The organism is Catenuloplanes japonicus (assembly GCF_000717135.1).
In the GTDB taxonomy this organism is placed as follows: domain Bacteria; phylum Actinomycetota; class Actinomycetes; order Mycobacteriales; family Micromonosporaceae; genus Catenuloplanes; species Catenuloplanes japonicus.
In genome coordinates this window covers 168,014-283,356 of the sequence record NZ_JNXY01000004.1, presented here as the reverse complement: position 1 = coordinate 283,356, position 115,343 = coordinate 168,014, and the positions used below count along the sequence as shown (strand labels likewise).

The following is a 115,343-nucleotide window of genomic DNA, read 5'->3' as shown; positions in this document are numbered from 1 at the left end:
ACACGTAGTAACGGGAGCCGATCAGGCCCTGCTCCTCCGAGCCCCACAGCCCGAACCGCAGCGTGGCGTTGACCGGCAGTCGCCGCAGCACCCGCGCCAGCTCAAGGTTGAGGACCGTGCCGGAGCCGTCGTCGTTCGCGCCGGGCGCGCCGATCACGGTGTCGTAGTGCGCGCTGACCATGACGACCGGCCCGGTGCCGTCCCTGTGGGTACGCTCCGCGAGCACGTTGTGCGAGGTCAGACCGCGATGCGCGACCGTGGCCACGGTCAGTTTCCGCAGCTTCCCGGCCGCGTGCAGCTCGCGGAGCCGGTGCTTCTGCGCCTGCGCGACGCCGACCACCGGGATCGGGACCGGGCTGTTCACGGAGCCGGGCAGCACCGGGCTGAACGCGGACGCGCGCCGCGGCTCGACCAGGTCGGCCGGCAGGAACACGACCGCGGCGGCCCCGCGCGCGACCGCGGTGGCGACCAGCGCGTCCCGGTCCGCGGCCACGTAGTCGACCAGCAGGATCTTCCCGGTCGCGTTCTCCGGGAACACGCCACCCACCACGTCGACGACCTCGCCGCGCACCGTGACGTCCAGCGCGGCCTGCGCGGACGCGCCGGCCTGCCAGTTCAGGTCGCGGGGGAGGCCGCCCGGCGTGTCCAGCTGGGCGAGGAACTTGTCCGCGACCGGGAACGGCTGCAGCGTGGTGTCGTAGCCGAGCAGGTCCAGCACGCCGGCCAGATAGTCCGCGGCCTTCTTCTCCGACCGGGTGCCGCCGATGCGCGGGCCGATTCCCTCGGACAGCACGCGCAGGTGCGGCAGCGCCAGCCGCGACGAGACCTGGCCGGCCACCTGCCGGTCGCCCGGCGTCAGCGTCGGTGGCCGCACCGCGCCCGGCCGCTGGTCGTCCACGGCCCAGGCCGGCGCGGGCAGCACGACGCCGGCCGCACCCCCGGCCGCGATCGCGAGCATCTTGCGGCGGCTCAACGGTTCCATGGCTCCTCCTAGGTCAGCTCAGGAAGAGACTAAGGTCGATCTTGATGACGGTCTATTAAATACCTGAAAATATCCTGCGCGCAGAATGTCGGAGGATGGCGTTAGGGTCTGCCGCGTCAGGAACGGCACAACGGGGGAGCTGGCACGATGGTCTACGCCTGGCGGGATTCCGGCGCGGTCTACACACCGACGACGGACGCGACGGATCGGGTCGCGGCCGCGGTCGCGCGCTGGGCGGACCCGGCGGTCACGCTCGGCGGCACACAGACGCCGGACGAGGTGACGCGCGCGGGCCTGGGCTGGCTGGCGGGGGAGCGGACGCCGTTCGGCGCCGCGGTGATCGCGACCGTGCTGCCGGTGGAGGCGCGCATCCTGGCCGACGCGTGGATCGAGGAGCAGGGGCTGGTGTTCGCGGCGCAGGCCTGTCTGGAGCTGGCCGGCCTGCTGCACGTCCGGCGCAGCACCAATCCGGCGATCCTGCGGATGAGCGCGGACGACGCCCGGTTCGGCATCTGGCGCACGAAGCGGACGGTCGCGCTGCTGGCCCGGGTGCGCGAGGCGATGGCCGCACATGACGACTACGGCGCCGCCTGCACGGCGTTGCGGCTCGCGGAAAGCCCGCGCCACCGGGTCGTCGCGGCGTTCCTGGCACCGGACGAGTTCTCGCCGACGACGACCGGCGCGCGGGACTCCAGCATGCTGCTGCTGACCGCGTGCGTGCGCACCCGCGCCGAGCTGGACGCGGTCTTCCAGGCCACCGGCTACTCGTTCTCCTCGCTCGAATCGGAGCCGGAGCTGATGGCCACGCTCGCCGCCGCGCTCCCGCCGGACGACATGCTCGACCTGATCATCGGCGAGGAGGACCGGTTCCTCTGGTACGACTGGGAGCAGGTCGCCGGCGTCTACCTGCCACTGCTCGCCGCGATGCCCGGCGACCGCGCGTTCCGCTACCTGCTGGACAACCTGGCGTCCCGGCAGATCGCGGCCACCGCGCTCGCGTCCGCCGCCACGTTCCCGGAGCGCGCGGTCCGGCTGCTGGCCGCGGACCAGCGCACACCACGCCACGCCGACCTGCTGCGCCGGACCGTCCGCGCGCATCCGGAGCTGATCGCCACGCTGCCACCGGAGCTGGCCGCACGCTTCGCACCGCGCGACGAGCCGGTGGCCGAGGTGCTGCCGCCGGTGCTCGGCACCCCACCGTGGACGGTCACCCGCAAGCGCACCCGGCCACCGTCCGTCGACGGGCTCGACGGACCGGACCGGGACCGGTGGACGGCCTGGCTCAAGGGCCCGCGCGCCGCGCTGCTGGACCGGGCGCGCCGCGACCCGTCGGCCGCAGCCGCCGCGCTGATCCCGATCGCGTTCGGTCCGGCCGGTCCGGAGCGACGGCAGGCCACGGCCGTCCTGCACGCGCTGGACCGGGCCGTGGTGCTGACCGTCGCGGCCGGCTACGGCCCCGCCGCCGCGGGCAAGATCGAGCCGCTGCTGGCCGTGGACCTGCTCCCCGCCAAGATCCCGGCGCTGCCGGAGTGGCTCGATCTGGACGCGCTGGAGCCGATCCGGACCGCGCACGGCGTGCTGCCGGAGGACGCGGTCCGGCACGTGCTCACCATGCTGGCCTTCTCCAAGCCCGGCGAGGCGTACACCGGCCTCGACCAGGTCCGGGACGCGGCAGACCCGGCGAGCCTCGGCGCGTTCGCCCGCTCACTGCTCCAGGCCTGGCTGATCGCGGACGCGCCCGCCACGGACGCGTGGACGCTGGAGGCGCAGGCCGTGTTCGGCGACGACCTCGCCGCGACCGAGCTGGCCGCGCTGATCCGGGCCTGGCCGTCCGAGGGCGCGGCCGCCCGCGCGGTCCGCGGCGTGGATGTGCTGGCCCGGATCGGCACCGGCACCGCGCTCCGGCTGCTGCACGAGATCGCCACCACCGTGAAGACCCGCACCGTACGCGAGCGCGCGTCCCTGCGGATGACGGAGGTGGCCGGCGCGCTCGGCATGACCGCGGACGGGCTCGCCGACTCTGTCACCCCCACGTTCGGGCTGGCCGGAGACCTGACGCTGGACTTCGGCGGCCGGGTGTTCACGGCAGGATTCGACGAGGTGCTGCGCCCGTGGGTCGCGGACCAGCGCGGGAAGCGGCTGAAGTCGTTGCCGAAGCCGGGCGCCGCGGACGATCCGGAGCTGGCCGCCGCGGCCACCCGCCGGTTCGCCGAGGTGAAGAAGGGCGTCCGGAAGATCGCGTCGGAGGTGCTGCGGCGGCTGGAGTCCGCGCTGGCCGAGCAGCGGGCGTGGACCGGTACGGAACTGACCGCGCTGATCGCGCATCCGCTGCTGTTCCCGGTCGGGCGGCGTCTGCTGTGGACCGTCGACGGCGCCTCCTTCCGCATCGCGGAGGACCGGTCGCTGGCGGACGTCCACGACGCGCACGTCGTCATCGATCCGGAGGCGGAGGTGCGCCTCGCACACCCCGCGCTCGGCATCGACCCGGCCTGGGCCGAGGTGTTCGCCGACTACGAGATCGTGCAGCCGTTCCCGCAGCTCGGGCGCGAGGTGTACGCACGCGCGGACCTGGACCGCCTCGTCGGCGCCAAGGCCTCGACGGTACGACTGCTCGGCCTGGAACGCTCCGGCTGGCACCGGCTCTCCGGTGACGGCGGCTGGCAGCACACACTGATCCGGAACCTGCCGGGCGGGGTCCGGGCCGAGGTGGACCTCTCGCCCGGCATCCCCGCCTGGCAGCCCGCCAGCGAACCAGACCAGATCATCGAGGGGGTACGGGTGGGTGCGCTCGGCCCGGTCGCCGCGTCCGAGATCGTCCGCGATCTGACGCTGGTGATCAGTTGACAGCGGTCGGCGCGCGGCAGTTCCGGACGTGCGCGCCGGCGCACACGCCTAGAGCCAGCCTGATCGGCGGAACAGCCGGTGCAGCACCAGCGCCGAGAACGCCATGAGTCCCAGCGCGCCCAGATATCCGTACCGCCAGTGCAGCTCCGGCATGTGGGTGAAGTTCATGCCGTAGATGCCCGCGATCGCGGTCTGTGCCGCCGCGATCGCCGCCCACGACGCGATCTTGCGCATGTCGTTGTTCTGATCCACCGCCACCTGCGCCAGCCGCGCCTGCATGATCGAATTGATCAGCTCGTCGAAGCCCGCCACCCGGTCCACGGCCCGGCTGAGCCGTCCGGTGAGATCGGTGAAGTAGTGCCGCAGCGGCGCGGGGAGGTCGCTGTCCGCGTCCTCGGCCAGGTCCCGCAGCGGCGCCTGCAACGGCAGCACCGCCCGCTTGAACTCCACCACCTCCCGCTTCAGCTGGTAGATCTGCTGCATGTCGAGCCGCGCCTCCCGCGCGAACGTGATCTCCTCCAGGTGCTCCAGATCCGTCTCGACGTGCCCCGCGACGTCCAGGTACAGCCGGACCATCTGGTCGCACACGGTGTGCGCCACCGCCCACGGCCCCAGCGTCAGCATCGGCGGCCGTCGCTCCAGTGCCGCCCGCACGTCGGCCAGTGCCCCCGCCGACCCGTGCCGTACCGTCACGACGAACCGGTCACCGATCAGGATCATCACGTCCCCGGTGTCCACCACCTCCGACGTCTCCGTCAGCGCGTCATGCTCCACGTACCGCGCCGTCCGCAGCACCAGCAGCGTGACGTCCCCGTGCCGCTCCACGGTGGGCCGGTGCCCGTCGGTGAGCGCCTGCTCCACCGTGAGCGGGTGCAGGTTGAACACCTGCCCGACGTCCGCCATCAGCGCCTCGTCCGGCTCGTGCAGCCCCAGCCACACGAACGCCCCGCGACGCCGCCGTGCCGCGCGATACGCGTCCGCGTAGTGCGGCCGCCCCGCCAGCCGCCGCCCCTGCTGATAGACCGCACAGTCGACCACCGCATGCGGGTTCTCCCGCACCGCCACCGGCCCCGGCGTCCGCGCCCCCACCGCCACGCCACCGCCCGCCAGCCGCAGCCGCGCCAGCAGCCCCAGCCCCGGCAATCGCACGCCCCGCCGCGTTCCGCTCACGCCCACCTCCATCGTGTCCGGTCGCCACCGTACAAACGCCCCTTTTCAACCCCCACCCCACCCCAATGCAACTAGCCTCCTAGGATGCTGTAGGCGGTGTGCGTGCGCTTCTTGACCTTGAAGGGCTAGCGGGTGCGGAGGGTTTCGGCGGGGGAGGTGCCGTAGCTGTCGCGGTAGGCGGCGGCAAAGCGGCCCAGGTGGCTGAAGCCCCACTGGCGGGCGATGGCGCCGACGGTGGCGCCGTGGGCCGGGTCGGCGGCGAGGAGGTCGCGGTGGGCGCGGGCAAGGCGGATGCGGCGCAGGTGGGCCATGGGCGTGGTGTCGAGGTGGCGGCGGAAGGCGGCCTGGAGGCCGCGAGGGCCGGTACGCGCGGCGGTGGCCACGTCCGCGAGCGTGACCGGTTCGGCCGCGTGCTCCTCCAGGTATGCGACGGCGCGCCGGATCGTGCCGGGTCCGGCGTCGCCGGGGCCGGGCAGGTAGACGGCGGTGGTGGCGGCGCTGGGGAACGTGGCGATGGTGGCCGCGGCCGCGAGTTCGATCATGGCGGAGTGTGCGGTGGGGCTGGGGAGTGCGGCCTCCGGGTTGAGCGCCACGCGGTGCAGGTAGGTGAGCGTCTCGCGCCAGTAGCGGGCCAGTGGCGCCGAGATCGGTGCCATGCCGCGGAACGCGAAGTCCGCCGGTGCGGTGCCCCAGCGCGCGGCCGCCGCCTGGGTGACCGCGGACAGCGGCAGCCGGAGGATGCGCACGTCGAAGTCGGACAGGCGTCCCTGGAACGGCTGGCCGGGCGGTACGAGCACGAGGTCCCCGGCCGTGAGCTGCAGTTGTTCGCCGGCGGCGCGGATGGTGAGCCGCCCGCCGAGCACGTAGGTGACGTGGACGTATCCGACCGGTTCGGTGGTGAGGTCCATCGTGGTGGAGTAGCGCATCCGGTCGAGCCCGAGCACCCCGCTCTCGACCGTGCGCACGTCGTAGGTGAACGGCCGTGACCTGCGGCTGGGCACCCGCGCGTCGAAGTCGAAGTAGGTGCGTCGCATGGCGTCGTGCGCCTCGTCGAGGTTGGACGTGACGTAGACGGTGCGCCGTAGCGGGACGACGGGGTCACCTCCGGCAGCGGGGTCGGCTTCGGAGGGCTCAACGACGGACAGTGTGCCGGGACGTGCAAATTGCACGTCCCGGCACACTTTTGTCACGAGTTCGAGGAGTACAGCTCGGCCACCTCGGCGGCCGAGAGTGCCCGGTCGTACACGTGAACCTGGTCGATCGCGCCCCGCCAGAAGTCGACCGGGCCGCTGTTGTAGCGGGCCCGGCCGATGGTCAGCGGGCCGTTGGACGCGTCGCCGTTGCAGGCCTTGATCGAGCCGGTGCGCTGCCCGTCGACGTAGAGCGTGATGCTGCCGTCCGCGACGTCCCGCACGCCGGCCAGGTGGTACCAGCGTCCGGTCTCCGGCACGGTCGGGGCCAGCGCGCGCCCGCCCGCGAAGGAGAACGCGAACCGGTTGTCGGCGCTGGAGTACTGCAGGAAGAACGCGCTGCGGTTGGCGCCGTCCTGGCCGACCGCGGTGGCCCAGCCGCCGAGGCTGTCCAGCTTGACCCAGGCGGCCGCGGTGTAGCTCTCGGTGGTGTCGATGACCGGCCCGGCGGTGTCGACGGACTGGCCGTTGCCGTTGAACTGGAGGGCGCGTCCGTTGTGCCCGGTCGTCCAGGTCGGCCCGCCGATCAGCGTGCCGTCGTGGTCGCCGGCCTCGTCGGCCGCGGAGTCGTCCAGCGGCCAGTGTCCGACCGCCCCTGGAGTGCCCGGCCCGGGAGCGGGGGCACCCGCGCCGCGCACCGAGGAGATGATCTGCCGGTTGATGGCCGCGACCGCGTCGAAGTCCATCTTCTCGATCGCCCGGTCGTACGTGTAGAAGCCGTTGACCTCGTGTTCCACGTCCGTGATCTGGGTGTAGACGGATCCGGAGAGCCCGCACCGGTTCGCGGCGCGCAGCAGGTCGGTCTGGTTCTCCACGTAGCGGCGGGTGAGTGTGGCGCTGTCCGGCGTCATCTCGTAGGCGTGCCCGTCCGGGTACCACATGTGGCCGGGCACCTCGAGGCCGAAGCCGCCGTGCTCACCGTCGGCCGCGACCCGGTCCGCGGTGGGCGCCGGGGCTGCCGGGCCCACGTAGTCATGCCAGTCGATCATGTCGCCCTTGCCGGAGTCGCCCTTGGACGCGCAGCAGTTCACGCCGCTGTGCGCGTTGACGATCCGGGTCGGGTCCTGGGCCTTGACGCCGTCGGCGATCCGGCCGGTGGCGTCGCGGTCCCACTCGCCCCAGCCCTCGTTGAACGGCACCCACACCGTGATCGAGGTCCAGGACTTCTTCTCGTCGACGATCTCCTGCAGCTGCCGCTCGAACTCGACCTGCGCCTCGACCGGGGGAATGCCGCCGGTGCGCATCGCGGGCATGTCCTGCCAGACCATGAGCCCGAGTTTGTCGGCCCAGTAGTACCAGCGGTCCGGCTCGACCTTGATGTGCTTGCGGATGGTGTTGAAGCCGAGCCGCTTGGTCTGCGCGATGTCAAACTTGAGGGCCTCGTCGGTCGGCGCGGTGTAGATCCCGTCCGGCCAGTAACCCTGGTCCAGCGTGGACAGGTTGAACAGGATCTTCCCGTTGAGCGTCTGGTAGAGCTTCCCGTCCGCGCCGACGGCCTTGCCCACCTCGCGCATCCCGAAATATGACCCGATCTCGTCCACGACGGTACGGCCGCGCAGCACCCGCACGGACAGGTCGTACAGGAACGGGGATTCAGGAGACCAGAGCTTCGCATGCGGTACGGGTACGCGCAGCTCGGTCCCGGCCGGGCCGGACACGCGCCCGACCGCCCGGTTGCCCTGCTTCGCGACCGCCTCGACCGTGAGCCCGGCCGCGTTCGTCACCTGCGGGGTCAGGCGCAGCACGCCGGCCTTGACGTCCGGCGTCATCTGCAGCCGGTCCACGCCGCCGCGCTTCACCGGCTCGATCCACACACTCTGCCAGATGCCGGACGCGCCCACGTAGAAGATGCCCGCGTCCGGGACGTTGCGCTGCTTGCCGACCGGCTGCCAGGTCGCGTCCGTCAGATCCTCGACGCCGACCACGATCTCCTGCGGGCCGTGCCGCCGCAGCGCGTCCGTGACGTCGACGCTGAACGCGTCGTACCCGCCGCGGTGGGTGGTGACCTGTGTGCCGTTGACCCAGACCGTCGCGTCGTAGTCGACCGCGCCGAAGTTGAGCTTGAGCCGCTGCTCCCCGCCGACCCGCCAGCCCGCCGGCACGGTGAACGTGCGCCGGTAGAACATCCGGTCCTCGTGCCGCTGAATGCCGGACAGGGCCGATTCGATGGGGTACGGCACGAGCACGCGCTCGCCCAGCGTGGTCCCGATCGGTGGCGCCTGGCCCGCGGTTGCGCCCGCGAACTCCCACACCCCGTTCAGGCTCTGCCAGCGGTCGCGGGTGAGCTGCGGCCGGGGGTATTCCGGGAGGGCGTTGTGCGGGCCGACCTCATCGGTCCACGGGGTGGCGATCGGTGGTGTGCCGGGCTGCCATCGCGGCGCCGCCGAGGCGGCCGCCGGGGTGCCCGCGACCACGACCAGCGCGGCCAGCAGAACGGTGAAAGCCTTCATCCGTAAGCTATCCCTTCTCACGGGGGCAACGCGCGTCCCGACGCGTGACTGTGCTCGTCACAGCCCGGAAACACTCGGAAACAATCAAGCACGCCGATGGAACGTGTGGCAATAGATTCCGAAATGTTGTTTCCTGTGCGAACTCCATCGTGGAGGCCGATGTGCGGTGGTCCGTGAGGTCGGATAAGGGCTGATCGGGTGATTCCTGGGGGATCGGTATGCCTCAGGATGGTCGGGTGTCGAACATGGACGAGAACCGGCGGGTCGTCGCCGGGGATTATGTGATCACTTTCGGGCGTCACGGCCTGGTCTTCCGGACGCTGGCCGACGGCTCGCCGGCGTTCGCGTTCCCGTTCCTGGAGACGCCGGTGGAGTGCGCGCCGTTCGCGGACGACGGCGGCGTGGGCGTGCTGACGATCGAGTCGGCGGGAAACCTGGTGCGGCTGTGGCGTCCGGAGGGGCCGCGCTGGCGGTCGGTGGAGCTGACCCGGCCCGGCCTGCCGGTGCGTCGGGGGAACAGGCGTGCGGTCGAGGTGTCGGCGCAGGGTGGCGAGGCCGTGGTCGGTTATGCGGACGGCGCCTCGCTCCGGTTCGACAGCGTGACCGGCGTGCGCAGGGGAGAGGTGGAGCGGGTCGGGCCGCAGGACGGCACTGCGCCCGTGATCGCCCTCGCCGAATAGTCCGGTCTGATGGCCGGGGTGTCATCCGCGTCGTCCTCCGGCGTGCATGACGCCCCGGTGCCCACGTTCAGCCGTCGCTCGTCACCAGACGTCGGCTGCCCATCGTGACCCGGTCCGCGATCTCCTCCAGCGGCACCAGGTCGCGGTGGAAGAAGCCCTTGGTGTAGAGCACCGTGTAGCCCTGGGCCAGCGCGATCTGCTCCTCGATCAGGTGCAGCGAGTCCTGCACGGGGCGTTCGCCGGTGGCCGTGGCCAGGTCCATCCACCGTTCCATCAGCGCGCGTGTGGCCTCCGTGCGCGCCTCGTCGGTCACGCCGGACAGCGCGGTCGAGAAGATCACCGTGAAACCCGCGCCGGTACGCACGGCGTGGCGCACATAGGCGGCCCCCGCGGCGGCGAAGCGGTCGACGGGGTCGTCCCCGGCCGCGTCCACCGCGGCCGCGATGTGCGCCGCCAGTTCGGTGGCCGCCACCGTGGCCACGGCGGAGAGCAGGTGCTCCCGGTCCGGGAAGTGCCGGTACGGAGCGGCCGAGCTGACGCCGGCCCGCCGCGCGGCCTGCGCCACCGAGAAGCCCTCCGGCCCGGTCTCGGCGAGCAGCTCCAGGCTGGCCCGGATCAGCGCGGCCCGCAGATCGCCGTGGTGATAGCCACGCGCCATTCCGTACCCCCTTGATGTGAGAGGGTTCTTAGATTACCGTGTAAGACGGTTCTTACATCGGGGGCGCGCACGATGGGCGGCACTGTGATTGACGCAAACACTGTGATTGACGCAACGGGCATCAGGCTCGGCTACCAGATTCCGAATTTCACCTATCCCGGCACGCCGGTGGGGCGGATCTTCGGCACGGTCGCGGCGCAGGCGCGGGAGGCCGAGGCCGCGGGCTTCGACACCGTGCTGGTGATGGACCACGTCTACCAGTTGCCGCTCATCGGCGCGATCGAGGAACCCATGCTGGAGGCCTACACGACACTGGGCGCGCTGGCCCGCGAGACCTCACGCGTGCAGCTGGCCACACTGGTCACCGGCAACACCTATCGCAATCCCGCGCTGCTGGCCAAGACCATGACCACGCTCGACGTGATCTCCGGCGGGCGCGCGGTGCTGGGCATCGGCGCGGGCTGGTTCCAGCGGGAGCACGAGGATTACGGCTTCGAGTTCGGCACCTGGGCGGACCGTTTCGCCCGGCTGGAGGAGTCGCTGCAGATCATCGGCCCGATGCTGCGCGGCGAGCGGCCCACCGTCGACGGTGCGTGGTATCGGGTGCGCAATGCCCTCAACAACCCTCGCCTGCGCCCGTCCGTGCCGATCCTGCTGGGCGGCAGCGGCGAGCGGAAGACGTTCCGGCTGGCCGCGCGCTACGCCGACCATCTGAACATCAACTGCTACCGCCCCGACGTGCCACGCAAGCTGGCCGTGCTGCGTGAGCGCTGCGAGGAGATCGGCCGTGACCCGGCGACGCTGGAGACCACGTTCCTGAGCCGCGTCGTGATGACCGAGACCGCGGCCGAGGCGAAACAGATCATGGCCGGCCTGCCCGAGCACTGGGCGCCGATCACCGTGGCCGGCACGCCGGACCACGTCGCGTCCGTGCTGCACGACGAGGTTCTGGCACACGGCGTCGGCGGCCTGATGATCAACATGATTCCCAACGGCCACGAACCGGGCATCGTGACCATGGCGGGCCAGGCGCTGCGCCCGCTGATCTCCTAGGACGTACCTCCTTTTGACGTTTGCGCAGGTCGCAGAGCCGTTACGGTGACTTCGCTGAGGTTCCTCGGCATGATCATCAGGAGGCTCTCATGAATCGTCGCGTGCTGATGGCGGGCGCCGCCGGTGCACCCGTGCTGGCCACGTTCGCCACTGCCTCGGCCGCCCAGGCCGCACCGGTGGGGCGGACCGCCCAGGAGGAATCGGCGGCCCGCTCCGGTGGCACCTTCAAGGTCCCCATCCCGGCCGGGCCGCTGTGGAGCAACGAGCAGGCACAGGAGGTCGGGCCGTGGGTCGCGGCCGCGCACGGCGGCACGTTCACCGGCCAGTGGTGGACCGTCGTCAACGGCCGGATGAGCGTGGTCGAGGTCGAGCTGCCGGTCCAGCAGGACGGCACCGACGAGTGGACGATGGACGTGCCGGCCGGTCCGCTCTGGAACAACGACGATGCGAAGGCCAAGTGCCCGCACATCTGTGCCAGCTACGGCGGCACGTGGACCGGCCAGTGGCGCACCGTCGTCTGGGGCAAGCTGAGCGTCGCGGAGTGCACCTTCCGCGTCTGAAGGGAGCGCCTATGAACGAAACGGCCCGGTCACGCAATAGGTGATCCCGCCGGACGACGACCCGGACGTGCCGCGCTGCGACGAGAAGCAGAGCCGGTCGCCGGCCGGGGTGAATGCGGGACCGGTCAGCTCAAACGAGCCCTGGCCGGTCACCCGCAGGAACACCGAGATTGTGTCGTCCGGTGTGATCAGGCAGATCTCCATGGTGCCGCCGTCCTCGGCCACGAACAGGTCCCCGGACGGCGCGCCGGTCACGTTGTCCACGCCGGTCAGCGGCGCCGACGCCGGACTGACCAGGTTGTCGTCATAGGCCAGTTCGTACGTGCCCGCCGCCAGGTTCACCTGCCACACCCGGTTGTCGCCCTTGGTGGTGAGCCACACCGTGCCGGCCGCGTAGTGGCAGCCCTCGCCGCCGTTGAACGACTTCGCGCCGCTCACCTGATACCGGGTCGCGGTCGGCGAGCCGTCCGGATCCGGCACGTTCTGCCGGCTGAACGAGCCGGAGGCCGCGGAACCGGCGATGAGCACCTGCAACGTCCCGGCGGACAGATCACCCCACGCCGAGGGTACGAACCGGTAGAACCGGCCGTCCGTCTCGTCCTCGGTCAGGTAGACCACCCCGCGGTCCGGGTCGGCCGCCGCCTCGTGCGTGAACCGGCCCATCGCCGGCCGCACCACGTGGTGAACGGCAGTGCCGGCCCTCCGGCAGCCCCGGCCACGGTCGCGCGCAACAACGATCGTCGATCCATGCCGCACACGCTAGCTGTGCGTGCTTTTCGCGCGGCACAGCGTGACATTAACGGCGTCCGGCGAACGGCGTTCCTCAGTACGCGACACCCACCCGATGGTGGATCGTGGCCGGATCCGACGCCATCGCCAGCATGTGCCGGGCCACGTCCTCCCGCGCGATGAACATGCCGCCGCGCACGTTGATGTCCACCGCGGTCCGATAGCTGCGCCGCAACCGGTGGTCCAGCAGCCGCGGCGGCCGGCTGACCGTCCACTCCAGACCACTGGCCTGCAGCACGTCCTCCATGATCGCCAGGTCCGCGTAGTGCGGCCGGAACAGCGCCTTCGAGATCGGCGCGAACACGTGCCGCATCACGATCCCGTCGCCCGGATTGTGCTTCGGCGGGTCCGGCCGCAACGGAGACGCGATCGTCCCGACCGAGGCCGCGCTGACCGCCACGATCCGCCGTACCCCCGTGGCGTGCATGGCCTCGACCAGCGCCGCCGTGCCCCGCGACGCGACCCCGGCCTCCGACCCGGACCGCGCCCCCAGCCCGGAGAGCACCAGATCCGCGCCGTCCAGCGCGTCCCGCAGCACGGCGGCATCCGGCGCGTTCAGATCCGCGCGCACGACCCGTACCGGCTCCCCGGCCAGCCGCTGCGGCGTGCGGACCAGCGCCGTCACCTCATGCCCGGCCTCGACGGACAGCCGCAGCAGATGGCGGCCCACCCCACCGGTCGCCGCCACGATCACGATCCTCGACACAATCAAGATCCTAGAAGCCTCGTTCAACGGGTACGCCGTGCGACCATCCGCGGATGACCGGACATCGTCGTGTGTTCCTCGCCGCCGGCACCTACAACATCCTCTGGGGCCTCTACGCCGTCCTCGACCCGCAGTGGCTGTTCCGCGTGGCCGGCATGCCGCCGTCCAGCACACCACAGATCTTCGCCTGCCTCGGCATGGTCCTCGGCCTCTACGGCCTGCTCTACCTGGAGGTCGCCCGCCGCCCCGCCGACGGCTGGCTCCCCGCCGCCGTCGGCCTGGCCGGCAAGATCCTCGGCCCGATCGGCCTGGCCTGGCTCATCGTGACCGGCGAATGGCCCTGGCAGACCGTCGCCATCATCATCACCAACGACCTCATCTGGTGGATCCCGTTCGCGCTCTACCTGCGCGCCTCCTGGCCCGCCTACCGCACGACCTGGACCGGCACCCCTACATGAACCTGATCGTCCCCAGCCGGCGGCCGAGCCGCGGCGGCGTCACCGGCTCGTCGTCGTCCTCGTCCCTGTCCACGTCGTCGGGCATGACGGCGTGGCCGGTGAAGCGCTCCACCGCCAGCAGCCCCTTCTCGACCACGCCGCCACCGTCGGCGAACGAGATGCCCTCCAGCACGCCGGCCACCTCCTCCGGCACATCGGCGTCCAGGCCCGGCTCGAACGCGGCCAGCACCCGCCCGTCCTCCGCGAACGACAGCCGGGTCAGCATGTTCACGTTCCAGAACATGCTCGCGGCCGGCCCGTTCGCGGACAGCGCGGCCAGCACCTCCTCGTGCGAGCCCCGATAGTGGTTCTCCTCCACCACCAGCACCGCGCCGGGAATCCCGACCACCTCCACCCCCTCCCGGTCGTCACCGAACGCGGCGAGCACCGCCTCCGGCGCCAGCCCGACCACCACCGTGACCGTGGCCGCCATCCGCAGACGCGAGGAGCGGATCCAGCGGTACGCCCGCTCCGGCGGCACCGGCGGCTCCGGCTCACCGCGCAGCCGGTGACCGAGGCGGTCCGTGCGCCGGAGCACCACCGGCGGGGAGGGCGGCGCGGCCCAGACCTCCAGCAGGTAGGACTCGGCGTACGCCTCCTCCGGGTCGCGGCCGTTCGCGTGCACGCGCAGCCGGTAGTCGCCGGGCCACGGCGGTGCCGACACTCCTATGTTGTCGCCCGCCGGTGCGCCGGCGCCGGTCACGGTCGCCCCGCCCTCGGCCGCGCGCCAGCTGACCTCCGCCACCTCGTCCCAGCCCTCCGGCACCGCCTCCGGCGCGGACGCGAACACGCTGCACTCCACCTGCACCGGCCCGGCCGCGATGCCGGTCCGGATCACCACACCGCCGGGGACGGCCGCGACCAGGCCGGTTGCCGTGAAGTCGCCGTCGACCGGCGACCGGCCGTCCTCGACCGGCGACCGGCCGTTCTCGACGAGCGCGAACCGGTGCCCGGCCACGTGTGCGCTGCCCCGGCCGTTCTGCGGGAACAGGTACTCGGCCCGGACCCGCGCCAGCAGCGCCGCCCGGTAGCCGCTCGGCTTCGGCGCCGTCCGCAGCAGGATCGTGGCCACCCCGAGCCCGACGCCCACGACCGCCGCCTCCCGGCTGAAGAGCGGAGGCGTGGTGACGCCGCGTAGCAGCGCGCCCGCGACGCTCACCGCGAGCGCGGCGTACCCGGCCCCGTGCCGTGCGGCGATGGTCTGCTCGTCCGCGCCGTCCGGTGCGGCCGGCAACACGGCCGACGGGTGGGCGGCGAGCCGCTCGCTCCACGCCAGCGCCAGATCACCGAGCCGGGGATACATCCGCAGCAGGCTGGACGTGGCGAGCATCGCCTCACCGTCCTGCTCCGGCGTCACCAGCATGAACCGCGGCCCCTGCGGCGCGGGCCCGAGACGCGCGGACAGATCCGGGCCGTCCAGATCCCGCACGGCCAGCTCCAGCGCGCCGAGCAGCCGGTCGGCGTCACGCCCCAGTGCCCGCAGCCCGTTGACGATCGGGTGCGCCGGCACCAGCGCCCAGGCCCCTTCCGCCCCTCGCCCCGGCGTTCCCGTCGCGTCCGATCGCCCCAGCCGCGCCGCGGGCCCGTCCGGAATGCGGGCCGCCAGCGCCCCGATCCCCCGGGCGATCCCCGCCAGCTCGGCGTCCGTGATCTCGTCCATGCCCCGACGCTAGTCCACAGTGGCGGAAGGCGTGATCCGCGCTCCGGCACGACGAACTCCGGGCCGAGGCCGCGCGGGCTGGTCCGCGGCCCGGCGCCCAGCAGCGCGATCACGGCGGTCCTTGTAGCTGTGATCCTCGGTGTGGCGACGCGTGGCAGGGGAGCGGTCGCGGTGAGGACCGCGGGTCTGCCGGACCACGGCGGGACCGGCTCCTCGCGTCGTGCGGAGCGCCAGCGGAGCCCGGCGCGAGGTTTGCCCGCGGGAGCAACGCTGCCGCACCACGCCGGAAGCGGGCAAACAAGATCTTGATCTGGGGTTGTCGCCGGAAGCGGGAAATGAATGGTTTATGCGGCAGGCGCCGCCGGAATGCACCGGCGACGCATGCCTGAGCGATCAGTCGCTGCCGACACGCGCCGGCAGCGACTGCCGAGTAGGTCAGCAGCTGCGGCGCCTGTCTGGGCGGTCGGCCGCCACCGGAGACGCATCGGTGGCGGCTGTTCCACCGATCAGTCGCCCCCGGGGAAGTCCGGTAGGCCCGGGATGTCGGGTAAGCCGGGGATGTCCGGCAGGGTGGGGCCGTCGTCGTCGTTGTCGCCGCCGCCGCGGGTGGGGGTGGTGGTCGGTTTCGGGGCGGGGGGAGCGTTGCCGTTGCTGAGGCGCAGGACGATGGTGCCGCCCTGGACGGAGCTGTCGCCGGGCTCGGCGCGGGCGACGCGGCCGGCCGCGCAGGTGGAGTCGATGCGCTCGGAGGCGACCTTGACGACGAAGCCCTTGGCCTTGAGGCGGGTGACGGCGTCGGCCTCGGAGTTGCAGATGACGGACGGGACCGGGACCAGCTTGCCGGTGATCATTTTCTGGCTGGGCGGGGTGAACTGTTTCGCCTCGACGTTCTTCGACGACTCGGCCAGCGTGTTGATCACGGCGGGGTTGACGGCCTCGGAGTGCGGGTCCCACCAGGCGTCACCGCCGCCGATCATGCTGGTGTTGTGGTTGTCCGGGTCGGCGACGATGCCGGCGACCGTGAGCTGCTTGGTGGTGATGACGAACGACGCGGTGCGGTAGCTGTCCGTGGTGCCGGACTTGCCGGCCACCGGCTTGCCGACCTTCGCCCGCGCGCCGCCCTCGGTGCCGCTCGTGCAGCGGGACGTCTCGGAGCGGTCGCCGACCGGGCAGCGGGCCGCGTCGATCACGGCCCGGGAGACGTCCTTGTCGACGACCTGCTCGCAGCGGGGCTCGCCGGCGGCCAGTTTCTGCTCGCCCTGGCTGATCTCCAGCACCGGGATCGGCTCGCAGTAGGTGCCCTCGGCGGCCATGGTCGCGTACGCGTTCGCCATGTCCAGCGCCGTGGTGCCGGAGACGCCGAGCGTGAACGCGCCCCAGGTCGAGGCGTCGTCCGCGTACTCCTGATCCTTGGCGTCGCGGAACTTGATGCCGAGGCGTTTCGCGGCGTCGACGACCTTGTCCGCGCCGACCCGCTCCTCCAGCGGCACGAAGTACGTGTTCACGGACCGGCCGAAACCGCTCCACATGTTGAACGTGCCGGTCAGCGTGTTCGACGCGTTCTCCGGGCAGTAGACCGGCTTGCCGCGGCACGGGCCGTCCTTGTTCGGCTCGACCGGGTAGCCGGAGACGTAGTACGGCTTCGGCGAGTCGATGCTGTACGTGAGCGGATAGCCCTTCTCCAGCGCCGCGATCAGCGTGAACAGCTTGAACGTGGACCCGCCCTGGAACCCGCCCACGTCCGGGCTGCCGGTGATGATCGGGTTCGTCGTGCTCGGGTACGACCCCTTGACCCCGGCCTTCCGCTTGGCCGGATCACTGTTGGCCTTGTTCTTCGAGTCGTCGTTGGTGTAGACGCGGTTGACCGCCAGCGCCTTCACGTGCCCGGTTCCCGGCGTCACGGCCGCGACCATCAGCGCGTTCTTGTTCGTGTCCGGCGCGTACTTGCCGACGTTGGCGCGCGCGGACTTCTGCACATTGGGGTCGAGCGAGGTGACGATGCGGTAGCCGCCGGTCTTCAGCCGCCGCTCCCGGTCGAACGTGGTCTCGCCGAACGCCTCCTGGTCCATCCACCAGCGGTAGAAGAAGTCGCAGAAGAAGCCCCAGTCGTTCTTGGCCGTGTTCACGCAGCCGTTCGGCGTCCGCTTGCCGTTGACCTTGATCTCCGCGGCCTTGGCCTTCTCGCCGTCCTCGGCGGTGATCATGCCGAGCTCGACCATGCCGGGTATCACGTAGTTGTTGCGGCGCTCCAGCGACAGCGCCTTGCCCTCCTCGTTCGTCGGATCGAACGCGGACGGCGCCTTGACGGTGCCGGCCAGCAGCGCGGCCTCGTCGACGGTCAGGTCCTTGGGCTGCTTGGAGAAGTAGACGTCGCTGGCGGCCCAGATGCCGTACGCCCCGTTGCCGAACGGCGCCATGTTCAGATAGCGGGTGAGGATCTCCTCCTTGGAGATCTCCTCCTCCAGCTGCATCGCGTAGCGCATCTCGCGGACCTTGCGCGCGGTGGTGTCCTCGGTGGCCGCGACCACGTCCGCCGGGTGGGTGGCGGAGTAGGAGATCGCCATCCGCACGTACTGCATGGTCAGCGTGGACGCGCCCTGCTGGCCGGAGCCGCCGGACCGGTTGTTCAGGAACGCGCGCATCACGCCGCGGTAGTCCACGCCGTGGTGCTCGTAGAAGCTGCGGTCCTCGGCCGCCACGATCGCGTCGCGCATGACCTGCGGGATCTCGTCGAACGTGACGTCCTTGCGGTTCTCGTCGTAGACCATCGCCAGCTGCGTCTTGTTGTCCGACGCGTACAGGTACGTGTTCTGCGGCGTGCGCTGCACGGTCAGCTCGGTCGGCAGGTTGTCGTACGCCTCGATGCCGGACTTCGTGGCCAGGCCGGAGATGGCCGCGATCGGGAAGGCGGCCGCGGCCACCACCACACCGGCCAGCAGGCCGCAGATCACCAGGGAGAACACACCGGTGAGCGGCGAGTGGTCCCGGCGGCCGGCACGGAACAGGTTCGGCAGCCGGAAGGCGCGCACCGTGTCGATCAGCCGGGTCAGGGGCGGAGCCATCGGTCTCCTTCAACGGGTACTGGTGATCGGATTCTCCCTCGTTAGACGTGGCCGGAACCACCCCGCGTCGCCGAAAGCCGGGAATTCCTCGAACCTTGCCCCCGCGCCGGCCGTTTTCTAGGGCGGAACTTCGGAGATACAGGCAGGAGCCTCCACCGTGTACGAGATGCCGCCCACCGACCCTGACCTGCGACGGGATCGATGGGGAACCCGCATCGCGCTGATCACCGCGGGGCTGACCGTGCTCGGCGTGATCGCCGGCGGAGTAATGCTGGCCCACAACACGAACGGGTTCGTCACCATTACGGACGGTGAGACCGAGGCCGGTCATCTGGGCGTGCCCGGCGACGCGGTCGCGGACGGGCTGGCCGCGCCCGCGTTCAACTACACCTTCCACGGCTACGCCGCGGGCGGCCTGAAGGTCACCGAGCCGGTGCTGGCCACGCCCGGCTACCAGGAGGCGCAGGTCCGCCGGCCGTACGAGGTGGTCGAGAAGACGGACGACGCGGGCACGGTGACCGACACGCTGCAGTCCTACGGCGCGCTGCTCACGGTCTACCGGCCCGGCGTCTACGACCCGGTGCGTTACACGGACCAGGAGTCGATCACGATCGGCGGGCGGCTCGGCTGGTACTCCGAGAACATGCCCTACCGCGACGGCTATGCCTCCGGCGAACTGCCCGCACCGGGCCTGGCCTGGGAGTACGCGGACGACGCGTGGGCGGTGATTTCCACTGTGGGCTACCGGGCGTCGTACCCCCGGGAGGACTTCATCGCGATCGCGGAGGGCTTCAAGACGGTGGACCCGTACCCCGCGACCACGCCGATCGACCTGGTCAGTGTGCCGGACGGGTTCACGCTCGTCTCCGGCGGCGCCTCCGCGGACGCACCGGTCGGCGTCAGCTACCTGATGGGCAGCGTGCGGCTGATCGGGCAGCGTCCGGAGTACCGCGGCATCACCGCGCCGATCGACCCGGTCGAGACCGGCCAGCCCACGGTCGTGGTCTCCGTCTACGACGCGGCCTGGGCGAAGGACACCGAGGGCCTGAAGCCGGGCGAGCCCGCGACCTGCCCGACCGAGGACGTGTGCCGCACGCTCTCCGCGGACGGCCGGTGGGTGACCGAGGCGCACACCCGCACCGGACAGCTGGAGAAGCCGCAGCTCAAGAAGATCGTCAACGAGGCGGTCATCGCGGACGTGTCCGACCACGCCACCTGGTTCCCGCTCACCGACGCGGCGTCGTAACCGATCGGACGCGTGCTAAACATCAAAATCCGCTGGGGGTACGCCGAGAGCCCGCTGAATGCTCGGAAACTGCTGATGTCCGCGACTTGCGCGCGGGCGTCAGCCGGATTCGTCCGGCGCCGTGCTCAGCAGCCGGCGCAGCTCGTCCAGATCGGAAACCAGCAGCACAGGGGCTATTCCCTCCAGCCGCTCGGCGAGCCGCAGCCGCTCGGCGGGGGAGGTCGCGACCGCGATCAGCAGGGGTGTCGGATCGTCGTCCACGGGCTTTCCTGTTGGTGACAAGTTGCTTACGTACTGTCTTGATCGTCCGTTCTGCTAGATCATAGTGTCCCTTCGGGCTACCGGCGTCATCCCTCCGGAGCCTGGGCATGGAAGTTCGCCGTTCCGCTCTCAGCCGAACGGCGGGGCGAGACTTCCGCCGCCCTCCGCATGGCTCGCTCAACCCCGAGTCGTACCGAGGAGAGGCATCTATGCATCGATCCCCCCTGCTCAGAGCGGCGGCGGCCTCGGCCGTGGCCGCCGCGAGCCTCCTGGTGGCCGTCGTGGGCGCACAGCCCGCGCAGGCGGCCGCCAAGGAGGACAAGATCCCCGCAGCGCTGGAGTCGCAGTTCGCGGCCAAGAGCGAGGCGGACTACTGGATCCGGTTCGGCGCCAAGGCCGACCTGAGCAAGGCCTCCGCGATGACGGACTGGAACGCGCGCGGCACCGCGGTCGCCGCCGAGCTGAGGAAGACCGCCGCGGCCTCGCAGGAGAAGGTCCGCGCGGAGCTCAACGCGACCGGCGCCACCTACCAGGCCTTCTGGGCCACCAACGCGATCAAGGTGACCGGCGGCTCGACCGTGAGCGCGCAGAAGATCGCCGCGTTCGCCGAGGTGGAGGGCCTCTACCCGAGCATCGCGTACGAGATCCCGGAGGTCGAGGAGGGCAAGGACGAGAAGGCCGTCAACGCCCTCGAGTGGGGCATCTCCAACATCAACGCGGACGACGTCTGGACCCAGTACGGCGTCACCGGCGAGAACATCGTCATCGCCAACATCGACACCGGCGTCCAGTTCGACCACCCCGCGCTCGTCGGCTCGTACCGTGGCAACAACGGCGACGGCACGTTCGACCACAACTACAACTGGTACGACGCGGCCGGCACCTGCTCCGGCGCGCCCTGTGACCTGGACGAGCACGGCACCCACACGATGGGCACCATGGCCGGCGCGGACGGCGCCAACCAGATCGGCGTCGCCCCCGGCGTGAAGTGGATCGCGGCCAACGGCTGCTGCCCCTCCGACGCCGCGCTGATCACCTCCGGCCAGTGGATGCTCGAGCCGACCGACCTGGACGGCGCGAACCCCGACGCCAGCAAGCGCCCCAACATCATCAACAACTCCTGGGGCACGACCGCGCCGTCCAACGACCCGTTCATGGAGGACGTGACGCTGGCCTGGACCGCGTCCGGCATCTTCGGCGTCTGGGCGAACGGCAACATCGGCGCGCGGGGCTGCAACTCCAGCGGCTCCCCGGGCAGCCTGGTCAGCAACTACTCGACCGGCGCGTACGACGTGAACAACGCGATCGCGAGCTTCTCCTCGCGCGGCGCCGGACAGAACGGCGAGATCAAGCCGAACATCTCCGCGCCCGGCGTCAACGTGCGCTCCAGCATCCCCGGCAGCGGCTACGCCTCCTTCTCCGGCACCTCGATGGCGACGCCGCACCTGGCCGGCGCGATCGCGCTGCTCTGGTCCGCCGCGCCCGCGCTGGTGGGCAAGGTCGCCGAGACCCGCGCGCTGCTCGACGGCAGCGCGATCGACGTCAACAACACCACCTGCGGCGGCACCGCGTCCGACAACAACGTGTTCGGCGAGGGCCGCCTCGACGCGCTCGCGCTGCTCAACTCCGCGCCGATCGGTGACACCGGCACGCTGGCCGGCAAGGTCACCGGGCCGGGCGGCGCACCGGTCTCCGGCGCCACCGTCACGGTGGCCGGCGAGATCGACCGCTCGCTGAGCACGGCCGCGGACGGCACGTACAGCGCACTGCTGCCGGCCGGGGCCTACACGGTCACGGTCGCGGCGTTCGGGTTCGGGACCGTCACCCGTACCGTGACGATCACCGCCAACACCACGGCGACGCTCGACGTGGCGCTGGCCGAGGTGCCGAAGGTCAAGATCACCGGCACGATCACGGACGGCTCCGGGCACGGCTGGCCGCTCTACGCCAAGGTCAGCGTCGCCGGCCCGTCCGGCGTCTCGGACTACACCGACCCGACCGACGGCTACTACGACTTCGACCTGCCGTCCGGCGCCACCTACCAGCTGACCGTCGACCCGGTGTACCCCGGTTACCAGACGATCAGCGAGAACATCACGGTCGGCGTCTCGGACACCACCTACGACAAGGCCGTGCCGATCGAGCTCGCGTCCTGCGCGACCGCGCCCGGCTACGGCTACGTCTCCGACGGCACCTACAGCGCGTTCGAGGGCGGCGTCGCCCCGACCGGCTGGACCGTCACCGACGCGGCCGGCCGCGGCCAGGTCTGGAAGTTCACCGACGACGGCAACCGGGGCAACAAGACCGGCGGCAGCGGCGGCTTCGCGATCATCGACAGTGACAAGTACGGCTCCGGCGGCGCGCAGGACACCTCGCTCGTCAGCCCGGTCGTCAACCTGACCAGCGTCACCGCGCCGGTCATCCGCTTCAACCAGGACTTCAACTGGCTCGGCTCGGACAAGGCCGACGTGGACCTGAGCATCGACGGCGGCACCACCTGGACGAACGTGCTTCGCCAGACCGCCGACGTACCCGGCCCGCGCGTCACCGAGATCCCGATCCCGGCCGCGGCCGGCAAGTCCGCCGTCCAGGTCCGCTTCCACTACTACGACGCCAGCTACGAGTGGTGGTGGCAGGTCGACAACGTGCTCATCGGCAGCACGGTCGAGTGCAAGCCGCTCACCAGCGGTCTCGTCGTCGGCCACGTCGCCGACAAGAACACCGGCGGCTTCGTCAACGGCGCCACCGTCACCGGCGGCGGCACCCAGGCCGTGACCACGGCGACCCCGGACGACCCGGGCCTGGACGACGGCTTCTTCTGGGCGGTCTCCAAGGTGATCGGCAAGTCCGACTTCACCGCCGCGGCCGCGAACTACCCGGCGCAGACCAAGTCCGTCACCATCAAGGCGAACAAGACGGTCACCGCCGCGTTCGAGCTGGCGGCCGGCCAGATCACGGTCACGCCCGCCGACGGCATCACCGGCACCGTCCGCCTGCCGAACGGCGCCACCAGCAAGACGCTCACCGTCACCAACAACGGCGGCCTGCCGGTGTCACTGGAGTTCAGCGAGCGGGCCGGCGGCTTCGAGCTGCAGCGCGCGGACGGCTCCAAGATCACCGACAAGGAGCTGCTCGCCTCCGCGGGCGCGCCGCTGCAGCGCCTCACCACCAAGGCCTCGTTCGCCAGCAAGGTCAGCATGGGCGCGAACGCGACCACCCCGGCCCCGGCGCCGAACGCGGCACCGTGGGCGGACATCACCGACTACCCGAGCGCCGTCATGGACAACCGGGTCGTCTCGCTCGACGACAAGATCTACTCCATCGGTGGCGGCAACGGTTCCGCCTCCACCACGAAGAACTACGTCTACGACGCCGGGGCCCTCACCTGGACCGGCATCGCCGACCTGCCCGAGGCACGCAACGCGCTGACCGTGGGCGTCATCGACGGCAAGATCATTGCCACCGGTGGCTGGGGCGCGTCCGGCCCGTCCGGTGTGACCTGGTCCTACGACCCGGCCGCCAACGCCTGGACCCGCCTCGCCGACAACCCCGCGCCGCGCGCCGCGGCCGGACAGGCGGTCGCGGACGGCAAGCTCTACGCCATCGGCGGCTGCACCACCGCCAACTGCACGCCGATGTCCAACTCCGTGGTCGCCTACGACCCGGGCTCCAACACGTGGGCCACGGTCGCGGCGTACCCGAAGTCGGTGGCGTTCGCCTCCTGCGGCGCCATCGAGGACGTCATCTACTGCACCGGTGGCAACGACGGCAGCGCGGCGCAGAAGGCGTCGTACTCCTTCGACGGCACCACCTGGACCGCGATCGCGGACGCGCCGACCGACAACTGGGCGTCGTCGTTCGCGGTGGCCAACGGCAAGCTCCTGGTCGTCGGCGGCTCGCAGGGCGGCGCGATCACCAACGCCGGCTTCGCCTACGACCCGTCGGCGTCGTCCTGGTCCGCGCTGCCGAACGCCAACACCCCCCGGTACCGCGGTGGCGCGGCGTGCGGCTTCTACAAGGTCGGCGGCTCCTCGGGGCAGTTCAACGCGACCAACGACAGCGAGGCGCTGCCCGGTCTGACCGAGTGCGCCTCGGCGGCGGACGTGTCCTGGCTGACGCTGGACAAGACCGCGGCCACGCTCGCGCCGGGTGCGTCGGTGTCGGTGACGGTCGGGCTGACCGGCAACGTGGAGCAGCCGGGTGTCTACACGGCCGCGATCGGGATCAAGGAGAACACGCCGTACAGCGTGGCTCCGGTGCCGGTGACGCTCACGGTGCAGCCGCCCACGACGTGGGGCAAGCTGCTCGGGACCGTGGTCGGGGTCAACTGCCAGGGCGTCCGGGCGCCGCTCGCGGGCGCGACGGTGCAGGTGGACACGTGGGCGATGGAGTTCACGTTCACGACGGACGCAGCCGGTAAGTACGCGTACTGGCTGGACAACCGCAACAACCCGCTCACGCTGATCGTCGCCAAGGACGGGTGGAAGCCCCAGACCCGTACCGCGGAGATCAACACGAGCACGCCGACCACGGTGGACTGGGTGCTGAGGCCCACGAGCTGCTAGGCCGGTGCTGATGTGAAGGGCCCGTCCCGCGCTGAGAGGCGCGGGGCGGGCCCGTCCTCATCGGGCTTTCGGCGTCGAGGGCCCGGAATCAGCCGGGCGTTGCCCGCACCTCAGTGGGAGGCGAAGCGGAAGCCGACGCCGCGGACGGACTGGATGCTGGCGGAGGTGCCGAGCCAGGTGAGTTTGCGGCGGATACGGCGGACGACCGAGTGGAGGTCGGAGCCGCGGCCGAGGTGTTCGTTGCCCCAGACCTCGAGGTGCAGGCGTTTGTAGGTCCAGACCTGGCCGGGGGAGGCGACGAGGCAGTTGAGGAAGTCGTGTTCCAGCGGGGTCAGGTCGATCTCGCGGTCCTGCCAGCGCAGCACCCGGCGGTCGGAGTCGACGCGCAGGCCGGACGGCTGGTCGGGGCTGGTGCGCCGCACCGGTGACTGGACCTGCCGTGCCGGCGAATCGGTGCCGGTCCGCCGGTCCGCGGACTCCGTGCCGCCCGGCCGCGTCGGCGACTGCACGTCGGCCTGCCGGAGCGGTGATCCGGCGTCGGCGCGCCGCGCGGCAGACTCCGCGCTGAGCCCCCGTGCGGGTGACTCCAGGTCGGCGCGCCGTGACGATGACTCGACGTCGGCACGCCGTACCGGCAGGACCGGGTCTGGCGTTGCGGCGTCGTGCGGGGTGGAGTCGAAGGCCTCGTGGGTGAGGCCGCGGGCGATGACCGCGTCGCCGGCCACGCCGCCGGCGAAGACCGCGTCGCCGGCCACGCTGCCGGGGTCGGCGTCGCGGAGCAGGGCCACGCCGCGCGAGACGGCGGCGGGATCGGCGGGGGACTCGGGGGAGCTGACGATATCGAGGAACTTCCGGGCCTGGTCGACGCTGGAGACGATCAGGAAGGCCTCGGTGTCGCCGAGGAGGCGGGCGAGGCGGCGGCGGTCGTCGGGCGTGGCCGCGATGCCGATGGTCAATGACGTTACCGGGATCTCCGCCATGCCGCCCCTCCGGAATCCCCGCGAAACCCGGGACATCGCTGTGATGACGATCAATTGGCAAGACCCTAATGCGGCATTGTCACGTGCCGGTTAAGTATCTCCTGGTCTGATGCCGGTTGTTGTCGTATGCGCGACACGCAGCGAGACATAGGAATGCATCGATAAAGATGGACGCGAAATAGCAGCAAATGCGTATTGGATCGGCCCAGGGCGGGTATGAGGTCGGCATGGCGCGGGGTCGCGAGGCCCGGCGCACGCCGTACCGGAAAGATACGTGAGGAGCTGCCATGAGCACCGCCGCGAGCCCCGCTACCGTCGACACCTGCCTGCGGGTGGGCACGGGATTCACCCAGGGCGACCGCAACTGGATCGCCGAGCAGTTCGCCACGCTGGACGCGCGCCTGGCCGCGTTCGACACGGACGCCACCGAGCTGGAGGTCTCCGTCAAGGACCGCGAGGCCAAGGGGCAGAAGGTCACGCTGGAGTGCTGGATCGCCGGACGCCCGAAGATCGTCACCACGTCGACGGAGGAGGACCTGCACGCGGCCCTGCACGACGTCCGCGACGACCTGCGCCGCAAGCTCAACGACGCGAAGACCCGGCAGGAGCCGCGTAACAATCGGCACCTGCGCGAGGGACGCCCGGAGATCGAGGACCCGGAGCTGATCCCGGCCGAGGGCCTGCCCGCGGCGGAGCAGAACTGACGGTGCACCCGGGCCCCGGCGGACCACCGCCGGGGCCCGCGCACGTCGCGGACGGCGCCATGGCACCGTCTCCTCAAGCCCCCGGAACCCGGCGGGCCAGCGAGGGGGACGCACCACGATGACCATGACCACGCCCGGCCCGGACCGTTCCACGGATCAGGAGACGCCGGTGCGGGTGGCCGGTGGCCTGCTGCGCGGCCGCCGCGAGCCGGGCCTGACCGTGCTGCGCGGCGTCCGCTACGCCATCGCCGGCCGTTTCGCGCTCCCCGAGCCGGAGAAGCCCTGGACCGGCACCCGCGACGCGCTCGAGGACGTGGGATCGCCCCCGCAGCCCCGCTCCCGCCCCACCTCGCCGCTCGGCGTGATCGACGTCGGCCCGCTCACCGAGGACTGCCTGCGCCTCACCGTCGCCACCCCGGCCGCGGACGACGCCCGCCGCCCGGTACTGGTCTTCCTGCACGGCGGCGCGTTCCGCTCCGGCGGTACCGCCTGGGGCCGCTACGACCCGCGCCGTCTGGCCCGCGAGGGCGACGCCGTCGTGATCACGGTCGGCAGCCGCGTCGGCCCGCTCGGCTGGCTGCGCGCACCCGGCCTCTCACCCGGCAACCTCGGCCTCGCCGACCAGGTCGCCGCGCTCCGCTGGATCCGCGACAACGCCACCCACCTCGGCGGCGACCCGGACCGGATCACGCTGATCGGCCACTCCTCCGGCGCGCACGCGGTCGCCTGCCTGCTCGGCATGCCCGCCGCCCACGGTCTGTTCCACCGCGCGATCCTGCAGTCCCCGCCGCTCGGCCTCGGCCTCGGCTCGCCGTCCGCGTCCGCCCGAGCCTCCGCCGTCTTCCTGCGCAGGCTCGGCGTCCCGCCCCGCACGGCCACCGTGCCCCAGCTCGTCGCCGCCCAGATCCGCACCGAACGCGACCTCGCCGTCCGCACCGTCGGCGGCCTCGTCCCCGCGTTCATGCCGGTAGCCGGCGCCGACCCGCTGCCCGCCCCCGCCGACTGGTCCGACGCCGCACGCACCGGCGCGAGGTCCCTGCAGGTCATCGTCGGCACCGCCGCCCGCGAACTCGCCTACTTCTTCCGCGGCACCCCGCTGGCCACCGTCCCCGGCCTCGAACAGGCCTCCACCGCCCGCGTCTTCGCCCGCCCCGCCCAGCGCTTCGCCGAACTGCTCGCCTCCGGCAGCGCCCAGGTCCACACCTACCGCATCACCGCCCCCACCCCGTCCCTCCCGCTCCGCGGCGCCCACTGCGGCGAACTCCCCTGGCTCTTCGGCGACGAACCCGACTGGTCCGGCGCCCCCATCCTCAACGGCCTGCCCTGGCCCGAAGTCCTCGCCGACGGCGCCCCCATGCGTGAGGCGTGGTTCCGCTTCGCCGCCACCGGCGACCCGGGCTGGACCCCCGACCCGTCCCACCCGTTCGACTTCTGATGAGCCGGCCTGGGGGCGACCCCAGACCCACTTGGTCCGGCAGCGTTGCTCCCGCGGGCAAACCTCGCGCCGGGCTCCGCTGGCGCTCCGCACGACGCGAGGAGCCGGTTCCGCCGTGGTCCGGCACACCCGTGCGGGCCGCTGTCACCGGCCACTTCCAGGGGCTCCTCGCGAACCGCGTGCGCAGCTTCGATCCGCGATGCCGGGCGTCCCGAGCCTGCCGTCTCCGGGCGTCCCGAGCCTCTTATCTCCGGGCGGCGTCGATCCGCGGGTCCCGGGCACCCGAGCCGCCCGTGTGGGCGGCATCGATCCGGGCATCCGGGCGCCCCGCGCCCGAAATTTCGGTGTTTAACGGTCGGGCGGGTTTTTCCGGACCACGGCGGCACCGGCAGGGAGGAGCGCCAGCGACGACCGGTGCCCGCGGGAGCAACGCTGCCGGACCACGCCGGAAGCGGGAACATGAATTGGATCTTGAATGTGATCGGTGGTCTTGGGGGCGGCGGAACCGGACCTGCTGATCTCCGGTGCCGGGTGCCGCGGCGATCTGACCGCCATATGGCGAAATTTCGGGTGCCGAGTGCCGACGGTCAAGGGCGACGCTGCACCCGACGCCGAAGTCTCAGGAAAGCGCCCAGGCCGGGGCGTGTGCGGCGGACTGGGCGGCGATCCGGCGACCAGATCGGCGGGGCGCTTCGGGTGCCGGCCCTGAGCGGCATCCATGGCGAGCAGGCCGTGAAACACACCACGCGCCTGCGCGTCCTGCACGCCACGGCCGGCCTGCTCGACCTGGATCTGGAGACGCTGCACAGCGATGGCCAGGACCAACGCATCCTGATCATGACGGCGCGGCCGGCTCCGAGTCGGCCGCGCGGCCGGAACTGCCGCGGGTGATCGGCGTCCAGGACCTCGCGGTCCGTACGCTGGGATCATGAGCAACCGCCCCCTGACCCTGATGGCCGTCCACGCCCACCCCGACGACGAGGTGACGAGCACCGGCGGCGTGCTCGCCCGGTACGCGGCCGAGGGCGTGACCACGGTCGTGGTGACCTGCACGGACGGGCGATGCGGCGACGGGCCGGACGGCACCAAGCCGGGTGACGCCGGCCACGACCCGGAGGCGGTCGCCACGATCCGCCACGCCGAGCTGGACGCCAGCTGCGCCATCCTGAAGGTCTCCCACCTCGAACGACTCGGCTACCACGATTCCGGCATGATGGGCTGGGACACCAACGAGATGCCCGGCGCGTTCTGGGCCACGCCGGTGCCCGAGGCCGCGGCCCGCGTCGCCGAGCTGATCCGCAGGTACCAGCCCGACGTCGTGGTCACCTACGACGACAACGGCGGCTACGGCCACCCGGACCACATCCAGGCCCACCGTGTGACCATGGCCGCGGTGGAGCTGTCCGGCACGCGGGCGAAGGTCTACTGGAGCGTCGTCCCGCGCTCCGCGATGCGCGACATGGTCGACCGCATGCGGGCGGCGAACCTGCTGCCCGAGGACTCGCCGGACTTCGACGAGATGCCGCCGATGGGCTGGCCGGACGAGGAGATCACCACCCGGGTCGCCGTGGCCGACGTGATCGACGCGAAGTTCGACGCGCTGGCAGCGCACGGCAGCCAGGGCGACGGCGCGTTCTTCATCAACATGGGCCGCGAGACGTTCGCCCAGATGCTCGCCACCGAGTCCTTCCTGCGCATGCGCGACACCACGGGCGCGCCGCTCCCGGAGGACGACCTGTTCGCGGGCCTGCGCTAGCCCTGCCAGCGGGCGAGGTTGGCGCGGGCGGAGGCGGTGCCGGGGTGTGCCGGGCCCAGGACCGACTCGCAGTCGGCGAGCAGGACGGTGAACGAGGCGACCGCGCCCGCGGTGTCGCCGGCCAGGCCGCGGGCGTGGGCGAGATTGCTGCGGCAGGTCCAGGTGTTCGCGTGGCGGGCGCCGAAGACCCTGATGGACTCCGCCAGCAGCAGCTCGTAGGCCGTGACCGCGCCGGCCACGTCGCCGGACTCGCCGCGCCACCGCGCCGCGTTCCCGCGGGCCAGCAGCGTGCGCGGATGCTCCGGGCCGAGCAGCCTGGCCGTGTCCGCGGCCAGGTGCGAGGCGGCCGAGGCCGCGCCGGCGGTGTCGCCGGACGTGCCACGGCTGTGCGCGGCGCGGGCCCGCACCGGGTGCAGCGCCACCGGGTCGCCACCGGCCGCGGCCAGCGCGTCCGTGCCGGCGCGTAGCCGGGCCGCGTAGCCGGAATCGCGTTCTGAGTCCGGCCACGCCTCGAGGATCGCGTCCGCGGCGGCGGTGGCGGCGCCGGCCAGCTCCGCGGCGGACAGGTCGTCGACCAGCAGGCGGCGGATCAGCGGGTGCATGGTGACGGTGGTGTCGTCCGCGCCGATCAGGCCGAGCCGGTGCAGGCAGCGCAGCTCCGCGCGCACCTCGTCCGCGTCCGGCGGGCCCGCGGCGGGCGCGTGCAGGCACAGCCAGTCGCGGACCGCCTGGGTGAGCAGCACCGGGATCGGGATGCCGGCCGGGTCGAGCACCGCGGCCAGCGCCAGCAGCGGCGTGGCGAGACCGGCCGGGCGGGCCTGGTCCGCGGCCTCGACCGCGAGCGCGAGCGACGCCGCGACCGCACGGTCCGGGTCGCGGTGCACGCCCGCGCCGCGGGAGGCGAGCCGGTGGCGGTACCAGGAGCAGGGCACGCCCTCCTCCGCCATGATCGCGCCGGCCAGCGAGACCGCGAGCGGCAGCCCGCCCAGGTCCGCCGCGATGCCGTCCAGGTCGTCGGCCAGGTCCGGGCGCTCGGCCAGCCGGGTGCGGAGGAACTCGCGCGCCTCGGTACGCGTGAACGCGTCCAGCGGCACCTCCCGGCCCTGCAGCGCGGACGCGGGCAACCGGGTGGTGATCACGGTACGGCCGCCGGCCGGGGGCAGCAGCCCGTCCAGCTCCACCGCGTCCGTCACGTCGTCCAGCACCAGCAGCCAGCGCCGGCCCTCCTCGGCCAGCATCTCCAGCAGCGGGCGGCCCAGTGCGGCGGACGCGCGGCCGTACCCGCTGACGATCTGCTCCTGCGAGACCGCCGGGATCCAGATCAGCAGGTCGATCTCGCGTCCGCGCCACAGCTCCTCCGCCAGGTGCGCGGCGGCCTGCGTCTTGCCGGCGCCGCCCGGACCGGTCAGCAGCCAGCGTCCGGGCCGGGCCGCGATGCCGCGGACCGACGCGCGCGGCTGGTGGCACTCGGCCGGGCGGGGGACCGTGCCGATCCGGATCCGGTCCGCTTCCCGCGTGGTGCCGCGCTGCCGGGGGAACGCACGCTCGTACAGCTCGCGCCAGGCCGTCATGGTGAGCTCCTGCGCCGCTATCGGCCGGCTGCGACTGGCCGCGTATCCGGCGCACCCGTCGACGAACGCCTCGACCGTGGCCCAGCGCATGCCGCCGGACCCGCCGGTGACCGCGGCGAGCGCTGATCGGCTGACCCGGTGCCCGCGGCGGTGCGCGTGGTCCTTGAGGCTGTCCGCCTTGGGCAGGCCGGCGCTGGTGTGCAGCCGTCGCAGCCGCTGCCGCAGCAGGTCCACCGGACGCTCGTCTGGCACCGTTCGTCCCCCTCGCTCTCCGACGTGGCGCCCATGCGAACACGGGAGGTGACGGCGGGCGACGGACAGTGCGTCCGGGGGACGCCCGATCAGGTGTTCAACTGGTCAGTCAGCTGCCAGACCTCGGCGAGCGGCGCGAACGCGGGCTTGCCGTCCGGACCGTGGAACTCGCGGACGACCCGGCCGATGGTCCGCTGCCAGGCCGCGTTGGCGGGCTCGGTGTCCAGCACCGCGACCGCGGCGTCCCAGTCGTCGCAGTCGACCAGGTGGAAGAGGCGCTCACCGGAGCGCCAGATGGTCCAGTCGTGGATGCCGGCGCGGGCGAACGCGGGCAGCAGGTCGTCGGGTACGCGGGCGTGCAGGCGGAGGTACTCCTCGGCCGTGCCCGGCTGGACCACGGAGTGCAGTGCGATGCGCATGCCGGGACTCTAGGCCCGTGAGCCGGTCGGCGGCGAGGCCGCGCGCGGTGTTCAGCGCGGCCCGCCGCCAGTCGGAGGTCGAACAGCCCCTTCAACGAAGCGTGGCGCCCGCTTCGCCTTTCGACCACTGAGGGCAGGTTAGTCAAATTTGCGCCGGACGGTGAACGCCCGTTGATCCATCGGCTATGGGCCGTCCGGTCAATCTCATACAGCCGACTTTCAGAACACGAGGCCAGGTGGCATGCACCGGTCCCGGGAATTTCTCAGGTCCGGCCGGTGGTGGCCGAAGCGGGGGGTCCCCTGGTGTTGAGGAGTCGCCCATGCGCAGAGTCGCATCCGCCGCCGTCGCCCTGCTGCTGACCGGCGGCCTGCTCACCGTGCCGGCCTCGGCCGCGCAGGCCAAGAAGGGTGGCGATCGGTCCGGGCCCCGGCTGACCGTCACGTCGTACGCGCTGGAGAGCAACACGCTCACGGTCAAGGTCTCCGCGAAGGATCCGTCCGGGGTGAAGGGCGTGTCGCTGATCGTCCGCGGCCGGGTGGTCGCCACCGACACCACGGCGCCGTTCGAGCTGGTCGCGGACCTGTCCGCGTACAAGGGCGACGTGCGCTGGAAGGTGCGGGCGGTCGACCGGCGCGGCAACGGCCGCGACAGCGACGAGCGCAAGTCCAAGCCTCGCGGGGACCGGCCCAAGCCGTCCCCGTCCCCCTCCACCGCGCCGTCGTCGTCGCCGTCAGCGTTGCCGGTACCGTCGTCGTCGCCGGTGGAGAGCGAGCACCCGTCGCCGGAGCACTCCGAGGACGACTAGGTGAGTGGTCCACGAACGTCCGCCACCCGGCGGACGTTCGTGGACCGGCCGCTGAGCTGCACCTTTAGACCACCGGTGAAACCGTTGGGCGCACGGTCCGCAGCCCGTCCAATAGAGCAAAGCTCTTGGACGAGGGGACACCATGAAAAGGGTTCTGCTGGCATTCGCCATGCTTGTCACCGCCGTGCTGGCCGCCACACCGGCACACGCGGCGCCGGTTTCCGCGAGCGCACTCGGCGCGATCGTCACGGTCAGCCCGCAGGCTGAGGTCACCGTGGACCCGCTCAGGACCGATCAGGTCGCCTGGGTGGACAGTTGCCTGGCGGGCCGCTTCTGCACCTTCCAGGTCGGCAGCGGTGGTCAGTACATCGGCTTCCAGTTCTACCGGTGCACCGAGTACGCGCTGAGCAACTTCGGGGTCAACACCCGGTACTCCCGCGTCTTCAACAACCAGAACGTCACGGTCCAGTACCTCGACTCCAGCCACCGCCCGATCGCCTCCACCCCGCCGGGCGGCAAGGCCATCGTCGACTTCCAGCCCGTCTGGTACATCAACCTCTGCGCCTGATCAGACGCCGGACAGGCCGATGCCGGCGAGCACGATGCCGGCCAGGCGACGGGAGCGGGCCGCGGGATCTCGGGACGTGTCGAGACCGCGGCCCGCACCGCCGCCGGCCGCGAGGATCAGCAGCACGTCCGAGGCGGTCAGGTCCGGGCGCACCACGCCGGCCGCCCGCGCGCGCCCGACCAGCACCGCGAGGTCACGGCGGTAGCGTTCCAGCCGGTCCGCGTGGCCGGGCAGGCCCGCGTTCGCCTCCCGGATCGCGTCCGCGAACAGCACGCCGTCCGCCTGCGCGGTGAACGCGTGCTCCACGTAGTCGCGCAGCGCCCGCGCCGGGTCCGGCTCGTCGATCGCGCGGCGCACCGAGGCCGCGCACGTGCCGGCCTGGTCGGCGAGCACCGCGTCCATCAGGTCGCGCCGGGCCGGGAAGTGCCGGTAGAGCGTGGCCGCGGACACGCCGGCGTCGCGCGCGATGTCCCGCACGTGGACCGCGTCGCCGCCGGGGCCGAACAGCCGCCGCGCCGCGGTGAGGATCCGCCGCCGGTTCTCGGCCGCGTCACGGCGTACCGGCTTCCGAGACAGCTTTCCGCCCCGGTCTCTCACTTCGTCGTGATCCATGGCCGCCGCACCTCCCCGATTCCTAGCGTGTGCCGCGAAGGGTTTCCCGTCAACGAAAGCACACGTGATGAAGGCTCTGCTGTTCGCCGCCCACGGCGGCCCCGAGGTCCTGACCGTCGCCGAGGTCCCGGCGCCGCACGCCGGCCCCGGCGAGATCCGGATCGCGGTCCGGGCCGCGGGGGTCTCGCCCGCGGACGACGCGCTGCGCTCCGGCGCCTGGAAGAACATGTTCCAGATCCCGCTGCCGTACGTCGTGGGCGTTGACGCCGCCGGCGTGGTCGACCAGGTCGGCCCCGGTGTCGAGGGCGTCCGGCCCGGCGACGAGGTCTACGGCGTGCGCCCCGGCGGCGCCACCACCGCGGAGTTCGCGGTGTTCGACCTGTGGGCGCACAAGCCCGCCGCCTGGTCCTGGTCCGAGGCGGGCGGCGCGGCCGGCGGCGTCGCCACCGCGGCCCACGCGCTCGACGTCCTCGGCCTCGGCGCGGGCGACACGCTGCTGCTCGACGGCGCGAGCGGGGGAGTGGGCGCGGTCGCGGTGCAGCTCGCGGTCGCCCGCGGAATCAGGGTGATCGGCACGTCCAGCCCGGCGAACCACGCGTTCCTGGCCTCGCTCGGCGCGGAACCGGTCGCCTACGGCCCCGGCCTGCCCGCGCGGGTCGGCACCCGGGTCGACGCGGCGCTGGACGTCGGCGGCCACGGCGACGTCGCCGAGCTGGTCACGCTGGCGGGCGGCGCCGCCCGGGTCCGCACGCTGGTGACCAGGAACGTGGCCCACGGCGTCAGCCTGCTCCGGGTCGACCCGGCCGGGGTGCCGGCCGCGCTCGCCGCCGCAGCCGCGCTGGCCGAGGCCGGACGCCTGACGGTCCCGGTCGCGGCCGAGTACGCGATGACCGACGGCCCGGCCGCGCACGTGCGGATCGCCCGGGGGCACGCGCGCGGAAAGGTGGTCATCACCGTCCGTGAGGCTATTAAATAGATGGGTGATGACCCCTGAAGATCAGGAATTCCTGGCCCGCCCGCTGCTCGGCTTCCTGACCGTGGCCGCCGGGCCGCTCCCGCCTCAGCCCCGCCCGGTCTGGTTCGAGGCGACGGAGGACGGCACGGTGCAGCTGTTCACCGGCCCGGAGACGGCCAAGGTGCGCCGGCTGCGGCGCGACCCCCGGGCCTCGGTCGTGGTCGCGGCGCCGGCCACCGAGCGCGAACGCTGGGTGGCCGTCGCCGGCCGGGTCACGATCGAGGAGGACGGCGCGCACGAGCTGGTCGCCCGGCTCGCCGCCCGGTACTGGGACCTGACCGACCCGCAGCGGGCCGGCGAGCTCGACGAGCTGCTGAAACTCGACCAGGTCCGCATCGTCATCCACGTCGAGTCGGTCAGCCGGGCCTCGTACTAACCCTTGATCGCGCCGGACGTCATGCCGGCCACGATCTGCCGGTTGAAGAACGCGAACATGATCAGCGGCGGGATCGTGATCAGCAGGATGTTCATGAACAGCAGGTGGTAGTCGGTGCTGTACTGCCCGGCGAAGTTGTAGAGCGTCAGCTGGACCGTGGCGTTCCGGTCGCCGGGCAGGAAGTACAGCGGGTTCACGAAGTCGTTGAAGACGGTCACGCTCTGGACGACCACGGCGGTCACGATCACGGACCGCAGCAGCGGGAAGATGACGCCGAAGAAGAGCCGCAGCGGGCCGGCGCCGTCCAGGATCGCGGCCTCGTCCAGCGCGCGCGGGATCGTGGCCACGAACGCGCGGAACAGCAGCACGCAGAACGACAGGCCGAACGCGACCTCGACCAGGATCAGGCCGGGCATGGTGCGGAACAGGCCGAGGCGTTGCAGCACCCAGATCGTCGGCACCACGGCCGGTGGGATGATCAGCCCGGCCAGCACCAGGAAGTTGACCGTGCCGGTCCACCGGGACGGACGTCGTTGCAGCACGAACGCGACCATCGCGGCCAGCACCACCATGATCGAGACGCTGGCCACGGTCAGGACGGTGCTGTTGATGTAGGCGATGATCAGCATGTAGTCGCGGGCGCGTACCACCTCGAGGAAGTTCTCCGCGAAGCGGAGCTGCGCCGGCCAGGAGAACTCCAGCCGGGAGGCCTCCGCCCGCGTCTTCCCGGCCGTCAGCACGATGAACGCGAACGGCACCAGGAACACCACGCCGGACACCACCACGGCCAGCAGCCCGAGCAGGCGTGATCTCACAGCTCCACCTCCCGCCGGTTGAGGATCCGCGACAGCGGCAGCACGATCGCGGTCACCAGCACGAACAGCACCACGTTCCCGGCCGTGGACAGCCCGTAGAAACCGGCCTGGTACTGCTTGTAGATCACCGACGCGATCACGTCGGAGGTGAACCCGGGCCCGCCGCGCGTCATCGCCCAGATCAGGTCGAACGAGCGCAGCCCGCCGATCAGCGACAGAATGATGACGGTCGCGGTGGCCGGCCGGGCCAGCGGCAGCGTGATGCTGCGGAACCGGGCGAACGCGCCCGCGCCGTCGACCCTGGCCGCCTCGAAATACTCGGCGGGGATGGACACGATCCCGGCGATGTAGATGAGCGTGGCCAGTCCCACGCCCTTCCACACGTCGACCAGCGCCACGGACAGCAGCGCCCAGGACGGATCGGTCAGCCAGGCCGGGCCGCTGATTCCCCAGACAGCCAGCGACTGATTGATCAGTCCGTCCACCGGGTCCATCAGCACGGTGAACGTGAGGCCGATGCCGATCGTGCTGACCAGCACCGGGAAGAACACCACGGACCGCAGCCAGCCGCGCGCCGCGATCTGCGACGTGAGCAGCACGGCCAGCAGCATGCCGAGCACCACCTTGAGCCCGGACGTGACCACGCCGTAGATCAGCGTGTTCGTCAACCCCTTGACCAGCGCGGGCTCGCGGAAGAACGTGACGAAGTTGTCCAGCCCCACGAACGTCGAGTCGAAGACCGTCCAGCGGGTCAGGCTGAACCAGAAACTCGTCACGGTCGGCACCACGAAGAGCACGCCGTAGACCACCGCCGCCGGCAGATAGAACCAGTGGGGGTACGGCGAGCGCGTCACCATCCCGGCAGCCCGAGCTGTTGCGCCTGCTTCTTCACGTCCTGGTCGTAGAGCGCGGCGCCGTCCGCGGCCGGCCGGATCCCGGACCCGACCTCGACCGTGATCTGCTCCAGCGCCGGCCCCTTGATCGGCGACAGGAACTCCAGCGCCAGGCTCGACCCGCCGGGCGCGTCGATGTACGGCTGCATGTCCTTGATCGCCTGCGGGGTGTCGGCCGGCAGCGTGCAGCCCTTCACCATGTACGGCCCACTGGGCGGGCCGGCCTGCGCGAACGCGGCACACCCCTCGGGACTGGCGATGTAGGCCAGAAACTGACGGGCCGCGTCCCGCTTCGCGCCCTCGGTCGACTTCGGGATGTAGACGCCCGCGGACGCCCACACGGTCAGCCCGTTCTTCGCCGCGTCGTCGCCGGGCAGCGCGAACAGCCCGATGTCGCCGATCGTGTCCGCGTGGTCGGCCGCCAGGCTGGTCACCACGGACGTGAGGATCGGGTAGTGCGCGCCCTTCCCGGACGCCAGCTGTGCCAGCCCGTCGACCATCTTCGCGGACGCGAAGTCGCTGTTCAGGTAGCCGGCGTCGTGCACCTCCTGCAGGTGCGTGAAGCCCTTGAGCGCGGCCGGCGAGGTGGCATATTTCGTCTTGTTCGCCGTGTAGTCGGCCGCGAACGCAGGCTCGGCCGCGGAGACGTTGTGGAAGTCCGCGAGCACGAACAGCTGCGACGTCCACGTGTCCTGGTAGGTCTGGATGACCGGCGCGATGTTCGCGGCTTTCAACTGTGCGTTGTTGGACATGAACTCGGCCCACGTCTTCGGCACGGTCAGCCCGAGCTGCGCGTACACCTTCCTGTTGTAGAGGATCGCGCCGCCCATGGACGCGTTGAACGGCACGCCGTACAGCTGCCCGTCCGCGCTGACCGTGGCCTTGAAGTTCTCGTCCAGGTCGCCGGCGAACGCCTGATCCGTGACCGGCGCCAGGTTCTGGCCGGGCGCGAGCGCCTGGAACAGCGACCCGGAGTTGTACTGGAACACGTCCGTCATGTCCCCGGTCGCGAGCCGGGTCTTGATGATGTTGTCGCCCTCGCTGCCCTGCGGCCGAGATTCCACGTCGACGGTGATGTCCGGGTTCTTCGCGGTGAAGCCGGCCGCGAGCGCCTCCGCCGGTTTGAGCGACTCGGCCGAGTTGTCGACCAGGAACGTCAGCGTGAGCTTCCCGTCCTCGTCGCTGCTCCCGAGGCTTCCGGGGCTGCAGCCGGCCAGCGCCAGCAGGGAGATCGTCGCGATTATCAGTCGGTTTCTCATGCGGGGTGCCTCCGTTATGACAGCAGTGCGTCCAGGCGGGCGCGGAGCAGGGCCGCGTCGGGTGCGAACCCGTGCGCGGTGGCGGCGTCGGACAGCTCCGCCGCGGGGTGGTCGAGGTATGGGCCGAGCCTCGCGGCGAGGTCCGCCTCATCACCGGCTGCGGCGACCACCCGATTCCACAGTGGCGCGTCGTCCATCAGCTCGCGGATGGTGCGCGGCGGTCCCTGATCCGTGACACGGTCCGGGACGGTCCATTCGTGGCGGCCGGGCCCGGCGGTCAACGGCCGGGCCGCACCCGGCACGTGCACGGTCGCGGTCGTCCCGGCCGGGACCGTGATGCGCAGCGTGAGCAGGCCGCCGTCGCGCTCCCAGCCCGCGTAGGCCTCGCCGTAGGGCGTGTCGTGCCGCGCCCACGCGTGATCCAGCTCCGCGCTCGGGATCGGGCGGATCAGCAGCTCACGGTAGCCGGGCGCGGCCGGTGCGAGCCCGGCGACGGTGCGGTGCAGCCAGTCCGCGACCGCGCCGAGCGCGTAGTGGTTGAACGACGTCATCTCGCCCGGGTTGATGCTCCCGTCCGGGAGCATGCTGTCCCATCGCTCCCAGACCGTGGTCGCGCCCATCGTGACCGGGTAGAGCCAGCTCGGGCAGCCGGTCTGCAGCAGCAGCCGGTAGGCCAGCTCCGGGTGCCCGGCGTCGGTGAGCGCGTCCGCCATCAGCGGCGTGCCCACGAACCCGGTGTCGATCCGGAATCCGGCCGTGCGCACCAGGTCCGCGAGCCTCCGCCCGGCGCGTCCGCGCTGCTCGTCGCCGGGCAGCAGGGCCCACTGGAGCGCGAGCGCGTAGACGGTGGGGGCATCGCTGAGCACGCGGCCGGACGCGGTGGTGTACTCGGCCGCGAACGCGTCCCGGACTCTCCGGGCCAGCTCGGCATACCGGAAGGACGCCTCGTCGTCGCCGGTCAACGCGAGTGACTGAGCGGTCAGTTCGGCGGAGCGGGCCAGGTGCGCGGTCGCCACCACGTCCGGGTCGGCCTTGGCCGCGGCGGGGTCGTCCGGCGGCGCGGACGGGTCCAGCCAGTCGCCGAACTGGAAACCACCGGTCCACAGCCTCTTCTCCCCGGCCAGCGCCGCGATCCGGTCCACCCAGCCGCGCATGCTCGGCAGCTGTCGTTTCAGCAGGCCGAGGTCGCCGGTGCGCTGGTAGAGCGTCCACGGCACGATCACGGCCGCGTCGCCCCAGGCCGCGGCCGCCGGGCCGGGGTTGCGCAGCGCGTCCGGCACCACGAACGGGACCGAGCCGTCCTTCTGCTGCTCCGCGGCCAGATCCGCCAGCCAGGAGGTGAGGAAACCGGCGCTGTCGAACAGGAAACTCGCGGTGGGCGCGAAGACCTGGATGTCGCCGGTCCAGCCCAGGCGCTCGTTGCGCTGCGGGCAGTCGGTCGGCACGTCCAGGAAGTTGCCGCGCATGCCCCAGACCACGTTGTCGTGAAAGCGGTTCAGCAACGTGTGCGACGACCCGAACCAGCCGGTCCGCCGCAGATCCGACCCGACCACGACGGCCTGGAGATCCTCTGCCGCAAGGTTTTCGATGCCGGTGACCTCCGCGTAGCGGAAACCGTGGAACGTCAGCGACGGCTCCAACACGGTCTCGTCCGGCCCGGCCAGCACCCACGCGTCCGTGGCCTTGGCGGTCCGCAGTGGACGGACGCCGAGCTCGCCGTGCTCCAGCACCTCCGCGTGCCGGATCCGGATCTCGTGGCCGGGCCGGTGACCGCGCACGGTCAGTCGCACCCAGCCGACCAGGTTCTGGCCGAAGTCGACGAGCGTGGCGCCGCTCTCGGCGCGCCAGACCCGTTGTGCGGCAACCGTTTCGGTGATGCGGACCGGTGGCCCGTCCGGTGCGCAGAGCCGTCCCGGGTCGCGGTCGACAAGGTCAACGGCGACAACCGCTCCGGGGGTACGGGTGAGGTCCGTGCGCTGCCCGTCATAGAGGTCGTCGGTGACGATCGTGCCGGTGCGGGCGGTCCACGACGCGTCCGTGCCCACGGTCAGCACCGTGCCGTCCGCGTGGGTGACCTCCAGCTGGGCGAGCAACGCCAGGCGGTCGCCGTAGAGCGCGCGCTCGTTGCGGAAGCCCAGGTGCCCGCGCCACCAGCCGTTGCCGAGCTGCACGTCGATCCGGTTCGTGCCCGACAGGAGCAGATCGGTCACGTCGAACGTCTGGTAGCGCAGCCGGTGCTGATACGCGGTCCAGCCGGGCGTGAGCTGCTGGTCCCCGACCCGCACGCCGTTGATCGCGGCGGCGTAGAGGCCCTCGGCCGTGATGTAGAGGCGGGCGCTGCGCACGTCGCCGAGCGCGACCGTGGCGGACAGGACCGGGGACGGGTCGTCCAGGCCGGTGCGCGGGCTGACGAACCGGGCCGACCAGTCCTCCGGCGCGAGCAGGCCGGTCTCGGCCGTGGCCGGCGGGCTCCAGTCACTCCACGTGTCGCCGTCGGTGGTCCGCACGGAGACCTCGGCGCGCTCCCGGGACCGCAGCGGCGTGGCGGGCCAGGGGACCAGGATCTGTGCGCCGGACTCGACGGGGAAGGTTTCGGCGCGGCCGTCGCGGGTGACGCGCACCTCGTACCCACGCTGCAGCTCTTGATCTTCCGGCAGCTGCCAGGAGAGGCGTGGCGTGGCGGTGCCCAGGCCCAGGACAGGCCCGGTGTGGTGCTCGAAGCGGACGGCGGCCGGAGACATCGCACTCCCATCGCGTAAAACGATTCAGCGGCGTTACGGAGAGGTTTCGCCTGCGTCGATCCTCCGGCCGGGCGTGAGCCACGACATAGCCCCGGATGTGCGGCCTCTAGCACAGAATGTGCATCGGGCCTATCGTGCTGCCATGTCGACGCCGCCGGTGGACAACACGCACGCGATGCTGCACTTCAACGACGGCTCGGTGGCGTACGCGGGGCACTACCTGCACGAGGGCGCGCACGAGACGCACACGCACAGCTTCGTGGAGATCGCGGTCGTGGTCGGCGGCGCCGGCACGCACCACAGCCTCGGCGGGCGGCGGCAGCTCGACATCGGCGACGTGATCGTGCTGCGACCCGGCGTCTGGCACGGTTACGAGGAGTGCCGCGCGCTCGACCTCTACAACTGCTGCTTCGGCACCGAGCTGCTGCAACGCGAGCTGGCCTGGATGCGCGACGACCCGCTGCTCGGCTACCTGCTCTGGACCGGGCCCCTACTCCGACGGCCGCCGCGGCATCCTCACCACCCGGCTGCCCGCCGACGAGTTGACCGAGTCGCTGGTTCATCTTGATGCACTTGACCGGCTGCGGGCGCGATCGGTCGCGTCGCACCGCGGCGACATCATCGGGCGGCTCGCACTGTTCCTCGCCCACCTGGCCCGATCCGTGTCGCCGGACTCCGGCACGACCGGCCGCACCCACCCCGCGGTGGCGCGCGCGATGCACCTGCTGGAGGCGCGGCCGTCGTACGCGTGGAGCCTGACCGCGCTCGCGGACGAGCTGCACCTGACGCCGGGCCACCTGGTCAGGGTGTTCAAGGCCGCGACCGGGCTGCCGCCGATGGCCTACCTCAACCGGCTCCGGGTGGAGATCGCGGCGGACCGGCTGCTGCACACCGACTCACCGATCAGTCAGATCGGGCACCTCGTGGGCTGGCCGGACCAGAACTACTTCGCCCGCCGCTTCCGGGCCCACTACGGGATGAGCCCGTCCGCGTACCGGGCCCGGTTCACCCATCACCTCGCGAAGTTGCGGCGCTTCACCGGGATCTCGGCCTAGATCGTGCTAGTCGGACGTTCGCGGGTGCTCGGACAGGTCATCGGAACGTGACGACGACCTTCTCGGCCGCTCCCGGGGTGCGGCCAGTCGCAGCGCATCCTGGACGTCGTCGAACGGGATCACGTCACTGACGATGAGCGCATATTTTTCCCAATTTTTCACGATATCGTCGGTGACGTCGAAGATCTCGGTGGGGTAGCCCATCGACAGCACGATCGTCAGCTCCGTGGTGAGTAACCGGCCGAAGTCGACGGACGCGGGACGCTTGTGCACGGCCACGATGCCGAGCGTGGCGCCGTGCTTCGCGCAGTCCAGCGCAGTCTCCAGCACGCCCGGCGCACCGGCCACGTCCAGGTAGATGTCCGTGGCCGGCCTCAGCCCGGAGACCAGCCCGCCGCGCGCCTCGCCGTGCAGCGCGGCCAGCCACCGTGAGCTTCGTGCTCAACGCGGCACCGGGCCAGACCATCCCGCGGGAGACCCGCGCCCGCGTGCGCGAGGCCGCGGACGCGCTCGGCTACGTCCCCCACGGCATCGCCCGCGCGCTCCGCGAGGGCACCTCACGCATCGTGCTGCTCAACGCGGGCCGCCTGCGACCGGGCGGCAGCCTCCAGAGCTTCATCGCCGGCCTGGAGACGGAACTGGCCGCACACGGCCACACGCTGCTCGTCCGATACGGCTCCGGCACCGGCGCGAGCGGAACCACGCCATCGGGTGGCGCCGGTGCGCCGAACCCTGGCGGCGGCGCGCGACCGGCCGGCGCCGGCCGTGATGGCCTGTCGCGTGCACGGTCGGATTCAGCGGCCGCGTTGCGGCGGGTCGTCGAGGCGGCCAACCCGCGTGCCGTGGTCGACCTGGACCAGATCTACGCCGATGACGAATCCGACCTGCGCGACGGCGGCTGGCACGACGGCATGGCGGCGCACGCGGACACCCAGATCGGCTACCTCGCGGACCGCGGCCACACCCGCATCGCCTTCGCCGCGCCCGCGGACCCCGCCCTGACCCGCTTCGCTGCCCTCCGCCTGCGCCATGCCCGATCCGCCACCCTGACGAGAGGGCTGCCGGGGCCGCTGACCATCTCCGTCACCACCAGCCGCGCCGAGACGGGCTCGCGCCTGCGTGCCCTTCTGACCGGCCGCTCGGCACCGACAGCGGTGGCCGCGTTCGACGACGACACCGCCCTCCGGGTACTTACCGCGTTCGTCGGGCTGCAGCGCAGAGCGCCGGACGATCTCGCGGTCATCGGCTTCGACGACACTCCATACGGCGACTGTGGATTCCGGCGCTCACCACCGTCCACATCGACGCCGTTGGCAACGGTCGGCGTGCCGCGCGGTCGGCACTCGGTCTGGACGCCGGTGCCGTACCCCCTGATCCTTCGGCGGTGGTCCGCCGGGACTCCGCCTGACCCGCGGTGGCGAACGTCCTCGTGTCTCTGCCGATCATCCGGACGCGCGGCCCGATCGGGCTCGCGCGCGACCTCCCCGGCGATCGAGCGCGCCCGTCCACTCGATCCATACCGGATGGTCTGCGTGGTTCATTGGGGCGGAATCGCCGACATCGTGCGGGAGACACCCATGACCTACCCCACTCCGTTCTCCGAGGATCCGGCCACCGCGACCCGTCACCTGTGCGCCGCGGCGTACCTGGACGACACCTTCCGGGACGAGGCGCTCCGCGAGATCTACCACCAGCCACGGCGAATCGTGGCGCCGTCGCATGGCTTCAACGTGGTACCGGTGATCGCGCATTGCCTGCGGGCACGTGCCATCGCGGTATGGCGCGACCTCGCGATCGTAGTCACGCTGGGCGCCACGTTCTGCCTGTCCATGAACGTGTTCCTGTATGTCCTGATCAACCTGGTCACCGTGCAGCTGTACGTTTCCGCCTGGCGGTTCGTGCGAGACACGGTGCGACGGTTGCGCGACGGCGCGGGCATCGACCCGAACGTGCTGCTGCTACGCGGCGGCCTGCTCCTTGCCGCCTGGGCGATCACCGCGCTGCTGTCGATCTACCTGAACCTGATGATGCTCGCGCAGGCGTTCGGGACGGACACCGGAGACATCAGCCCGTTCGAACCGGGCGCGCTGGAAGCGCTGCAGCAACAGGCGCAGGTGACCGCGCTGGTGTCGCTCGCGGTACTGCTGATGCTCTTCCTGTTCCCGATCGCGTGGTCGCTGTGGCGGCAGCTGGAACTGCAGGGATTCCGGCCGGGACTCACGCCGGGCGTGCCCGTGGACACGACGCGGCTGCGTGAGATCGACCGGCAGCAGTACGCGGACACGATCGTGTACGCCGGATTCCGGCCGTACGTCGGCGCCGGCGAGGTGGTGAGGTCGTGGGGCTTCGCACAGCGCCTGGTCCGCCCGGTGCCCGACCCGGTGACCGTGCGCGCCGCCGAGCTGGGCATCCTGCCACCCCGGCCAAGCGAGGCATCACGCGAGTTCCCGCGGCCGCCGTTCGAGGCCGCAGAGCTGGTCGGGCACCTGCGGGACCACCTCGGCCGTCTCGTGGCCGGCCCGGGACGGTCCACCGAGGAGACGATCGCGGGCATGACCGTGCGGGACACGGTCATGCTGTCCGGAACGGAGGTCAGCTACCTGGCCCCGTACACGGCGCCCGAGACCGTGAACTCGGTGATCCGGCACCCCGTCACGCCGGCCCGACACGCGCTGACCTGCCGCGTCGTCTCGTGGGGCGGCGAGGTGGTGACCTCGGTGCACGTCCACGTGGCTGTCCAAGGCCGGTCGCTGTACCTGGAGGTGACCACGACCGCGCTTGGCCCCTGCTACGACCTGTACCGCACGGTGTCGCAGGTGGACGGTTCCGGCCCGGATGCGTGGGCGCGGGCATTGAGGCGCGGGCTGGCAGAGACGCCACGTACGGTCGCGTACGCGCCACGGCGGCTCGTCCGCGCCCTGATCCAGCTGGCCTTCGCGTCCGGCGGCACGGCCGGCACGCCGCAGGTCACGCGGGGGTATGACTATGGCGCACGCATCGGCCTGCGGGAACTCGGCTCACCCGGCCTCGCGCGGAATCTGGTGCAGATCCAGGACGTGGAGAAGTTCCGGCGGCTGATCGAGCGTCGCACGATCGCGGCGGTCCTGGACTTCCTGGACACCAAGGGGGTGGACACCGAGGAATATCGTGACCGCGCGAACTCGGCGCTCAATATCTCCGGCTCGAACATCATCAACAACAGCAAGGTCGAGAACTCCTCGTTCGACGCCAGGAACAACCGCGGAGCGACGCGATGATCTCAGGGTCGAACATCGTCAGCAACAGCCGGATCAGCCATTCACAGTTCAGTGCGCAGGGCACACCGGCCGAGACAGGGACGCCGTCGCGCACCGACATCGGGGTGATCACAGTGCTGCCACAGGAGCGGCACGCGGTGGAGACGACGCTGGGGGAGACCCGCAGCTGGCGGGAGGAGCCGGGCGGGCCGCTGTTTCGCGAGGCGTGGCTTCCGGTCCCGCCGCGCCCGCCGCTGCGTGTGGTCGCGGTGCAGACGCTCCAGCCCGGCACCGAGTCCGCCGCGCTTGCAGTCCGGGAGCTGATCACGCGGTTCCGGCCGTCGGTCGTGCTGCTGGTCGGCATCGCGGGCGGGATCGCGGACTGGGTGCGCATCGGCGACGTGGTGATCTCCGAACAGATCATCTCGTACGACGCGCGCCGCGAAACCGCCTCCGGCCCGAGAATACGCGCCCGTATGCAGACCGTCAGCGCCGAGCTCGGCCACCGGCTCAACGACTTCACCGCCGATCGCCAAGGCGCCACACAGGCTGAGCCGTTCCGGGTGCACCGTGGCCCGATCGGCTCTGGCAACGCGGTCGTGACGGACGCCGACTCCTACATCCGCACCTGGCTGCAGGGCGTCAACGAGAACGTGCTGGCCGTGGAGACGGAGGCGGCCGGCGCCGCACAGACCTTCCACGAGGTCGCCGGATGGTCAGCCACCCCCTACGGCTGGCTGACCATCCGTGGCATCTCCGACGCCGCCGACGAGCACAAACCGCCGGCCGGTGACCACCACGCCCTAGCCTCCCGCCATGCCGCCTCGGTCATGATCACTCTCGCCCCGTACCTCGACTTTCGTCCCTGACCAACATCGATGTGACAAGGCTTCCGGTTGGAACGTCGCGATCGCACGCTCGGCGATCGCCGCGGCGCTTGAATTGCCTTCGCCGGTCTCGGCGATCGCGATGACGCCGCACCCGGACTTGAGTTCACCCACTTCGAACTGCGTGCCAGCGGGATGAGGACGGCGTTCTGCATGGTGCAGCAGCCCACGGATCGCCATCTACTCCAACGGCAGGGCCGTCAGCGCGACGACACTGGCGGTCACCGTGTCTCCCTTATCGGGCGTAAGCCGCAGCGTAGAGCAAGTCACCGCATGATACGCCTGCTGCTGAGGAGCAGGAGCGAATCTACCTCTGCTGGCGACGTGCGTGTCGCCTGCGCGGAGGGGCCAGATGGCGCCCTTCTCGTGCCGGCGACCGTACCTGGGTCGGTTTGTCGTCGTGAAGCGTCGCCGGTCCGAACCTGTAGCGGGCGCTGGAGGCCAGCTCCTGTGCTGTCTCTCGGGCGGCGTCATGCGGATCGGCGTGGTGTGGACAGTCTCACTGCGCCGATGCGCGCCAGGCGTGTGGGCGTCACGGTCCTTGTCCGGGGTGCGTTCCGAAGCGCGAGATGGCGGGCGGTCGGGAAATCGGTTTCAGCAGAAAAGTGATCATCCATCGTGGCTGGTGGTGGCCGGGGCGATGCGTGGTGTGGCGCACGCATGGTGATCAAGTCCTTGCGGGACCGGGCGACCATGGTTAGCCTAGCCTAAGTTCTGGAGGAATCGACGGATGTGATCCGCCGTCGGGCATCTTCCTCCTCGTCTGCGAGGTGCTGGATCCACCAGTGGCAGCCGGTACGGGGCGTTACCGACCGTATGGGCCGATGACGCGTGCCCGCCTTTCGCAAAGCCAGGCGTCAATCTGACAGGAGACGACGTGCAGCGCACCATGCTCAACGGAAAGATTCACCGCGCGACCGTCACCCAGGCGGATCTGCACTATGTGGGATCGCTGACCATCGACGCCGACCTGATGAAGGCCGCGGACATCGTGGAGGGCGAGCGCGTCCAGGTCGTCGACATCACGAACGGCGCGCGGCTGGAGACCTACGCCATCACCGGCCCGGCGGGCAGTGGCGTGATCGGTGTCAACGGCGCGGCCGCCCACCTCGTGCACCCCGGTGACCTGGTCATCGTCATCACCTACGCGATCGTGGAGGACGCCGAGCTGGCCGCGCACGCGCCCCGCGTGGTCCACGTCGACGAGGCCAACCGCATCGTCGCGCTCGGCGCCTCGCCGTCCGAGCCGGTGCCCGGCCGCCCCGAGCTGGTCGACGGCGCGATCGCGCTCTGAATCCGTTCCCACCGCTGCAAAGGACATTGTGATGACGAATCCGTTCGACGACGAGAACGGCGTGTTCCTGGTGCTCGTCAATGATGAGGGCCAGCATTCCCTGTGGCCCGAATTCGCTGAGGTCCCGGCCGGCTGGCAGACCGTCTTCGGCCCGTCCGACCGCGCGCAGAGCCTGGCCTACGTGGAGCAGCACTGGACCGACATGCGCCCGCGCAGCCTGCAGGAGGCGATGGAACGCGCCGACTGACCCCGCGCGCATAACGGGCCTATCGGACGACCTCGCTTGAAAGTGCGGTAACGGTGAGTAACGACGACGGCGGCCGGCGGCTGCCACTGACCGGTGCCCAGCTGGGCGTCTGGTACGCCCTGCGCCTCCACCCCGGCACCACCGCCTACGACATCGGCGGCTACGCGGAGATCCGCGGTCCGCTTGATCCCGATCTGCTCGAGGGCGCGTGTGCCGCCGTGGTCCGGGAGGCCGGGTCGCTGCGCGCCCGTTTCGACGCGCACGACGACCAGGTCACCCAGACGATCGTGCCGGACCTCGCGCCGCCGACCGCGCGGGTGGATCTCCGCGCCGCACCCGATCCGGTGGCGGCCGCCCGCGCCTGGCTGGCGTCGTCGTTCTCCGTGCCGCGTGATCCGCTGCGGGACCCGCTGGTCGAGTTCACGCTGCTCCGGCTCGGTCCGGACCTGCACTGGTGGTGCCCGCGCGCCCACCACCTGGTGCTCGACGGGTACAGCATGCCGCTGGTCTGCGCGCGCATCGCGGACGTCTACCGCGCCCGTTCCCGGGATCTGCCGGACGGCGACTCCCCGTTCCGGCCGTATCAGCTGTTGCTCGACGCCGACGCGGCCTACCGCGCGTCGCCGGATCGCCTGTCGGACAAGGCTTTCTGGGAGTCGCTGCCACCGGACGGCGGAGCTGTCCCGACACTCAGCGGACGTGGTCCGCAGCCGCCCGGCACGTTCCACCGCAGCAGCCTCGCGGTCCCGTTCGCCGACCCGGCCGGCGTGTCGTGGGGCGAGGCCGCGCTGGCCGCGTTCGCCGCCTACGTCTCCCGGCTCACCGGATCCGCGCAGGTCAGCCTCGGCATACCGTTCGCGTCCCGGTCCGGCCCGGTCCTGCGTGTGCCCGGCAACGCGGCGAACGTGCTCCCACTGCGCCTGAGCGTGCCGCGGGGGACCAGCGCTTCCGAACTGAGCGCTCAGACGGCGGCGGCGCTCGCCTCCGCGCGCCGCCACCAGCGGTACCGCGGCGAGGATCTGGCCGTCCCCTATGGACCCAGTGTCAACCTGAAGTACTTCGACTACCGGCTCGACTTCGGCACCGCGACCGCGGAACTGCGCAGCGTCGCCGCCGGCCCCGTCGACGACCTCACGCTCTCCGTCCGGCGCGCCGCGGGCACGCTGCACCTCGACCTGGACGCCAACGCCGCCGCCTACAGCATCGCGGACACCGAGCGCGCGCTCCGGGGTTTCGGCTCGTTCCTCGCCACCTTCGAGGGTCCTCTGGAAAAAATCGATTTCGGGGGTACGGGGTCCGCGCGCGCCGCCGGCGGACAGGCTGTCGGGCGCGCGCTGTCGCCGGAGCATCCGCATGCCGGGGCCGCCTTCGCCGCGCAGGCCGCCCGGACGCCGGAGGCGGTGGCACTGCGGGACGGCTCCCGCTCGTGGACGTTCCGCGCGCTCGCCGACGCGGTGGACCGCCTCGCCCTGCGCCTGCGGGCCGCGCGGGCGGATGCCGCGTTGCGGCTCTCCACGGAGGCCGCAGTGATCGCCGATTCACCGCAGTTCTCTGTGGCGCAGGCCGATGCGGCCTCGGCACCCACCCCGCACCAACGTGGCCATGATCGCGCACGACAGTCCGGATCCGCCGCCCTCGCGATGGGGCCCGAGCCGTTGATCGCCCTGGCCCTCCCGCGCGGAGCCGAGTTCGTGATCGCCATGCTGGCGGTCGCCCGCTCCGGCATGGCCTGGCTCCCTCTCGACCTCACCCAGCCCGCCGACCGCCTGGACTTCATGCTGCGAGACGCGGCACCCCTCGCCGCGCTGGTGCCGGACTCGTCGTCCCCGCCCATCGCGTTTCCGCAGGGAACCCTGGTTATCGGGGCCACCGAGTCGGCCGGGACATCACCGCGGCGTGGGCACGACGGCACCGAGGCAACCCCGGCCGGCCCGGAGAAGCATCTCCCCGCCGCTGCGGCCGACGCGCGCCTCGCCTACGCGATCTACACGTCCGGCTCGACCGGACGGCCGAAGGCCGTGCAGGTCAGCCAGGGCGCGCTCGCCTCGCTGCTGGCCGGGCACCGCGACGGGCTGATGGCCCGCGTCCCGTCCGGCCGCCGCCTGCGGATCGCGCACACCGCGCCGCTGTCGTTCGACGCCGCGCTCGACCCGCTGCTCTGGATGGTCGCCGGCCACGAGCTGATCCTCGTGCCCGAGGACGTCTACCGCGACCCGGCCGCGCTGGTCCGGCTGGTCCGCGAGCAGCGCATCGACTACGTGGACACCACCCCCAGCCACCTCGCACTGCTGCTCGACGCCGGACTGTGCGAGGCACCGCACCGTCCGTGCGTGCTCGTCTTCGGCGGCGAGGCCGCGCCCGCCGCGCTCTGGACCCGCCTGCGCGCCCTGACCGACCAGCCGATCAGCATCAACGCCTACGGGCCGACCGAGTACACGGTCGACGCGCTGCACGCGTCCGTCGACGGCACGGACCGGCCGGTGCTGGGCGGGCCGGTCGCCGGCGCCCGCGCGCTCGTCCTGGACGACGCGCTGCGCCCGGTGCCCGAGGGCGGCGTCGGCGAGCTGTACCTCGGCGGCCCCGGTCTGGCGCGCGGCTACGCGTCCCGGCCCGGCCTGACCGCGACCCGGTTCGTCGCCGACCGGTCCGGAAGCCGCCTCTTCCGCACCGGCGACCGCGTCCGGCTCCGCTTCGGCGGTGAGATCGAGTTCTTGGGCCGCGCCGACGACCAGGTGAAGATCCGCGGCTTCCGCGTCGAGCCCGGCGAGGTCGAGACCGTGCTCGCCGGGCATCCGCGGGTCGCGCACGCGATCGTCGTACCCCGGGAATCGCCCGGTGGCACCGTGCTCGCGGCCTACGTCGTCCCACGCGCGGACGACCACGGGACGCGCCTGATTCCCGAGGTCGAGCGCTACCTGCGCGAACGGCTGCCGGACTACCTGGTCCCGGCCGCGGTCACGCCGCTCGACGCGCTCCCGATGACCACGAACGGCAAACTCGACCTCCGCGCGCTGCCCGCCCCCGCGCTCACCACGGCCGGCCGTGAGCCGGAGAGCCCGGTGGAGAAGGCGCTCGCCGGGATCTTCGCCGAGCTGCTGGGCGTGGAACGGATCGGCGTGGACGACGACTTCTTCACGCACGGCGGCCACTCCCTGACCGCGGCCCGGCTCCTCGGCCTCGTGCGCTCACGACTCGGCGCCGAGATCGACCTGCGTGCGGTCTTCGCGGGCCGGACCGTGGCCGCGCTCGCCCGTACCGTCGAGGAGGCCCGTCGCACCGCCCGCCCGGTGCTGACCGGCGGATCAGCCGGCGCGCGGACCCCGCTGTCCGCGGCACAGACCCGTTTCTGGTTCGCGGACCGCCTCGACGGCGGCAGCGCGCTCTACAACATCCCGCTGGTCATCACGCTCGACGGCCGTACGGACCCGGAGGTACTGCGCGCCGCGCTTCGTGACGTGACCGCCCGGCACGACACGCTGCGGACCGTGGTGTCCGAGGACGCGGACGGGCCGTGGCAACGTGTGCTCGACGACCCCGGTGACCCGTTGACCGTCCGTGAGACGGGGCCGATCGCGGAGCCGCTGATCGACCAGGCAGTCAGGGAGCCGTTCGACCTGGCGCACCGTGCGCCGCTGCGCGCCGTGCTGCTGCGCGGCCCGGAGACGGACACGCTCGTGCTGACGCTGCACCACCTGGCCGGCGATCAGGCCGCGACCGGTGTCCTGCTCGCGGACCTCGCCACGGCCTACGCCGCGCGTGCGGGCAGCGTGCCTCCGACCTCGTCCGGCATCACCGACGTGCGCGCTGACGGTGGGCCTCTGACATCATCCGGAGTCTTCGCCGCGCGTGCCGACGATGAGTCTGTGGCGTCATCCGGAGTCCTCGCCGCGCGTGCCGAGAACTGGACCACGGCGTCCCAGCCGGAGCACGCCGGCGGCCGGGGCCTCGGCCTGCCCCGCCCGGCCGTGACGTATCGCGACTACACGCGCTGGCACACCGCGCTGCTCGCGCACGTGGAGGACGGCGTCACGATCGCGGAGCGGCAGCGGGACTTCTGGCGCCGCACGCTGGACGGGCTTCCCGCGGAGACGCCGCTCGCCCGCGACCGGCCGCGACCGGCCGCGCCGGTCACCACCGGCGCCGTCCATCGCGTCACGCTCGGCCCGGATGTCCACACCGGACTGCGCGACCTCGCCCGCGCGCAGGGCGTCACCACGTTCACGGCGCTGCACGCGGCCACCGCGATCGTGCTCGACGCCTTCGGCGCCGGAGAAGACCTCGCCGTGGGTACGCCGATCGCCACCCGCCCGGACCCGGCGCTCGATGCGGTGGTCGGCTGTTTCCTGAACACGGTCGTGCTCCGCACCGACCTGTCCGGCGACCCGACCGTGCGCACGCTGCTGGACCGCGTCCAGACCGCCGACGCGGCCGCGTTCGCCCACGCGGACCTGCCGTTCGAGCGCGTCATCGAGGCGCTCAACCCGCCCCGCGAGCCCGGCCGCCACCCGCTCTTCCAAATCATGATCATCCACGAGTACGCGCAGGACGAGACGCTCCGGCTGGACGACGTGTCCGGGCGGGCGCGGCTGGCGGACACCGGCACCGCCAAGTTCGACCTGACCGTCAAGTTCACCGAGTCGCCGGACGGCGTGGACCTCCGCCTCGAATACGCGACCGCGCTCTTCGACGCGGACCGGATCGAAGCCATCGCTCAATCCCTGCTGACGGTACTGTCAGGACTGACCGACCACCCGGACAGCCGCCTGTCCCGCCTGTCAGTGCTGCCCGGCACGGCGTGGGAGGCGGGCCGCGGTCCGGCCGCGATCGTGCCGGACACCACGCTTCCCGCCCTGTTCACGGCCGCGGTCACCCGCCACCCGGACCGCACCGCCGTCGTCGACGACGCCACCGGCCGCCGTCTCAGCTACGCGGAACTCGACGCGGCCGCCGCACGCGTGGCCACCGGCCTGCGCGCCCGGGGCGCCGGGCCCGGCACGATCGTCGCGGTCGAGATCCCGCGCTCCGTCGAGCTGATCATCGCGCTGTACGCGATCCATCGGTCCGGCGCCGCCTACCTCCCGCTCGACCCCGACCACCCCGCCGAGCGCACCGCGCTCATGCGCGCGGACGCCGACCCGGTGACCCACCTGGACGCCGCGACCGTCCGCGAGCTGGACGCGGGCGCCGGCACGGAGACGGGCCGCGCGGCCACGCCCGGCGACCCGGCCTACGTCATCTACACGTCCGGCTCGACCGGGCGTCCCAAAGGCGTCGTCGTCCCGCACCGCGCGATCGTCAACCGCCTGCTCTGGATGCAGGACACCTACCCGCTCGGCGCGGACGACGTCGTGCTGCAGAAGACGCCGGCCGGCTTCGACGTGTCCGTGTGGGAGTTCTTCTGGCCGCTACTGGCCGGCGCCACGCTCGTGCTGGCCGCGCCCGGCGGGCATCGCGACCCCGGATATCTGGCCGGCACGATCACGCGGCACCGGGTGACGACGCTCCACTTCGTACCCTCGATGCTCGGTGCGTTCCTGACCGATCCACGTGCGCGAGAATGCGACGGGGTGCGCCGCGTCTTCTGCAGCGGTGAGGCGCTCCCCGCCGGGCTGGTGGCGCGCTTCCGGGCCGCGCTCCCGGCCGAGCTGCACAATCTCTACGGCCCGACCGAGGCCGCCGTCGACGTGACCGCGTGGCGGACCGGGGAGGCGGACACGCGCGCCGCCGCGCCGATCGGCCGTCCGGTGTGGAACACGGGCGCGCACGTGCTCGACCGTCACCTGCGGCCCGCGCCGGCCGGCGTCCCCGGCGAGCTCTACCTGAGCGGCGTGCAACTGGCCACCGGCTACCTCGGCCGCGCCGGCCTGACCGCCACCCGCTTCGTCGCCCACCCGCAGAGTCCCGGCCGGCGCCTGTACCGCACCGGCGACCTGGCCCGGCGGCGGCCGGACGGCGCCGTCGACTACCTCGGCCGGACTGACGATCAAGTCAAGATCCGGGGGGTACGCATCGAGCTCGGCGAGGTCGAAGCCGCGCTCCTGCGCCACCCGTCCGTGCGCGCCTCGGCGGCGGCGACCCGCACCGACCGCGCGGGCAACGCGCGGCTGCTCGGCTTCGTCGTGGCGTCCGACGGCGCCGTTCCCGACCCCGCCGAGATCCGCACGTGGCTCGGCGGCGTGGTTCCCGAAGCGCTGATCCCGTCGACCATCCGCGTGATCGAATCGCTCCCGCTCACCCCGAGCGGCAAACTCGACCGCCGCGCGCTGCCGACAGATCCGCAGCATGCGGGCGCTCATTCGGTTCCGCCGAGCCCTGGTCCGGATGCCGGGGTGCCACCCACGGCAGGCGCCGTGCCTGGGACCGGCGCTGCGGCCGGGGCCGCTGGTGTGCCCGGGATCGTGTCGATACCTGGAGCTGATGCTGCCTCCGGGGCCGGGGCGGCGCTCGGGATCGCGACTGTGCGCGGGTCTGGTGCTGCGCTCCAGGCGGGGGCTGTGCCCGGGATCGCGACCGCGCCTGGAGTTGGTGCTGCGCCCGGGGCCGAGGCTGTGCCCGGGATCGTGACCGTGTCTGGGGTTGGTGCTGCGCCTGGGGCTGGGGCGGCGCCCGGGATCGTGACCGTGTCTGGGCCTGGTGCTGCGCCCGAGATCGGGACTGTGCCCGGGATGAGTGTCTCGTCCGGCGCGAATGGAGAGGACGCCGACGTCGTGACCAGCGGCGTTGAGCGAGCAGCGTCTCCGGTGGCGGTGATGTGCCGGGTCTTCGCGGAGGTGCTGGAACGAGCCGATGCGGACCCGGACACAGGCTTCTTCGCGGCCGGCGGCGACAGCATCCTGGCGATCCAGCTGGTCAACCGGGCTCGCGCGGCCGGATGGCGAATCCAGGTCAAGGACGTGTTCTCGCACCAGAGCCCGGCGGCGCTGGCCCGTGTCGCGCAACCGCTGATCGTGAAGACCATGCCGAAGCCGTCCGTCACCGAGGCCGTGGCCGAGGGCCCGGTGGAGCTGACACCGATCATGCACCGGTTGCGTGAACGCGGCGGTCTGACCGGCGCCGTCCAGACATCGGCGGCGACGGTCCCCGCCGGCACCGACCGGGCGGCACTGACCCGGGCGGTAGAGACGCTGCTCGACCGGCATCCGATGCTGCGGGCGCGCCTGACGATCAGCGCTCACGGGCACTGGTCGCTGCTGATTCCTCGCCGGGACGAGGCCGTGCCCGCCACCGAGCTGATCGGCAGCTCAGCAGCGACGCTCGACCCGCGGGAAGGCCGCAACTCGTGCTGGCGCCTGGTCCCGGCCGTCGACGGTGGATCTGCACGGGTCATCGCGACCATCCACCACCTCGCCGTCGACACGGTCTCGTGGGCCGTCCTCTGGGCCGACCTCCACGCGGCGCTGACCGGCACCGCGCTTCCGGCCGTTGAATCGCTGCCGTTCCGCGCCTGGTCCGCTCGCCTCCGCGAGCTGGCATCGAGCCCCGCCGTCCTGGACGAATACGACTACTGGCTGCACACGGTCTCCGGTCCGACGCCGATCCTGTCGGCCGCGCCCGCCACAGCATCTGCTGCCTCCGCGCCGGCTGCCTCCGCGCCGGCTGCCTCCGCGCCGGCTGTTGCGGCGTCGGCCGATGCTGCGTTGGGCGATGCTGCGCCGGCCGACTCCGGCCTGGGCATCGCCGCGCCGAGCATCGCTGTGCTCGGTAGCGCTGTGTCCGGCAACGCTGTGCCGAACAACGCCGCGCTGGGAAGCGCCGCGCTCGGCAACGCCGCGCCGGACGGCACCGCGGTTCGCGAAACGTCGGTGGCCTCTGGGCCCGCCTCGCTCGCGGTGGGCGCGGAGCGGGCCGGGCCGCTGTGGCGGTGGGCGGTGGAGGAGCACCGGTTCACCGGGGAGGATCTGGTGCTGGCAGCGGTCGCGCTGGCGGTACGGGCGCTGCGCGGGAGCGATGAGCGGCAGCACGTCACGGTGGCGGTCGAGCGGCACGGGCGCGGGGAGGAAACCGGCACGGTCGGCTGGTTCACCACGCTGTTCCCGGTCCGGCTGGATCTGGCGCCGGGCGCGGGAGCGATCGCGGTCCTCAAGGCCGTCAAGGAGACGCTGCGGGCGGTGCCGAACGACGGCGTCGGCTACGGCCTGCTGCGGTATCTCAACCCGCAGACCGCACCCGCACTGGCCGCGGCGGGCGAGCCTGAGCTGCTGGTCAACTACCTCGGACACGTGACTCAGGAACCTGAGCTTCAGGACAGCCACGAGGGTACGGAACTGGTCGCCTACACCGTCGACACCGAAGAGGGCCGGGAGTTGCGCGCGGTCGTCATCGGTGTGGGGGAAGGGTTCCGGGACGCGCTCGGGGACGCCTTCACCGCGTTGAGCCTGGGCTCAGCGAATGCGCGCGGCGGCCGTACCCCCGCTGATCTGACGCTCAAAGGTCTTTCGCAACGCGACGTCGACGTTCTCGACGCGGAGGAACCGGGCTGGCAGGACGTGCTGCCGGTGGGACCGTTGCAGGAGGGGCTGGTCGCGCTCGCACACACGGCGGGCACGCGGCTCGACGTCTACACCGTGCAGTTGCGCCTGCGATTCCGCTCGCCGCTGGACGTCGCGCGGATGCGGGCCGCGATCGAGGCGCTGTTCGCGCGGCACGCCGGGCTGCGGCTCGGATTGCGGCCGCTGGAGTCCGGACGCGTGGCCGCGGTGCTGCACGGATCCACCCGGGCGGAACTGCGCGAGCACGACGCCAGCGAGCACGATGCCAGCGAGCGCGGGGTCAGCGAGCACGATGCCAGCGAGAGCGGCGTGGTCGAGCGCGGTGCGATCGAGCGCGACGCCAGCGAGCGCGGGGCCAGTGCGCATGGTGGCACCGCGCGCGGCATCGGCGAGCCGGATGCCGTCGAACACGCACACGGCGAGCACTCGATCGGCGACCGCGGCGACGACGTCGCGGCGAGGCGGAGGATCGAGCGGTTCGATCTGCGCCGGCCGCCGCTCTTCCGATTCGATCTGGTCGCCGGGACCACGCTGATCATCACCGGGCATCACGCGGCCTGGGACGGCTGGTCCGCACCGATCCTGGTCCGCGATCTGCTCGACCTCTACATCGGACGGACGCCGGAGCCGGACGGCTCCCGCGCGCATCTCGCCTATCTGCGGGAACTGGCCGCCCGTGACCCGCGAGCCGACCTGTCCGCCTGGCGCACGCTGCTGAACGGTCTCGACGGCCCCACGCTGCTGCTGCCCGACGCCGCGGGCGTGCTGCCGCCGGAGGCCGCGAGCGCGGAGGAGGTGTTGCCGTCCGAGCTCCGCGCGACGTTGCCGGAATCGCTCGGCGATGCGTTGCGCCGCCGGGCCGGCGCGCGCGGCCTCACGCTGAACACGATGCTGCAGGGCGCCTGGGGCCTGCTGCTGGCGCGGCGCACCGGGCGCCCGGACACCACGTTCGGCATCACCGTGTCCGGGCGGCCGCCGGAGATCGACGGTCTGGACCGGGCGATCGGCCTGTTCGTCAACACGGTCCCGGCGCGGTGCGAGATCAGGCCCGGGGACACGCTCGGTGACCTGCTCGCGCGGCTCCAGGACCGGCAGGCCGCGACCGCGGCGCACCACGGGACCGGTCTGGCGGCCGTTCAGCGGGCCGCCGGTCTCGGCACGCTCTTCGACACGCTGCTGGTGTTCGAGAACTACCCGCTGGACGAGTCCGCACTGCTGGGCCCGGCCGGTGGCGGCGAGGCCGGCCTGATCGCGATCGAGGCCGACGACGCCACCCACTACCCGGTGACGCTGACGGTCTTCCCGGGCGACGAGATCGGCCTCTCGCTCGGCTACCGTCCCGGCCTGCTCGGCGCGGACGCCGCCGGAGGGCTGCTGGCTGAGCTGCGCGCGCTGCTGGAGCTGTTCGCGGCCGGGCTGTCGGCCCCGGTGACGGACGCCGCGCTCCCGGACACGCACGCCACGGAACGGCAGCGGGAGCCGGAGAACGCAGCGGCAGATGGCACCGAGGTGCTGCCGGAGCCGTATGCCCACGTTCCTACCTGGCCGGGAGTCCTGGCAGGGCCGACGCATTCGTCCTCGGTCCCGCGCCGAGAGCCCGCCGGCACCGCTCGGCTGTCTGACCAGTCAGGCACCGCCGCCGGACACCGGCCGCCCGGCCTCGACGGCGGCCGTTCCCAGGCCGTTGCCGAGCCCGATGCAGTCACCGATCGCGGGCGACCCGCCGCGCCACATCCGGTGAGCGAAGCACGTGACCCCGCTGACCGCTCGGACAGTCAGCCGGACCACGCCGCCGCGCTGCTGGCCGAGATCTTCGCGGACATCCTGGAGATCCCGCACGCCGGTGCCGACGACAGCTTCCTCGCGCTCGGTGGCGACAGCATCCTCGCCATCCAGCTCGTCGCCCGCGCCCGCGCCGCCGGCCTTCACCTCACGGCCGCCGACGTCTTCGCGCACCGCACCGCGTCCGCGCTGGCCCGGGTCGCCACCATGCAGCGGGGCCCGTCCGCCCGACCGGCCCGCGACGCCTTCACCGGCGCCGCACTGACCCCGATCATGTACTGGTTGCGTGACCTCGGCAGTCCGGCGGTCACCACCTACAGCCAGCACATGCTGCTGACGCTGCCGCCGGACGCCACCGAGGCCCGCCTCCGCCCGGTGATCCAGCGCGTGCTCGACCGTCACCCCATGCTCCGCGCCCGTCTCACTCCTGACTGGCGGCTCGAAGCGCGGCCGCCGGGCGCGGTGCGCGCCGAGGACGTCCTGACCACGGACGGAGCCTTCGACCTCGACCCGCACCGCGGGGACTGCACGCGCTGGGTGCTCCGGCCGGACAACACGCTGCTGGTCGTCGCGCACCACCTGGTCGTCGACGGCGTCTCCTGGCGTGTGCTGATGGCCGACCTCGCCACCGCCTGGCAGGGCACCCCGCTGCCCGCGCCGGGCGCCGGCTTCGACGACTGGACCTCGCTGCTGACCGCGGACGCGGCCACGCGCGGGGCCGAGCTGCCGCACTGGCGGCGCGCACTGGACGCGCCGGAGCCGTTCCCCGGCCTGCGGCTCGACCCGGAGAAGGACACCGCGGCCACCCGCCACGAGCTCACCGTGAGCCTCGGCTCAGCGGAGACCGAGTCGCTGCTCAGTTACGGTGCGGAGGAGATGCTGCTGGCCGGCCTGGTGCGCGCGCTGGGCGACGCGCCGGTGTCGATCCTGCTGGAGGGGCACGGCCGCAACGACGACGTGATCGACGCGGACGTGAGTCGCACGGTCGGCTGGTTCACCAGTATGTACCCGGTACGCCTGGACGGCGGCGACCCGGCCAGGATCGCGGCCACGCTCAAGGGCGTCCCGGCGCACGGGCTCGGCTACGGCCAGCTGCGGTACCTGCGCCGCGAGATCACCGCGCCGGAGCCGCAGATCCGCTTCAACTACCTGGGCCGGTTCACGGCCGGCGGGCGACGCGATTTCGCGCCCGCGGACCGGACCGAGCCGATCGGCGGGCACGTCGATCCGGCGCTCCCCATCCCGTACCCCCTGGATGTGACGGTGTCGGCCGTTGACGCCGCGCTGCACCTCCGCCTGGCCTGGCCGGCCCGGCACCTGGACGAGCCACGGATGCGGCGGCTCGCCGACGACTACCTGCGCGCGCTGCGGGACCTCTCCGGTCTGCGCGCGCCCGATCCGGACGACGCGATCCTCGTCGACATCGACGCGGACGAGCTCGACGACCTGTGGAGGAACCAATGACCGCCGGCCTCGAGGACATTCTGCCGCTCTCCCCGCTGCAGCACGGCCTGCTGGTCTGGGCGTCCTACGGGGACGCTGCCGCGGACGTCTACGCCGTGCAGCGCGCGTTCGACGTGGAGGGCCCGGTCGATCCGGACCTGCTCAGGGCCGCGGCCGAGAAGGTGTTGCAGCGGCACCCCAACCTGCGGGCCGCGTTCCGCTTCCGGCGCAGCGGCGATCCGGTGGCGCTGGTGCCGCGCGCGGCCGCGCTGCCGTGGCGCGTCGAAGACCTGACAAACCTTGCCGAGGGTACGCGTGCGGCCGCGCTGGACCGCATCGCCGCGGACGAGCGCGCCCGCCCGTTCGACCTGGGCCGCCCGCCGCTGCTGCGTCTCACGCTGGTCCGCCTGCGGGACGAGCGCTGGACGCTGCTGCTCACGTTCCACCACATCCTGCTGGACGGCTGGTCCGTCCCGCGCGTGGTCACGGAGCTGTTCACGCTCTACGGCACGCGCGGCGACGACGCCGGGCTCGGCGCTCCCGTCCCGTACCGCCGATATCTGTCCTGGTTGTCCACTCAGGACCCGAAGAGGTCGGTCGCGGCGTGGCGCGACTATCTCGACGGCGTCGAGGGCCCGACACTGGTCGCGCCCGGCGCGGACCTGCACGGTCACAGCACCCCGGCCGAGATCACCGCGTTCCTGACCGAGGACGAGACGGAGGCGCTGCGCGCGCTGACCCGGCGCGCGGAGGTCACCGCGAACACCGTGCTGCAGACCGCGTGGGCGCTGGTGCTCGGTGAACTGACCGGCCGCGCGGACGTGGTGTTCGGGCTCAGCGGATCCGGGCGCTCACCGGACCTGCCGCGCGCGGACGAGATCATCGGCTTGCTCATCAACACGATCCCGGCCCGCGTCGCACCGCGCCCCGGCGAGACGCTCGCGGAGCTGCTGTCCCGCGTGCAGGCCGGGCAGGCGGGCCTGCTGTCGCACCAGCACGTGCGCCTCGCGGAGCTGCACACCGGCGGCGGCGAGCTGTTCGACACCTACGCGGTCTTCGAGAACTACCCGCTCGACCGCGGCGTGCTGGACGCGCTCGGCCGCCGCGCCGGGCTGCGCGTGCATGGCGTCGAATCCGTGGAGGGCAGCCACTATCCGCTCGGCGTCATCGCCACGCCCGGCGAGCGGCTGCGCCTGGACATCCGTTTCCGCGCGGACGCGATCCCGCGGGAGACGGCCGAGCGGGCCGCGCGCAGGCTCGGCGACACGCTGCGGACGATGATCGAGAACCCGTCGCAGCGGTACGCCCGGCTCCCGCTCCTGGACCCGGCCGAGCGCGCCGACCTGCTGGAGGCCCGCAACCGCACCGAGCCGGCGCCGCCGGCCGCCACGTTCCCCGAGCTGCTGGCCGCGACCGGCGACGACGACGCCGTGATCCACGAGGGCACCACGCTGAGCTATCGCGAGCTGGACGCGCGCGCCACGCTGATCGCCGGTCGCCTCGCCGCGCGCGGCATCGCGCCGGAGAAGGCCGTGGTCGTGGCGCTGCCGCGCTCCGCGGACCAGGTGGTCGCGATGCTGGCCGTGCTCAAGGCCGGCGGCGTGTACGTCCCGGTCGACACCGACTACCCGGCCGAGCGCGTCGCCTACCTGCTGGAGGACGCCGCGCCCACGCTGGTCGTCACCGCGCCCGCGCATCTCGGCCTGTTACCCCGGAACGCGCCTGTCGCGCTGCTCAGCGAGCTGGAGAGCGACGGCCCCACGGCCGAGCCGGTGCCGGCGCGCCCGGACAACGCGGCCTACACCATCTACACGTCCGGCTCGACCGGCCGCCCCAAGGCCGTCGTGGTCACGCACGCCGGTCTTCCCGCGCTGGTCCGCACGGTCGCGGACGCGTTCCGCCCCGGCCCCGGCGACCGGGTGCTGCAGTTCGCGTCGCAGAGCTTCGACACGTCCGTCTGGGAGCTGTGCATGGCGCTCGGCACCGGCGCGGCCGTGGTCGTCGCGCCTCCTGAGCGGCGACTCGGGCCGGAGCTGGCGCGGTTGCTGGCGGAGGAGCGGATCACGCACCTGACGCTGCCGCCGTCCGCGCTCGCGGAGCTGCCCACGGACGCGGTCGCGCCCGGCACCGTGGTCATCGTCGCGGGTGAGGCGTGCGCGCCGGAGCTGGCCCGCCGCTGGATCGACGCCGGGCACGTCTTCTTCAACTCCTACGGCCCGACCGAGACCACGGTGGACGCCACGCTGTGGAAGGCGGGCGTTCCGTCCGGGACCGCGCTGCCGATCGGCCGCCCGGTCGCGGCCACCGGCGTCTACGTGCTGGACGCGTTGCTGCGCCCGGTCCCGGCCGGCATCCCCGGCGAGCTGTACGTCGGCGGCACCGGCCTGGCCCGCGGCTACCGTGGCGCGCCCGGCCTGACCGCCACCCGGTTCGTCGCGTCGCCGTTCGTGCCCGGTGAGCGCCTCTACCGCACCGGCGACCTGGTCCGCTGGCGCCCGGACGGTGAGCTGGAGTTCCTCGGCCGCGCCGACCACCAGATCAAGATCCGGGGGTTCCGGGTCGAGCCCGGCGAGGTCGAGGCCACGCTCACCGCGCACCCGATCGTCACGTCCGCGCTGGTCCTGGCCGTGGACGACGACGTGGTCGGCCGCCGCCTGATCGCCTACGTCACCGGTACGGACCCGGACCAGACGATCCTGCGCGCGTACGCCGGGCAGAGCCTCCCGGACCACATGGTGCCGTCCGCGGTCGTGGTCCTGGACGCGTTCCCGCTCACGCCGAACGGCAAGATCGACCGGGCCGCGCTGCCCGGCGTCGCGCCCGCCGCACTGACCACTCAGTCAGGAAGCGGCGCGCGCCCGCGCGAGGAGCTGATGTGCGGCGTCTTCGCGTCCGTGCTCGGCGTGCCCGCGGTCGCGCCGGACGACAGCTTCTTCGACCTCGGCGGCCACTCGCTGCTCTTCGCCCGCCTGGTCGCGCGCGTCGAGGCCGTTTTCGGCGCCACGCTGTCGATGAGCGACGTGTTCGAGGCGCCCACGCCGCGCGACCTCGCCCGGCTGCTGGACACCGAGGGCAGCCGCCGGCCGCCGCTCACCGCGCGCGAGCGCCCCGGGCCGCAGCCGCTGTCGTTCGCGCAGCGCCGCCTGTGGTTCCTGCACCGGCTCGAGGGCCCCAGCGCCACCTACAACATCCCGGCGGTGCTGCGCGTGCGCGGCGACCTCGACGTGGCCGCGATCGAGGCCGCGCTCGTCGACGTCGTGGACCGGCACGAGAGCCTGCGCACGGTCTTCCGGGACGATCTGCAGGAGGTGCTGGACTCGTTCGCGCTCACGTTCACCGTGCGGGACGCGACCGAGGAGACGCTGGACGCACTGCTGACCGAGGCGGCGGAGCACCGGTTCGCGCTGGACCGCGAGATCCCGGTGCGCGCGCACCTGTTCACGCTCGCGCCGCAGGACCACGTGCTGCTCGTGCTGCAGCACCACATCGCGGGCGACGAGTGGTCGGTCGGGCCGCTGTTCGCGGACCTCCGGCGCGCCTACGAGGCCCGTCGCCTCGGCCGCCCGCCCGCGTTCACACCGCTGCCCGTGCAGTACGCGGACTTCGCCGGCTGGCAGCGCGATCTGCTCGGCGCGGAGGACGACCCGGACAGCGTCGCGGCCGGGCAGGTCGCGTTCTGGCGGACCGCGCTGGACGGCGCGCCGGAGGAGCTGGCGCTGCCGTTCGACCGCCCGCGCCCCGCGGTGGCCGGGTACGCCGGTGACTACCTGATGTACGAGGTGCCCGCGAACGTCCACCGTGGACTGCTGGCGCTGGCGCGCACGCACGACGTGACGCCGTTCATGGCCGTGCAGGCCGCGGTCGCGGCGCTGCTCACCCGGCTCGGTGCGGGCGAGGATCTGCCGCTCGGGTCGCCGATCGCGGGGCGTACCCAGCCGGAGCTCGAGGATCTGGTGGGTTTCTTCGCGAACACGCTGGTGCTGCGCGTCGACACGTCCGGCGACCCCAGCTTCGCGGACCTGCTGGGACGCGTCCGCCGCACGGACCTCGCCGCGTTCGACCACGCGGACGTGCCGTTCGAGCGGCTGGTCGAGGTGCTGCGCCCGGCCCGCTCGCTGTCCCGGAACCCGCTGTTCCAGGTCATGGTGACCCACCAGCACCGGCTCGACATGGACCTGGGCGTGGCCGGGCTGCAGACGACCGCGATCCCGTTCGGCCTGGACACGGCGAAGTTCGACCTGACGTTCAGTTTCTTCGGCGACGATGCGGACGGGCCGCTCGGCGCCGGCATCGAGTTCGCCACGGAGCTGTTCGACCGGGCCACGGTCGCCGGGCTCGCGGACCGGCTGACCCGGCTGCTCACGGCCGTGGTCGCGGCGCCGGACGCGCCGATCGGGGCGGCGGAGCTGCTGGCGCCCGGCGAGCGTGCGCTGCTGACCGCCGCGCCTGAGCCGGTGAGCGGCGTGCCGCCGGTGCCGGAGATGTTCGCCCGCACGGCCGCCGCACATCCCGATCAGGTGGCGCTGATCGACGGGTCAGTCGAGGTCAGTTACCGGGAGCTGGCCGCGCGCGTGACGGAGCTGGCCGCGCGGCTGGGGGCCGGGCCGGAGGACGTGGTCGCGCTCGCGGTGCCGCCGTCGGCCGCCCTGGTCACGGCCCAGCTCGCCGTGCTGCACGCGGGCGCGGCCTACCTGCCGCTCGACACCGGCTACCCGGCCGACCGCCTCGCGCTGATGCTCGCCGACGCCCGCCCCGCGCTCCTGGTGACGACGCGGAAAACCCTTGAAGACCACGCGTGGGTACGGGACTGGAGCGGCCCGCTGCTGCTGACGGACGACGAGGGCGTGCCGGGCGAGCCGGTCGAGCCAGGCCGCGTCAGCCCTGCCCACCCCGCGTACCTCATCTTCACCTCCGGATCCACCGGCCGGCCCAAGGCCGTCGTCGGCACGCACGGTGGCCTCGCCGCGCGCCTCGCGTGGGGGCAGACCGCGCTGCCGCTCGGCCCCGGGGACACCGTCGTGGCGAAGAGCTCGCCCAGCTTCATCGACGGCACGACCGAGCTGCTGGGCGCGCTCGTCGCCGGCGCCACCGTGGTCGTCGCGGACGCGGACACCCGCCGCGACACACACGCGCTCGCCACGCTCATCGCCACCCACCGCGCCACCCGGATGACCATGGTTCCCAGCCAGCTCCGTGCGCTGCTGGCCGAGGACAGCCTCGGCTCCGTCACACGGTGGATCACCAGCGGCGAGCCGCTCACCCCGGACCTGGCCGCCGCGATCCCCGGCATCACCGACCTCTACGGCTGCTCCGAGGCCAGCGGCGACAGTCTGATCCGTCAGTCAACGGCGGACGCGGCGTTCACCGGCGTGGTCACCGGCACCGCCGCCTATGTGCTGGACCGTCACCTCCGGCCGGTCCCGCCGGGCGCGACCGGCGAACTGTACCTGGCCGGCGCCGGCCTGGCCCGCGGCTACCGGGACGCGCCCGGCCTGACCGCCACCCGCTTCGTCGCCTCCCCGTTCGCGGCCGGCGAGCGCCTCTACCGCACCGGCGACCTGGCCCGGCGCACGCCGAGCGGTGGCCTCGCGCTCCGTGGCCGCGCCGACTCCCAGGTCAAGATCCGCGGCGTGCGGGTGGAGCCGCGCGAGGTCGAGGCCGCGCTCGCCGCGCTCGACGGCGTCGCGGAAGCGGCCGTGCTGGCCCGCACCGCCGCGAGCGGTGACACGGAGCTGGTCGCGTACGCCGTACCCGCGGAGGACTTCGATCCGGTGACCGTGCGTCAGGCGCTGCGTCGCACGCTCCCGGCGCAGCTCGTGCCCGCCGCGCTCGTCCCGATCGCACGGATGCCGCGCCTGCCCGGCGGCAAGACCGACCGCCGCGCGCTCGCCCGCCTCGACTCACCGATCAGTCAGCCCGCGGCGGACTCGGACGGCAGCGAGCGCGAACGCCTGCTGGCGCAGACGTTCGCCGAGGTGCTCGGCCTGCCCGCGGTCGGGCTGGACCAGGACTTCTTCGACCTCGGCGGGCACTCGCTGGCCGCGACCCGCCTGGTGTCCCGGATCCGCACCGTCTTCGGCGCGGAGGTGCCGCTGCGCGCGGTCTTCGAGTCCCCGACCGTGCGGGATCTGGTCTCCCGCCTGGGGAACACGCCCGCACGCACACCGATAGTCGCGCTGCAGCGGCCGGACCGCATCCCGCTGACGTTCGCACAGCGCCGCCTCTGGTTCCTCGACCGCCTTGAGGGCCCCGGCACGGTCTACACGATCCCGCTGCTGTCCCGGCTGCGCGGCGACCTGGACGTGGACGCGCTGCGCGCCGCCGTGGCGGACGTGATCGCCCGCCACGAACCGCTCCGCACGCTGCTCGTGGAACACGACGGCGAGCCCTGGCAGCAGATCCTCGGCACCGCGCCGGACCGGTTCACCGTGCACGGGCCGGGCGACGCTGTCCCGCAACGCTTCGCGCTCGACGCTGAGCCACCGATCAGGGTCGGGCTCGTCGGGACCGGCCCCGGGGAATGGCTGCTGCACATCGTGCTGCACCACACGGCCGCGGACGCGCTCTCCACCGGGCCGCTCGTCGACGACCTCGCCACCGCCTACACCGCGCGCCGGGCCGGGCACGCGCCCGCCTGGCAGCCGCTCCCGGTGCAGTACGCGGACGTCGCGCTCCGGCAGCGCGACCAGGAGGGCGACCTCGCCTACTGGCGGGACCGGCTGGCCGGCGCGCCCGCGGAGCTGACGCTGCCCACGGACCGCCCCCGGCCCGCGCTGCCCAGCTACGCGGGCGGCACGGTCAGCACCGCGCGCCCGGACGGGCTGGACACGCTGGCCCGCACGCTCGGCGTCACGCCGTTCATGCTGTTCCAGGCCGCGGTCGCGGCGCTGCTGTCCCGGCTCGGCGCGGGCGACGACATCCCGCTCGGCGCGCCGGTCGGCGGCCGCACGGATCCCGCGCTGGAGCGCATGGTCGGCTTCCTGGCCGACACCGTGGTGCTGCGCACGGACGTCTCCGGCGACCCGGCCCTGGCCGAGCTGGCCGCGCGCGTCCGGGACGCGGACCTGGCCGACCTCGCCCACGCGGACGTGCCGTTCGAGCGCCTGGTCGAGGCGCTGAAGCCGGAACGCTCCCGCGCACGCCACCCGCTCTTCCAGATCATGGTCAACCAGCATCGCGCGGGCCGGACCGGCGTGCGGCTGGACGGTGTCCACAGTGAATCCGTCGCGCAGGCGCCGGACACCGCGAAGTTCGACCTGAGCTTCCTGCTGGAGGACGACGCGGTCTCGCTCAACTACGCCGCCGACCTCTTCGACCACGGCACCGCGTCGACGCTGCTGCGCCGGCTGAGCGCGATCCTGGAACGGCTGCGCCCCGGGACGCGGGTGTCCGAACTGGACGTGCTGCTGCCGGAGGAACATGCGGCGCTGATCGACCGCAACGACACGAACCACGAGCTTCCCGGCGGTACGGTCGTCGACCGCCTGATCGAGGCCGCGCGCACCCATCCGTACGCGATCGCGCTGCTCCCGGACGGCGGCGAACCGGTCACCTACGCGGAGCTGAACAGGTCCGCGTCCGCGCTCGCCCGCGCGCTGCGCACCCGCGGTGTCGCACCCGGAGACGTGGTAGGCGTGCGCATCCCGCGCGGCCCGGAACTGGTCACCGCGCTCTGGGGCGTGCTGCGCGCCGGCGCCGCCTACCTGCCGATCGACCCCGAGTACCCGGACGAGCGCGCGGAGCTGCTGCGCGCGGACGCCGGCGCCCGCCTGGTGCTCGGCGCGGACGACGTGCGCCACTGGTCCGCCGGCCCGGCCGCCCAGCTGCCACCGCCCGCCGCCGGATCGGCCGCCTACGTCATCTACACCTCCGGCTCCACCGGCCGTCCCAAGGGCGTGCGGGTGTCCCATCGCGCGCTGACCAACCGTCTGGAGTGGATGCAGGACACGTTCCGTCTCCGGGACGGCGACGCGGTGCTGCAGAAGACGCCGGCCACGTTCGACGTGTCCGTGTGGGAGTTCTTCTGGCCCGCGCTCGCGGCCGCGCCGCTGGTCATCGCGAAGCCCGGCGGGCACCGCGACCCGGACTACCTGGCCGCGCTGATCCGCCGCTCACGCGTGACGGTCGCGCACTTCGTGCCGTCGATGCTGCGGGAGTTCGTCGCCGCCGCCCGCGCGGGCGCCTGCACGAGCCTGCGCCTGCTGGTCACCAGCGGCGAGGCGCTGCCGGACGACCTGGCCGCCGCCACCCGCGGGCTGCTGCCGCGCGCCGCGCTGCACAACCTCTACGGCCCCACCGAGGCCACGGTGGACGTCACCGCCTGGCACGTGACGGACGAGGTGAGCATCGGGCGCCCGATCTGGAACACGCGCGCCCACGTGCTCGACCGGTGGCTGCGCCCGGTCCCGGACGGCGTCGCCGGTGAGCTGTACCTGGCCGGCGTCCAGCTCGCGGACGGCTACCTCGGCCGCCCCGCGCTCACCGCGGAACGCTTCGTGGCCGACCCGCATGACCGGGGGAAACGCCTCTACCGGACCGGTGACCTGGCCCGGTGGCGGCCGGACGGCGCGCTGGACTACCTCGGCCGCACCGACCTCCAGGTCAAGGTGCGCGGCCTGCGCATCGAACCGGGCGAGGTCGAGGCCGCGCTCACCGCGCTGCCCGGGATCATGGCCGCGGTGGTGGTGGCGCACGGCGACCGGCTGGCCGGCTACGTCACGCCCGCGCCCGGTCGCCGCCCCGACCCGGCCGGGCTGCGCGCCGCGCTCGCCGGCACGCTGCCCGCACACCTGATCCCGTCCGTGTTCGTGGTGCTGGACGCGTTCCCGCTCACCACCAGCGGCAAGGTCGACCGGAAGGCACTGCCGGACCCGGTTCCCGCGCAGACCGGCGGCGCGGCGCCGCGCGGGCTCGGCGAGGAGGTGCTGTCCGGCGTCTTCGCGGACCTGCTCGGCCTGGACCGGGTCGGCGCGGAGGACGATTTCTTCACGCTCGGCGGCCACTCGCTGCTCGCGGTCCGGCTGGTCTCCCGGCTGCGGACCGTCTTCGGCACGCAGCTCGCGCTGCACGACGTGTTCGACGCGCCGACCGTGCGCGCGCTCGCGGAACGGCTGAGACGCGGCGGCGACCGACCGGTCCTGCGGTCCCACGACCGGCCCGCGAGGCTCCCGCTCTCCCCGGCGCAGCAACGGCTGTGGTTCATCGACCGGATGGACGGGCCGTCCGGCACCTACAACATCCCGTTCACGGCACGGATCAGCGGCCCGCTCGACCTGGACGCGTTCCGGCAGGCCGCCTCGGATCTGGTCGCCCGGCACGAGATCCTGCGCACGGTCTACCCCGCGCCGGCCGGGCTGGCCGAGCAGTCGGTCAGACCAGCGACCGAGATCACGATCTTCTCCGAGGGCACGGCCGAGGAGGCGGTCCACCGCCCGTTCCGGCTCGACGACGAGATCCCGATCCGGTTCCACGTGTTCACCGAGAGCGCGGACACGCACGTCGTCGCGGTCGTCGTGCACCACATCGCGGCCGACGAGTGGTCCGCCCGGCCGCTCTTCACGGACCTCGCCACCGCGTACGCGGCCCGCCGGTCCGGAACCGCGCCGGTCTGGGACACGCCGCTGCCGGTCCAGTACGCCGACTACGCGCTCTGGCAGCACGACCTGCTCGGCGCCGGCGACGACAAGACGCCGCTGGCCACGGAACAGCTCGCGTTCTGGAGCGCCGCGCTCGCCGGCCTGCCCGAGGAGCTGTCACTGCCCACGGCCCGCCCGCGCCCGGCGGTCGCGAGCTACCGCGGTGAGACGGCCCGCCACCCGCTCGCACCGGAGACCGCGGCCCGGCTCCGCGCGGTCGCGGCCACGCACGGCGTCACCGTGTTCATGCTGCTCCAGTCCGCGGTCGCGGTGCTGCTGCACAAGCTCGGCGCCGGCACCGACCTGCCCCTGGGTACCCCGATCGCCGGACGTGCGGACGCCGCGCTCGACGACCTGGTCGGCTGCTTCCTCAACACGCTGGTGCTGCGTACGGACGTGTCCGGCGATCCCACGTTCGCGGCGCTGCTGGACCGGGTGCGCCGCACCGACCTGGCCGCGTTCGCCCACTCCGACCTGCCGTTCGAACGCCTCGTCGAGCACCTGGCCCCGGCCCGCTCGCTGTCCCGGCACCCGCTGTTCCAGGTCGTCACCACGCACCGCTACGCGGACCAGGACGGATTCGGGCTCGACGGCGTCACGGTGGCGCCCGAGCCGGCCGAGTTCACGATCGCGAAGTTCGACCTCACGTTCGTCATCGAGGAGGACGCGGCCACGAACGACGTCACGCTGGAGCTGACCACCGCGCTCGACCTGTTCGGCACCGGTGACGGCGACCGGCTGCTCGGCCGCCTCGCCCGCGTCCTCACCGCCGTGCTCGCCGAGCCTGAGCAGCGGATCAGCACGGTACGGGTGCTGGCCGACGACGAACGCGAGCTGCTCCTGCACGGGTGGAACCGGACCGCGCGCGACGTGCCGTTCGCGGACCTGGCCGGCCTGTTCGAGACGCAGGCCGACGCCCGGCCGGACGCGATCGCGCTGGTCGACGGCGAGCGCGAGCTGAGCTACCGGCAGGTGGACGCGGCCGCGAACCGGCTCGCCCACGTGCTGTGCGGCCGTGGCGCGGGGCCGGAGCGGATCGTGGCCGTGGCCGTGAAGCGGTCGGCCGAGGCCGTGGTCGCGATCCTGGCGGTGGCGAAGACCGGCGCGGCGTACCTGCCGATCGACCCGGACCACCCGGCCTCGCGGGTGCGGCACGTGCTCGACGACGCCCGTCCGGTGCTGGCGGTGGCGGCGCGCGCGGACGACGTACCCACGGATGGGCTTGAGGTCGTCGATGTTTCTCAGGCGTGGGGCGACGGCCCGGCCGGGCGTCCGGCGCGGCCCGCGCCTGATCCGGCACGGCTGGCCTACGTCATCTACACGTCCGGGTCGACCGGGCGGCCGAAGGGCGTGGCGGTGTCGCACGCCGGGCTCGCGGACCTGGTCGCGACCATGGCCGGTGGGTCGCGCAGCGGGCCGGGTGCCCGCGTCGGCGAGTTCGCGTCGTTCTCGTTCGACGTGAGCGTGGCCGAGATGGCCATCTCGATCCTCAGTGGAGGGACGCTGGTCCTGCTGCCGGAGCACGCGCGGGCCGGTGCGGAACTCGCCAGGTTCGCGACCGCGCAGCACCTGACGCACCTGGCGATCCCGCCGTCCGTGCTGTCCTCGCTGCCCGGCCCGGCCGCGCTCGACCCGGCGCTGACGCTGCTGGTCGGCACCGAGGCGCTGCGCCGCGACCTGATCCGGGACTGGGCACGGGACCGGCTGTTCCTCAACTGCTACGGACCGACTGAGGCGACGGTCAACGCGACGCTGTGGGCCGCGGACCCGGACTGGGCGGGCGCGGTCCTGCCGATCGGGCGGCCGGACGTGAACCGGCGCGCCTACGTGCTCGGGCCGGACCTCGCGCCGGTCCCGCCGGGCACCGTCGGAGAGCTGTATCTGGGCGGATCCGGGCTGGCCAGGGGCTATCTCGGGCAGGCGGGGCTGACCGCGTCGCGGTTCGTGGCGGATCCGCACGGGACCGGCGGGCGCCTCTACCGGACCGGCGATCTGGCGCGGTGGACCGAGGACGGGCTGCTGGAGTACCGGGGGCGCGCGGACGATCAGATGAAGGTCCGCGGGCTGCGCATCGAGCCGGCGGAGGTCGAGGCGGCGCTGCGGGATCTGCCGGGTGCGGGCGCGGCCGCGGTGGCGGTGCGGCCGGGGCCGGACGGGCGTGACCGGCTGGTCGGCTACCTGGTGCCGGCGGCCGACGGGCCCGCTCTCGTCACCGCCGATCTCGCGCGCCTGGCCGCGCACGCGCTGCCCGCCGGCATGGTGCCGTCCGCGTGGGTCGTCCTCGACGCGCTGCCGCACACCGTCGCCGGGAAGCTCGACCGTGACCGGCTGCCCGCGCCCGCGTTCGAGGAGCGCGGCCCGGCCGAGGACGCGGCCACGGACGCGGAGCAGACGCTCGTGGAGCTCTTCGCGGAGCTGCTCGGGCGCGACGACCTCGGCGCCACGGACGGCTTCTTCGCGGCCGGCGGCGACAGCATCCTCTCCATCCAGCTCGTCGCGCGTGCCCGGGAACGCGGCCTGCTGTTCTCACCGCGCGACGTTTTCGAGAACCCGGCGCCGCGCGACCTGGCGTCCGTGGCCACCGAGGCCGGCACGGCCGTGCACGATCCTGGCAGCGGCGAGGTGCCGCTCACACCGATCATGCGGGCGTTCGTGAACGCGGACCCGGCCGTGGAGACGTTCGGTCAGGCGCTGCGGTTCCGGCTCCCGGCCGGACTGACCGCGCAGACGGTCAGGGGCGGGTTGCGCGCGCTTCTCGGCCATCACGACGCGCTGCGCGCCCGCCTGGAGCCGGGGCGCCTGGTCATCCCGGCGGAGGTGCCCGAGCCCGCGCTGACCGTGGTCGCACCCGGCGACGAGCTCCCGCTGGAGACCGCCCGCGCCGGCCTCGACCCGTGGCGCGGCGCGATGACGCACGCGCTCTGGCGCGACACGGAACTGCTGCTGCTCGTCCACCACCTGGTGATCGACGGCGTCTCGTGGCGCATCCTCGCGGCCGACCTGGAGGCCGCCTGCACCGCGATCCACCACGGGCGGACACCGCGGCTGCGACCGGTCCCGACGTCGCTGCGCTCCTGGGCGCGGGCGCTGCCCGAGGCGGCGCTGGCCCGCGAGCCGGAGGCCCGCTACTGGCGCGACGTGCTGACCGGCGTCACGCCCGCACCCGGCGCGGGCACGCTCGACACGGTCGCGCAGCTGACCCGCACGGTCCCGGTGGACGTCGCCGCGCCGCTGCTCGGCGCCGTGCCCGACCGGCTGCGCGCCACGGTCAACGACGTGCTGCTGGCCGCGCTCGGCCTGGCGCTGCGCGAGTGGACCGGTGGCGACCCGGTCATCGACCTGGAGGGCCACGGCCGCCAGCAGGAGATCGTGCCCGGCGCCGACCTCACGCGCACGATCGGCTGGTTCACCACGGTCTACCCGGTCCGGCTCCCGACCGGCGACGCCGTCCTCACGGCCGCGGAGACGGATCCGGCCGCGGCCGCCCGCGTGGTCGCGCAGGTGCGGGCGTCGCGGGAAGCGGTGCCGGACCACGGCATCGGCTACGGCCTGCTGCGCGAGATCGCGCGGCACCCGTCGCTGACCGGCACGCCCACGCCGTGGATCGCGTTCAACTACCTCGGCCGGATCGGCGCGGCCAGGCCGGACGGCTCCGGCTGGCGGATCGAGGGCGGTCTCGGCGGCACCGTCGACGGGCACCGCGCCGCTGATCACGTGCTCAGCATCGACGTCACGGCGGTGCCCGGTCCGGACGGGATCACGCTGCGGGCCGTGTTCGCCTACGTCTCCACCGCTCTCGAGGAGGAATCCGTGGACCGACTGGCCGCGCTGTGGCTGCGGGCGTTGCGGGCGGTCTCGGCCGCGGACGCCACCGTCCGGCTCACCCCGGCGGACGTGCCGCTCGCCGGGCTCGATCAGGCGCAGCTGGACCGGATCCAGGCGCGGTGGGCCACCCGATGAGCGCGATCACGGACATCCTGCCGCTCTCCCCGCTCCAGGAGGGGCTGCTCTTTCTCAGTGGGTACGCGGACGACGGCCCCGATCCGTACACCGTGCAGCTCGTTCTTGATCTGCACGGCCCGCTCGACGCACAGCGGCTCCGGGCGGCGGCCGGCGCGCTGCTGGACCGGCATCCGCACCTGCGCTCCGCGTTCTGGACCGAGGACGTGGACCGCCCGGTCGCGCTGATCCCGGACCGCGTCGATCCACCGTGGACTCTCACGGACCTGAGCGGCGAACCAGGACGCGCGGACGCCGTCGCGGCCACGGAACGCGAGACCCGGCTCGACCTGTCCACGCCGCCGCTGTTCCGCTTCCACCTGCTGCGCCTCGGCCCGGACCGGCACCGGCTGCTCGTCACCAGCCATCACCTGCTGCTCGACGGCTGGTCCACGGCGCCGCTGATCCGCGAGCTGCTCACGCTCTACCGTGCGCCCGGCACGCTGCCCGCGCCCGCGCGGTACCGCGACTACCTGGCCTGGCTCGCCGCCCGCGACCGTGCCGCCGCCACCGAGGCGTGGCGCGCGGACCTGGACGGCGCGGTCTCCTGCACGCCGTTCACCGGACCCGGCAAGCCGTCCACCCTCGTCCGCAAGCAGCAGGTCACGGTGGACGGCGCCGGGATCATCGCGCTCACCCGGGAGCTGGGCGTCACGCTCAACACCGTCCTGCAGTGCGCCTGGCTCACCGTGCTGGCCGCGCTCTCCGGCGGCCCGGACGTGGTCACCGGCCAGGCCGTCTCCGGCCGGCCCGCGGAGCTGCCCGGCGCGGACGACATGATCGGGCTGTTCCTCAACACGGTCCCGGTGCGGCTGCGGCTGCGGCCGGACGAGCCGTTCCGCGACCTGCTCCGCCGTCACCAGGCCACCCAGGCCGCGCTGCGCGAGCACGCCTGGCTGGACCTGCCCGCGATTCTCACCGCGGGCGGCCACGGCGAGCTGTTCGACAGCCTGCTCGTCGTGCAGACGTTCCCCGGTGTGCCGTCGCAGGCTGACGGAGCGGTCAGTGAGCTGACTGTCCAGTCGGTCGAGGGGCACGACGGCTCGCACTACCCGGTGATGCTCACGGCCGCACCCGGCGACGGCCGCCTCCGCCTCGAACTCAAGCACCGCGAGGGCGTGCTGCACGGTGCCGCGCCGCTCGACCACCTGCTCCGCGTCCTCGATCAGATCACCCACGATCCGGGGGTACGCACGCGCGCGCTCACGATCGCGGACACCGCGCCGCTGACCGGGCCGCGGCTCGGCGCGGTACCGACCGGCGACGTCTCCGCGCTGCTCAGCCCGGCCGACCCGGCCGCCACCGCGTTGATCTTCGACGGCGCCGGCATCACCGCGGGTGAGCTGCACGCGCGGGCGGACCGGCTCGCCGCCGTGCTCCGCGCGCGCGGGATCGGCCCGGAGTCCGTGGTCGGCCTCGCCACCGGCTACCGGCCCGAGCTGGTCGTCGCGCTGCTCGCCGTGCTCAAGTCCGGCGCCGCCTATCTCCCGCTCGACCTGGACCACCCGCCGGCCCGCCTCCGGCACATGATCGGCACGGCCCGCCCGGTGCTGCTGCTGACCACGGAAGCGCTCGATTACGACGTGCCCCAGCTCAATGTCGCGGCACCGCTGACCGGTGGAGCATCGCGAGACGCGGGCAGTGCTGACCCGCTGCGGGATGCGGGCAGCGCCGGGACGCTGCGGGATGCGGACAGCGCTGACGTGCGGCGGGACTCAGGCGGCCCCGGCGCGCCACCTGCCGCGCCGCCGGCCGCCACGGCGCTCCCGTGCGCCGACATCGAACCCGGTCACCCCGCCTACGTGCTCTTCACGTCCGGGTCGACCGGCACGCCGAAGGCCGTCGTGGGCACGCGGGGCGGCCTGGTCACCCGGCTGCGCTGGATGCTGGACGCGGAGCCCGCACAGCCCGGCGACGTGGTGCTGGCCAAGAGCTCGATCGCGTTCGTCGATGGCTCCACGGAACTGCTCGGCGCGCTCGCCGCCGGAGTGCCCGTGGTCCTGGCCGGGCGCGACGACCGCCGCGACCCGCTCGCGCTCATCGACCTGATCGAGAAGCACCGCATCACCCGGCTCACCGCCGTGCCCACGCTGCTGCGCGCGCTCGCGGAGCACGGCCGCGGCCGGCTCGGCTCGATCCGGCTCTGGATCGCCAGCGGCGAGCCGCTCACCCCCGCGCACACCGCCGGACTGACCGCGCGCACAGTCAACCTCTACGGCTGCTCCGAGGCCAGCGGCGACAGCACCTACCTGGCCGACGCCGGACGCGCCCCGCACCTGGGCACACCGATCGCCGGCACCGTCGCGCACGTGCGCGACGCGTGGCTGCGCCCGGTCCCGGCCGGCGGCACCGGCGAGCTGTACCTTTCCGGCGACGGCCTGGCCCGCGGCTACCTGGACGCGCCGGCCGCCACCGCGCAGCGGTTCGTCGCCGCGCCCGACGGCCGGCGGCTCTACCGCACCGGCGACCTGGTCCGGCGCCGCACGGACGGTGGTCTCGACCACCTCGGGCGCACGGACGACCAGGTCAAGGTGCGCGGCCACCGCATCGAACCGGCCGAGATCGAGGCCGTCCTCGCCACCGCCCCGGGCGTCGCGGCGGCCGCGGTCGCGATCCACGACGGCCGCCTCGTCGGATATCTCACGGCCGCCCCGGGCACGACCCGCCTCGACGTGCCCGATCCCGGTGCGCAGCCCGCAGCCCGGCCGGACGCCGCCGCGGCGCGCGTGGCCGCACCGGACCTTGCCGCAGCGCGCGCGGATGCGCCCGGCCCGGCCGGGGCGGACCAGCCCGGCCCGACTGCGACGCGGACGCTCGACCTCACCGCGATCCGCGCCCACGCCGCCGACCGGCTCGCCGCGCACCAGATGCCGTCGATCCTGGTGCCGCTGGACCGGCTGCCGATGACGCCGACCGGGAAGCTCGCGCGCCGGGAGCTGCCGAAGCCCGACCCGGCCGCGCTCACCGGCACCGACCGTCCGCGCACGCCGGACGAGCACACGCTCGCCCGTGTCTTCGCGGACGTGCTCGGCCTGCCCGAGGTCGGCGTCAACGACGGCTTCACCGAGCTGGGCGGCGACAGCATTCTCTCCATCCGGCTGGTCAACCGTGCCCGCGCGGCCGGCCTCCCGCTGCGCCCCCGGGACGTGTTCGAGCACCGGACCGTGGCCGCGCTCGCCGCCGTCGCCCGCCACCACCGCGCCGAGGACGCGGGCGACGGGGAGACGGTGCTGGGCGCGTTCCGGGACCGGCACGCCGCGCTCCTGGAGGATCCCGGCGTCGAGGACGTGCTGCCGCTGACCCCGTTGCAGGCCGGCATGTTCTTCCTCTCCGGGTACGACCGGGAGGCCCCGGACGTCTACACGATGCGCCTGCGGCTGCGACTGCGCGGGACCGTCGACGCGCCGCGACTGCGCGAGGCCGCGCGCCGTGTGGTCGCCCGTCATCCCGCGCTGCGCGCCGGGTTCGTCCACCACGACGGCGAGCCGGTGCAGATCGTGCGCGCGGCCGCGGACCCGGAGTGGAACGGCCCGGACCGCCGCTTCGACCTCGGCGCGCCGCCGCTGATCCGGTTCGCGCTGCGCGGCGACGTGCTGACCATCACGAACCATCACCTGATTCTCGACGGCTGGTCCGTACCCCTGCTGGCCCGTGAGCTCTTCGCGACCTATGCGGGCCTGGACGACGGCCGCGCGCCGGTCACCGGTCACCGCGACCACCTGCGCTGGCTGGCCGCACGCGACAGCGCCGCGGCCGAACGCGCCTGGCGGGACGCGCTGGACGGACTGCCCGGCCCCACGCTCGTCGCCGGCCCGGCCGCGGGGGACGGCGGCGGCGCGCAGCTGCTGCCGCTGACCCTCCCCTCAGGACAGTCCGAGGCGCTGACGGCGCTGGCCCGCGGCAGCGGCGTCACGCTCAACACGATCGTGCAGCTGGCCTGGGCCACCGTGCTGGCGCGCACGACCGGCCGGGACGACGTCGTGTTCGGCGCGACCGTCTCCGGGCGGGATGCCGGATTCCCGGAGGCTGAGTCCACGCTCGGGCTGCTCATCAACACGGTGCCGGTCCGGGTACGCCTGCCGCGTACCCTCTCGATCCGCTCTGCCCTGGAGACCGTGCAGGCGGAGGCGGCCGCGCTGCTGGAGCACCGGCACGCCGGGCTGGCGGACATCCTGCGCTGGTCCGGGCAGCGGGAGCTGTTCGACACGCTGCTCGTCTTCGAGAGCTTCCCGATCGACGAGGACGCGCTGCGCGCGGCCGAACGGGCCGGCGGCCTGGACGTGACGCCGCTGGCCGGCGAGTCGGTGACGCACTATCCGCTGACGCTGACCGCGCTGCCCGGCGACCGTCTCGACCTGGTGCTGGAGTACCGCCCGGACCTGTTCACGCCGGACGCGGCCGCCCGGATCGGCGACCGGCTCCTGGCCGTGCTCGCGGCCATGCTGACCACCCCGGACGCGCCGCTGGCCGCGTTGCCGTCCGCCGCGCCCGCGGAGCGGGATCTGGTCCTGCGGTCGTGGAGCGGCGCGGACGCGGACCTCACGGGCCCGCTCCTGCCGGCCTTGTTCAGGGACCGAGTGCTCAGTCAGCCCGGCGCGCCCGCGTTCGCAGGCTGGAGCTTCGCCGAGGCGGGTGCCGCGGTGGAACGTGTCGCCGGCGCGCTGCAACGGCACGGCGTCGGACCGGAGGACCGGGTCGCCGTGGTCGCGTCGCGCACGCCCGAGGCGATGATCGCGATGCTGGCCGTGCTCGCGGCCGGCGCCGCCTACCTGCCGGTCGATCCCGCCTACCCGGCCGAGCGGATCCGCTGGATGCTCGACGACGCCCGCCCGGCCGCGCTGCTGCACACGCCGGACCTGACCCCGCCGCCGTTCCCCGGCCCGATCCTGACCACGGACTCAGCAGGCCCGTTCACGCAACCGTTGCTGGACGGGGAGAACCCCGCCTACGTCGTCTACACCTCCGGATCCACCGGGACGCCGAAGGGCGTGGTCATCCCGCACGCGGCCATCGCGAACCTCTACCGCAGCCACCGCCGCCACCTGCACGAGCCAACGGCACGGCTCGCCGGCCGGGAACGCCTGCGGGTCGCGCACGCCTGGCCGTTCGCGTTCGACGCCGCGTGGCAGCCGCAGCTGTGGCTGTTCAGCGGCCACGCGGTCCACCTGGCGACCGAGGACGAGCGCACCGACCCGGCCGCGCTCGCCACGCTGATCGAGCGCTCAGGCATCGACTTCGTCGAGGTCGCGCCCGCGATGCTGGCCGCGCTGGACGACCTCGGCGTGTTCGCGGCGGACCGGAGCACGCTGTCGATGATCGGCTTCGGCGGCGACGCGGTGGGAGAGCGGCAATGGCGGCGGCTAGCGGCCACGCCCGGACTCGCCGCCGTCAACCTCTACGGGCCGACCGAGTGCACAGTGGACTCGCTGGCGGCGTTCGCGACGGACGCGGAACGGCCGGTGATCGGGCGGCCGGTCGACAACGCGCGCGCCTACGTGCTGGACGCGAACCTGAGCATCCTCCCGCCCGGCGTCGCCGGTGAGCTGTACCTGGCCGGGGCCGGACTGGCCCGCGGCTACCTGCACGCGCCCGCGGTCACGGCGTCCCGGTTCGTGGCGAACCCGTTCGGCGGACCGGGGGAGCGGCTCTACCGCACCGGCGATCTGGTGCGCTGGACCGCGGAGGGCACGATCGACTACCTCGGGCGGGCCGACGACCAGGTGAAGATCCGCGGCTACCGGGTCGAGCTGGGCGAGGTGCAGGCCGCGCTCGCGGCACACCCGGACGTGGCCCAGGCCGAGGCGGCCGCGCCCGCGCTGGACAACGGGCGTCGCGTGCTCGCCGGCTACGTGGTGCCGCGTTCCGGGCGCGACGTCGACGTGGCGGACCTGCGACGGCACATGGCCGCGACGGTGCCGGACTTCCTCGTACCCGCGGCGTTCGTGGTGTTGCCCGCGCTGCCGTTGACCGGCAACGGGAAGGTCGACCGCGCGCGCCTGCCACGACCCGACCTGGCCGCGGAGTCCTACCGCGCGCCCGCCACCGCCACGGAGAAGGCGCTCTGCGACGCGTTCGCCACCGCGCTCGGCGTGGAGCGGGTCGGTGCGGACGACGACTTCTTCGCGCGCGGCGGCGACAGCATCGCCACGCTCCGGCTCGTCGCCCTGATCCGCGAGACAGCGGACCTCAGCCCGCGGGACGTGTTCACGCACCGCACGCCCGGCGCGCTGGCCGCCGCCGGAAACCCCCACCCCAAGGAGAACGCATGACCGAGATACCCGACCCGCACGTCACGCGGCGGCGGTTGCTCGCGGGCGGTGTCGCCACCGGCGTCGCGGGCGCGGCGCTGCTCACCAACGGCGAGGTGCGCGAGCTGCTGAGCACCGGCTCCGGCGACGTGCTTCCGCGGACCGTCCCCGTCGCCGAACAGCAGCGCCTGCCCGGACGGGTGCCCGGGAACAGGACCGTGAAGATGGTGTCGGCCTATCCGGAGCCGCTCACGCCGTACCGTGACGCGCTGCCCGTTCCGAAGGTCCTGCGCCCGGAGAAGGGACGCGGCGGGCGGCCGTCCGAGCTGGTCGTGCCGATGCGCGTGGCGAAGCACAGGTTCCATTCGCAGCTGGGACCGTCCACGGTGTGGGGATTCGACGGTACGGTGCCGGGTCCCACGATCGAGGTCCGCCGGGACGAGCCGGTGATCGTCCGCTGGATCAACACGCTCAACGGCACGATGCCGCTGCGCGCCTGCGCGCCGATGATCGCCTTCGCCGACCCGCCGCTCTGGGACCGTCCCGGCACCGACGGCGCGCCGCTGCTGACCGACGTGTCGAACCTTCCACCGTGGACCGTGGTGCACCTGCACGGCGCGGAGACCGGCATGGACAACGACGGCTGGCCCGAGGCCGGCGTCCCGTCCGGGCAGGCGCAGGTCGCCGAGTATGCGAACGGTCAGCGGGCCACGGCGCTCTGGTACCACGACCACGCCATGCCGATCTCACGGTGGAACACCATCGCCGGGCTCAGCGGCCTCTACCTGATCCGCGACTCGGCCGAGGACAAGCTCGGGCTGCCGTCCGGGAAGTACGAGATCCCGCTGGTGCTGGTCGACCGCAACTTCGACCTGGACGGGGCCGGGAAGCTCACGCCGTTCCAGCTCTACAAGACCGTCATGTACGCCACCGAGCCGGAACTGCTGGCCACCAGCTTCTCCGGGCCGTTCACCTCGGTCAACGGCGTGATCTGGCCGCACCTGGACGTCGAGCCGCGCTGGTACCGCTTCCGGGTGGCGAACCTGTCCAACGTCCGGCCGTACCACCTGCAACTGACCTTTGAGGACGGTTCCGCCGTCCCTGAGTCGGCGATCAGGCTGATCGGCACGGACGGCGGGCTGCTCGCGGCGCCGGTCAACGCGGGCACGGTGAGCGTGCTGGCGGCCGAGCGCGCGGACATCCTGATCGACTTCGGCGCGTTCAAGGGCAAGAAGCTCATCCTGAAGAACGCGGACTACGACCCGGGGCCGTGGCCGCAGGTCATGCAGTTCCGCGTCGGCACCGGCCGGGGCGGTGGCGCCGCGCCGCCGGCCCGCCTCGACGGTCAGTTCCCGAAGCCGGGCACCGCGGCCGCCAGCCGCATGATCATGTTCCCGCCGCTCGGCACCGGGCAGATCGAGCAGTGGGAGATGGAGGAGACCACCGCGCCGGCCGGCCCCTTCCCGGTCGACGGGATCGTGCAGGTCAAGGGCCCGGACGGCGGGATCAAGACCTACAAGCGGGTGGCGCGCGGCTTCCACGACCCCGCACGCTTCATGGTCAGGACCGGCGACTGGGAAGACTGGACCTGGATCAACCTGGACGTCGGCGGCTGGCCGCACCCCCAGCACGTCCACGCCACCCACTTCAAAGTGAAGAATCGGCACTTTTACGATGTGGCGGAGAAGTGGGAGTTCATCCTGGATGATGCCGATCGCACGGTCGGCGGCGGCACGATCGCCCCGATCGAGTACCGCGAGGTGCTCCCCGCCGAGGACTCCGACGCCGGCTGGAAGGACGTCGTCTCCGTCAACAACGGCGAGGCGGTCACGGTCACGGCCCACTTCGCGCACAGCGGCCGCTTCCTGCACCACTGCCACATGCGCGACCACGAGGACATGGGCATGATGCGCCCGTTCGTCGTCATGCCCGCCGAGGTCCTCAAAATCGAACACCAGGCCGGCCACCCCATGGAGAACCCCGGCCACGCCGGCCACTGACCATCCCGTGTCCGGGCGTCGTTCCGGCGCCCGGACACGGCACCCACTCCACCCGCCGAGTCCGAAATTTCCGCATATAGTCGGTGTGGATGGGAGGCGCGATGGCAGTGGCACTGTCGGGTGGAGAGGTCGACTGGCACCTTGCCTACCACCTGGTCGAGTTCGGCGACGGGGACGAGAGCGGCCTGCCCACCCCGCGGCAGGTGGGTCACGCCTGGCTGAGCGCGGGCGTATCGTGCGTGCTGCTGGAGTCGGCCGAGGACATCGGCCGGGTGCGTTTCGTCTTCGAGTCGTGGGACGAGCGCCCACCGGAACTCGACGAGACGGAATGGCCGCTCCAGGAGGAGATCACGCTCGACCTGCCGACCGGCGTGCTGGGCCTGGAGTCGCCGACCCTGGGCGGCATTCCGGACGTGCTCGACGTCGGTGGCCCCGGCCGCTTCCGGACCCGGGTCGCGTGGCGGGAGATCGGCATCATCCTGGATTCGGACGAGCCCGAGGCGTTCGCCCTGGTCCAGCTGTGGCCCGGCACTGCCGACTGACACCGGCCACCACTCGCCTGCGGGACGGTCAGGCGAGGCGGGCGGCGACCAGCGCGAGCGCGAGGCCGAGCAGCGTGGTGAGCCCGCCGAGCGCGATCACCAGGAGCGTGACCTGCCACGCCTGATAGGCGCCGTACAGCGTGCCGCGCAGCGTCTGCCCCATGAACGCGGTCTCGCGCAGCTCGGCGAGCCTCGCATCCGAGGTGTCGGCGAGCGCGGCCGCGGAGACCTCGGCATAGGTGCGCCCGCCGAGCGCGGCCGTGACGTTCGCGCCGATCATGTCCGCGAACCGGCGGGCGGCGCCCCCGGTGGTCACCGGCCGGCCGGTGAAGGCGGCATAGGGATCGCCGGGCTTCCGCTCCGGAAACGTGATCCGCTGCGCCGCGAGCTCACCCGCGACGGCACGCCGCCCCCGATACCCCTGAAGGATCATCACCGGCCCTGCGCCGATCATGATCACGGCGATCACGCCGAGAAGTGCCACAGTCATGCTTCCATGATCGAGTCGCGCGGCGCCGCCCGGCAGAGCACAACGACCCACCCCGAAAGGCCGCCCGGCTCGCGGCTCGCTGCCGGTCTTCGCGCCGGCCGGGAGGCGACAACCCAAGATCAAGATCTAGTTCATCTCCCGCTTCCGGCGTGGTGCGGCAGCGTTGCTCCCGCGGGCAAACCTCGCGCCGGGCTCCGCCGGCGCTCCGCACGACGCGAGGAGCCGGTTCCGCCGTGGTCCCGGAAACCCGCCCGTACCTTGCGGACCTCCGTGCGGCGCGACCGCCGCCCCCGGCGCACGGAGCGCGTGAGCGCCGCCGGCACCCACGCGTCCGGCCGGGAACGTTGACCTCAGGTCGGTGGGTGGTCCGCCGATCCATGCGGCCGTGACGATGCCTTCGAACCGTTCTGCCGCGCGTGGGCGTGGGCGTTGGTTGATGATCGCCGTGGTCACGTCGGTGGCGGCGGCCGGCGGGTACGTCGTCATCCGCGGTATCCGTCGCGCACGAGCCGCAGCTCAGGACCCGTCCCGGCGACCCGGGGCGACGACTCGGCCCCGACGGGCCGTTCCGCCTGCGATCGGCGGGGCTGGGAGAGGGGGGCCGTCGGCCGACCGGTCCGTGGACGTGGGGCCGATGCCGGCGGTCGTCGCATCGACGGTGCAGGGCTCCGGGCAGGCGTGGGACGGTTCCGCGGCGACGATCCAGGCTTCCCGGCAGCCGGCGGAGATCGTCGCATCGACGAGGGGGACGCCCGTACCGGGCATCGCCGCATCCACGGTCGAGGTGCCCCGGCAGGCGCCGGATTCCTCCGCAGCGTCCGTCGAGCCGGCGCCGGGCTCTGTAGCGTCCGTCGAGCCGGCGCCGGGCTCTGCCGTGCCGGAGGTCGAGGCGTCCCGGCCCGCGCCGGATTCCTCCGCACGGCACGCTGCGGGGAAGGCGCCGAGCGCCTCCGTTTCGCAACCTCGAAACTCCCCGCAGGCGACGGACGGTTCCGCTCCTGTGCCTCAGGCCGCTTCGGAGCAGCCGGACGCGGCCAAGACGAAGCCGGGCGTCACCGTGAGTGAGGAGATCGCGATTGCCGCGGTCGTCGCGTTCGCGGTCGGGCTCGGGACGGTGGCGGTGTCCGTCGACCGGCATCCCGTGACGCCGCCGGCCGCCGAGGCCGTCGGCTCCTCGCGGAGCCCGTCCGCCACGGCCTCCGCGCCGATCTGGACGTCGGGACTCAGCCCGTCGCCGACCCGCCGGGCAGCAACTCCGACCCCGGCGGCCCCGAACCCCGCAGCAACCTCGAACCCCGCAGCGACTCCGGCGCCCTCGACACCGCCGGCAACCCCACCGACTACGGCAAAACCGACAAAAACCCCGGCAACCCCCACACCCTCCGCCGCGACCGTGGGCGGCATCCTCCCGCCCGACGTACCCGTGATCATGTTCGGTGACAGCGGGGAGAAGCTGCGGCTCACGCTCGTCGCGATCAACAGGCCCGAGGCTCGGCTCGTCGAGATCACGGTCCGTGCCGAGAACCTCAGCGGCACCCCGTACCGGGAGGATCTCGCGCGCTGGGTCTGGCTCATCGACGCGGACAACCAGTTCTACGGGCGCAGCATCACCCTGACCGAGGCGCGCCGGGACGACGAGAGCCTGCGCACCTTCGTCTTCGAGGTGGACGGCGATCCCCGCCTGATCCGCTTCCGGCTGAGCCTGCGGCCGGGCGCACCCGAACGCACCCAGGACTGGTACCTCGTCTGAGCGCTGGAACTCCCGGGCCGAGAACCACCCGCGCTCAGGTCGCCGGGCGGCGTCGAAGCGCTACCGGCGCCAGTAGCCGCAGAAGTACACCCGGTCCTTCGGCACGTCCAGGTCGCCGCACAGGTGACGGCGCACGGTGGTGACCATGGTCGACTCGCCGGCCACGAACGCGTACGGCGTGCCCGCCGGCAGGCTCAGTGACCGCAGTGTGTCGATGACGACCGAGCTGGTCCCGGGCTCGTCGCCGTTGCGGTGCAGCCAGTGGACCGTCACGCCGGGCGGCGCCGCGATCGGGATCTCGCACGGGGTCCCGCCGCACTCGATGAGCGCCACGGCCACCGCGTCGGACGGTAGTGCCTCGATCGCGGCCGCGATGGCCGGCAGCGCGGTCTCGTCGCCGACGAACAGCTGCCAGTCGGTGTCCGCGGGCGGCGCGTATTCCGCACCGTCGCTGAGCACGCCGATCCGGTCGCCGGGCGCGGCCGCGCCGGCCCACGCGGAGGCCGGCCCGCCGTCGCCGTGCAGCACGAAGTCGATGTCCAGCTCGCGCCGGTCCGCGTCGAAGCGGCGGACCGTGTAGTTGCGCACGACCGGGCGGATCTCGTCCGGCATCGCGCGGACCGCGGGCCACCAGCCGTCGCCGTCCGCGTCCGGGAGCGTGAGCGGCGCGTCCGGGGCCGGGGCCAGGAAGATCCGCACCAGATGGTCGGGACCGTCGTACCCGAAGCCGCCGAGATCCGGGCCGGTGACCGTGATCCGGGTCAGGTGCGGAGTCAGCTGTCGGGTGGTCACCACCTCGGCGGGCAGTGGTCGCCTGGTCACGGACATGTGAGATCTCCTCTGTGGAGGGGTCCTTCCGACCCGGATCGGGTTAGGTTAGCCTGTCCTAGGTTTTGATCTCGAGGTGGAGGCGGGGGAGTGACAGGGGAGTGACAACGGTCCATGCGCCGAAGCGTCTGCTCCCCGGCCTGCTCGGCGCGCTCGTGCTGCTTGCCGTCGTCACCGTGCTCAGCGTCGCGGTCGGCGCGAAGTCGATCTCCATGAACGACGTGGCGGACGCCCTCCTGCACTACCGCCCGGACGACAGCGACCACCTGGTGATCCACACCATGCGCCTGCCCCGGACCGCGGTCGGCCTGCTGGTCGGTGCCGCGCTCGGCGTCGCGGGCGCGGTCATGCAGGGCCTCACCCGCAACCCGCTCGCGGACCCGGGGATCCTCGGCATCAACGCGGGCGCGGCACTGCTGCTGGTGATCGGCATCAGCGTGTTCGGCGTCACGAGCCTCACCGGGTACGTCTGGTTCGGCTTCGCCGGCGCGGCCGTGACCGCGGTGGTCGTCTACGGCATCGGCGCGCTCGGCCGGGATCGGGCCACGCCGGTCAAGCTCGCGCTCTCCGGCGCCGCGGTCAGCGCCGCGCTCGCCTCGATCACCACCGCGATCGTGCTCACCGACACGGACGCGTTCGACCGCATGCGACTGTGGCAGGTCGGCGCGCTGGCCGGCCGGGACGGCGCGCTGGTCACCCAGGCGTTGCCGTTCCTGGTCGTGGGCGCGGTGCTGGCGATCCCGTGCGGACGGCTGCTCAACGCGCTCGCGCTCGGCGACGACGTGGCTCGTGCGCTCGGCCAGCGTGTCGGCCTGGCCCGTGCGCTCGGCGCGCTGTGCGTGGTCGTGCTCTGCGGCACCGCCACCGCGCTGGCCGGGCCGGTCGCGTTCATCGGGCTGACCGTGCCGCACGTGGCCCGCATGATCACCGGGCCGGACTATCGGTGGATCCTGCCCTACTCGGCCGTGCTCGCGCCCGCGCTGCTGCTCGGGGCGGACGTGCTGGGCCGCATCGTGGCGCGCCCGGGGGAGATCCAGGTCGGCATCGTCACCGCCGTGATCGGGGCGCCGGTCTTCGTCGCGCTCGTGCGCCGTCGCGACCTGGCGGAGCTATGACCACCACACTTCAAGGGACGAAGGCAAAGGTCTCGGCGGTACGCCGCCGGAGCGCCGGCCGTACCCTCGGCGTGCTCTTGATTTTGATCTTGATTGTCGCCGGCCTGTTCTGCCTGGCGCTGTCCACCGGTGCGTTCCCGATCCCGCTGTCCAAGGTGCTCGACACGCTGGCCGGGCAGGGCACGCGCCGCGACACGTTCGTCATCATGGACGTGCGCCTCCCGCGCGTGCTCTGCGGGCTGCTCGCCGGCGCCGCGTTCGGCCTGTCCGGCGCGCTGTTCCAGAGCCTGGTCCACAATCCGCTGGCCAGCCCGGACGTCATCGGCGTCACCATGGGCGCCAGCGCCGCCGCGGTCACCTGCACGGTGGTCCTCGGCGTGGTCGGCGCCGCGGTGTCGGTCAGCGCCTTTGCCGGGGCGCTGGCCACCGCGGCGCTGATCTACCTGCTCGCGTGGCGGCGCGGCGTCACCGGCTACCGCCTGGTCCTGGTCGGGATCGGCATCGGCGCGGTGCTCGGCAGCATCGTCTCCTACCTGATGTCGCGGGCGGACGTGACCAGTGCGCAGCAGGCGCTGGTCTGGCTGACCGGCAGCCTCAACGCGCGCTCCTATGAGCACGTGTGGCCGCTGCTCGTCGGGTTCGTCATCCTCGCCCCGGCGGCGCTGCTGCTCACGAACGGGCTCACCGTGCTGCGGCTCGGCGACGAGACGGCCCGCGGGCTCGGCGCGCGCGTGGAGACGCTGCGGCTGACCATCCTGGTCGTCGGCGTGGCGCTGGCCGCGTTCGCCACCGCGGCGGCCGGACCGGTGCCGTTCGTCGCGTTCGTGGCCGGCCCGATCGCGCGCCGGCTGACCGGGGAACGCGGGCTCGCGCTCGCCCCGGCCGCGCTGGTCGGCGCGATCGTCATGGTCGCCTCCGACCTGATCGCCCAGCATCTGCTCACCGACCGTGCGCTGCCGGTCGGCGTGGTCACCGGCGCGGTCGGCGCGCCGTTCCTGCTCTGGCAGCTGGCCAGCGCGAACCGGGAGGGACGAGGTGGCTGACGAGGGCCTGTACGCGGAACGGGTGACGCTCGGTTACGGTGACCGGCCGGTCGTGCGCGAGCTGTCCGTGCGCATCCCGCCGCAGAAGATCACGGTCATCGTCGGCCCGAACGCGTGCGGCAAGTCCACCCTGCTCCGCGGCCTGGCCCGGCTGCTGAACCCGTCCCACGGCCAGGTCGTGCTGGACGGCACCGACCTGCACCGGATGTCCACCCGCGCGGTCGCGCTGCGCCTCGGCATCCTGCCGCAGCAGCCGGTCGCGCCGGACGGCATGCGCGTCGCCGACCTGGTCGGCCGCGGCCGCTACCCGCACCACGGCTTCTTCGACCGGTGGAGCGACGGCGACGACGACGCGGTGGCGTCCGCGCTGCTGGCCACCGGCACCGCGGAGCTGGCCGACCGGTCCGTCGACGAGCTCTCCGGCGGGCAGCGGCAGCGCGTCTGGATCGCGATGGCGCTCGCGCAGCGCACCGGCGTGCTGCTGCTGGACGAGCCGACCACGTTCCTCGACGTGACGCACCAGATCGAGGTGCTGGACCTGCTCACCGACCTCAACCGCCGCGACGGCGTGACGCTGGTGCTGGTCCTGCACGACCTCAACCTCGCCGCCCGGTACGCGCACCACCTGATCGTCATGCGCGACGGCGACCTGGTCGCGGCGGGCGCACCGGCGGACGTGATCACCGAGCGCACGGTCGCCGACGTGTTCGGCCTGGCCAGCAGGGTCGTTCCCGACCCGGTTTCCGGCACCCCGATGGTCGTGCCGATCGGCCGCTATCACGGCGGCCAACCCCTGATCGAGACACCTTCCGCGCCGTTGCGCGCGGAGAAAGGTTGAGTCATGAGCGCCCTCGACACCACCATCAAGAGCCCGCGTGGGTACGACCTGAGCGCCTTCGGGAGACGCCGCTTCCTCGCCGGCGGCGTCGGCATAGCCGGTGCCCTGGCGCTCGCGGCCTGCGGCTCCGGAGACGCGGAGCCGGCCCCTTCGGAGGGGGCCGCCGCCGAGCGTGAGGTCCAGACCGACAAGGGCCCGGTCAAGGTCCCCGCCGCCCCCGCCAAGGTCGTCTGCGCGGACTACTTCGGCGCGTTCGCGGTCGTCGACCTCGGCCTCACGCCGGTCGGCGTCAGCGGCGGCGGCTACGAGGGCACCGGCGCCTACTACGGCGACAGGCTCAAGGCCGTCCCGGTCGTCGGCGACTACACCGAGCCGGACGTGGAGAAGATCGCCGCCGCCGGCCCGGACCTGATCCTGCGCACCATCGACACGCCGGACGCGCTCTACCAGCAGCTCTCCCAGATCGCGCCGACCGTGGTCATCTCGTTCCAGCAGCTGTCCCTGCTCGACGTGGCGGCCCGGCTCGGCGACGTGCTCGGCCGCGGCGGCCCGGCGAAGGAGCTGCTCGCCCAGTACCAGCAGAAGACCTCGGCGGTGAAGTCCACGCACGCGGAGGTGCTCGCCAAGCACACGTTCTCGTTCGTGCAGGTCGCCACCGAGACCGCGTTCTGGACGCTCGGCCCCACCTGGACCGACACCGTCGTGCTCCTCGCCTGCGGCGTGCAGCTGGCGGAGCCGTCCAGGTCGCAGACCGAGCAGACCCAGGAGTACTCGTTCGAGCAGGTCAGTATCCTCGAGCCCAGCGGCGCGCTGCTCATCCCGGCCGGTCCGGACGGCGTCACGGCCTCCCCGGATAATGCGGCCATGACTGATCTTGACGTGTGGAAGAACCTGTCGGCCGTGAAGGCCGGCCGGGTCTACCCGATCGTGTCCGGCGCCTCGTCGCTGGGCACCGCGATCCAGCTCGCCGACCGCATGGACACGGTCCTCACCGAGCTCGCAGCCAAGTGACGGCGGCCGGCGAGCCCTCGGCCGGCAGCGTCACGCGACGCATCCTGCGCCGCCAGCGGGCCCGGATCGGCGTGAGCGTGGTGTTCCTGTGCTCCCATCAGGCCGCCGAGGCTCTCGTCCCGGTGATGATCGGCGTGGTCATCGACCGGGCCGTCGCCACCTCCGACACCCGCGCGCTGCTGATCTCGCTCGCCGGCCTCGCGCTGCTCTTCACGGTGCTCACGTTCTCCTACTTCTTCGGCGCCCGACTCGGGTACGCCGCCGTGGAGAACGAGTCGCACCACACCCGCGTGGAGATCGCCGGTCGCGCGCTCGACCCGCGCGGGCTCAGGTCCGGGCTGCGCGACGGCGAGCTGCTCTCCATCACCGCGTCCGACGCGGAGCTGTCCTCGCTGGTCATCCGCGCGGCCGGGATCGCCGCGGCCGCCACCACCGCACTGGTCGTCTCCGCGATCGCGCTGCTGGTGGTGGACGTGCCGCTCGGCCTCGGCGTGCTGATCGGCGTGCCCGTGGTCGTGTTCGCGCTGCAACGCCTCGCGCCGCTGCTCACCCGGCGCAGCGAGGCCCAGCAGGAGGCGCTGGCCACCACCACCGCGCTCGCGGTCGACCTGGTCTCCGGCCTGCGGGTGCTGCGCGGCATAGGCGCGCAGGACCACGCGGCCCGCCGGTACGCGGCGGCCAGCGCGCACGCGCTCGGTGTCACGCTGCGCGCCGCGAACAGCAAGGGCCTGCACCTGGGCCTGACCACCGCGGTCAACGGCCTGTTCCTCGCCACCGTGGCCGGGTTCGCCGGCTGGCTGGCGCTGCGGGGCCGGCTCTCGGTCGGCGAGCTGGTCGCCGTGGTCGGCCTGGCCCAGTTCATCGCGGAGCCGGTCGGCACGCTCGGCTGGTGCGTGCAGCTGTTCGCCACCGCGAAGGCGTCGGCCGGCCGGGTCGCCCGCGTGCTCGAAGCGGAGCCGCTGGTCACGCCGGGAAGCGCGGGTGCCGGAAAAGCCACGGACACCCGGCTCGCGCTCGACGAGGTCCGCTACGGCAACCTCGACGGCGTGTCGCTGCGGGTCGGCGCCGGCGAGATCGTGGGCCTGGTCGCCTACGACCCGCGCGACGCGGACGCGCTGGTCACGCTGCTGTCCGGGCGGGTGCCGCGCGACGACTACCACGGCACGGTCCGGGTCGACGGCGTGGCCGCGGAGACGCTCACGCTGGACGCCGGCCGCGGCACGGTGCTGGTCGAACAGCACGACGTGGCACTGTTCGAGGGCACGCTCCGCAGCAACCTGGGCGCGTCCCACAGCGACGACGCGCTGCTCACCGCGCTGCGCTCGGCCGGCGCCGAGGACGTCCTGGACGCGCACCCGGACGGGCTCGAACGCGAACTGGTCGAACGCGGCGCCAACCTCTCCGGCGGCCAGCGGCAGCGCATCGGCCTGGCCCGCGCGCTCGCCGCCGCCCCGCCGATCCTGGTCCTGCACGACCCGACCACGTCCGTCGACGCGGTCACCGAGGGCCTGGTCGCGGACGGGATCACCGCCGCCCGCGGCGCGGCGCCGCACGGCACGCTCGTCATCACCAGCAGCCCGGCGCTGCTGCGCGCGGCCCACCGGGTGACCGTGCTGGACGGCGGCCGCGTGGTCGCCGAGGGAACCCACGACGCGCTGGCCGCGGCCGACGCCCGATACCGCGAGGCCGTACTCCGATGAGCACCAACCCGCACCTCCTGCCCACCGCCGGCGCCCGGCAGACCTGGTCCGAGCTGCTCGCCGAGTTCAGACGCCTGCCCGGCCTGAGCGCGGCCGCGGTCGCGCTGCTCGTCGCCGCGTCCGCGTCCGGCCTGGTCGCGCCGTTCGTGCTCGGCCGGCTCGTGGACGACGTGGTCGCCGGCGCCGGCACCGACCGGATCGTCCGCTGGGCCTGCGTGATCGGGGCCGCGGCCGTGGTCGCGGGCGTGCTCACCGCCGCCGGCGCGGCCGTCTCGGCCCGGCTCGGCGAGACCGTCCTGGCCCGGCTGCGCGAACGCGTGCTCGACCGCGCGCTGCACCTGCCGTCCGCCACGCTCGAACGCGCCGGCACCGGCGACCTGGTCGCGCGCGCCGGGGACGACGTCGCGGTGGTCACCACCGCGATCACCGGCATCGGCCCGCTCATGCTCGGCGCGGTGCTCACCATCGTGCTCACCGCGGCCGGACTGTTCACACTGGACTGGCGGCTCGGGCTGGCCGGGCTGATCGCCGCGCCCGCCTACGTGCTGGCGCTGCGCTGGTACCTGCCGCAGTCCACGCCGTACTACGCCCAGGAGCGCATCACCACCGGCGAGCGGTCGCAGGCGATGGCCGGCGCGCTGCACGGAGCCGCGACCGTGCGGGCCTACGGCACCGAGGACGTGCACGTGGCCCGGATCGCGGACCGGTCCGCGGCCGCCCGGGACCTGTCGCTGACCGTGTTCGGGATCTTCACCCGGTTCGGGCTGCGGATCAACCGGTCCGAGTTCATCGGGCTCGGCAGCGTGCTGGTGGCCGGGTTCCTGCTGGTCCGGGCGGATGCGGTCACGGTCGGTGCGGCCACGGCGGCCGCGCTCTACTTCCACCGGCTGTTCAACCCGATCGGCCTGATCCTGATGGAGTTCGACGCCGTGATGCAGGCGGGCGCGAGCCTGGCCCGGCTGGTCGGCGTCGCGTCGTTGCCGGCCGCGGCCGTACCCACGAATGATCTTGAGGTGCAGGACCACGAGGCCGCGCTGAGCGTCACCGTGCGGCGGCATCACTACGAGGACGGGCCGACCGTGCTGGAGGACGTCACGCTCACGCTCGCGGCCGGGGAGCGGGTGGCGCTGGTCGGCGCGTCCGGCGCGGGGAAGAGCACGCTCGCGGCGATCGCGGCCGGCATCATCGCGGCGTCGGACGGGGAGGCGCGGCTGCGGGGCGTACCCCTGAACGATCTTGGTGAAGTGCGGGTGCGCAAGGAGATCGCGCTGGTCAGCCAGGAGGTGCACGTGTTCGCCGGCCCGCTCGCCGACGACCTGCGCCTGGCCCGGCCGGACGCGGACGACACCGAGATCGAGAAGGCGCTCGACCGGGTGGGTGCGACCGGCTGGCTGCGGGCGCTCCCGGACGGGCTCGCCACGCACGTGGGGGAGGGCGGCCACCGGCTGACCGCGGCGCAGGCGCAGCAGCTGGCGCTGGCCCGGCTGATCCTGGCGGACCCGGCCGTGGCCGTGCTGGACGAGGCGACCGCGGAGGCCGGCAGCGCCGGCGCCCGTGACCTGGACCGGGCCGCGGCCGCCGCGACCGAGGGCCGCACCACGCTGATCGTCGCGCACCGGCTGATCCAGGCCGCGGACGCGGACCGAATCCTGGTGCTCGACCACGGCAGAGTGGTGGAGCAGGGCACGCACGCGGAGCTGCTGGCCGCCGGCGGCCGTTACGGACACCTGTGGCAGTCCTGGAATGGAGGCGCATCATCATGAGCACCGCCGAACGCCGCTACGCTGATTTTTACCGCTATCAAGCGGCAAGCCCGACATTGCGCGATATTTACGTGGATGTCTATGGCGATGACTACCCGGTGGAGCTGCAGCCGTTCGGCTTCGTCACCCGCACCGACCTCGAGCGCATCGCCGGGCTGCTGGAGATGCCGGCCGGCGGCCTGCTGGTCGACGTCGGCTGCGGTCGCGGCGGCCCCGGCGTCGCGGTCGCCCGGACCGCGGGCGCGCGCCTGCTCGGACTGGACGTGGTCGCCTCCGCCATCGAGGGCGCGCCCGCGCTGGCCGCCTCGCTCGGCCTGCCCGACGCCGAGTTCCGCCAGGGCAGCTTCACCGGCACCGGCGTGTCCTCCGGCTCCGCGGACGCGGTCATGAGCATCGACGTGCTCTGGATGGTGCTGAACAAGCCCGCCGCCATGACCGAGACCGCGCGCATCCTCCGACCCGGTGCGCGCTTCGTGTTCACCACCTGGGAGCCCGCTTACCTCGACCACACGAAACTCCTGGCCAAGGCCGGTCTGGTGGTCGATCTCCGCGAGGAGACCCCGGCCTGGCACGACCGCCAGCGGTCCGTCTACGAACGCGTCCTGGCCGCCACCGACGCCCTCTCCGCCGAACTCGGCCCCGGCGCCGAGGTCATCTTCGCCGAGGCCCGCGACACCCCGCCTGTCCTCGGCGGCACCCCTCGCCTCCTCATCGCCGCCCACAAACCATGAAGCCATCCATGGGTACGCCCGCGCCGTCCACTGTGCTCTCACGAGGCGCACGATCCGCACGTCCGGGCACGGTCTGATCCAGGACTCAGCTCGTTCCTCGCGGGTGCCGGTCCGGCCTGACCTGCCGATCAGCCCGCGTTCTCGAGCTGCTGCCTGATCGTCTCCAGGCCGTCGCGGATCAGGCGGCCGTAGTCGTCGTCCGGCAGCGCGTCCAGGCCGGCCTCCGCCTTCGCGAGATGATCGCGGGCCCGGTCGAGGTCCCCGAGCTTGCGGTAGCAGTCGCACAGGTTGAGGTGCAGCGACGGGTAGAGGCCGGCGACCGGTAGCGTCACGCCGGCCTGTTGCGCCCGGTCGTCGGTGAGCCGGCCGGTCGCGGCCAGCGCGCGCAGATCCCAGCGCAGTTCCTCACGCACGTCGTCCTGGACGTCGGCCATCGAGTGGGCCAGGACGCTGACGTGCAGCGGATCGCCCTGCTCGCCGCCGATCTCCGCCCAGATCTCCGCGAAAAGCTGCCGTGCTGCCTCCCGCCGTCCCTGCCGATGGTGCAGGTCCACGCCCTGCCCGATCCGCACCATCACGTCGTCGAAACCCATCGACATCCCTTCCCGGTCCGGACCTCAGTATCGCGGCCCGGGGAACGACCGCCGGGCCGGGCGTCCGGTGGGGTGGCACCGGCCGCACGGCCCGACGGAGCTCAGGTGACGATCAGGGCGTGGTGACCGCGGTGTAGACCCCGGCCGCCCCGAACCCGACCATGTCGGCGCGGCCGTCACCGGTGATGTCGGCTGCGACGCGCACGTGCTGGTCCACGTTCCAGCCCTGGTCGGAGCCGAGGTCACCGACCAGCAACTGGCCGGGGGCGAACGTGCCGTTGCCGTTGGACAGCGCGATCCACACGCCCTGGATACCGAAGCCCACGATGTCGGCCCGCCCGTCCGCATTGAGGTCGATCACCTGCCGCGGGTGCTGGCGGTTCCAGCCGGACCCTGCGCCGAAGCCGTCGCTGGCCACGGCGAAGTCCCGGAAGTTACCACCGCCGATCGACACCGCGGAGTGCGACTCGGCCTCGGTCTGGCCGAACGCCACGATGTCGGCGCGCCCGTCACCGGTGATGTCGGCGAACGTGTCCATCAGCTGCGGGGTGCTGGCAACGTTGGGCTGCGCGCTGTGCGACAGCGGATAGGTGCCGTCGGTCCGCGGGCTGGTGGAGCGGATGTGGATGGGACCGCTGACCGAGAACGCCAGGAACTCGGCCCGCCGGTCACCGGTCACGTCCTGCACCTTCGGCGTGTCGAACGCGAACGGGAACGAGAACTCGGTCGTCGCCAGGATCGGCGCGGCGAACGAGCCGTTCCCCAGCGCGACAGCGATGTCCACCCGGCCCTGCGAGACGCGGTAGAGGTCGGCGCGGTTGTCCGCGTTGACGTCCGCCATGAAGTAGCTGGAGCCGGGCAGGAACCCGTTGCCGATGGTCAGCGGCGCGGCGAAGCCACCGTTGCCGAGCGCGACCGCCACCATGACGGCGTTGTTCCCGATGCCGACGATGTCGGCGCGCCCGTCGCCGGTGACGTCCGTGACGAACCGGGGGTTCGTGGGAATCCGCCAGCCCTGGTCGAATCCGAAGTCGTGCGACGCTTCGAAGACGAGCGTGAACGTGCCGTCGCCGTTCGACACGGCCGTGGTCACCCCGTCGCCGCCGAATCCGACGATGTCCGCACGCCCGTCACCCGTGATATCCGCCAAAATCCGCAAATGTCGGTCGACACGCCAGCCCTGATTGATGCTGAAGCCGTCGATGACGCGCCGCACACCGGTGGTGCCCACGGCCGACGCGGGCGTGGGTGCGACCACCGTCGCGGCGCACACCAGCGCCGCGCCCGCCGCGGCTCGCGCCAGGATCCCTCTGATCACGTGTTCCCCCTCTGCTCTTTCGATCACGTGATCTCGAGTCTCGGCCGCCGAGGGCGTCCTTCGTGACTGTTGTTCCAATGTGGAACTACCGCTGGCGGCCGCGGCTCCGCGCGGACCCGGTCGCCTGCGGTCCGGGCCCGCAGGTCGACGGCCTCGGCCGACGTCATGCGCGGCAACGCTTCGGGCGGTGCAAAGGTTGTCGTCCGCGGCATCGACCGCTGTCGAGTCCGTGACTGCCGTCCCGCCACGGCCGCGCATAGCATTCGATCTCGGCCGGCCTCGGGCGCGGGCCGGGAACGGGGGCTGCCGTGAACGGGTTCGACATCGACGTGTCCGCGCTGCGCAGCTTCGTCGTGCTCGCGATCGTCCGCAGCTACACGGCCGCGGCCCGCGAGCTGGCGATCACCCCGTCCGGGCTGACCAAGCGCATCCAGACGCTGGAACGGCGGCTCGGCACCCCGCTGATCATCCGGGACCACGGCGGCGTCGGCGGCCTGACCCCGGCCGGCACCACACTGATCCGCGGCGCGGTGGGACTCCTCGACGCGGTCGAGCGGATCACGCTGTCCGCCGGTCGCGACGCCGGCCCGCGGGTGCGGATCGGCGTCCAGGGCCTCGACCCGGCCGTGTTCCAGCGCCGCCAACTGCGGGTCGCCGCGCTCGCGCTGCGCGCGGTCCACCCGGGCGCCTCCATCGAGTTCTCCCTGCTCGGCTACGAGGAGCCCGCGGACGCGCTGCGCAGCCGGCGCGCGGACCTGACGCTGACCGCGCTGCCACCGGCCGGCGACGACGTCGAGTCGACCCGGCTGTGGCCGATGGAACGCGTCGGCGTGCTTCCGGCCCGGCATCCGCTCGCGCGCCGCGGCGTGGTCGACGCGGAGGAGTTCGCCGCCTACCCGATGCTGTTCATCCCGGCCATCTCCGCGGACTTCATGTCCCTGTGGTCGCTGGGCGACACCCGCCCACTGTCCGGCGCCCGCCTGGTCGACATCGCCCCGCGCGACTTCCACGAGATCTACCGCAGCATCGCGTCCACCGGCGGCACCCTGGCCCTGCACCCCGAGGCCGCCCGCAACCGCCCCCGTGACCTGCGCACGGTCACGCTGCGCGGCGCCCCTCGCACCTGGTACCACATCTCCCGCCGCCGCGACGCCCACCACACCCGCGCCGACGCCTTCCTCCGCTTCCTCCACGCCGGCTGAGCCCCGGCTCCTCCGCAGCCAACGACGGAACCGGCAGCGTTCCCCGCGACCCGCGCCGCGCGGTCCGGCTTTCCGGCCACGGCGGAACCGGCTCCGACCGCCGGATCGAAGCGGAGCGTCAGCGGAGTCTTCGAGTAGGCGGAGGTTTGCCCGCGGGAGCATGCGGGCCGGACCACGCCGGAAGCGGGAATATCGGTTTTGATCTTGTCACTGGCAGTCCACAATGTGCCGGGTGAACAGGCGCCGGCGTAAGAAGCTGCAGCGGCAACTGCTGGATGCGGCAGGGTGGGGGACGTCCCGGCAGGTAGCGGCGCTGCTGCGGGCCGGCGCGGATCCGGATCTGCCCGATCGTGACGAGACCACGCCGCTGTACCGCGCGAGTGTCCAGAACAGGGCGGAGGCCGTGCGTGTGCTCGTCGCGGCCGGCGCCGACCCGAACCGGGAGAGCGGCACCGGCGACGAGGGCCTGCCGCTGTGCGCCGCCGCCTGCTGGGGGCACGAGGCGTCGGTCCGCGTGCTGCTGACCGCCGGCGCCGACCCCCGCCTGCGCGAGGACCACGGTGACGGCCGCACCGCCGTCGAGTGGGCCGAGACCGGCGGGCACCACGGCACCCTCGCGCTGCTGACCGCCGCCGATGGCTGAGCGGGCACGGCTGTGCGAGGATGCCGTCATGCTGTCGTACCGAAAGGGCCATGCCGCGTAGGCGCCCGAATTCCCGCGGAGCACACCGGTCGAGCTGGCCTCCGCGGCGCAGGATCAAGGGAGTCTCGGCGCTGACCCGGCTGGCGGTGCGGCGTCTGGAGGATCTCCGCTATCGGCCCGATGACGTGGCGGACGCGCTGGACAGTTACGGCCGCCTGCTGCACCGGCCCGGCCGATGGCTGGACGGCGATGCCCTGACCAGTCCCGGGTGTGAGCCGGAGGACGCGCGGGACCTGCTCGACGACGTGTTGCGCCGGCTTCCGCGGGGCGCGCGCGAGGATCTCGCACGTGTGGTCACGCGGATGGACGACGAGTTCGTGCGCCGCACGCTTCCCGCGCTGTCCTGGACCGACTGGGCCGCCGGGCGCTGGTGGTACCAGCGCGACCGGGAGGTGTGATCACGGCAGTGCCGCGACCTCCGCGTCGCTGCGCAGGATGCAGAACTCGTTGCCCTCCGGGTCGGCGAGGACGTACCAGCCGGTGCCGTCCGGGTTGCGGCGGTCGGCGACGAGCGTGGCGCCGTGCGCGACCAGGCGGCCGAACTCGTCGTCGCGGGTGCCCTCGACCGGGCGCAGATCGAGGTGGATCCGGTTCTTGACCTGCTTCGGGTCCGGGACCTCGATGAACAGGATCCGGTGCCGGCCGTCGGCGGAGAAGATCATGCACTCCTCGTGACCGGGAAGGTTCGGGTCCTCGGCGTCCTCGTGGTAGTCGAGCACGCCCTGCCACCAGCGGGACTGCGCGTAGGCGTCGATGCTGTCCACGGTGGTGTGCGAGACGTAGGCGGTCATGCTCAGATGATCTCATCGCCGGGCGGGATGTTGTGGTTGATGCGGAAGACGTTCGCCGGGTCGTATCGACGCTTCACCGCGACGAGACGTGCGTAATCGGTCGCGCTGTAGGCGCGCCGCACGCGCGCCGGGTCCGCGTCCGCGTCGAAGAGGAAGCCGGGCAGCATCGCGCCGGTGTCCCACGGCCGCAGCCGTTCCAGCAGCGTGGCGGCCTGTTCCTCGGCGCCGGCGGGCATCCGTACCCACAGGTGGAAGGCGGCGCCTTGGGTGGAGACGGCGTGGGACGCCGGTCGGTCCAGCGCGCCACCCAGCTGCCGGAGCTCCACGTTGAACGGTGCCACCATGTTCGCGACCAGCGTCTCCACCGCGTCGCCGTCCAGGTCGCGGAGCAGCGCGCTGCGCAGATGCGACGTGACCGGCCCTTTCGGGTCCTGGTGGATCCCGGTGATCCCCGCGTAGGGCATCGCACCGAACGTGTCCGACTCCGGCCCGAGCGCGCGCAACGGCCCTGCCGACGACCCGTCCCCGGTGTCGATCACGCGCACCTGCACCACCGACCGGCCACGGAACTCCGCCGGCAGTTGCGGCACGTCCGGGAAGCACAGCAGCGTCACCGACGACGACACGGTGTCCGGTTGGACCCGCGTCCAGTCACCGTAAGCGTGCAACACCTCTGCCGCGCGAAGACCAGGAAAAGCCAATAAACCACCATATATGGTACGACTCGGAACCAGCACGATCTCGGCCGAGACCACGATGCCGACGTTGCCCTTCCCGCCGCGCGCCGCCCGGAACAGCTCCGGCTCCCGCGAGTCGGAGACGGTGCGCACCTGCCCGTCCGCGGTCACGATGTCGAGCGAGCGGACGTGGCCCGCGGCGAACCCGTGCGTGCGGCAGGTCAACGGCAGCCCGCCGCCGGTCAGGAAGCCCATCACCCCGACGCCGCCGGACGACCCGCACAGCGGCGCGAGTCCGTGCGGGGCCGTCGCCGCGATCACGTCCTCCCACCGCAGCCCGGCACCGATCCGCGCGGTCCCCGCTGCCGGATCCACGGTCAGGTGTCGCATCCGACTCGTGTTGATCAACACCGCGTCGTCCGCCGGAACGGACACGCCGTGCCCGGTGGACTGCACCGCGACCGGCCGCCCCTCCTTCACCGCGAACCGGACCGCCTCGACGACGTCCTCGGCACACGTCGCGATCATGACCGCGGCGGGCCGATGCGTGACCGTCCGCAGCCAGCCCTCGCCCGCCTCGTCGAAACCGTCGTCACCCGGATGGAGCATGCCGACCTCCCACCTAAAAACGTTGGCCGCGCCAACGTTGGTGCGGCCAACCATAGCGGGCATTCGTGGGTACGGCCAACAGCTTTGTTAGATTTCCCGGGTGCACACCGGAGACAGCCCGCCGCCCGAGCGCCTGCGCGTGCTGCCCAGCCGGCTGACCAACCAGGCCGCGCTCACCGCGAACCGGATCGTGGACCACGCGCTCGGCCAGGCCGGGCTCCGGCGCTACCACTACGCGCTGCTCGCCACGCTGGACGAGTCCGGACCGGCGAGTCAGGCCGCGCTCGGGCGCCGCACCGGCATCGACCGCAGCGACATGGTGGCGACCGTCAACGACCTCGCGGAACGGCACCTGGTGCGGCGGTCGCCCGACCCGGACGACCGCCGACGCAACATCATCACCATCACGGCCGCGGGCGGGGAGCAACTCGTCCGCCTCGACGCGCTGCTGGCCGCCGCCCAGGACACGTTCCTGGCCCCGCTGCCCGACGACGACCGCCGGCAGCTGATCGACCTGCTCACCCGCCTCGTCGACCACCACGGCGACCGCACGGCCCGGCCGTCCGAGGGCTGGCCGGGCCTGCGCCCCGGCACCTGAGTCCGGGCTCAGCCGCCAAGCGCCCTGCCTTCCGTGATCCAGGCGTCCCTCATGTTGTTAGAACAACATGAGGGACGCCTCGGATCACCGGCCGGTGATCCGAGGCTCAGGCGCCTGCACCGAGGCTCAGGACCAGGTCGCGCACGGCCTCCGGCTGGGACAGGAACGGGTGGTGGCCGGCCTCGATCTCGACCACGTGGCCGGCCTTGCGGGCGTACTCGCGCTGCAGCCGGGCCGGGGTGCCCCGATCGCCGGCGCACACCAGGTAGGTGGTCGGCACGTGCTGCCACGCGGTGGCCATCACCTGCTGACCGGTGACCTGTACGTTCTGCCGCGCCAGATGATCAGGCCCCTGCGCCCGGACCTCGGCGTCGCAGTCGTGCAGGAACGTGTCCACCAGCAACTCCGGGCGGACCCCGAACGTACCCTCGTCGGGGTTGATGTCCAGGAACGGCGCCGGGCCCTCCTCGCCGAATTCGGACAGGCTCTGCCCGGCCTCCGGCAGGTAACTGGAGATCAGCAGCAGGTGGCGCACCGTGTCGACACCCGCGGCGGCCTCCGCGGTCACGATGCCGCCGTAACTGTGCGCGACCACGATCGTGGGCTCGTCGCCGCTCTCCAGCACCGCGCGCACGGCCGCCACGTCCTCGGCCAGCCCGGGACCGCCCGCACCGGCCGGCACCCCGGTCTCGCCGCAACTCGGGAGCAGTGGAGACGTGCTGGTCACGCCGTGTTCTTCCAGCAGCGCGGCCGTGCGGTGCCACCACCACGCGCCGTCGCGCACGCACGCCCCATGGACGAAAACAACCCTCATGACTACCTCCGCGTCGTGCCGGTCAACCTTCGTGATCAACGGTAGACGTAGCGGTTGTTACGTGAAAAAATGCCACGATGGGACGACGACCGCAGCCGGAGATCAAGGAACGGTTGCTGGACGCGTGCACCGACCACGCGCTCGCCCACGGCCTGCCGGACCGGCTCGAGCCGCTCGCCCGCGCCACCGGCACCTCGGCCCGCATGCTCATCTACCACTTCGGCACGCGCGACGTGCTGCTCCGGGCCGTGCTCGGCAACGCGCGGCAGCGGCAGCTCGACGCGTTCGGCGCATTGCTGCGCGCCCGGCCCGGCGAGCCCTACACCGCCACGCTGCTGCACGCCTGGGCCTCGATGACCGGGCCGGAGGGGCGGCCGTTCCTGCGGATGTTCGGCGAGCTGCGGGAGAGCTCGGTCGAGCCGCTGTGGCCCGACTTCCGCCGCGTCGCGACCACGGACTGGCTCGGCCCGCTCGCGGACGGCCTGCGCACCATCGGCCGCGAGGACCGCGCCACGCTGGTGCTCGCGGTCATCCGCGGCCTGCTCATGGACCTCGACGCGACCGCGGACACCACCCGTACCGATGAGGCGTTCCGCCTTTTTCTCCGCTCGCTGGACGCCTGAACCGGTCAGGCCGGGTGCACCGCCTGCGGCCGGTGCCGATCCGGCAGTGCCGTGTAGTCCCCGGACTGGCCGGCGAGATCCCGGACGTCACCGAGACTGTCGATGAACGCCTCGAACGCCTTGATCAGCGCGTCGATGCCGGTCTCGATCAGCTCGCCGACCGCCTCGGCCAGATCCCCGATGGCCTCCAGCCCGCCGGCGCCGGTCGAGGCCGCAGTCTCCGCCGCGATCAGCTTCGCCAGCACGTCCGTCGCCATGTCCGCGAGGTCCGTGGAGTACTCGACGTTCTTCTTCGCGATCTTCAGCAACCACTGGCTGACGAACTCGGCCTTCGTGGTCATGTCGTCGATCGCCGGCTGCTGCTGCTTCGACTTGCGGTCGTACTCCGACTTCGCGTTCCCGGTCCACTCCGACAGGTTCTCGCCGGTCGGCTGGCCCGCCCGGCTGGACAGCAGCGAGACCGGCGACCTCACGTCGTCGACCCACCTGAACGCGGTGCCGATCAGCCCGGTCACCGGCTCGTAGTGCCGTTTGCACCGCGCGACCGTGTCGACCAGCGCCTTGATCCGGTGGGCCAGCGACTTCAGCGCGTCGGCGACCTTGCGAACCAGCGGGTTGTCGGAGATCTCCCTGGCCAGCGCCTCGACCTTGCCGACGACCCGGTTGAACGTGTCGACGATCTTCTTGATGTCCGATGTGATCGCGTCGAGGGCCTTCTCCAGCAGCCCTTTCAACTCGTCCGCGGTAGCCATGACCTACTCGCTGTAGATCTTGTCGAGGTCCAGCTGCACCTGCGACTCGGCGTCGTCGTAGGCCTTGCACCCCTCGGCCATGTCTCACCGTCCCGTTCGTGTCATCGTCGCCAGTCCTTCGGGTCGTTCCGGTCGTCGTCACTGCCCCAGCCGCCGTAGTCGTCGGCCCAGCCGGTCTCCTGCGGCGCGTCATGCGCCGGAACCGCGGGCGACGCGACCTGCTCCGTGGCGGGTGCGGGCCGGACTGTGGCGGGTCCGGTCCCGTCTGCGGCTGATCCGGTCCCGTCTGCGGCTGATCCGGGCTCGTCTGCGGTCGGTTCAGGGAGGTGCGGGAGGCCCTGGGCGGCCCGGAGCACCGACAGCGCCTCTCCGCTCAACACCGTCACCGGCACCGCCCGCAGGTCGTCGGCCGCCGGGCTGACCCCGACGACGGTCCCGTTCTCGCCGCGCGCGATCAGAAGGCCGCCGGTCGCGGTGCGCACGTCCGGCGGCGACGCGGCCGGGAGGCGCTCCAGACGCTCCCGCTTCTCGTCGATCGCGGCGAACCGGGCGCGCATCACCGCCACCCACTCGTCATCGCCGAGATCGGCCGGCAGCGGCGCCGGCGCGATGTAGGGCGCCGGGCGCGACGGGCGGCCCGCGTACCAGACCGCCACCATCGATCGCGCCACCGCGGCACGGCAGGCGGCGTGCAGCCCGTCGGCAAGACCGGTCGTCGACAGGTACCAGGGCCACGCCGGGTCGACCGTGACAGCGACGACCCCACCGGCCCGGTCCACCGCGACCCGGATCAGCCCGGTGCGGTCCGTACCCTCGAACGGCCCGTCCGGATCCTCCGGCGGCGGACCGGGCTCGAGCGGCACCGACGGCAGCGCACGGTCCAGCCGCGCCACCGCCGCATCCACCGCCTGACTCAACGGATCCACGCCCCCGCCCTCCTCACCCGTGGGATGTGCGGTGAGCCAACCACCGGAAACGGCGTTCGACCAGCGTCCAGAACGATCCCGAACTGTTCCGAACATCCCGGAGTACGGTCAGTCGCCGGCGCGCCAGGCGGCGGCCAGCGCGGCCATCTCCGGGCCGGCGGACCACAGCCGGGTGACGTCGGCGGGAACGGCGGCGTCCAGCAGGCGGCGCAGACGCCGGGACGGGAGGCGGGCCAGCTTGCGCGACTCGGTGCGTTCGCGGCGCGCGGTCAGCCCGGTGGCGGTCAGGTAGTCGGCGGGCGGGGTGAAATCGTCCGCGGTCGCGAGGTGGAGCGCGCCGGTGGCCAGGATCGTGGCTGTCGCCGACGGCATCGGCAGGTGCTGTGTCCACGCCGGATTCCAGCGGATCGGGCCGCGCTCGTGCAGCAGCGTCACGAAACGGCGCAGGCGGTCTTCGGGGAGCCGAGCGTCTGCGGGTGCGCGGATCAGCGAGGCGGTGCCCTCGGACAGATGCCCGACCACGACGCCGGAGTCCGGATCGCCGTCCGTGACGACGAGCCGGCAGCGGTCCAGGCCGGCGTCGGCGACCGCGGCCAGCAGCGCGGCAAGCGCCGCACGGATCGGTTCCGGCGTGGTCTCCATGGCCGCCCGCAGCATGAGCGCCCCGGGCGTCGGAAGAACCCGCCACCACGTGGGTACGGCGTGCGACGCCTCCGCTCGGGCGACGTGCGTGGTGGCGTTCGTGCCGCCGGTGTTCGTGCTGGTCCGGTGCGTTCCGGCGGCGCTCGTGGGGCCGGGGCTCGTGGTGGCGGCATGTGCGCCGCTCGTGTGCGGGCCGGTCGCCTTCGTGCCGGTCAGGCTCGCGCTGCTCGTGTGCGCGCTGGAGGTCGCTGCCAGGGCGGCACCGACCCGCGCGACGTGACCGAGTACGTGAAATCCCGGCAGCGGGCCGTCGACCCGGCCGGTGATCACACGCGGCTGACCGGTGGACACGAGCCCGGCGAGGCCGTTGGTGATGTTCCGATCGTCGGCGTAGGCGGACACCGGCGCCGGGTGCGGCATCCCGGCAAGCGCCGCGAATCCGGCAATCTCCTCCGCGACCAGCTCGGCATCCCGCACCACCCGCGCGACGGCGGCAGTCAGCACCGGATCTGCGGTCGGCACCGGCTGCGCCGCCACCACCGGATCCGAAGGTGGCACCGGAGCCGTGCTCAGGGCGCCGCCGCCGGTCCGCGCGTGCGCAGCCCTCAGCGCCGCCGCACCCAGGGCGTCCATGGCGCGCAGCCCGGCAGAAGCGGCCGGGTCGCGTGGCTGAAGCCGGTCCCACCAGGCCGGCGGCGGGAGCTCCGGCGGCGGATCGCTCCACTCCGGCGGGCGATAGGCGACGGTGCCGCTCGCCGCATCCCAGAGCCGTACCGCCCCGGACCGTCCGGCCGTGACCAGCACATCCACGCCCGGAATCCGCAGCACCCCGGCGATCTCGTCAAGATCGGCCCCGTCCGGCAGCGCTACCTCACGCCCGTCGATCGCGCGCACGACCAGCCCGCCCGGCGTATCCACCACATCCCACCCGGCCTCCCCGCCCACGAGACCGAACCCCTCGCCAACCGCCGGCCACCGGTGCCTCCGCACCGCATCAGCCACCGGCACCTCGGCGAATCGCCCGCTGCCGGCCGAATCCAGAAGATCGAGGTCGGAGGCCGCGTCCCCCGAACTCGGCGGCTGCCCGGAATCATCGGGAACGAAGACCTCGTCCGGCGCGTCAGCCCAGAAGCCTCGGCCACCGCCGGTCCCGTCATAGCTGGTGAAGAAGAGCCGTCCGCCCCGCGAGAACGCGCCGATCCACCCCGGACCGCCCGGCACCCGATGTCGTGCCGCGATCCCGTCCGCCCCGAGGACCACCGCGTTCTGGTAGTCGTAGACGGCCAGCCGTGGCCACCGCTCCACCACTCGGACCTGGTCCGCGGCGAGTTCCGCACACGCCCGGTCCCAGGCGTCCCAGGCCAGCTCCTGCGGGAGTCCGCACCGCAACGTCCGGGCCACCGCCGCATCGAGGTCGAGTCGCCGTACCCGGTCCAGAAACACCCCGAACGCGGCCTGCCCCGCCGGAGATCGCAGCGGCACCAGCGAACGCAACGCCTCCGCCATCGGCGTGATCGGCAGCCGCTCCAACCGTGCCGTCACCGCGTCGACGTGCGCGGTCAGCGCATCGCGCACGCCGGGGACCGCGAGTGCGCGCCCCAGCAGGTGCGGATGCATCGGCTCCCGCGCGGACGGATCAGCGCCGAAGTAATAGCTGCTCAGCAGCTCCGCACACGCCTCCCGGAACCGTTCCCGGACCGGCGGACAGGCGGCGAGCGCCCGCAACGACCGTCGTCCCGGCGCCTCGTCCGCAAACCACGACAGCAGATCAACAGCCCCGCCGTCATCGGGTACGAAAGGAACTCCCTCGGCCAGGACCAGGTCGTAGAGATCCAGCGCGCGCCCGATCGGCGGCAGTACGATCGGCGTCCCGTCCTCCCGGAGCCGCGCCGCCGACGCCTCGATCTCGGCCAGCAGTGCTGTGGGCCGAGGCTGGGGGAGCGTGGCCGCCCATCGGTCGACCGCCGCCTGTACTTCTCCCGCGTCGCTCATCTCGATCAACGCGCGGCGCCGAGGCCGGGGGAGCAGCGGCTACGTCTCGCGTCGGCGGGTAGCGGAGGTGGCGGCGGCACATGGGCTCCATGAGGTGATCAGGACTGCGCTCATGCATTGTCCCGGAGGATGGTTCCACCGTGCGGAGCTCTCGGCGCCACATCCGTGACCCTGGCACGGCGCGGCGGGGGACGGGGGTGGTTGGATAGCGGGGTGACGTACACGGTGAGTGATCTGGTGGAGAAGGAGCGCTTCGAGGCGCGGGACGAGGCGGGGGCGCTCGCGGGGCTGCTCACCTATCAGGTTACCGGGCCGATTATCGCGTGCACGCACACCGACGTGGAGCCGGCGTTCGCCGGGACGGGGGTGGAGGATGTGCTGTGCCGCGCGGTGATGGAGGACGCGAAGGCGCGTAACCGGACCGTGGTGCCGATGTGTCAGGTGCTGAGCGCCTGGCTGGACAAGCACCGTGAGTACGAGAAGATCGTTGCCCGGTCCACCCGGCGGGTCAAGTGAGGGACAGCCGCAGGCCGGTGGGGAACGCGGTGAAGGCCAGTTTCTCGCCGACCGTGCCGCCGTGCGGTGTCAGCGTGAAGTCGCGGCACAGCAGGCCGGTGACCAGCGTGGTCTCCAGCAGCGCCAGGTTGCGGCCGGGGCAGTAGCGCGGTCCGGCGCCGAACGGGTGCAGCGGCGCGGGGGCCGGCGGTGTGTCACCGAGCCACCGGTCAGGATCGAACAGATCGGGGTCCGGTACGGCACGTGCGCCGTGGCTGAGCAGCAGCAGGATCGACTGGCCCTCGGTCAGGTGCAGGTCGTAACCGGTGCCGGGCAGAACGGTGTCGCGGGTCGGGCGGAAGCCCATGACGGGTGCGACCGGCCGCAGCCGCATCGACTCCTGGACGGCGGCGTCGGTGAACGGCAGCTGCCGTAGCGCGGCCGGGTCGGAGGGCATCCCGTCGGCGCCGAACGCGGCGACGGCCTCGGCGCGCACCCGGGCCTGCGCGCCGGGGAAGCGTGACAGGTGGTGCAGCGTCCAGGCGGCGGCCGACGAGGTGGTGTCCTGGCCGGCGACCAGCATGGTGAGCACGTTGCCGACCAGTTCCTCGTGGCGCAGATCCTCGACGCCGACCAGCGCCTCCAGGAACGTGCGCGGGGAGGCGCCGGTCGCCATCCGCGCGGTGGCCTCGGCGAACGCCTCCCGGACCAGCGCGTCGACCTCGCGGATCGCGGTCTCGCGGCGGCGGTCGCGGGGGAGTGTGACCAGTTTGTGCAGCGGCAGCGGCGCGTACAACCGGCGTCCGACCTCGGGGAACAGCTCGGCCAGGCGGGTGTGCAGCCCGTCGCCGGTCGCCTCCAGGGAGTTGAGGTCGTGGCCGATGGCGAGCGCGGTGGTGACGTCCAGCGTGAAGCGGCGCATGTCGTCCAGCACGTCGACCGGCCGGCCCTCGGCAGCGGCGGTGGACCAGCGGGCCTGCAGGCGGGCGGCGGACCGGGTGACGGTGGCGAAGTACTCCCGCAGGTAGGCGGCGTTCAGGCTGCGCGCGGCCATGGTGCGCAGCCGCCGCCACTTCGCACCCTCGGCCGTGAAGACGCCGTCAACCCCAAGATCTTCGAAGACCGGGCCCACACGGGTACGGGTGAAGCCGTCCGGCCGATCGCGCAGCACCGCCTCGACGATCGGCCCGTCGCCGGTGACCACGATCGGCATCCGCCCGAACCGCAGCCGGTAGGTCGGCCCGTACTCGCGCGCCCACCGGTCGTACGCCCGGTGGCCGTCGCGGTCCGTGCGCATCTGCACGAGGTTCCCGACGACGGGCAGGGGCCGGGGACCGGTGAGGTCATCGACGGTACGCATGGGGTGGAGCTCCTTCGCGGTCGGACGTCATGTCTGACAACGTGCGGAACCCTCAGGAGTTCACAGTGGTGATGCGCAGCCGCAGGCCCTTGGGGAACGCGGCGAACGCCAGCTTCTCCTTCACCCGCCCGCCGCCCGGCGTGATCGTGAAGTCGCGGCAGGCCAGCGCCGCGACCAGCGTGGCCTCGAGCAGCGCCAGGTTGCGGCCGGGGCAGAAGCGCGGGCCGGCGCCGAACGGCAGCAGCGGCGCGGACGCGGGCGGCGGGTTGCCGCCGAGCCAGCGCTCCGGGCGGAACTCGTCCGCGTCCGGCACGGACTCGGCGCCGTAGGACAGCAGCAGGATCAGCGACGTCCCGCGAGGCACCTTCAGGTCGTGGTCGGTGCCGGGCAGCACGGTGTCGCGCAGTGCGCGCAGCCCGGCCGTGGGCGCGACCGGCCGCAGCCGCATCGCCTCGTTGACGCACGCCTCCGCGAACTCCAGCTTGCGGATCGAGGACGGGTCGGTCGGCATCCCGTCCGGCCCGAACGCGGCCAGCGCCTCCTGCCGCACCCGCTCCTGCGCCTCCGGGTGCGTGGCCAGGTAGTGCAGCGTCCACGCGGCGCTGGACGAGGTGGTGTCCTCGCCGGCCAGCAGCATGGTCATCACGTTGCCGACCAGCTCCTCGTGGGTGAAGTCCGGCCCGACGGCCAGCGCCTCGAGGAACGTGCGCGGGGAGGCGCCGGTCGCCATCCGCTCCTTGGCCTGCACGTGTGCGATCCGGACCAGCGCGTCGACCTCGCGGACCGCGCTCTCCCGGCGGCGGTCGCGGGGGAGCCGGACGAACCGGTGGTACGGGAACGGCGCCTGGATCCGGCGCCCGATCTCCGGGAACAGCTCGGCCAGCCGGGTGTGCAGCCCGTCGCCGGTCGCTTCGAGCGAGTTGAGGTCGTGGCCGATCGCGAGCGCGGTGGTGACGTCCAGTGTGAACCGCATCATGTCGTCCAGCACGTCGACCGGGCGGCCGGACGAGGCGGTCCACCGTGTCTGCAGCCGGGTCGCGGAGCGGGTGATCGAGGTGAAGTACTCGCGCAGGTAGGCGGCGTTGAGGCTCTGCGCGGCCATCTTGCGCAGGTGCCGCCAGCGGTCGCCCTCCGCGTTGAACACGCCGTCGATGCCGAGCTCGCGGAAGATCTTGTTCACGCCGACGCGCCGGAAACCGTCCGGCCGGTCACGCAGCGCGGCGCTGACCGTCGGGCCGTCGCCGGTGACGACCACGCGGTCCCGGCCGTAGCGCATCAGGTAGGTGGGCCCGTGCCGGTCGGCCCAGCGGTTGAACGCACGGTGCTCGTCGCGGCCGAGCAGCAGCTCCGGAAGGTTGCCGAACACGGGCATGCCGCGCGGACCGGTCAGGTCGCGGACGGTGCGGACGGTGCGGGGTGCGGTGAGTCCGGCCGTCATAATGCCTCCCCAGAAGATCCGCAGGCCAGTGAACTTTATCGTCGTTGACGAGACTATGACAGCGGCCCTGCCGGTTACCGAGCGTGTCGATGCCGTTCACCGCGGCTCCCAGCCGGATAGGCGACAGAAATCGATATATCGCGTTTCGCTAGAGCCGGTCTCCAATGAGTCGACCTACACTCGGTCGTCATGAGCACCACCGAGGCGGGTCCCGTGCGCCGCAGCCGTCGCGCGGGGTACACGGCGGCGACCCACCGCTCGATCCTCGACGCGGCCCGCCGCCTGTTCCGCGAACGAGGTTACTTCGCCGTCAAGGTGGAGGAGGTGGCCCGCGAGGCCCGCGTCTCGCCCGCGACCGTCTACTCCGTGGCCGGCGGCAAGTCCGGGATGCTGCGCACGCTCACCCAGCTCTGCTCCGCCGCGCCCACCGTCACGGCTAACCTGGAGCAGATCCGCCGCGCCACCGACCCCGGCAGGGTGCTGGATCTGGTCGCGGACACCACGCTCGACCTCCGCCGCGAGTGGGGCGACGTGCTGCGGGTGATCATGGCGACCGCGCCGCACGAGCCGGACGCGGCCGCGTCGCTGGCCGTGGCGACCGACCGCTACCGCTCCGGGCTGCTGCTGGCCGCCACCCGGCTGTCCGGGCTCGGCGCGCTGCGCCCCGGCGTCGACGTCCGGCACGCGGACGCGCTGCTCTGGTTCTACTTCGGATACTCGTCCCTGTTCACGCTCGTCGAGGACCTGCACTGGAGCGACGGCGACGCGGTGGCCTGGCTGCGGACCGCGGCCGCCGACGCGCTGCTGACGCCGGTCGCCGGTGCCTGAGGCGGACGCGCAGATGTGGTTCCAGGTGCTCGGCCCGGTGCGGGGCCGCCGGGACGGCACAGAGCTGGAGCTCGGGCCGCCCCAGCAGCGCACGCTCCTCGCGGTGCTGCTGGCCGCGGCGGGCGAGCCCGTGGGCGTACCCACGATTCTTGATGTGTTGTGGGGTGACGCCCCGCCGACGGCTGCCGCGGCCACGGTGCAGCAGTACGTCAGCCGGCTCCGGAAGATCATCGAGCCGGACCGGCCCGCCCGCGACCAGGGCGGCATCATCCGCCGCACGGCCGGCGGCTACCAGCTGGCCGTGGACGAGAACCAGGTCGACCTGCTGCGGTGGCGCGCGCTGATGGCCCGCGGCCACGCGCTCTACCCGACGGACAAGCCCGGGGCCGGCGCGCTCTACCGGGAGGCGTTCGCGCTCTGGACCGGCCCGGCCGCGGCGAACCTGCCGCCGGAGGCGCGCGCCCACCCGGTCTTCACCGGCCTGGACCGCGAGCACGTGACCGTGCTGTTCGACTCCGCCGAGGACGCGCTGTCCTGCGGCTACGGCGCCGGGCTGGTGCCCGCGCTGGACCGCGCCGCGAGCTGGCACCCGTTCGACGAGGGCCTGCACGCCCAGCTGATGCGCGGGCTGGCCAGCGCGGGCCGCCGGGCCGACGCGCTGATGCGCTACCGCGAGGTCCGCGAGCGGCTGGTCGACGAGCTCGGCATCGAGCCCGGCCCGCTGCTGCAGGCCGCGCACCGCGAGCTGCTGGCCGAGCCGGAACCCGGCCCCGCCCCCGTGGAGTCCCCGAAGCCCCAGCTGGTACGCCCCGCGCAGCTGCCCGCCCCGGTCGAGGCGCTGCACGGCTTCCTCGAGGCGCTCGGCGTGCCGCGCGGCAACCAGCCGTCCACGCTGGACGGGCTGGCCGCGCTCTACCGCAGCGTGCTGGCCGGCCGCCGGATCCTGGTCGTGCTGGACAACGCGCGCGACGACGAGCAGGTCCGCCCGCTGCTGCCGGGCACGGCCGGCTGCGCGGTCGTGGTGACCAGCCGCAGCTACCTGGGCGGGCTCGCGGTCGACGAGGGCGCCCGCTCGATCGGGCTGGACGTGTTCTCCGACGCGGACGCGTACCGCTATCTGCGCTCCCGCCTCGGCAAGGAGCGCGTGGACGCGGAACCGGAGGCGGCCGCGGAGATCATCGAGGTGTGCGGCGGGCTGCCGCTGGCACTGGCCATCTGTGCCGCCTGGACCGAGCGCAGCCCCGCGTTCACGCTCGGCACGGTCGCGGCCGAGATCCGCCGCCGCGCCGGACTGGACGCGTTCGCCGGCGTCGCCTCCGGGCGGGACGTGCGCGCGGTCTTCTCCTGGTCCTACCGGCGGCTCACGCCCGGCGCGGCCGAGATGTTCCGGCGGCTCGGCATGCACCCGGGCGCGGACGTGGCGCTCGGCACCGCGGCCAGCATCGCCGGTCGCAGCATGCCGGAGACGATCCGGATGCTCGGCGAGCTCACCGACGCCCACCTGATCACCGAACTGCGCCCCGGCCGGTACGGCGCGCACGACCTGGTCCGGGCCTACGCGGCCGAGCTGGGCCAGCCCGACGAGCGCGAGGAGACGCTGCGCCGCACGCTCGACCACTACCTGCACTCACTGATCGCGGGCGCGCAGCTGGTCAACCCGCTGCGCACGCCGGTCGAGGCGGGCACGCCGGCCCCCGGGGTGCGCCCGCTGGCGCCGCGGGACACGGACGAGGCACTGGCCTGGTACGGCGAGGAGCGGGAGAACATCCGCGCCGCGATGGACGCGGCCGAGCAGCACGGCCTCGACCCGTACCTGTGGTACTTCGCCTGGGGCCTCAACGGCTTCCTGATGGACCAGCTCGGCCGCTGGGACGAGGTCATCCCGGCGTCCCGGCGCGCGCTCGCCGCGGCCGAACGGCAGCACTCGCTGTGGTGGCGCGGCTACCTGCACAACGCGCTCGGCATCTGCCACCACCGGTTCGGCGACTACGCGGAGGCGTACCGGCAGTGGTCGCTGGCCGCGAAGGCCGGACGGGAGGCGGACGACCCGGTCCGCGTCGGCATGGGCCTGGCCGGGATGGCGAGCACGCTCACCGACCACGGGCGCTGGCCGACCGGCGACGAGATCGAGCGGGCCGCCGCGTTCGCGGACGAGGCCGTGGCGCTCTGCGCGCACCTCGACGGCGCGGCGCGGACGGACTCGTACACGACCCGGGCCCGCGAGCTGGCCGGCATCTGCAGCGAGTTCTTCGCGCTGCGCATCCTGCACCGCAGCGGCGACGTGGAGGCGGCCGCGGCCGAGCTGCGCCGCGGCATCGAGATCCACCGCGGCAACGACAACTGGGCGCGCGAGGGCTGGGGCTGGGAGCTGGTCGGCCGCATCTACCAGCACGTCGGCAAGGACGCGGAGGCGATCGAGGCGTACGAGCGCAGCCTCGCCCTGATGCAGCGCTGGCAGTGGAGCGGCATCGAGGTGCTGGTCTCGCTGGCCGCCTCGCACGCGCGGCTCGGCGACCGGGCCGCCGCGGGACGGCTGCGCGCCCGCGCCCGCAGGCTCGCCGACGGTGTCTACCACGCGTACGCCGACCAGCTCCGCGCCCGGCTCGACGCCTACGAGAACGCCTACGACCCGGCGGAGCGCTGAGCCCGGGTGCCGACATGGTTCGAGGTGCTCGGCCCGGTCCGCGGGCTGCGCGACGGCGCGGAGCTGGAACTGGGCTCGCCGCAACAGCGCGCGTTGCTGGCCGTGCTGATCGCGGCCGCGGGCGAGCCCGTCGCGGCCGGCCTCATCTCGGACGTGCTCTGGTCCGGTGAGCCCCCGCAGGCCGCGGCCGCCACCGTGCAGCAGTACGTGTCCCGGCTGCGCCGCGTGGCCGGGCCGATCGGGCGTACCGCGGCCGGCTACCGGCTGACCGTCGACTCCGACCTGAGCCGCTACCGTGCGTTCCTCGACCAGGCGCGCGAGCTGGTCACTGCCGGTCGCCCGGAGGCGGCGGTGGACGCGTACGCGGCCGCGCTCGGGCTCTGGACCGGCCGGGCCGCGACCGGGCTGGCACCGGAGACGCGCGCCCACCCGATCTTCGCCGGCCTGGACCGCGACCACGCGGCCGTGCTCGCCGAGGCCGCGGACGTCGCGCTCGGCTGCGACCGCGGCGCCGTGCTCGCGGCCGTGCTCGGCCGGGCCGTGGCCTGGCACCCGTACGACGAGGGCCTGCACGCCCGGCTGCTCCGCGCGCTCGCGGCGGCCGGGCGCACGGACGAGGCGCTGGACCACTACCGGCACACCCGCACCCGCCTCGTCGACGAGCTCGGCATCGAGCCCGGCCCGCTGCTGCGCGACGCCCACCGTGACCTGCTCGCCGCGCCGGTCCGGCCCGCCCAGCTGCCCGCGCCGCCCGCCGCGTTCACCGGCCGGTCCCTGGAGCTGGACCGGCTGGCCGGTCGAGGCGCTGCACGGCTTCCTCGAGGCGCTCGGCGTGCCGCGCGGCAACCAGCCGTCCACGCTGGACGGGCTGGCCGCGCTCTACCGCAGCGTGGTCGCCGGCCGCCGGATCCTGGTCGTGCTGGACAACGCGCGCGACGACGAGCAGGTCCGGCCACTGCTGCCGGGCACGGCCGGCTGCGCCGTGCTGGTGACCAGCCGCAGCTACCTGGGCGGGCTCGCGGTCGACGAGGACGCGCGCTCGGTCGGCCTGGACGTGTTCCGGGACGCGGACGCGCTCGCCTACCTGCGCGCCCGCCTCGGCACCGCGCGCGTCGACGCGGAGCCCTGGGCGGCCGCGGAGATCATCCGGATGTGCGGCGGGCTGCCGCTCGCGCTCGCGATCTGCGCGGCCTGGACCGAGCGCAGCCGGACGTACACGCTGGCCACGGTCGCGGCCGAGCTCCGCCGCCGGGACGGGCTGGACGCGTTCGCCGCCGTCAACGCGGGACGGGACGTGCGTACCGTGTTCTCCTGGTCCTATCGGCGGTTGAGCCCGGACGCGGCCGAGCTGTTCCGCAGGCTCGGCCGGCACCCCGGACCGGACGGGTCGCTGGCCACCGCGATCAGCGTGGCCGGCCGCGGCTCCTCCGAGACGCTCGCGCTGCTCGGCGAGCTCACCGACGCGCAGCTGCTCAGCGAGCCACGGCCCGGCCGGTACGCCGCGCACGACCTGGTCCGGGCCTACGCGGCGGAGATCTCCGGGGACGAGCCCGCGCTCGACCGCGTCCTCGACCACTACCTGCACTCGCTGGTCGCGGCCGCGGGGCTGGCCAACCCGTACCGGCGGCAGCTCGACGCGGGCACACCGGCTCCCGGCGTCGTTCCGGTCACGTTCACAGACGTACCCGATGCGGTCGCCTGGTTCGAGGTGGAACGCGAGAACCTGCGCGCCGCGCTCGACGCCGCGGACCGGGCGCGCCTCGACCGCTACGTGCTGCTCATCTGCTGGGGCATGAACGGCTTCCTCCTCGACCACCTCGGACGGTGGGACGAGGCGATCCCGGTCGCCCGCCGCGCGCTCGCGGTCGCCCGGCGCACCGGTGACCTGTGGTGGCGCGGCTACCTGCACAACGTGCTCGGCAACTGCCACCACCGCATCGGCGACCACGACGAGGCCCACCGCGAATGGTCGCTGACCGCGGACGTGGGGCGCGAGGCGGACGACCCGATCCGCATCGCGATCGGCCTCGGCGGCATGGGCAGCGCGCTCACCGAACGCGACGACTGGCCGTCCGGCGAGAACATCGAGAAGGCCGCCGGGTACGCCGACGAGATCCGCGTCCTGCTCACCGCGCTCGACCGGGAGGGCCCGCCCGGCCGCGACGACCCGCGCACCACGCACGCGCGGGACATGCTCGGCTTCACCTACCGGCTCACGTCGCTGCGCGTCATGCACCGCACCGGCGACGTCGAGGCCGCGGTGGCGGACCGCGCGGCCGGCATCGCGATCCACGAGAGCATCGAGAACTGGCTGCAGGTCCAGGTCGGCTGGATGCAGATCGGCCGGCTGCGGGAACACGCCGGGGACCTGGCCGGGGCCGCGGGCGCCTACGCGGAGGCGCTCGCGCGGCAGCGCCACGACGAGTGGATCACGGCGGAGCTGCTGGTCCGGCTGGCCAGCTGCCACGCCCGGCTCGGCGACGCCGGGGCGGCCGGGCACTACCGGGCGCGGGCGCTCCGCCGCCTCGACGACGTCTACCACCCGGCCGCCGGCCTGCTCCGGGCACGGCTGGACGCGGCGTTCGCCTGAGGCCCACGCCCTAGTTCAGCCGCTTGCGGACGACCGCGGTCGGGCCGGTGACCAGCGTGTCCGGCGGCACGTCCCGGGAGACGACGGTGCCGGCGCCGACCACGGAGTTGCGGCCGATCGTGACGCCGGGCAGCACGGTCGAGGCCGCGCCGAGCCACACGTTCTCCTCCAGCACGATCGGCGCCGTGACGATGAACTCGCGCCGCTCCGCCAGCACGACCGGGTGCCCGCCGGTGATCAGATTGGCCTTGGGCCCGATCATGACCCCTTTCCCGAGCCGGATCCCGCCCTCGTCCATGAACGTGCATCCCTGGTTGACGAACACCTGCTCCGCGAACTCGGTCCCGAGCCCGTACTCCGTAAAGAAAGGCGGATAAATCGTGACATTGTCGGGAAGGGGGCGGCCGAAGATCTCCGCGAACAGCGCCGCACGCCCGTCCTCGTCGGCGAACGGCAACACATTGAGTCGCGAGGTCAGATCGGTCACGTGCCGGATCCGCGCCGCATAGCGGGCGAACTCCGGCGTCCTGACGTACATACGCTGCTCGGCCATCCGCCGATCCCACCGAACGCCGCCGCCCGCGATCAAACAACCGCCACGCCGCGCGCCCACAACCGCAGGTTGCCTAACCGGTCAGGCGTCTCAGCGCGGCGAGCGCGGGCGGCCCCCAGGTGGGCTTGCCGCCGGTCCGGCCGTGATCGCCGTTGTCGCCGATCAGGATGCCGCTCACCGCGCGTGCCATCGCCCAGCCACGGGCGCGGCGCAGCGTGGCGTCGTCCGGTGCCGGCCGGTAGGCCGCGTGGAACAGTGCGATCTCGCCCTCCGGCAGCAGCAGCCACGCGGCCGACAGGTCATAGGCCGGATCACCCGCGCACAGATCCCCGAAGTCGATCACGCCACACAGCGCGCCGCCCTCGGTGAGCACATTGGCCGGATGCAGGTCCGCGTGCAGCCACAGCGCCGGCCCGTCCCACGCCGGCGCCGCGACCGCATCGTCCCAGACCGCGCGGACCGCACCCGGATCCTTGATCAGACTTCGCTGCGTG

76 protein-coding genes and 2 pseudogenes (2 of these 78 running past the window's edge) are annotated in these 115,343 nt (G+C 72.9%); 44 read left to right on the top strand and 34 right to left on the bottom strand.

Annotation, left to right across the window (positions count from 1 at the left end):
- A protein-coding gene (locus OP04_RS07835; RefSeq protein WP_033338831.1) for a M28 family peptidase crosses the window boundary here: on the bottom strand, positions 1-982 show its 5' portion. It extends 407 nt beyond the left edge of the window; the window shows 982 of its 1,389 coding nt (coding positions 1-982); the start codon lies at positions 980-982; the stop codon falls past the left edge of the window.
- 147 nt (positions 983-1,129) lie between these two features.
- Here OP04_RS07835 and OP04_RS49305 point away from each other — a divergent pair, with 147 nt between their 5' ends.
- The gene (locus tag OP04_RS49305) at positions 1,130-3,826 is read left to right on the top strand and encodes a DUF4132 domain-containing protein (RefSeq protein WP_051797261.1); all 2,697 of its coding nucleotides are present in this window, start codon (positions 1,130-1,132) and stop codon (positions 3,824-3,826) included.
- A gap of 48 nt (positions 3,827-3,874) precedes the next feature.
- Here OP04_RS49305 and OP04_RS07825 read toward each other — a convergent pair whose 3' ends face one another.
- The 3 genes from OP04_RS07825 to OP04_RS07815 form a co-directional block, all read right to left on the bottom strand.
- Positions 3,875-5,008 carry a magnesium and cobalt transport protein CorA gene (locus tag OP04_RS07825; RefSeq protein WP_085066303.1) on the bottom strand — a complete coding sequence of 378 codons (1,134 nt, stop codon included), beginning with the start codon at positions 5,006-5,008 and terminating at the stop codon, positions 3,875-3,877.
- A gap of 113 nt (positions 5,009-5,121) precedes the next feature.
- On the bottom strand, positions 5,122-6,165 hold the full coding sequence (locus OP04_RS49300) for an AraC family transcriptional regulator (RefSeq protein WP_157239455.1): 1,044 nt from the start codon (positions 6,163-6,165) through the stop codon (positions 5,122-5,124).
- Between the two features lie 17 nt (positions 6,166-6,182).
- Positions 6,183-8,636, bottom strand: coding sequence for a LamG-like jellyroll fold domain-containing protein (locus OP04_RS07815; protein ID WP_033338830.1), 2,454 nt, complete (start codon positions 8,634-8,636; stop codon positions 6,183-6,185).
- Between the two features lie 236 nt (positions 8,637-8,872).
- Between OP04_RS07815 and OP04_RS07810 the strand changes: the two genes are divergently transcribed.
- Entirely contained in the window at positions 8,873-9,316 is a 444-nt protein-coding gene (locus OP04_RS07810; RefSeq protein WP_157239453.1) for a hypothetical protein, read from the top strand.
- A 67-nt stretch (positions 9,317-9,383) separates the two neighbouring features.
- On the opposite strand, the gene OP04_RS07805 is transcribed toward OP04_RS07810, so the two are convergent.
- The gene (locus OP04_RS07805) at positions 9,384-9,974 is read right to left on the bottom strand and encodes a TetR/AcrR family transcriptional regulator (RefSeq protein WP_033338828.1); all 591 of its coding nucleotides are present in this window, start codon (positions 9,972-9,974) and stop codon (positions 9,384-9,386) included.
- A gap of 102 nt (positions 9,975-10,076) precedes the next feature.
- Here OP04_RS07805 and OP04_RS07800 point away from each other — a divergent pair, with 102 nt between their 5' ends.
- Together OP04_RS07800 and OP04_RS07795 are read left to right on the top strand one after the other, a co-directional pair.
- Positions 10,077-11,027, top strand: a complete 951-nt coding sequence (locus OP04_RS07800; RefSeq protein WP_232323510.1) for an LLM class F420-dependent oxidoreductase — start codon at positions 10,077-10,079, stop codon at positions 11,025-11,027.
- Between the two features lie 89 nt (positions 11,028-11,116).
- The gene (locus OP04_RS07795; protein WP_198153763.1) at positions 11,117-11,587 is read left to right on the top strand and encodes a mannan-binding lectin; all 471 of its coding nucleotides are present in this window, start codon (positions 11,117-11,119) and stop codon (positions 11,585-11,587) included.
- Between the two features lie 9 nt (positions 11,588-11,596).
- On the opposite strand, the pseudogene OP04_RS07790 reads toward OP04_RS07795, so the two are convergent.
- A pseudogene (locus tag OP04_RS07790) lies at positions 11,597-12,259 on the bottom strand (alkaline phosphatase PhoX); the annotation flags it as partial.
- 151 nt (positions 12,260-12,410) lie between these two features.
- On the bottom strand, positions 12,411-13,082 hold the full coding sequence (locus tag OP04_RS07785; protein ID WP_033338827.1) for an NAD(P)-dependent oxidoreductase: 672 nt from the start codon (positions 13,080-13,082) through the stop codon (positions 12,411-12,413).
- Positions 13,083-13,135: 53 nt separating this feature from the next.
- On the opposite strand from OP04_RS07785, the gene OP04_RS07780 reads away from it, so the two are divergent.
- On the top strand, positions 13,136-13,540 hold the full coding sequence (locus OP04_RS07780; protein ID WP_033338826.1) for a hypothetical protein: 405 nt from the start codon (positions 13,136-13,138) through the stop codon (positions 13,538-13,540).
- Here the strand turns inward: OP04_RS07780 and OP04_RS07775 are convergent.
- Entirely contained in the window at positions 13,533-15,239 is a 1,707-nt protein-coding gene (locus tag OP04_RS07775) for a DUF6461 domain-containing protein (protein ID WP_051797258.1), read from the bottom strand. The genes OP04_RS07780 and OP04_RS07775 overlap by 8 nt on opposite strands.
- A 506-nt stretch (positions 15,240-15,745) precedes the next feature.
- Positions 15,746-18,301, bottom strand: a complete 2,556-nt coding sequence (locus OP04_RS07770; protein ID WP_063746566.1) for a transglycosylase domain-containing protein — start codon at positions 18,299-18,301, stop codon at positions 15,746-15,748.
- Between the two features lie 166 nt (positions 18,302-18,467).
- On the opposite strand from OP04_RS07770, the gene OP04_RS07765 reads away from it, so the two are divergent.
- Positions 18,468-19,547: a hypothetical protein gene (locus OP04_RS07765; RefSeq protein ID WP_157239451.1), complete on the top strand. Its 1,080-nt coding sequence runs from the start codon at positions 18,468-18,470 to the stop codon at positions 19,545-19,547.
- A gap of 99 nt (positions 19,548-19,646) precedes the next feature.
- Here the strand turns inward: OP04_RS07765 and OP04_RS51475 are convergent, their stop codons facing one another.
- On the bottom strand, positions 19,647-19,808 hold the full coding sequence (locus OP04_RS51475; protein WP_232323509.1) for a hypothetical protein: 162 nt from the start codon (positions 19,806-19,808) through the stop codon (positions 19,647-19,649).
- 209 nt (positions 19,809-20,017) lie between these two features.
- Here OP04_RS51475 and OP04_RS07755 point away from each other — a divergent pair, with 209 nt between their 5' ends.
- Complete coding sequence (locus OP04_RS07755; RefSeq protein WP_033338824.1) at positions 20,018-24,373, top strand: S8 family serine peptidase; 4,356 nt, start codon at positions 20,018-20,020, stop codon at positions 24,371-24,373.
- Between the two features lie 110 nt (positions 24,374-24,483).
- Here the strand turns inward: OP04_RS07755 and OP04_RS55480 are convergent, their stop codons facing one another.
- Positions 24,484-25,353 carry a winged helix-turn-helix domain-containing protein gene (locus OP04_RS55480; RefSeq protein WP_232323508.1) on the bottom strand — a complete coding sequence of 290 codons (870 nt, stop codon included), beginning with the start codon at positions 25,351-25,353 and terminating at the stop codon, positions 24,484-24,486.
- Between the two features lie 287 nt (positions 25,354-25,640).
- Between OP04_RS55480 and OP04_RS07740 the strand changes: the two genes are divergently transcribed.
- The 4 genes from OP04_RS07740 (at position 25,641) to OP04_RS07725 (ending at position 29,248) form a co-directional block, all read left to right on the top strand.
- Positions 25,641-26,057, top strand: a complete 417-nt coding sequence (locus OP04_RS07740) for an HPF/RaiA family ribosome-associated protein (RefSeq protein ID WP_033338823.1) — start codon at positions 25,641-25,643, stop codon at positions 26,055-26,057.
- 118 nt (positions 26,058-26,175) lie between these two features.
- A complete protein-coding gene (locus OP04_RS07735) occupies positions 26,176-27,492 on the top strand; it encodes a carboxylesterase family protein (protein WP_085066301.1) in 1,317 nt (438 codons plus the stop codon).
- Between the two features lie 696 nt (positions 27,493-28,188).
- Entirely contained in the window at positions 28,189-28,383 is a 195-nt protein-coding gene (locus OP04_RS07730; protein WP_033338822.1) for a hypothetical protein, read from the top strand.
- Positions 28,384-28,420: 37 nt separating this feature from the next.
- On the top strand, positions 28,421-29,248 hold the full coding sequence (locus OP04_RS07725) for a PIG-L family deacetylase (protein WP_033338821.1): 828 nt from the start codon (positions 28,421-28,423) through the stop codon (positions 29,246-29,248).
- Here OP04_RS07725 and OP04_RS07720 read toward each other — a convergent pair.
- Both OP04_RS07720 and OP04_RS07715 read right to left on the bottom strand, forming a co-directional pair.
- The gene (locus OP04_RS07720; RefSeq protein ID WP_157239447.1) at positions 29,245-31,071 is read right to left on the bottom strand and encodes an NB-ARC domain-containing protein; all 1,827 of its coding nucleotides are present in this window, start codon (positions 31,069-31,071) and stop codon (positions 29,245-29,247) included. The genes OP04_RS07725 and OP04_RS07720 overlap by 4 nt on opposite strands.
- An 89-nt stretch (positions 31,072-31,160) precedes the next feature.
- Entirely contained in the window at positions 31,161-31,490 is a 330-nt protein-coding gene (locus OP04_RS07715; RefSeq protein ID WP_033338820.1) for an L-rhamnose mutarotase, read from the bottom strand.
- Positions 31,491-31,810: 320 nt separating this feature from the next.
- On the opposite strand from OP04_RS07715, the gene OP04_RS07710 reads away from it, so the two are divergent.
- Together OP04_RS07710 and OP04_RS07705 are read left to right on the top strand one after the other, a co-directional pair.
- Positions 31,811-32,296: an Ig-like domain-containing protein gene (locus tag OP04_RS07710; RefSeq protein ID WP_033338819.1), complete on the top strand. Its 486-nt coding sequence runs from the start codon at positions 31,811-31,813 to the stop codon at positions 32,294-32,296.
- Positions 32,297-32,438: 142 nt separating this feature from the next.
- Entirely contained in the window at positions 32,439-32,864 is a 426-nt protein-coding gene (locus OP04_RS07705; RefSeq protein ID WP_157239445.1) for a hypothetical protein, read from the top strand.
- On the opposite strand, the gene OP04_RS07700 is transcribed toward OP04_RS07705, so the two are convergent.
- Positions 32,865-33,476 carry a TetR/AcrR family transcriptional regulator gene (locus OP04_RS07700; RefSeq protein WP_051797255.1) on the bottom strand — a complete coding sequence of 204 codons (612 nt, stop codon included), beginning with the start codon at positions 33,474-33,476 and terminating at the stop codon, positions 32,865-32,867.
- 67 nt (positions 33,477-33,543) lie between these two features.
- Here OP04_RS07700 and OP04_RS07695 point away from each other — a divergent pair, with 67 nt between their 5' ends.
- Together OP04_RS07695 and OP04_RS07690 are read left to right on the top strand one after the other, a co-directional pair.
- The gene (locus OP04_RS07695) at positions 33,544-34,452 is read left to right on the top strand and encodes an NADP-dependent oxidoreductase (protein WP_033338817.1); all 909 of its coding nucleotides are present in this window, start codon (positions 33,544-33,546) and stop codon (positions 34,450-34,452) included.
- A gap of 7 nt (positions 34,453-34,459) precedes the next feature.
- Positions 34,460-34,867, top strand: coding sequence for a pyridoxamine 5'-phosphate oxidase family protein (locus tag OP04_RS07690; protein WP_033338816.1), 408 nt, complete (start codon positions 34,460-34,462; stop codon positions 34,865-34,867).
- On the opposite strand, the gene OP04_RS07685 is transcribed toward OP04_RS07690, so the two are convergent.
- Genes OP04_RS07685 through OP04_RS07670 form a run of 4 tightly spaced genes read right to left on the bottom strand, consistent with a single transcriptional unit; the run spans position 34,864 to position 40,575 of the window.
- On the bottom strand, positions 34,864-35,682 hold the full coding sequence (locus OP04_RS07685; protein WP_033338815.1) for a carbohydrate ABC transporter permease: 819 nt from the start codon (positions 35,680-35,682) through the stop codon (positions 34,864-34,866). The two genes, OP04_RS07690 and OP04_RS07685, sit on opposite strands and share 4 nt — an antisense overlap.
- Positions 35,679-36,539 carry a carbohydrate ABC transporter permease gene (locus OP04_RS07680; protein WP_051797254.1) on the bottom strand — a complete coding sequence of 287 codons (861 nt, stop codon included), beginning with the start codon at positions 36,537-36,539 and terminating at the stop codon, positions 35,679-35,681. The genes OP04_RS07685 and OP04_RS07680 overlap by 4 nt, the downstream gene beginning before the upstream one ends.
- Positions 36,533-37,834 carry an ABC transporter substrate-binding protein gene (locus tag OP04_RS07675; RefSeq protein ID WP_033338814.1) on the bottom strand — a complete coding sequence of 434 codons (1,302 nt, stop codon included), beginning with the start codon at positions 37,832-37,834 and terminating at the stop codon, positions 36,533-36,535. The genes OP04_RS07680 and OP04_RS07675 overlap by 7 nt, the downstream gene beginning before the upstream one ends.
- A 14-nt stretch (positions 37,835-37,848) precedes the next feature.
- A complete protein-coding gene (locus OP04_RS07670; protein WP_033338813.1) occupies positions 37,849-40,575 on the bottom strand; it encodes an alpha-L-rhamnosidase in 2,727 nt (908 codons plus the stop codon).
- A 142-nt stretch (positions 40,576-40,717) separates the two neighbouring features.
- Here OP04_RS07670 and OP04_RS55475 point away from each other — a divergent pair, with 142 nt between their 5' ends.
- Positions 40,718-41,143 (top strand): AraC family ligand binding domain-containing protein, encoded by a 426-nt coding sequence (locus OP04_RS55475; protein WP_232323507.1) that lies wholly within the window; start codon positions 40,718-40,720, stop codon positions 41,141-41,143.
- On the top strand, positions 41,118-41,630 hold the full coding sequence (locus OP04_RS55470; RefSeq protein WP_232323506.1) for a helix-turn-helix domain-containing protein: 513 nt from the start codon (positions 41,118-41,120) through the stop codon (positions 41,628-41,630). Before OP04_RS55475 ends, OP04_RS55470 begins: the two co-directional genes overlap by 26 nt.
- 6 nt (positions 41,631-41,636) lie before the next feature.
- Here OP04_RS55470 and OP04_RS48395 read toward each other — a convergent pair whose 3' ends face one another.
- Positions 41,637-41,960 carry an MDR/zinc-dependent alcohol dehydrogenase-like family protein gene (locus tag OP04_RS48395; RefSeq protein WP_157239443.1) on the bottom strand — a complete coding sequence of 108 codons (324 nt, stop codon included), beginning with the start codon at positions 41,958-41,960 and terminating at the stop codon, positions 41,637-41,639.
- 107 nt (positions 41,961-42,067) lie between these two features.
- Between OP04_RS48395 and OP04_RS49295 the strand changes: the two genes are divergently transcribed.
- The 9 genes from OP04_RS49295 to OP04_RS07605 all read left to right on the top strand — a co-directional run bounded on the left by OP04_RS49295 (position 42,068) and on the right by OP04_RS07605 (position 81,432).
- Positions 42,068-44,887 (top strand): substrate-binding domain-containing protein, encoded by a 2,820-nt coding sequence (locus OP04_RS49295; protein WP_157239441.1) that lies wholly within the window; start codon positions 42,068-42,070, stop codon positions 44,885-44,887.
- Positions 44,884-45,735, top strand: coding sequence for a 5'-methylthioadenosine/S-adenosylhomocysteine nucleosidase family protein (locus OP04_RS07645; RefSeq protein ID WP_033338811.1), 852 nt, complete (start codon positions 44,884-44,886; stop codon positions 45,733-45,735). The genes OP04_RS49295 and OP04_RS07645 overlap by 4 nt, the downstream gene beginning before the upstream one ends.
- An 895-nt stretch (positions 45,736-46,630) precedes the next feature.
- Positions 46,631-47,047, top strand: coding sequence for an aspartate 1-decarboxylase (gene panD, locus OP04_RS07640; protein ID WP_033338810.1), 417 nt, complete (start codon positions 46,631-46,633; stop codon positions 47,045-47,047).
- Positions 47,048-47,078: 31 nt separating this feature from the next.
- Positions 47,079-47,294, top strand: coding sequence for an MbtH family protein (locus OP04_RS07635; protein ID WP_033338809.1), 216 nt, complete (start codon positions 47,079-47,081; stop codon positions 47,292-47,294).
- 53 nt (positions 47,295-47,347) lie between these two features.
- Positions 47,348-59,029 (top strand): non-ribosomal peptide synthetase, encoded by an 11,682-nt coding sequence (locus OP04_RS07630; protein ID WP_033338808.1) that lies wholly within the window; start codon positions 47,348-47,350, stop codon positions 59,027-59,029.
- Positions 59,026-72,603 (top strand): non-ribosomal peptide synthetase, encoded by a 13,578-nt coding sequence (locus OP04_RS07625; protein ID WP_033338807.1) that lies wholly within the window; start codon positions 59,026-59,028, stop codon positions 72,601-72,603. The genes OP04_RS07630 and OP04_RS07625 overlap by 4 nt, the downstream gene beginning before the upstream one ends.
- Complete coding sequence (locus OP04_RS48385) at positions 72,600-78,911, top strand: non-ribosomal peptide synthetase (RefSeq protein ID WP_157239437.1); 6,312 nt, start codon at positions 72,600-72,602, stop codon at positions 78,909-78,911. Before OP04_RS07625 ends, OP04_RS48385 begins: the two co-directional genes overlap by 4 nt.
- Complete coding sequence (locus tag OP04_RS07610; protein WP_051797250.1) at positions 78,908-80,890, top strand: multicopper oxidase family protein; 1,983 nt, start codon at positions 78,908-78,910, stop codon at positions 80,888-80,890. Before OP04_RS48385 ends, OP04_RS07610 begins: the two co-directional genes overlap by 4 nt.
- Positions 80,891-80,991: 101 nt before the next feature.
- On the top strand, positions 80,992-81,432 hold the full coding sequence (locus tag OP04_RS07605) for a hypothetical protein (protein ID WP_157239435.1): 441 nt from the start codon (positions 80,992-80,994) through the stop codon (positions 81,430-81,432).
- A gap of 28 nt (positions 81,433-81,460) precedes the next feature.
- On the opposite strand, the gene OP04_RS49290 is transcribed toward OP04_RS07605, so the two are convergent.
- Positions 81,461-81,922 (bottom strand): hypothetical protein, encoded by a 462-nt coding sequence (locus tag OP04_RS49290; RefSeq protein ID WP_157239433.1) that lies wholly within the window; start codon positions 81,920-81,922, stop codon positions 81,461-81,463.
- 1,005 nt (positions 81,923-82,927) lie between these two features.
- Positions 82,928-83,353 carry a hypothetical protein gene (locus OP04_RS07595; RefSeq protein WP_157239430.1) on the bottom strand — a complete coding sequence of 142 codons (426 nt, stop codon included), beginning with the start codon at positions 83,351-83,353 and terminating at the stop codon, positions 82,928-82,930.
- Between OP04_RS07595 and OP04_RS07590 the strand changes: the two genes are divergently transcribed.
- Positions 83,352-83,672, top strand: a complete 321-nt coding sequence (locus OP04_RS07590; RefSeq protein ID WP_157239428.1) for a hypothetical protein — start codon at positions 83,352-83,354, stop codon at positions 83,670-83,672. The two genes, OP04_RS07595 and OP04_RS07590, sit on opposite strands and share 2 nt — an antisense overlap.
- 60 nt (positions 83,673-83,732) lie before the next feature.
- Here the strand turns inward: OP04_RS07590 and OP04_RS07585 are convergent, their stop codons facing one another.
- Positions 83,733-84,500: a siderophore-interacting protein gene (locus OP04_RS07585; protein ID WP_033338803.1), complete on the bottom strand. Its 768-nt coding sequence runs from the start codon at positions 84,498-84,500 to the stop codon at positions 83,733-83,735.
- 101 nt (positions 84,501-84,601) lie between these two features.
- Here OP04_RS07585 and OP04_RS07580 point away from each other — a divergent pair, with 101 nt between their 5' ends.
- The 7 genes from OP04_RS07580 to OP04_RS07550 all read left to right on the top strand — a co-directional run bounded on the left by OP04_RS07580 (position 84,602) and on the right by OP04_RS07550 (position 92,701).
- Positions 84,602-85,615 carry a FecCD family ABC transporter permease gene (locus tag OP04_RS07580; protein WP_051797248.1) on the top strand — a complete coding sequence of 338 codons (1,014 nt, stop codon included), beginning with the start codon at positions 84,602-84,604 and terminating at the stop codon, positions 85,613-85,615.
- Positions 85,612-86,658 carry a FecCD family ABC transporter permease gene (locus tag OP04_RS07575; RefSeq protein WP_033338802.1) on the top strand — a complete coding sequence of 349 codons (1,047 nt, stop codon included), beginning with the start codon at positions 85,612-85,614 and terminating at the stop codon, positions 86,656-86,658. Before OP04_RS07580 ends, OP04_RS07575 begins: the two co-directional genes overlap by 4 nt.
- A 22-nt stretch (positions 86,659-86,680) precedes the next feature.
- Positions 86,681-87,496, top strand: coding sequence for an ABC transporter ATP-binding protein (locus OP04_RS07570; RefSeq protein ID WP_456297618.1), 816 nt, complete (start codon positions 86,681-86,683; stop codon positions 87,494-87,496).
- A 3-nt stretch (positions 87,497-87,499) separates the two neighbouring features.
- Positions 87,500-88,507 (top strand): ABC transporter substrate-binding protein, encoded by a 1,008-nt coding sequence (locus tag OP04_RS49285; protein WP_051797246.1) that lies wholly within the window; start codon positions 87,500-87,502, stop codon positions 88,505-88,507.
- Positions 88,504-90,207, top strand: a complete 1,704-nt coding sequence (locus tag OP04_RS07560; RefSeq protein ID WP_033338801.1) for an ABC transporter ATP-binding protein — start codon at positions 88,504-88,506, stop codon at positions 90,205-90,207. The genes OP04_RS49285 and OP04_RS07560 overlap by 4 nt, the downstream gene beginning before the upstream one ends.
- Positions 90,204-91,970 carry an ABC transporter ATP-binding protein gene (locus OP04_RS07555; RefSeq protein ID WP_033338800.1) on the top strand — a complete coding sequence of 589 codons (1,767 nt, stop codon included), beginning with the start codon at positions 90,204-90,206 and terminating at the stop codon, positions 91,968-91,970. The genes OP04_RS07560 and OP04_RS07555 overlap by 4 nt, the downstream gene beginning before the upstream one ends.
- Before the next feature lie 71 nt (positions 91,971-92,041).
- Entirely contained in the window at positions 92,042-92,701 is a 660-nt protein-coding gene (locus OP04_RS07550; RefSeq protein WP_051797245.1) for a class I SAM-dependent methyltransferase, read from the top strand.
- 128 nt (positions 92,702-92,829) lie between these two features.
- Here OP04_RS07550 and OP04_RS07545 read toward each other — a convergent pair whose 3' ends face one another.
- Both OP04_RS07545 and OP04_RS07540 read right to left on the bottom strand, forming a co-directional pair.
- Complete coding sequence (locus OP04_RS07545; RefSeq protein WP_033339072.1) at positions 92,830-93,294, bottom strand: tetratricopeptide repeat protein; 465 nt, start codon at positions 93,292-93,294, stop codon at positions 92,830-92,832.
- Between the two features lie 112 nt (positions 93,295-93,406).
- A complete protein-coding gene (locus tag OP04_RS07540) occupies positions 93,407-94,612 on the bottom strand; it encodes an FG-GAP repeat domain-containing protein (RefSeq protein WP_051797244.1) in 1,206 nt (401 codons plus the stop codon).
- A 308-nt stretch (positions 94,613-94,920) separates the two neighbouring features.
- On the opposite strand from OP04_RS07540, the gene OP04_RS49280 reads away from it, so the two are divergent.
- From OP04_RS49280 to OP04_RS07525, 3 genes are all read left to right on the top strand, one after another.
- Entirely contained in the window at positions 94,921-95,814 is an 894-nt protein-coding gene (locus OP04_RS49280; RefSeq protein ID WP_051797243.1) for a LysR family transcriptional regulator, read from the top strand.
- A gap of 232 nt (positions 95,815-96,046) precedes the next feature.
- Positions 96,047-96,457, top strand: a complete 411-nt coding sequence (locus OP04_RS07530) for an ankyrin repeat domain-containing protein (RefSeq protein WP_033339069.1) — start codon at positions 96,047-96,049, stop codon at positions 96,455-96,457.
- 146 nt (positions 96,458-96,603) lie between these two features.
- On the top strand, positions 96,604-96,915 hold the full coding sequence (locus tag OP04_RS07525; protein ID WP_033338799.1) for a hypothetical protein: 312 nt from the start codon (positions 96,604-96,606) through the stop codon (positions 96,913-96,915).
- Here the strand turns inward: OP04_RS07525 and OP04_RS07520 are convergent, their stop codons facing one another.
- Positions 96,916-97,308: a VOC family protein gene (locus OP04_RS07520; RefSeq protein WP_033338798.1), complete on the bottom strand. Its 393-nt coding sequence runs from the start codon at positions 97,306-97,308 to the stop codon at positions 96,916-96,918.
- Positions 97,309-97,310: 2 nt separating this feature from the next.
- Positions 97,311-98,594: an FAD-binding oxidoreductase gene (locus OP04_RS07515; RefSeq protein WP_033338797.1), complete on the bottom strand. Its 1,284-nt coding sequence runs from the start codon at positions 98,592-98,594 to the stop codon at positions 97,311-97,313.
- A gap of 100 nt (positions 98,595-98,694) precedes the next feature.
- Here OP04_RS07515 and OP04_RS07510 point away from each other — a divergent pair, with 100 nt between their 5' ends.
- Positions 98,695-99,192 (top strand): MarR family winged helix-turn-helix transcriptional regulator, encoded by a 498-nt coding sequence (locus tag OP04_RS07510; protein WP_051797241.1) that lies wholly within the window; start codon positions 98,695-98,697, stop codon positions 99,190-99,192.
- A 106-nt stretch (positions 99,193-99,298) separates the two neighbouring features.
- On the opposite strand, the gene OP04_RS07505 is transcribed toward OP04_RS07510, so the two are convergent.
- Positions 99,299-100,006: an alpha/beta fold hydrolase gene (locus tag OP04_RS07505; RefSeq protein ID WP_033338796.1), complete on the bottom strand. Its 708-nt coding sequence runs from the start codon at positions 100,004-100,006 to the stop codon at positions 99,299-99,301.
- 77 nt (positions 100,007-100,083) lie between these two features.
- Between OP04_RS07505 and OP04_RS07500 the strand changes: the two genes are divergently transcribed.
- Positions 100,084-100,629 (top strand): TetR/AcrR family transcriptional regulator, encoded by a 546-nt coding sequence (locus OP04_RS07500; protein ID WP_033338795.1) that lies wholly within the window; start codon positions 100,084-100,086, stop codon positions 100,627-100,629.
- Between the two features lie 5 nt (positions 100,630-100,634).
- Here OP04_RS07500 and OP04_RS07495 read toward each other — a convergent pair whose 3' ends face one another.
- The 3 genes from OP04_RS07495 to OP04_RS07485 form a co-directional block, all read right to left on the bottom strand.
- Positions 100,635-101,381, bottom strand: coding sequence for a hypothetical protein (locus tag OP04_RS07495; RefSeq protein WP_033338794.1), 747 nt, complete (start codon positions 101,379-101,381; stop codon positions 100,635-100,637).
- Positions 101,382-101,482: 101 nt separating this feature from the next.
- Positions 101,483-102,307 carry a hypothetical protein gene (locus OP04_RS07490; RefSeq protein WP_157239417.1) on the bottom strand — a complete coding sequence of 275 codons (825 nt, stop codon included), beginning with the start codon at positions 102,305-102,307 and terminating at the stop codon, positions 101,483-101,485.
- 108 nt (positions 102,308-102,415) lie between these two features.
- Positions 102,416-104,941, bottom strand: coding sequence for a hypothetical protein (locus OP04_RS07485; RefSeq protein WP_033338792.1), 2,526 nt, complete (start codon positions 104,939-104,941; stop codon positions 102,416-102,418).
- Positions 104,942-105,154: 213 nt separating this feature from the next.
- Here OP04_RS07485 and OP04_RS07480 point away from each other — a divergent pair, with 213 nt between their 5' ends.
- Positions 105,155-105,457, top strand: coding sequence for a GNAT family N-acetyltransferase (locus OP04_RS07480; protein WP_033338791.1), 303 nt, complete (start codon positions 105,155-105,157; stop codon positions 105,455-105,457).
- Here the strand turns inward: OP04_RS07480 and OP04_RS07475 are convergent.
- Positions 105,450-106,796, bottom strand: coding sequence for a cytochrome P450 (locus OP04_RS07475; protein ID WP_033338790.1), 1,347 nt, complete (start codon positions 106,794-106,796; stop codon positions 105,450-105,452). The two genes, OP04_RS07480 and OP04_RS07475, sit on opposite strands and share 8 nt — an antisense overlap.
- A 52-nt stretch (positions 106,797-106,848) precedes the next feature.
- Positions 106,849-108,234: a cytochrome P450 gene (locus OP04_RS07470; protein ID WP_033338789.1), complete on the bottom strand. Its 1,386-nt coding sequence runs from the start codon at positions 108,232-108,234 to the stop codon at positions 106,849-106,851.
- 189 nt (positions 108,235-108,423) lie between these two features.
- Here OP04_RS07470 and OP04_RS07465 point away from each other — a divergent pair, with 189 nt between their 5' ends.
- The 4 genes and pseudogenes from OP04_RS07465 to OP04_RS07455 all read left to right on the top strand — a co-directional run bounded on the left by OP04_RS07465 (position 108,424) and on the right by OP04_RS07455 (position 114,296).
- Positions 108,424-109,062: a TetR/AcrR family transcriptional regulator gene (locus tag OP04_RS07465; protein ID WP_033338788.1), complete on the top strand. Its 639-nt coding sequence runs from the start codon at positions 108,424-108,426 to the stop codon at positions 109,060-109,062.
- Positions 109,055-111,706 carry an AfsR/SARP family transcriptional regulator gene (locus OP04_RS07460; protein ID WP_051797240.1) on the top strand — a complete coding sequence of 884 codons (2,652 nt, stop codon included), beginning with the start codon at positions 109,055-109,057 and terminating at the stop codon, positions 111,704-111,706. Before OP04_RS07465 ends, OP04_RS07460 begins: the two co-directional genes overlap by 8 nt.
- Positions 111,707-111,712: 6 nt before the next feature.
- Positions 111,713-112,360 (top strand): annotated as a pseudogene (locus OP04_RS56765) (AfsR/SARP family transcriptional regulator); the annotation flags it as partial.
- Between the two features lie 49 nt (positions 112,361-112,409).
- Positions 112,410-114,296, top strand: a complete 1,887-nt coding sequence (locus tag OP04_RS07455; protein WP_051797239.1) for a tetratricopeptide repeat protein — start codon at positions 112,410-112,412, stop codon at positions 114,294-114,296.
- Positions 114,297-114,306: 10 nt separating this feature from the next.
- On the opposite strand, the gene OP04_RS07450 is transcribed toward OP04_RS07455, so the two are convergent.
- Complete coding sequence (locus OP04_RS07450) at positions 114,307-114,849, bottom strand: sugar O-acetyltransferase (RefSeq protein WP_198153762.1); 543 nt, start codon at positions 114,847-114,849, stop codon at positions 114,307-114,309.
- A gap of 73 nt (positions 114,850-114,922) precedes the next feature.
- Positions 114,923-115,343 carry the final stretch of an aminoglycoside phosphotransferase family protein gene (locus tag OP04_RS07445; protein ID WP_033338786.1) on the bottom strand. Its footprint extends 464 nt past the window's final position, so only the last 421 of its 885 coding nucleotides appear in the window; its start codon lies off the right edge, out of view; its stop codon occupies positions 114,923-114,925.

Coding starts and splice junctions, on each gene's coding strand:
- OP04_RS07795 (WP_198153763.1), top strand. CDS start 11,117: ATGAATCGTCGCGTGCTGATGGCGGGCGCCGCCGGTGCACCCGTGCTG.
- OP04_RS07775 (WP_051797258.1), bottom strand. CDS start 15,239: ATGGACGAGATCACGGACGCCGAGCTGGCGGGGATCGCCCGGGGGATC.
- OP04_RS07575 (WP_033338802.1), top strand. CDS start 85,612: ATGACCACCACACTTCAAGGGACGAAGGCAAAGGTCTCGGCGGTACGC.
- OP04_RS07765 (WP_157239451.1), top strand. CDS start 18,468: ATGCCGCCCACCGACCCTGACCTGCGACGGGATCGATGGGGAACCCGC.
- OP04_RS07780 (WP_033338826.1), top strand. CDS start 13,136: ATGACCGGACATCGTCGTGTGTTCCTCGCCGCCGGCACCTACAACATC.
- OP04_RS48385 (WP_157239437.1), top strand. CDS start 72,600: ATGAGCGCGATCACGGACATCCTGCCGCTCTCCCCGCTCCAGGAGGGG.
- OP04_RS07485 (WP_033338792.1), bottom strand. CDS start 104,941: ATGAGCGACGCGGGAGAAGTACAGGCGGCGGTCGACCGATGGGCGGCC.
- OP04_RS07755 (WP_033338824.1), top strand. CDS start 20,018: ATGCATCGATCCCCCCTGCTCAGAGCGGCGGCGGCCTCGGCCGTGGCC.
- OP04_RS07625 (WP_033338807.1), top strand. CDS start 59,026: ATGACCGCCGGCCTCGAGGACATTCTGCCGCTCTCCCCGCTGCAGCAC.
- OP04_RS07675 (WP_033338814.1), bottom strand. CDS start 37,834: ATGAGAAACCGACTGATAATCGCGACGATCTCCCTGCTGGCGCTGGCC.
- OP04_RS07605 (WP_157239435.1), top strand. CDS start 80,992: ATGGCAGTGGCACTGTCGGGTGGAGAGGTCGACTGGCACCTTGCCTAC.
- OP04_RS07585 (WP_033338803.1), bottom strand. CDS start 84,500: ATGTCCGTGACCAGGCGACCACTGCCCGCCGAGGTGGTGACCACCCGA.
- OP04_RS07475 (WP_033338790.1), bottom strand. CDS start 106,796: ATGCGTACCGTCGATGACCTCACCGGTCCCCGGCCCCTGCCCGTCGTC.
- OP04_RS49285 (WP_051797246.1), top strand. CDS start 87,500: ATGAGCGCCCTCGACACCACCATCAAGAGCCCGCGTGGGTACGACCTG.
- OP04_RS49305 (WP_051797261.1), top strand. CDS start 1,130: ATGGTCTACGCCTGGCGGGATTCCGGCGCGGTCTACACACCGACGACG.
- OP04_RS07545 (WP_033339072.1), bottom strand. CDS start 93,294: ATGGGTTTCGACGACGTGATGGTGCGGATCGGGCAGGGCGTGGACCTG.
- OP04_RS07610 (WP_051797250.1), top strand. CDS start 78,908: ATGACCGAGATACCCGACCCGCACGTCACGCGGCGGCGGTTGCTCGCG.
- OP04_RS07725 (WP_033338821.1), top strand. CDS start 28,421: ATGAGCAACCGCCCCCTGACCCTGATGGCCGTCCACGCCCACCCCGAC.
- OP04_RS07825 (WP_085066303.1), bottom strand. CDS start 5,008: ATGGAGGTGGGCGTGAGCGGAACGCGGCGGGGCGTGCGATTGCCGGGG.
- OP04_RS07805 (WP_033338828.1), bottom strand. CDS start 9,974: ATGGCGCGTGGCTATCACCACGGCGATCTGCGGGCCGCGCTGATCCGG.
- OP04_RS07690 (WP_033338816.1), top strand. CDS start 34,460: ATGACCCCTGAAGATCAGGAATTCCTGGCCCGCCCGCTGCTCGGCTTC.
- OP04_RS07770 (WP_063746566.1), bottom strand. CDS start 18,301: ATGGCTCCGCCCCTGACCCGGCTGATCGACACGGTGCGCGCCTTCCGG.
- OP04_RS07695 (WP_033338817.1), top strand. CDS start 33,544: ATGAAGGCTCTGCTGTTCGCCGCCCACGGCGGCCCCGAGGTCCTGACC.
- OP04_RS07715 (WP_033338820.1), bottom strand. CDS start 31,490: ATGCGCATCGCACTGCACTCCGTGGTCCAGCCGGGCACGGCCGAGGAG.
- OP04_RS07645 (WP_033338811.1), top strand. CDS start 44,884: ATGATCTCAGGGTCGAACATCGTCAGCAACAGCCGGATCAGCCATTCA.
- OP04_RS07520 (WP_033338798.1), bottom strand. CDS start 97,308: ATGACCGCCTACGTCTCGCACACCACCGTGGACAGCATCGACGCCTAC.
- OP04_RS07595 (WP_157239430.1), bottom strand. CDS start 83,353: ATGATCACGGGTACGTCGGGCGGGAGGATGCCGCCCACGGTCGCGGCG.
- OP04_RS07470 (WP_033338789.1), bottom strand. CDS start 108,234: ATGACGGCCGGACTCACCGCACCCCGCACCGTCCGCACCGTCCGCGAC.
- OP04_RS07515 (WP_033338797.1), bottom strand. CDS start 98,594: ATGCTCCATCCGGGTGACGACGGTTTCGACGAGGCGGGCGAGGGCTGG.
- OP04_RS07500 (WP_033338795.1), top strand. CDS start 100,084: ATGGGACGACGACCGCAGCCGGAGATCAAGGAACGGTTGCTGGACGCG.
- OP04_RS07700 (WP_051797255.1), bottom strand. CDS start 33,476: ATGGATCACGACGAAGTGAGAGACCGGGGCGGAAAGCTGTCTCGGAAG.
- OP04_RS55475 (WP_232323507.1), top strand. CDS start 40,718: ATGTCGACGCCGCCGGTGGACAACACGCACGCGATGCTGCACTTCAAC.
- OP04_RS07465 (WP_033338788.1), top strand. CDS start 108,424: ATGAGCACCACCGAGGCGGGTCCCGTGCGCCGCAGCCGTCGCGCGGGG.
- OP04_RS49290 (WP_157239433.1), bottom strand. CDS start 81,922: ATGACTGTGGCACTTCTCGGCGTGATCGCCGTGATCATGATCGGCGCA.
- OP04_RS07590 (WP_157239428.1), top strand. CDS start 83,352: ATGTTCGGTGACAGCGGGGAGAAGCTGCGGCTCACGCTCGTCGCGATC.
- OP04_RS07505 (WP_033338796.1), bottom strand. CDS start 100,006: ATGAGGGTTGTTTTCGTCCATGGGGCGTGCGTGCGCGACGGCGCGTGG.
- OP04_RS55480 (WP_232323508.1), bottom strand. CDS start 25,353: ATGGCGGAGATCCCGGTAACGTCATTGACCATCGGCATCGCGGCCACG.
- OP04_RS07495 (WP_033338794.1), bottom strand. CDS start 101,381: ATGGCTACCGCGGACGAGTTGAAAGGGCTGCTGGAGAAGGCCCTCGAC.
- OP04_RS07815 (WP_033338830.1), bottom strand. CDS start 8,636: ATGAAGGCTTTCACCGTTCTGCTGGCCGCGCTGGTCGTGGTCGCGGGC.
- OP04_RS07740 (WP_033338823.1), top strand. CDS start 25,641: ATGAGCACCGCCGCGAGCCCCGCTACCGTCGACACCTGCCTGCGGGTG.
- OP04_RS07735 (WP_085066301.1), top strand. CDS start 26,176: ATGACCATGACCACGCCCGGCCCGGACCGTTCCACGGATCAGGAGACG.
- OP04_RS07555 (WP_033338800.1), top strand. CDS start 90,204: ATGAGCACCAACCCGCACCTCCTGCCCACCGCCGGCGCCCGGCAGACC.
- OP04_RS07710 (WP_033338819.1), top strand. CDS start 31,811: ATGCGCAGAGTCGCATCCGCCGCCGTCGCCCTGCTGCTGACCGGCGGC.
- OP04_RS07705 (WP_157239445.1), top strand. CDS start 32,439: ATGAAAAGGGTTCTGCTGGCATTCGCCATGCTTGTCACCGCCGTGCTG.
- OP04_RS07450 (WP_198153762.1), bottom strand. CDS start 114,849: ATGGCCGAGCAGCGTATGTACGTCAGGACGCCGGAGTTCGCCCGCTAT.
- OP04_RS07635 (WP_033338809.1), top strand. CDS start 47,079: ATGACGAATCCGTTCGACGACGAGAACGGCGTGTTCCTGGTGCTCGTC.
- OP04_RS07670 (WP_033338813.1), bottom strand. CDS start 40,575: ATGTCTCCGGCCGCCGTCCGCTTCGAGCACCACACCGGGCCTGTCCTG.
- OP04_RS07680 (WP_051797254.1), bottom strand. CDS start 36,539: ATGGTGACGCGCTCGCCGTACCCCCACTGGTTCTATCTGCCGGCGGCG.